General features: G+C 64.6%; 107 protein-coding genes and 1 tRNA gene (1 of these 108 running past the window's edge). 48 read left to right on the top strand and 60 right to left on the bottom strand.

Features of this window, described 5'->3' with window-relative positions; all coding sequences use genetic code 11:
* From rpsA to ACLI1C_RS00530, 3 genes are all read right to left on the bottom strand, one after another.
* Nucleotides 1-1098, bottom strand: the 5' portion of a protein-coding gene (gene rpsA, locus ACLI1C_RS00540; RefSeq protein WP_411394904.1) for a 30S ribosomal protein S1. It extends 615 nt beyond the left edge of the window; 1098 of the gene's 1713 nt are visible here — the first part of the coding sequence; its start codon is at nt 1096-1098; its stop codon lies beyond the left edge, outside the window.
* Between the two features lie 224 nt (nt 1099-1322).
* Nucleotides 1323-1961 (bottom strand): (d)CMP kinase, encoded by a 639-nt coding sequence (locus tag ACLI1C_RS00535; RefSeq protein ID WP_411394903.1) that lies wholly within the window; start codon nt 1959-1961, stop codon nt 1323-1325.
* Nucleotides 1958-3325 (bottom strand): 3-phosphoshikimate 1-carboxyvinyltransferase, encoded by a 1368-nt coding sequence (locus tag ACLI1C_RS00530; RefSeq protein WP_411394902.1) that lies wholly within the window; start codon nt 3323-3325, stop codon nt 1958-1960. The genes ACLI1C_RS00535 and ACLI1C_RS00530 overlap by 4 nt, the downstream gene beginning before the upstream one ends.
* Before the next feature lie 174 nt (nt 3326-3499).
* On the opposite strand from ACLI1C_RS00530, the gene ACLI1C_RS00525 reads away from it, so the two are divergent.
* From ACLI1C_RS00525 to ACLI1C_RS00495, 7 genes are all read left to right on the top strand, one after another.
* Nucleotides 3500-3904 carry a TIGR02300 family protein gene (locus ACLI1C_RS00525; protein ID WP_411394901.1) on the top strand — a complete coding sequence of 135 codons (405 nt, stop codon included), beginning with the start codon at nt 3500-3502 and terminating at the stop codon, nt 3902-3904.
* Nucleotides 3905-4044: 140 nt separating this feature from the next.
* A tRNA-Ala gene (locus tag ACLI1C_RS00520) sits at nt 4045-4120 on the top strand.
* A 222-nt stretch (nt 4121-4342) separates the two neighbouring features.
* Nucleotides 4343-4936 carry an exopolysaccharide biosynthesis protein gene (locus ACLI1C_RS00515; RefSeq protein WP_411394900.1) on the top strand — a complete coding sequence of 198 codons (594 nt, stop codon included), beginning with the start codon at nt 4343-4345 and terminating at the stop codon, nt 4934-4936.
* Complete coding sequence (locus ACLI1C_RS00510) at nt 4933-6642, top strand: alpha/beta hydrolase (RefSeq protein WP_411394899.1); 1710 nt, start codon at nt 4933-4935, stop codon at nt 6640-6642. The genes ACLI1C_RS00515 and ACLI1C_RS00510 overlap by 4 nt, the downstream gene beginning before the upstream one ends.
* Before the next feature lie 52 nt (nt 6643-6694).
* Nucleotides 6695-7840 (top strand): winged helix-turn-helix domain-containing protein, encoded by a 1146-nt coding sequence (locus ACLI1C_RS00505; protein WP_411394898.1) that lies wholly within the window; start codon nt 6695-6697, stop codon nt 7838-7840.
* 86 nt (nt 7841-7926) lie between these two features.
* Nucleotides 7927-9237, top strand: a complete 1311-nt coding sequence (gene pncB / locus ACLI1C_RS00500; protein ID WP_411394897.1) for a nicotinate phosphoribosyltransferase — start codon at nt 7927-7929, stop codon at nt 9235-9237.
* 131 nt (nt 9238-9368) lie between these two features.
* A complete protein-coding gene (locus ACLI1C_RS00495; RefSeq protein WP_411394896.1) occupies nt 9369-9626 on the top strand; it encodes a hypothetical protein in 258 nt (85 codons plus the stop codon).
* On the opposite strand, the gene ACLI1C_RS00490 is transcribed toward ACLI1C_RS00495, so the two are convergent.
* From ACLI1C_RS00490 to tsaB, 4 genes are all read right to left on the bottom strand, one after another.
* Entirely contained in the window at nt 9623-9865 is a 243-nt protein-coding gene (locus ACLI1C_RS00490; RefSeq protein ID WP_411394895.1) for a hypothetical protein, read from the bottom strand. The genes ACLI1C_RS00495 and ACLI1C_RS00490 overlap by 4 nt on opposite strands.
* 106 nt (nt 9866-9971) lie before the next feature.
* The gene (locus tag ACLI1C_RS00485) at nt 9972-10361 is read right to left on the bottom strand and encodes a Fur family transcriptional regulator (RefSeq protein WP_411398173.1); all 390 of its coding nucleotides are present in this window, start codon (nt 10359-10361) and stop codon (nt 9972-9974) included.
* Nucleotides 10362-10448: 87 nt separating this feature from the next.
* Nucleotides 10449-10928, bottom strand: coding sequence for a ribosomal protein S18-alanine N-acetyltransferase (gene rimI, locus ACLI1C_RS00480; protein ID WP_411394894.1), 480 nt, complete (start codon nt 10926-10928; stop codon nt 10449-10451).
* Complete coding sequence (gene tsaB / locus ACLI1C_RS00475) at nt 10925-11539, bottom strand: tRNA (adenosine(37)-N6)-threonylcarbamoyltransferase complex dimerization subunit type 1 TsaB (RefSeq protein WP_411394893.1); 615 nt, start codon at nt 11537-11539, stop codon at nt 10925-10927. Before tsaB ends, rimI begins: the two co-directional genes overlap by 4 nt.
* A gap of 211 nt (nt 11540-11750) precedes the next feature.
* Between tsaB and lnt the strand changes: the two genes are divergently transcribed.
* The 4 genes from lnt (at nt 11751) to ACLI1C_RS00455 (ending at nt 16427) form a co-directional block, all read left to right on the top strand.
* Complete coding sequence (gene lnt, locus ACLI1C_RS00470) at nt 11751-13367, top strand: apolipoprotein N-acyltransferase (protein WP_411394892.1); 1617 nt, start codon at nt 11751-11753, stop codon at nt 13365-13367.
* A gap of 519 nt (nt 13368-13886) precedes the next feature.
* Nucleotides 13887-15143, top strand: a complete 1257-nt coding sequence (gene metK, locus ACLI1C_RS00465; RefSeq protein WP_411394891.1) for a methionine adenosyltransferase — start codon at nt 13887-13889, stop codon at nt 15141-15143.
* Between the two features lie 81 nt (nt 15144-15224).
* Nucleotides 15225-15935 carry a tRNA (guanosine(46)-N7)-methyltransferase TrmB gene (gene trmB / locus ACLI1C_RS00460; RefSeq protein ID WP_411394889.1) on the top strand — a complete coding sequence of 237 codons (711 nt, stop codon included), beginning with the start codon at nt 15225-15227 and terminating at the stop codon, nt 15933-15935.
* Nucleotides 15936-16043: 108 nt separating this feature from the next.
* Entirely contained in the window at nt 16044-16427 is a 384-nt protein-coding gene (locus ACLI1C_RS00455; RefSeq protein WP_411394888.1) for a winged helix-turn-helix transcriptional regulator, read from the top strand.
* Nucleotides 16428-16471: 44 nt separating this feature from the next.
* Here the strand turns inward: ACLI1C_RS00455 and ACLI1C_RS00450 are convergent, their stop codons facing one another.
* The gene (locus ACLI1C_RS00450) at nt 16472-16747 is read right to left on the bottom strand and encodes a hypothetical protein (RefSeq protein ID WP_411394887.1); all 276 of its coding nucleotides are present in this window, start codon (nt 16745-16747) and stop codon (nt 16472-16474) included.
* A 333-nt stretch (nt 16748-17080) separates the two neighbouring features.
* Between ACLI1C_RS00450 and rimP the strand changes: the two genes are divergently transcribed.
* From rimP to ACLI1C_RS00425, 5 genes are all read left to right on the top strand, one after another.
* A complete protein-coding gene (rimP, locus tag ACLI1C_RS00445; RefSeq protein WP_411394886.1) occupies nt 17081-17707 on the top strand; it encodes a ribosome maturation factor RimP in 627 nt (208 codons plus the stop codon).
* Complete coding sequence (gene nusA / locus ACLI1C_RS00440; protein ID WP_411394885.1) at nt 17708-19306, top strand: transcription termination factor NusA; 1599 nt, start codon at nt 17708-17710, stop codon at nt 19304-19306. It abuts the gene before it with no gap.
* Nucleotides 19307-19329: 23 nt separating this feature from the next.
* A complete protein-coding gene (locus ACLI1C_RS00435; protein ID WP_411394884.1) occupies nt 19330-20031 on the top strand; it encodes an RNA-binding protein in 702 nt (233 codons plus the stop codon).
* Complete coding sequence (infB, locus tag ACLI1C_RS00430; RefSeq protein ID WP_411394883.1) at nt 20024-22867, top strand: translation initiation factor IF-2; 2844 nt, start codon at nt 20024-20026, stop codon at nt 22865-22867. Before ACLI1C_RS00435 ends, infB begins: the two co-directional genes overlap by 8 nt.
* An 81-nt stretch (nt 22868-22948) precedes the next feature.
* Nucleotides 22949-24499, top strand: a complete 1551-nt coding sequence (locus ACLI1C_RS00425; protein WP_411394882.1) for a cryptochrome/photolyase family protein — start codon at nt 22949-22951, stop codon at nt 24497-24499.
* Between the two features lie 144 nt (nt 24500-24643).
* Here the strand turns inward: ACLI1C_RS00425 and ACLI1C_RS00420 are convergent, their stop codons facing one another.
* The 5 genes from ACLI1C_RS00420 to ACLI1C_RS00400 form a co-directional block, all read right to left on the bottom strand.
* Nucleotides 24644-25201: a L,D-transpeptidase gene (locus ACLI1C_RS00420; protein ID WP_411394881.1), complete on the bottom strand. Its 558-nt coding sequence runs from the start codon at nt 25199-25201 to the stop codon at nt 24644-24646.
* A 313-nt stretch (nt 25202-25514) separates the two neighbouring features.
* Nucleotides 25515-27653: a polyribonucleotide nucleotidyltransferase gene (gene pnp, locus ACLI1C_RS00415; RefSeq protein WP_411394880.1), complete on the bottom strand. Its 2139-nt coding sequence runs from the start codon at nt 27651-27653 to the stop codon at nt 25515-25517.
* 386 nt (nt 27654-28039) lie between these two features.
* The gene (gene rpsO, locus ACLI1C_RS00410) at nt 28040-28309 is read right to left on the bottom strand and encodes a 30S ribosomal protein S15 (RefSeq protein WP_056230966.1); all 270 of its coding nucleotides are present in this window, start codon (nt 28307-28309) and stop codon (nt 28040-28042) included.
* A 134-nt stretch (nt 28310-28443) separates the two neighbouring features.
* Complete coding sequence (locus ACLI1C_RS00405; RefSeq protein WP_411394879.1) at nt 28444-30168, bottom strand: sensor histidine kinase; 1725 nt, start codon at nt 30166-30168, stop codon at nt 28444-28446.
* 137 nt (nt 30169-30305) lie between these two features.
* Nucleotides 30306-30503 (bottom strand): hypothetical protein, encoded by a 198-nt coding sequence (locus ACLI1C_RS00400; protein WP_411394878.1) that lies wholly within the window; start codon nt 30501-30503, stop codon nt 30306-30308.
* Between the two features lie 225 nt (nt 30504-30728).
* Here ACLI1C_RS00400 and miaB point away from each other — a divergent pair, with 225 nt between their 5' ends.
* Nucleotides 30729-32126 (top strand): tRNA (N6-isopentenyl adenosine(37)-C2)-methylthiotransferase MiaB, encoded by a 1398-nt coding sequence (gene miaB, locus ACLI1C_RS00395; protein WP_411394877.1) that lies wholly within the window; start codon nt 30729-30731, stop codon nt 32124-32126.
* 93 nt (nt 32127-32219) lie between these two features.
* Here the strand turns inward: miaB and ACLI1C_RS00390 are convergent, their stop codons facing one another.
* The 7 genes from ACLI1C_RS00390 to ACLI1C_RS00360 form a co-directional block, all read right to left on the bottom strand.
* The gene (locus tag ACLI1C_RS00390) at nt 32220-33947 is read right to left on the bottom strand and encodes an SUMF1/EgtB/PvdO family nonheme iron enzyme (RefSeq protein WP_411394876.1); all 1728 of its coding nucleotides are present in this window, start codon (nt 33945-33947) and stop codon (nt 32220-32222) included.
* A complete protein-coding gene (locus tag ACLI1C_RS00385; protein WP_411394875.1) occupies nt 33944-34327 on the bottom strand; it encodes a VOC family protein in 384 nt (127 codons plus the stop codon). Before ACLI1C_RS00385 ends, ACLI1C_RS00390 begins: the two co-directional genes overlap by 4 nt.
* An 8-nt stretch (nt 34328-34335) precedes the next feature.
* Nucleotides 34336-35703, bottom strand: coding sequence for an ABC transporter substrate-binding protein (locus ACLI1C_RS00380; RefSeq protein WP_411394874.1), 1368 nt, complete (start codon nt 35701-35703; stop codon nt 34336-34338).
* The gene (locus ACLI1C_RS00375; RefSeq protein ID WP_411394873.1) at nt 35703-36542 is read right to left on the bottom strand and encodes an ABC transporter permease; all 840 of its coding nucleotides are present in this window, start codon (nt 36540-36542) and stop codon (nt 35703-35705) included. Before ACLI1C_RS00375 ends, ACLI1C_RS00380 begins: the two co-directional genes overlap by 1 nt.
* Nucleotides 36539-37549 carry an ABC transporter permease gene (locus ACLI1C_RS00370; RefSeq protein WP_411394872.1) on the bottom strand — a complete coding sequence of 337 codons (1011 nt, stop codon included), beginning with the start codon at nt 37547-37549 and terminating at the stop codon, nt 36539-36541. The genes ACLI1C_RS00375 and ACLI1C_RS00370 overlap by 4 nt, the downstream gene beginning before the upstream one ends.
* A 76-nt stretch (nt 37550-37625) precedes the next feature.
* The gene (locus ACLI1C_RS00365; RefSeq protein ID WP_411394871.1) at nt 37626-39188 is read right to left on the bottom strand and encodes an ABC transporter substrate-binding protein; all 1563 of its coding nucleotides are present in this window, start codon (nt 39186-39188) and stop codon (nt 37626-37628) included.
* Between the two features lie 255 nt (nt 39189-39443).
* Nucleotides 39444-40301 (bottom strand): sulfurtransferase, encoded by an 858-nt coding sequence (locus tag ACLI1C_RS00360; RefSeq protein WP_411394870.1) that lies wholly within the window; start codon nt 40299-40301, stop codon nt 39444-39446.
* 101 nt (nt 40302-40402) lie between these two features.
* Here ACLI1C_RS00360 and ACLI1C_RS00355 point away from each other — a divergent pair, with 101 nt between their 5' ends.
* On the top strand, nt 40403-42217 hold the full coding sequence (locus ACLI1C_RS00355; protein WP_411398172.1) for a dipeptide ABC transporter ATP-binding protein: 1815 nt from the start codon (nt 40403-40405) through the stop codon (nt 42215-42217).
* Here ACLI1C_RS00355 and ACLI1C_RS00350 read toward each other — a convergent pair.
* Entirely contained in the window at nt 42214-43251 is a 1038-nt protein-coding gene (locus ACLI1C_RS00350; RefSeq protein ID WP_411394869.1) for an aldo/keto reductase, read from the bottom strand. The genes ACLI1C_RS00355 and ACLI1C_RS00350 overlap by 4 nt on opposite strands.
* A gap of 84 nt (nt 43252-43335) precedes the next feature.
* On the opposite strand from ACLI1C_RS00350, the gene ACLI1C_RS00345 reads away from it, so the two are divergent.
* Nucleotides 43336-44355 (top strand): rhodanese-related sulfurtransferase, encoded by a 1020-nt coding sequence (locus tag ACLI1C_RS00345; protein WP_411394868.1) that lies wholly within the window; start codon nt 43336-43338, stop codon nt 44353-44355.
* A gap of 3 nt (nt 44356-44358) precedes the next feature.
* Here the strand turns inward: ACLI1C_RS00345 and ACLI1C_RS00340 are convergent, their stop codons facing one another.
* The gene (locus ACLI1C_RS00340) at nt 44359-45111 is read right to left on the bottom strand and encodes a hypothetical protein (RefSeq protein WP_411394867.1); all 753 of its coding nucleotides are present in this window, start codon (nt 45109-45111) and stop codon (nt 44359-44361) included.
* A gap of 194 nt (nt 45112-45305) precedes the next feature.
* Here ACLI1C_RS00340 and ACLI1C_RS00335 point away from each other — a divergent pair, with 194 nt between their 5' ends.
* Nucleotides 45306-46235 (top strand): LysR family transcriptional regulator, encoded by a 930-nt coding sequence (locus ACLI1C_RS00335; RefSeq protein WP_411394866.1) that lies wholly within the window; start codon nt 45306-45308, stop codon nt 46233-46235.
* Nucleotides 46235-47851, top strand: coding sequence for a GMC family oxidoreductase (locus ACLI1C_RS00330; RefSeq protein ID WP_411394865.1), 1617 nt, complete (start codon nt 46235-46237; stop codon nt 47849-47851). The genes ACLI1C_RS00335 and ACLI1C_RS00330 overlap by 1 nt, the downstream gene beginning before the upstream one ends.
* 180 nt (nt 47852-48031) lie before the next feature.
* Here the strand turns inward: ACLI1C_RS00330 and mbfA are convergent, their stop codons facing one another.
* The 3 genes from mbfA to ACLI1C_RS00315 form a co-directional block, all read right to left on the bottom strand.
* Nucleotides 48032-49012 carry an iron exporter MbfA gene (mbfA, locus tag ACLI1C_RS00325; protein WP_411394864.1) on the bottom strand — a complete coding sequence of 327 codons (981 nt, stop codon included), beginning with the start codon at nt 49010-49012 and terminating at the stop codon, nt 48032-48034.
* A 160-nt stretch (nt 49013-49172) separates the two neighbouring features.
* Nucleotides 49173-50063: an NAD(P)/FAD-dependent oxidoreductase gene (locus ACLI1C_RS00320; protein WP_411394863.1), complete on the bottom strand. Its 891-nt coding sequence runs from the start codon at nt 50061-50063 to the stop codon at nt 49173-49175.
* Nucleotides 50056-50511 (bottom strand): RrF2 family transcriptional regulator, encoded by a 456-nt coding sequence (locus tag ACLI1C_RS00315; RefSeq protein WP_411394862.1) that lies wholly within the window; start codon nt 50509-50511, stop codon nt 50056-50058. Before ACLI1C_RS00315 ends, ACLI1C_RS00320 begins: the two co-directional genes overlap by 8 nt.
* A 114-nt stretch (nt 50512-50625) precedes the next feature.
* Here ACLI1C_RS00315 and ACLI1C_RS00310 point away from each other — a divergent pair, with 114 nt between their 5' ends.
* Entirely contained in the window at nt 50626-51228 is a 603-nt protein-coding gene (locus tag ACLI1C_RS00310) for a hypothetical protein (RefSeq protein ID WP_411394861.1), read from the top strand.
* Between the two features lie 155 nt (nt 51229-51383).
* Here the strand turns inward: ACLI1C_RS00310 and ACLI1C_RS00305 are convergent, their stop codons facing one another.
* Nucleotides 51384-52508 (bottom strand): Gfo/Idh/MocA family protein, encoded by a 1125-nt coding sequence (locus tag ACLI1C_RS00305; protein ID WP_411394860.1) that lies wholly within the window; start codon nt 52506-52508, stop codon nt 51384-51386.
* A gap of 81 nt (nt 52509-52589) precedes the next feature.
* A complete protein-coding gene (locus ACLI1C_RS00300; protein ID WP_411394859.1) occupies nt 52590-53000 on the bottom strand; it encodes a VOC family protein in 411 nt (136 codons plus the stop codon).
* 74 nt (nt 53001-53074) lie between these two features.
* Between ACLI1C_RS00300 and ACLI1C_RS00295 the strand changes: the two genes are divergently transcribed.
* Nucleotides 53075-53656, top strand: a complete 582-nt coding sequence (locus ACLI1C_RS00295) for a TetR/AcrR family transcriptional regulator (RefSeq protein WP_411394858.1) — start codon at nt 53075-53077, stop codon at nt 53654-53656.
* Here the strand turns inward: ACLI1C_RS00295 and ACLI1C_RS00290 are convergent.
* The 5 genes from ACLI1C_RS00290 to ACLI1C_RS00270 all read right to left on the bottom strand — a co-directional run bounded on the left by ACLI1C_RS00290 (nt 53646) and on the right by ACLI1C_RS00270 (nt 58361).
* On the bottom strand, nt 53646-54698 hold the full coding sequence (locus tag ACLI1C_RS00290) for a DUF2793 domain-containing protein (RefSeq protein WP_411394857.1): 1053 nt from the start codon (nt 54696-54698) through the stop codon (nt 53646-53648). The two genes, ACLI1C_RS00295 and ACLI1C_RS00290, sit on opposite strands and share 11 nt — an antisense overlap.
* A 192-nt stretch (nt 54699-54890) precedes the next feature.
* A complete protein-coding gene (locus tag ACLI1C_RS00285) occupies nt 54891-55736 on the bottom strand; it encodes a metal ABC transporter permease (RefSeq protein WP_411394856.1) in 846 nt (281 codons plus the stop codon).
* 8 nt (nt 55737-55744) lie between these two features.
* Nucleotides 55745-56599 carry a metal ABC transporter permease gene (locus ACLI1C_RS00280; protein ID WP_411394855.1) on the bottom strand — a complete coding sequence of 285 codons (855 nt, stop codon included), beginning with the start codon at nt 56597-56599 and terminating at the stop codon, nt 55745-55747.
* Nucleotides 56596-57474 (bottom strand): manganese/iron ABC transporter ATP-binding protein, encoded by an 879-nt coding sequence (locus ACLI1C_RS00275; RefSeq protein WP_411394854.1) that lies wholly within the window; start codon nt 57472-57474, stop codon nt 56596-56598. Before ACLI1C_RS00275 ends, ACLI1C_RS00280 begins: the two co-directional genes overlap by 4 nt.
* Nucleotides 57471-58361 carry a metal ABC transporter substrate-binding protein gene (locus tag ACLI1C_RS00270; RefSeq protein ID WP_411394853.1) on the bottom strand — a complete coding sequence of 297 codons (891 nt, stop codon included), beginning with the start codon at nt 58359-58361 and terminating at the stop codon, nt 57471-57473. Before ACLI1C_RS00270 ends, ACLI1C_RS00275 begins: the two co-directional genes overlap by 4 nt.
* 213 nt (nt 58362-58574) lie before the next feature.
* Here ACLI1C_RS00270 and guaD point away from each other — a divergent pair, with 213 nt between their 5' ends.
* Complete coding sequence (gene guaD, locus ACLI1C_RS00265) at nt 58575-59945, top strand: guanine deaminase (protein WP_411394852.1); 1371 nt, start codon at nt 58575-58577, stop codon at nt 59943-59945.
* On the opposite strand, the gene ACLI1C_RS00260 is transcribed toward guaD, so the two are convergent.
* Complete coding sequence (locus ACLI1C_RS00260; protein ID WP_411394851.1) at nt 59942-61318, bottom strand: FAD-binding oxidoreductase; 1377 nt, start codon at nt 61316-61318, stop codon at nt 59942-59944. The genes guaD and ACLI1C_RS00260 overlap by 4 nt on opposite strands.
* A 200-nt stretch (nt 61319-61518) precedes the next feature.
* On the opposite strand from ACLI1C_RS00260, the gene ACLI1C_RS00255 reads away from it, so the two are divergent.
* Nucleotides 61519-62514, top strand: coding sequence for an AraC family transcriptional regulator (locus ACLI1C_RS00255; protein ID WP_411394850.1), 996 nt, complete (start codon nt 61519-61521; stop codon nt 62512-62514).
* A gap of 12 nt (nt 62515-62526) precedes the next feature.
* Here the strand turns inward: ACLI1C_RS00255 and ACLI1C_RS00250 are convergent, their stop codons facing one another.
* On the bottom strand, nt 62527-62733 hold the full coding sequence (locus ACLI1C_RS00250; RefSeq protein WP_411394849.1) for a hypothetical protein: 207 nt from the start codon (nt 62731-62733) through the stop codon (nt 62527-62529).
* A 200-nt stretch (nt 62734-62933) separates the two neighbouring features.
* On the opposite strand from ACLI1C_RS00250, the gene ACLI1C_RS00245 reads away from it, so the two are divergent.
* The gene (locus ACLI1C_RS00245; RefSeq protein ID WP_411394848.1) at nt 62934-64658 is read left to right on the top strand and encodes a sensor histidine kinase; all 1725 of its coding nucleotides are present in this window, start codon (nt 62934-62936) and stop codon (nt 64656-64658) included.
* Here ACLI1C_RS00245 and ACLI1C_RS00240 read toward each other — a convergent pair.
* From ACLI1C_RS00240 to ACLI1C_RS00225, 4 genes are all read right to left on the bottom strand, one after another.
* Nucleotides 64655-65236: an NAD(P)H-dependent oxidoreductase gene (locus ACLI1C_RS00240; protein ID WP_411394847.1), complete on the bottom strand. Its 582-nt coding sequence runs from the start codon at nt 65234-65236 to the stop codon at nt 64655-64657. The two genes, ACLI1C_RS00245 and ACLI1C_RS00240, sit on opposite strands and share 4 nt — an antisense overlap.
* 74 nt (nt 65237-65310) lie before the next feature.
* Complete coding sequence (locus ACLI1C_RS00235; RefSeq protein WP_411394846.1) at nt 65311-66198, bottom strand: hypothetical protein; 888 nt, start codon at nt 66196-66198, stop codon at nt 65311-65313.
* Nucleotides 66195-67106, bottom strand: coding sequence for an ABC transporter ATP-binding protein (locus ACLI1C_RS00230; RefSeq protein ID WP_411394845.1), 912 nt, complete (start codon nt 67104-67106; stop codon nt 66195-66197). The genes ACLI1C_RS00235 and ACLI1C_RS00230 overlap by 4 nt, the downstream gene beginning before the upstream one ends.
* Nucleotides 67099-67473 carry a GntR family transcriptional regulator gene (locus ACLI1C_RS00225; RefSeq protein ID WP_411394844.1) on the bottom strand — a complete coding sequence of 125 codons (375 nt, stop codon included), beginning with the start codon at nt 67471-67473 and terminating at the stop codon, nt 67099-67101. Before ACLI1C_RS00225 ends, ACLI1C_RS00230 begins: the two co-directional genes overlap by 8 nt.
* Before the next feature lie 155 nt (nt 67474-67628).
* On the opposite strand from ACLI1C_RS00225, the gene ACLI1C_RS00220 reads away from it, so the two are divergent.
* Both ACLI1C_RS00220 and ACLI1C_RS00215 read left to right on the top strand, forming a co-directional pair.
* Nucleotides 67629-68384 carry a copper homeostasis protein CutC gene (locus ACLI1C_RS00220; RefSeq protein WP_411394843.1) on the top strand — a complete coding sequence of 252 codons (756 nt, stop codon included), beginning with the start codon at nt 67629-67631 and terminating at the stop codon, nt 68382-68384.
* A gap of 40 nt (nt 68385-68424) precedes the next feature.
* Nucleotides 68425-69210, top strand: a complete 786-nt coding sequence (locus ACLI1C_RS00215; protein WP_411394842.1) for a siderophore ferric iron reductase — start codon at nt 68425-68427, stop codon at nt 69208-69210.
* Here ACLI1C_RS00215 and ACLI1C_RS00210 read toward each other — a convergent pair.
* On the bottom strand, nt 69207-69785 hold the full coding sequence (locus ACLI1C_RS00210) for an SH3 domain-containing protein (protein ID WP_411394841.1): 579 nt from the start codon (nt 69783-69785) through the stop codon (nt 69207-69209). The genes ACLI1C_RS00215 and ACLI1C_RS00210 overlap by 4 nt on opposite strands.
* Before the next feature lie 104 nt (nt 69786-69889).
* Here ACLI1C_RS00210 and ACLI1C_RS00205 point away from each other — a divergent pair, with 104 nt between their 5' ends.
* The 4 genes from ACLI1C_RS00205 to truB all read left to right on the top strand — a co-directional run bounded on the left by ACLI1C_RS00205 (nt 69890) and on the right by truB (nt 73055).
* Complete coding sequence (locus ACLI1C_RS00205) at nt 69890-70909, top strand: 2-hydroxyacid dehydrogenase (protein ID WP_411394840.1); 1020 nt, start codon at nt 69890-69892, stop codon at nt 70907-70909.
* Nucleotides 70910-71042: 133 nt separating this feature from the next.
* Nucleotides 71043-71717, top strand: coding sequence for a hypothetical protein (locus tag ACLI1C_RS00200; protein ID WP_411394839.1), 675 nt, complete (start codon nt 71043-71045; stop codon nt 71715-71717).
* 31 nt (nt 71718-71748) lie between these two features.
* Nucleotides 71749-72156, top strand: coding sequence for a 30S ribosome-binding factor RbfA (gene rbfA / locus ACLI1C_RS00195; RefSeq protein ID WP_411394838.1), 408 nt, complete (start codon nt 71749-71751; stop codon nt 72154-72156).
* Nucleotides 72153-73055, top strand: a complete 903-nt coding sequence (truB, locus tag ACLI1C_RS00190) for a tRNA pseudouridine(55) synthase TruB (protein ID WP_411394837.1) — start codon at nt 72153-72155, stop codon at nt 73053-73055. Before rbfA ends, truB begins: the two co-directional genes overlap by 4 nt.
* 149 nt (nt 73056-73204) lie before the next feature.
* On the opposite strand, the gene ACLI1C_RS00185 is transcribed toward truB, so the two are convergent.
* The 11 genes from ACLI1C_RS00185 to ACLI1C_RS00135 form a co-directional block, all read right to left on the bottom strand.
* Nucleotides 73205-74098 carry a hypothetical protein gene (locus ACLI1C_RS00185; protein ID WP_411394836.1) on the bottom strand — a complete coding sequence of 298 codons (894 nt, stop codon included), beginning with the start codon at nt 74096-74098 and terminating at the stop codon, nt 73205-73207.
* Between the two features lie 50 nt (nt 74099-74148).
* Nucleotides 74149-74403, bottom strand: coding sequence for a hypothetical protein (locus ACLI1C_RS00180; protein ID WP_411394835.1), 255 nt, complete (start codon nt 74401-74403; stop codon nt 74149-74151).
* Nucleotides 74404-74414: 11 nt separating this feature from the next.
* A complete protein-coding gene (locus ACLI1C_RS00175; protein ID WP_411394834.1) occupies nt 74415-75389 on the bottom strand; it encodes an ABC transporter substrate-binding protein in 975 nt (324 codons plus the stop codon).
* A 19-nt stretch (nt 75390-75408) separates the two neighbouring features.
* Nucleotides 75409-76260: an ABC transporter permease gene (locus tag ACLI1C_RS00170; protein ID WP_411398170.1), complete on the bottom strand. Its 852-nt coding sequence runs from the start codon at nt 76258-76260 to the stop codon at nt 75409-75411.
* A 245-nt stretch (nt 76261-76505) separates the two neighbouring features.
* Nucleotides 76506-77372 (bottom strand): ABC transporter permease, encoded by an 867-nt coding sequence (locus ACLI1C_RS00165; RefSeq protein WP_411394833.1) that lies wholly within the window; start codon nt 77370-77372, stop codon nt 76506-76508.
* The gene (locus ACLI1C_RS00160; RefSeq protein ID WP_411394832.1) at nt 77369-78163 is read right to left on the bottom strand and encodes an ABC transporter ATP-binding protein; all 795 of its coding nucleotides are present in this window, start codon (nt 78161-78163) and stop codon (nt 77369-77371) included. Before ACLI1C_RS00160 ends, ACLI1C_RS00165 begins: the two co-directional genes overlap by 4 nt.
* The gene (locus ACLI1C_RS00155; protein WP_411394831.1) at nt 78160-78537 is read right to left on the bottom strand and encodes a hypothetical protein; all 378 of its coding nucleotides are present in this window, start codon (nt 78535-78537) and stop codon (nt 78160-78162) included. The genes ACLI1C_RS00160 and ACLI1C_RS00155 overlap by 4 nt, the downstream gene beginning before the upstream one ends.
* Nucleotides 78537-79991 carry a dihydropyrimidinase gene (gene hydA / locus ACLI1C_RS00150; RefSeq protein WP_411394830.1) on the bottom strand — a complete coding sequence of 485 codons (1455 nt, stop codon included), beginning with the start codon at nt 79989-79991 and terminating at the stop codon, nt 78537-78539. The genes ACLI1C_RS00155 and hydA overlap by 1 nt, the downstream gene beginning before the upstream one ends.
* Before the next feature lie 10 nt (nt 79992-80001).
* Nucleotides 80002-81252, bottom strand: a complete 1251-nt coding sequence (locus ACLI1C_RS00145) for a Zn-dependent hydrolase (protein WP_411394829.1) — start codon at nt 81250-81252, stop codon at nt 80002-80004.
* A 12-nt stretch (nt 81253-81264) separates the two neighbouring features.
* Nucleotides 81265-82758 (bottom strand): CoA-acylating methylmalonate-semialdehyde dehydrogenase, encoded by a 1494-nt coding sequence (locus tag ACLI1C_RS00140; protein ID WP_411394828.1) that lies wholly within the window; start codon nt 82756-82758, stop codon nt 81265-81267.
* Nucleotides 82758-84038: an aspartate aminotransferase family protein gene (locus ACLI1C_RS00135; protein WP_411398168.1), complete on the bottom strand. Its 1281-nt coding sequence runs from the start codon at nt 84036-84038 to the stop codon at nt 82758-82760. The genes ACLI1C_RS00140 and ACLI1C_RS00135 overlap by 1 nt, the downstream gene beginning before the upstream one ends.
* Before the next feature lie 173 nt (nt 84039-84211).
* Here ACLI1C_RS00135 and ACLI1C_RS00130 point away from each other — a divergent pair, with 173 nt between their 5' ends.
* Nucleotides 84212-84931, top strand: a complete 720-nt coding sequence (locus ACLI1C_RS00130; protein ID WP_411394827.1) for a TetR family transcriptional regulator C-terminal domain-containing protein — start codon at nt 84212-84214, stop codon at nt 84929-84931.
* 46 nt (nt 84932-84977) lie between these two features.
* Here the strand turns inward: ACLI1C_RS00130 and ACLI1C_RS00125 are convergent, their stop codons facing one another.
* Together ACLI1C_RS00125 and ACLI1C_RS00120 are read right to left on the bottom strand one after the other, a co-directional pair.
* Nucleotides 84978-85400, bottom strand: a complete 423-nt coding sequence (locus ACLI1C_RS00125; RefSeq protein WP_411394826.1) for a DUF4260 domain-containing protein — start codon at nt 85398-85400, stop codon at nt 84978-84980.
* Nucleotides 85401-85494: 94 nt separating this feature from the next.
* Entirely contained in the window at nt 85495-86562 is a 1068-nt protein-coding gene (locus ACLI1C_RS00120; RefSeq protein ID WP_411394825.1) for a diguanylate cyclase domain-containing protein, read from the bottom strand.
* A 436-nt stretch (nt 86563-86998) separates the two neighbouring features.
* Here ACLI1C_RS00120 and ACLI1C_RS00115 point away from each other — a divergent pair, with 436 nt between their 5' ends.
* Nucleotides 86999-87352 carry a septal ring lytic transglycosylase RlpA family protein gene (locus ACLI1C_RS00115; RefSeq protein ID WP_411394824.1) on the top strand — a complete coding sequence of 118 codons (354 nt, stop codon included), beginning with the start codon at nt 86999-87001 and terminating at the stop codon, nt 87350-87352.
* 61 nt (nt 87353-87413) lie between these two features.
* On the opposite strand, the gene ACLI1C_RS00110 is transcribed toward ACLI1C_RS00115, so the two are convergent.
* Complete coding sequence (locus tag ACLI1C_RS00110; protein WP_411394823.1) at nt 87414-88376, bottom strand: aldo/keto reductase; 963 nt, start codon at nt 88374-88376, stop codon at nt 87414-87416.
* 23 nt (nt 88377-88399) lie between these two features.
* Nucleotides 88400-88555: a DUF1127 domain-containing protein gene (locus tag ACLI1C_RS00105; RefSeq protein ID WP_411394822.1), complete on the bottom strand. Its 156-nt coding sequence runs from the start codon at nt 88553-88555 to the stop codon at nt 88400-88402.
* A 184-nt stretch (nt 88556-88739) separates the two neighbouring features.
* Between ACLI1C_RS00105 and ACLI1C_RS00100 the strand changes: the two genes are divergently transcribed.
* The 5 genes from ACLI1C_RS00100 (at nt 88740) to ACLI1C_RS00080 (ending at nt 93702) form a co-directional block, all read left to right on the top strand.
* Nucleotides 88740-89609, top strand: coding sequence for a LysR family transcriptional regulator (locus ACLI1C_RS00100; protein WP_411394821.1), 870 nt, complete (start codon nt 88740-88742; stop codon nt 89607-89609).
* 123 nt (nt 89610-89732) lie between these two features.
* Nucleotides 89733-90908 (top strand): MFS transporter, encoded by a 1176-nt coding sequence (locus ACLI1C_RS00095; RefSeq protein ID WP_411394820.1) that lies wholly within the window; start codon nt 89733-89735, stop codon nt 90906-90908.
* Nucleotides 90905-92092 (top strand): MFS transporter, encoded by a 1188-nt coding sequence (locus ACLI1C_RS00090; RefSeq protein WP_411394819.1) that lies wholly within the window; start codon nt 90905-90907, stop codon nt 92090-92092. Before ACLI1C_RS00095 ends, ACLI1C_RS00090 begins: the two co-directional genes overlap by 4 nt.
* A gap of 3 nt (nt 92093-92095) precedes the next feature.
* Nucleotides 92096-92557, top strand: a complete 462-nt coding sequence (locus tag ACLI1C_RS00085; protein WP_411394818.1) for an MmcB family DNA repair protein — start codon at nt 92096-92098, stop codon at nt 92555-92557.
* Between the two features lie 5 nt (nt 92558-92562).
* Nucleotides 92563-93702: an MFS transporter gene (locus ACLI1C_RS00080; RefSeq protein ID WP_411394817.1), complete on the top strand. Its 1140-nt coding sequence runs from the start codon at nt 92563-92565 to the stop codon at nt 93700-93702.
* Between the two features lie 17 nt (nt 93703-93719).
* On the opposite strand, the gene ACLI1C_RS00075 is transcribed toward ACLI1C_RS00080, so the two are convergent.
* The 5 genes from ACLI1C_RS00075 to ACLI1C_RS00055 all read right to left on the bottom strand — a co-directional run bounded on the left by ACLI1C_RS00075 (nt 93720) and on the right by ACLI1C_RS00055 (nt 99688).
* Nucleotides 93720-95372 (bottom strand): MBL fold metallo-hydrolase RNA specificity domain-containing protein, encoded by a 1653-nt coding sequence (locus ACLI1C_RS00075; protein WP_411394816.1) that lies wholly within the window; start codon nt 95370-95372, stop codon nt 93720-93722.
* 65 nt (nt 95373-95437) lie between these two features.
* On the bottom strand, nt 95438-96262 hold the full coding sequence (locus tag ACLI1C_RS00070) for a sugar phosphate isomerase/epimerase family protein (protein WP_411394815.1): 825 nt from the start codon (nt 96260-96262) through the stop codon (nt 95438-95440).
* Nucleotides 96259-97428 carry a dihydrodipicolinate synthase family protein gene (locus ACLI1C_RS00065; protein WP_411394814.1) on the bottom strand — a complete coding sequence of 390 codons (1170 nt, stop codon included), beginning with the start codon at nt 97426-97428 and terminating at the stop codon, nt 96259-96261. Before ACLI1C_RS00065 ends, ACLI1C_RS00070 begins: the two co-directional genes overlap by 4 nt.
* A 172-nt stretch (nt 97429-97600) precedes the next feature.
* Nucleotides 97601-98752, bottom strand: a complete 1152-nt coding sequence (locus ACLI1C_RS00060; protein ID WP_411394813.1) for a Gfo/Idh/MocA family protein — start codon at nt 98750-98752, stop codon at nt 97601-97603.
* Between the two features lie 102 nt (nt 98753-98854).
* Nucleotides 98855-99688 (bottom strand): sulfite exporter TauE/SafE family protein, encoded by an 834-nt coding sequence (locus tag ACLI1C_RS00055; protein ID WP_411394812.1) that lies wholly within the window; start codon nt 99686-99688, stop codon nt 98855-98857.
* Nucleotides 99689-99813: 125 nt separating this feature from the next.
* Here ACLI1C_RS00055 and ACLI1C_RS00050 point away from each other — a divergent pair, with 125 nt between their 5' ends.
* From ACLI1C_RS00050 to ACLI1C_RS00035, 4 genes are all read left to right on the top strand, one after another.
* Complete coding sequence (locus ACLI1C_RS00050; RefSeq protein ID WP_411394811.1) at nt 99814-100848, top strand: Bug family tripartite tricarboxylate transporter substrate binding protein; 1035 nt, start codon at nt 99814-99816, stop codon at nt 100846-100848.
* A 155-nt stretch (nt 100849-101003) separates the two neighbouring features.
* Nucleotides 101004-101534 carry a tripartite tricarboxylate transporter TctB family protein gene (locus ACLI1C_RS00045; protein ID WP_411394810.1) on the top strand — a complete coding sequence of 177 codons (531 nt, stop codon included), beginning with the start codon at nt 101004-101006 and terminating at the stop codon, nt 101532-101534.
* 12 nt (nt 101535-101546) lie between these two features.
* On the top strand, nt 101547-103073 hold the full coding sequence (locus ACLI1C_RS00040; protein ID WP_411394809.1) for a tripartite tricarboxylate transporter permease: 1527 nt from the start codon (nt 101547-101549) through the stop codon (nt 103071-103073).
* The gene (locus ACLI1C_RS00035; protein ID WP_411394808.1) at nt 103048-103716 is read left to right on the top strand and encodes a TetR/AcrR family transcriptional regulator; all 669 of its coding nucleotides are present in this window, start codon (nt 103048-103050) and stop codon (nt 103714-103716) included. Before ACLI1C_RS00040 ends, ACLI1C_RS00035 begins: the two co-directional genes overlap by 26 nt.
* On the opposite strand, the gene ACLI1C_RS00030 is transcribed toward ACLI1C_RS00035, so the two are convergent.
* Complete coding sequence (locus tag ACLI1C_RS00030; RefSeq protein ID WP_411394807.1) at nt 103713-104636, bottom strand: LysR family transcriptional regulator; 924 nt, start codon at nt 104634-104636, stop codon at nt 103713-103715. The two genes, ACLI1C_RS00035 and ACLI1C_RS00030, sit on opposite strands and share 4 nt — an antisense overlap.
* A 454-nt stretch (nt 104637-105090) precedes the next feature.
* Between ACLI1C_RS00030 and ACLI1C_RS00025 the strand changes: the two genes are divergently transcribed.
* The 5 genes from ACLI1C_RS00025 (at nt 105091) to ACLI1C_RS00005 (ending at nt 110312) form a co-directional block, all read left to right on the top strand.
* Nucleotides 105091-106380 carry an ABC transporter substrate-binding protein gene (locus tag ACLI1C_RS00025; protein WP_411394806.1) on the top strand — a complete coding sequence of 430 codons (1290 nt, stop codon included), beginning with the start codon at nt 105091-105093 and terminating at the stop codon, nt 106378-106380.
* 3 nt (nt 106381-106383) lie between these two features.
* Nucleotides 106384-107331, top strand: a complete 948-nt coding sequence (locus tag ACLI1C_RS00020; RefSeq protein ID WP_411394805.1) for a carbohydrate ABC transporter permease — start codon at nt 106384-106386, stop codon at nt 107329-107331.
* A gap of 103 nt (nt 107332-107434) precedes the next feature.
* Entirely contained in the window at nt 107435-108208 is a 774-nt protein-coding gene (locus ACLI1C_RS00015; RefSeq protein WP_411398166.1) for a carbohydrate ABC transporter permease, read from the top strand.
* A gap of 2 nt (nt 108209-108210) precedes the next feature.
* Nucleotides 108211-109230: a Gfo/Idh/MocA family protein gene (locus ACLI1C_RS00010; protein ID WP_411394804.1), complete on the top strand. Its 1020-nt coding sequence runs from the start codon at nt 108211-108213 to the stop codon at nt 109228-109230.
* Nucleotides 109227-110312: a Gfo/Idh/MocA family protein gene (locus ACLI1C_RS00005; RefSeq protein ID WP_411394803.1), complete on the top strand. Its 1086-nt coding sequence runs from the start codon at nt 109227-109229 to the stop codon at nt 110310-110312. Before ACLI1C_RS00010 ends, ACLI1C_RS00005 begins: the two co-directional genes overlap by 4 nt.
* The last annotated feature ends 87 nt before the right edge of the window (nt 110313-110399 follow it).

Here is a 110399-nt window from a genome sequence, read left to right as displayed (position 1 = left end):
CTTCTCGGCGAAGCTTTCCCATGGGTTTGCCAGGGTCTGCTTGAGGCCGAGCGAGATGCGGCGCTTGTCGGGATCGACTTCCAGCACGACGACTTCGACTTCCTGGGAGGTCGAGACGATCTTGCCGGGGTGGACGTTCTTCTTGGTCCAGCTCATTTCCGAGACGTGGATCAGGCCTTCGATGCCCGGCTCCAGTTCCACGAACGCACCGTAGTCGGTGATGTTGGTGACGCGGCCGGTGAACTTGGCCTCGATCGGATACTTGGCCTCGATGCCTTCCCACGGATCGGCCTGCAGCTGCTTCATGCCGAGGCTGATGCGGTGGCTTTCGTGGTTGATGCGGACGATCTGGACCTTGATGGTCTCGCCGATCGTCAGCACTTCGGACGGGTGGTTCACGCGACGCCATGCGATGTCGGTGACGTGCAGCAGGCCGTCAATGCCGCCGAGATCAACGAACGCACCGTAATCGGTGATGTTCTTGACCACGCCGTCGACAACCTGGCCCTCTTCGAGCTGCTGGACGATTTCCGAACGCTGTTCGGCGCGCGACTCTTCGAGAATGGCACGACGCGACACGACGATATTGCCGCGGCGCTTGTCCATCTTGAGGATCTGGAACGGCTGCAGCACGTTCATCAGCGGCGCGATATCGCGGATCGGGCGGATATCGACCTGCGAGCGCGGCAGGAAGGCAACGGCGCCTTCGAGGTCGACCGTGAAGCCGCCCTTGACCTGGTTGAAGATGGTGCCTTCAACGCGCTCGTTGTTGTTGTACATTTCTTCGAGCTTGACCCAGCTCTCTTCACGGCGGGCCTTCTCGCGGCTGAGGACAGCCTCGCCGGCAGCGTTCTCGACGCGGTCGACATAGACCTCGACGATGGAACCCACCTTGATGGTGCCGTCACGGCCAGCCTGGCCGAATTCCTTGAGCGCGATGCGGCCTTCGGTCTTGAGACCGACATCGATGATCGCCAGGTCCTTCTCGATCGCGACGACCGTGCCCTTGACGACGGCGCCTTCCAACGGCTCGTTATCGACAAACGAGTCCATCAGAAGGGATTCAAAATCTTCTTTCGTCACAGTTTGCTGTGCCAAATATCATCTCCGTTGCGCCGGTGGTTGGGGTTGAAGACCGAAAGCCCGCCATTTCCCAAATGGAAATGCCGGCGCGCGAGCGCCCGATCGAGAGGTTGATTTGCGGTAGTGTCCGGTGGCTTCGCTGGGTGATTGCCGGGGCCGAACCGCACAAGGTTGGATTTGAGCTGACCAGAGGCGGTCACTCGAACCGAAAAAGTCTTGCAACTTTTTCTGAGTGACCTCTAGAGCCCTGCCTTGTGCGCCATGGTCCCATCGACAATCGCGATGGCTGCGCGGAGTGCGGCTTCTATATCGAGAAGCGTCGTGTCGAGCAAGTGCGCGTCCTCGGCTTTGTAGAAGCCACCATTGGGGTTGAGCATATCACGCGCATCCCGCTCTTCTATCTGGTGATAGAGCGCATAGCGGTCAACCACCTGGCCGCGGGCCTCGAGCTGGCGGGCCCGCCGCTCCATGCGGGATTTTGAATCGGCCTGGATGAACAGTTTCACATCCGCTTCCGGCGCAATCACCGTGCCGATATCGCGCCCGTCCAGCACGGCGCCACCCTCCTGGGTGGCAAAGTCGCGCTGATAGTCGAACAGGGCGGCCCGCACCGCCCCGATCACGGCGACCTTGCTGGCCAGGGTGCCGATCTTGGGCGACAGCAGATATTCCGGCTCGATATCGCTCTCGTCCAGCGTTTGCGCCGCCGCGATGGCGCGCTGCTCGAATTCGGGCGAATTCTCGTAGGCCTCCACTGCCCGGCCGACGGCGCGGTAGAGCAGGCCGGTATCGAGATAGGGCAGGTTGTAGTGGCGGGCCAGGCCCGAGGCCAGCGTGCCCTTGCCCGACGCTGCGGGGCCATCGACGGCGATGATCATGACGATCGTCCTTTCACGGTTTCGAACCGGGCGCCCGCCGCGGTCAAGGCCGCCACAAAGCCAGGGAAATGCGCGGCAATGGCGCTGGTATCGTCCAGGGTCACCCGGTGCCGGCTGGCCAGTCCCAGCACGAGGAAACTCATGGCAATGGCGGGGTCGCCCCGGCTGGCGACCGTGCCGCCGCCCTCGACCTTGCCTTCTCCGCCTATGGTCAGGTTCGTGTCGCCCTCGGCAACCGTTACCTTGCTGGCAGCCAGCCCTGCGGCGATCGCGGCCAGCCGGTCTCCCCCCTGCTGGCGCAGAGAGTCGAGCCCCTCGATCACCGTCTCGCCCTGCGCGTAGGCGGCGGCCATGGCCAGGGCTGCAATATCATCGAGCATGGTGGCGCTGTGTTCGGCCGCGATCCTGATGCCCTTGAGGCGCGAGGAGCGTATGCGCAGATCCGCGACATGCTCGCCGCCGATCTCGCGCTGGTTGAGAAACTGGATATCGCCGCCCATTTCGAGCAGCGTGTCGATCAGGCCGGTACGCGTGGGGCTGACCAGCACGTCGCACACCATCAGGTCCGACCCCGCCACGATCAGTGCCGCCACCACGGCATAGGCAGCCGACGACGGATCGCCCGGCACGCGGAGGTGCTGGGGGCGCAGCTCGGTCAGCCCGGTCACGCTGATCGTGCTCGCGCCGGCCTCGTCGCCGGCCATGGCGATGCTGGCGCCAAAGGCAGCCAGCAGCTTTTCAATATGGTCGCGGGTCGGCACCGGCTCGACGATGCTGCTGGTGCCGGCCATCTGCACCGCTGCCAGCAGCAGCGCTGACTTGATCGGCTCGGCCGGTTCGGCCATCACCTGCTGGATCGGCAGCGGCGCCGTCGGGCCGCGCAGCGTCAGCGGCAGGCCGCCATCGACGGCTTCCTCGATCGCGGTGCCGATCGGCTCCAGCGCCTCGAGCAGCGGCCGCAGCGGCAGCCGCATCAGCTCCGGCCCGCCGGTGAACCGGGTGGCAAAGGCAAGCGGCGCCACGAGACCGAGCAGCAGCTGCAGGCCGGTTCCGGATGTCTTGAGATCGAGCCGCGCCTGCGGCGCCAGCAGGCCTCCCACGCCCAGGCCATGCACGTGCCAGGCGTCGTCCCTGGCGTCGATGCGCACGCCCAGTTGGCGCAGCGCGGCGGCCGTGGCCATCACCTCGGCGGATTCCATGATTCCCTCGATGGTCGAGCGGCCCACGGCGAGGGCAGAAACCACAAGCGCGCCATGCGATATGGCGCTGTCGCCCGGCGTGGCAAATCGCCCGGCAAGCGGGGCGGCGCCGTGGCTGGCAAGCGGGGCGGGACTGGCGGAAATCTCTGCGCTGGTATCGGTCATGGGTGAGCTGGCTTTAGCATGGCCCGGCGCGGCAAGGCCACTACCCCTCGCCCGCGGGAGGCAGCTCTCCACATTTTCGGTTTGACAGGGGCCGGGTTTGCCCATAACCGGACTGACCGAACGGGGCAGGTCCTAGGATTTTTGGCCCCCAAAACATTACGACGAGGAACATCGATGGCCAGTTCCGAACGCGGCACCAAACGTACCGATCCCGAGACGGGCAAGAAGTTCTACGACCTCAATATGGACCCGATCGTCTCGCCCTATACGGGCAAGAGCTATCCGCGCTCCTTCTTCGAACAGCTGCTGGTCGGCAAGGCATCTCCCGTGACTGCCCGCAAGGCAGACGTGGAAGATGAAGAAGAAGTCGAGGAAGAGGTCGAGGATGTGGCAGCACCCGAGATCGTCAGCCTTGAAGACGCCGATGCCGAAGAAGCCGGCGACGAGGATATCCCAGACGTCGAGGACGTCGAGGTCGACGAAGAACTCGGCGACGACGAGGCAGACGTCTTCCTCGAGGAAGACGAAGACGAGGACGACGAGCTCGGCTTTGACGTCGGTGGCGACGAAGACCGTTGATTCGCAACGATTTTTCAGCCGGTTGACGGCGTCAGCCGGCTGAACAAAAAAGTGTCATTTAGACACTTGCAAGGGGACGGATCATCCAATAGGTTCCGCCTCGCTTCGGACGGCACATGCCCTCCAAAGACCCATGGAATGGGGCCTTAGCTCAGCTGGGAGAGCGCTTGCATGGCATGCAAGAGGTCAGCGGTTCGATCCCGCTAGGCTCCACCAAACCTTCGCGACTTCGTGGTTTTCGACCCAGCACGCCCAGTGGCCTGCCCGAAATTCTCGGACATCTTCTGGCGAAGGCTGTCGCGTCGTAGCGACATAGTCATGCGGGCGAACCGCTTTTCTTCACAGACTCGATTTGACCTACTTTCGGCTTTGGCGTTGTCATCGCCGGACCGACGCCGTTAAGGTCGTGGCCTGTCCGATCGCCAGCCACCAGGTCCCGTGTCTCCAGTAGAAGCCAGAGTTGCCGCGATTGCCGAACGGGTCAGCCAGGCTGACAGCATCACTGCGGGCAAGCTGGTCGAACTGCTCGGCAATGCCTCCTATCCCATGGTCATCCTGGTGCTGAGCGTCCTCAACATGATCCCGGGGCCGCCCGGTTATGGTGGCACAATTGCGCTGGCCATCATCACCGCCACGATTGCCCGGCTGCTCGGCCGACCGTTGCGCCTGGGCGGCTGGATCGGCCGGCGCGTCCTGCCCGAGCGGCTGCTCGAGCGCATGGTCCGCCAGATGCAATGGCTGGCCCGCGTCATCGCCGGCATATCGCGGCCGCGGCTGCGCCAGCTCACCGGGCCGGGCTCGGAACGGCTGACCGGTGCCTTCATCCTCCTTGTCAGTCTGCCCATGGTGCTGCCCATCCCCTTCATCAATGCCGTGCCCAATACCGGCATTGCGGTGATCTGCGTGTCGCGCATCAATCGCGACGGGCTGGGCGTCCTGCTCGGCGGCGTCATTGCGCTGGTCGGGCTGGCCATTGCCGGCTTTGCCATCTGGGGTGCCGTCATGCTGGCCCGATCGGTGCTCGGGTCATGATCGTACTGCCACGCAGCCGGGTGCTGTGGCGGCAGCTCGATCGCGTCTCGACGGGCGGCTGGCTACTGGGTCTGCTGTTCTTCGCGCTGGCACTGACGCCATCGCTCATCCCCCGTCATTTCACCACGCAGGGGATCCTGTGCGGCTGCGCCTTCGCCGCGGGCTATGGCATCGGCGTCTTCCTCGAATGGCTGTGGGACTATCTCGAACTGCGCTGGCCCAGCCCCCGCCTGGCCCGCTGGATCGGGCGCATTGTCGCGCTGGCCTGCCTGATCCTCGCCGTCGCCTTCCTGTGGTTCTCCACCGGCTGGCAGAATTCCATCCGCGCCGTCATGGGCGTCGCTCCGGTCGAGGCGCGCCAGCCCTGGTTCGTGGCGGCCATTGCCGTTGTTCCCGCGGCCATCCTGATCGGACTGGGAACGCTGCTGGTGCAGGGCGTCAGGCTCATTGCGACCTGGCTGGCCCGGATCATTCCGCGCCGGGTGGCGCTGGCCGGCGCTATCCTCGTGGTGGGCGTCCTTGCCGCGACGATCGGGGAAGGCGTGGTCGGTCGCGGCCTGCTCTACGCCGCCGACCGCTTCTATGGCGATTTCGACCGGCTGGCCGCCAGCCAGGCGCCCGCGCCGGTTGATCCCCTGCGCTCGGGCAGCGCAGCCTCCTTGATCGATTGGGATACGATCGGGCTCGATGCCCGCATCTATGTGCAATCGGGGCCGAGCGTCGACGAGATCGCCGATGTCACCGGCCGGCCGGCCATAGAGCCGCTACGGGTCTATGTCGGCCTGCGCTCGGCCGAAACGCCGGAGACACGGGCCGAACTGGCCTTGCGCGAGATGGATCGCGTCGGCGCCTTCGACCGCTCGATCCTGGTCCTCATCATGCCGGTGGGCACCGGCTGGGTGGAGCCAGCGGCGATCGATACGCTCGAATTCCTGCATGGTGGCGATGTCGCCAGCGTCGCCGTGCAATATTCCTATCTCACCAGCTGGCTGTCGCTGGTGTCAGAACCGGATGTGGGCGTGGAAACGGCGCGCTCGCTGTTCAGCGCCGTCTATGCGCGCTGGTCCGACATGCCCGAAGACGCCCGACCGCGGCTTTACCTGCACGGACTCAGCCTGGGCGCCTATAGCTCGGCGGCCTCATCCTCGCTCTACGACATTCTCGCCGACCCGTTCGACGGCGCCCTCTGGGTCGGGCCGCCTTTCGCCACCGCCACCTGGCTGAGCGCGACGATCAATCGCGAGCCGGGCTCCCCGTGGTGGCTGCCCAGCGTGGGCGATGGGTCTGTGGTGCGCTTTTCCAATGGCGATGGCGACCTTCGCTCCGATGCACGGCCCTGGGGGCCGCTGCGCACGGTCTTTCTGCAATATCCCAGCGATCCGATCGTTTTCTTCGAGCCCGCCATGCTGTGGCGCGAGCCGGTCTGGCTCAGCGGACCGCGGGCCGAAGGCGTATCGGACCTGCTCGACTGGTATCCGGTGGTCACCTTCCTCCAGCTCCTGCTCGACATGGCGCTGGCGCAGACCGCGCCCATCGGCTTTGGCCATGTCTATGCCCCCCAGGATTATTTCGACGCCTGGCTCCAGGTCACCCAGCCGCCCGGCTGGACCCGGCCCGGTCTCGACAGCCTGCGCCAGCGCCTGGCCCGTCATGGCGAGCGCGGCCTGATCGATGAGGGCTGGTTCCGCAGCGACGCGCCAGATTGACGGTGCCGGGGCGATCCGTTCATGCTCTGTACTCACAGATTCGGGTTCCGCCTTGGCCAAAACTCCCCTCGTCCTCGACACCAATCGCGCCCGCCATCTGTGGATAGCTGCGCAGAAGCTCGATAGCGCAGCCCCCTTTGGCGAGGGACCAGCGGCGACGCTCGCGGCCATCGCTCAGCTCGGCTACGTGCAGATCGACACCATCAATGTCATCGAGCGCTGCCACCACCACATCCTTTATTCCCGCATTCCCGGCTATCGGCGCGCCGACCTCGCCCAGCTGCAATCGGCCGACAAATCCGTGTTCGAATATTGGACGCATGCGCTGAGCTATCTGCCGACGGCCGACCTGCCCTTCTTCCTTCCCGCCATGAAGCAGTATCGCGTCACGCCCAGCCGCTGGTTCGGCGCGGTGACCGCCGATGAGGTCAGCCGGATGGTCAAGCGCCTGCGCAGCGATGGGCCGCTTTCCATCCGCGATATCGGCGATGACGCCCTGGTCGACAAGGATCATCCCTGGGCCAGCCGCAAGCCGAGCAAGCGCGTGCTGGAAATGATGTTCTTCCAGGGCAAGGTGGCCGTCTCGGCCCGTCAGGGCATGGTCAAGACCTATGACCTGATGGAGCGCCATTTCGGCTGGACCACGGCGCCCAGGCCCGCCACGGAGCGGCAGATCACCGCCTATCTGCTCGATCGGGCCCTGCGCAGCCAGGGCGTGGTCAGCCTTGATTCCATTTGCCACCTCGACGCCCCGCGCAAGACGGCGGTCCGCGAGCTGATCGACAGTCGCGTCCGCCGCAAGCTGCTGGTCCCGGTGGTGATTGCAGGGCAAGAAAAGGTGCCGCATTGGGCCATGCCCGAGACGCTCGCCGCACCGGCCAGCGAGCCACCGACCCTGGTTCATATCCTCTCGCCCTTCGACCCGCTGATCATCCAGCGCAAGCGGCTCAAGCTGTTCTTCGGCTACGACCACCTCTTCGAGGCCTATATCCCGGCCGCCAAGCGGCGCCTGGGCTATTTTGCCCTCCCGGTCCTCATGGGCGACCGCATCGTCGCCGCCGTCGATCTCAAGGCCGACCGCACGGCGGGCAAGCTGCTGGTCCAGCAATGGACCTGGCTCGATGATCCGGGCGCCGAAGGCCGCGCCGCCATCGACGAGGCCCTGGGCCGCTTCGAGCGGTTTCAGCTCGGGCGTTGAAGGCCACCGAACGGCTTCGCCCGGTTCGGCGCTTCCCAAACCCACGCACTGCGCGCTAGAACCCTCGCCGCGAGTTGGAGACACCCATGGCGACCTACACTGACATTGCCCGACGGGTGTATAACCACACGTGGAAGCTCGATCCGATCGTGCGGAGCCTGCTCGATACCGATTTCTATAAGCTCTTGATGCTGCAGATGATCTGGGGGCTCTATCCCGGGGTCAATGCCACCTTCTCGCTCATCAACCGCACAAGGTCGGTGCGCCTGGCCGACGAGATCGACATCGACGAGCTGCGGGCCCAGCTCGATCACGCCCGCACCCTGCGCTTTTCCAAGAAGGAAATGATCTGGCTGGCGGGCAACAGCTTTTACGGCAGCAAGCAGATCTTCGAGCCGGCCTTCCTCAAGTGGCTGGAGGATTTCCGGCTGCCCGAGTACCGGCTGGAAAAGCAGGACGGACAGTTCGTGCTCGAATTTCCTGGCCTGTGGCTGGAAACCTCGATGTGGGAAATCCCGGCCCTCGCCATCATCAACGAGCTGCGCTCGCGCGCCGCGATGAAGCATTACGGCCCCTTCACGCTCGACGTTCTCTATGCCCGCGCCAAGGCCAAGATGTGGGAAAAGGTCGAGCGGCTGCAAAAGCTGCCCGAGTTGAAGATTTCCGATTTCGGCACGCGCCGCCGCCATTCCTTCCTCTGGCAGCGCTGGTGTGTGGAGGCGCTCAAGGAAGGCATTGGCGAGGCCTTTACCGGCACCTCCAATGTCAAGCTGGCCATGGACAATGACCTCGAGGCGCTGGGTACCAATGCCCATGAACTGCCCATGGTCCTGGCGGCACTGGCCCGGACCGACGAGGCCCTGCGCGCTGCGCCCTATCAGGTGCTGCAGGATTGGGAGAGCTATTATGGCGGCAATCTCAAGATCGTGCTGCCCGATGCCTTCGGCACCGATGCCTTCCTGCGCGACGCGCCCGACTGGGTCGCCGACTGGACCGGTTTCCGCCCCGATTCGGCGCCGGCCATCGAAGGGGGCGAGCGCATCATCGCCTGGTGGAAGTCCCGCGGCCGCGATCCGCGCGACAAGCTCCTGATCTTTTCCGATGGCCTCGACGTCGACATGATCGAGGAGGCCTATCTCCACTTCGACGGCAAGGTTCGCATGGCCTTTGGCTGGGGCACCAACCTGACCAATGATTTCGAGGGCTGTGCCCCGGACGGGGCCAATCCGGGCCTGGATCCGATCTCCATCGTCGCCAAGGTCAGCGAGGCCGACGGCCGCCCCGCGGTCAAGCTGTCCGATAATCCCGCCAAGGCCACTGGCACGCCAGAAGAGATCGCCCGCTACATCCGCATCTTCGGCGATGCCGGCCGCGTGGAGCATGCAGTCAAGGTTTAGTTCTGGCGTGGAACCGAAACCGTTTTGCGGCATTACCGACTGTGGAGAACCCACGCCCCGAGACGCACGTTAACGTCTTGGGAACCATGCCCGACTATGCGTTTCGGCTGGGGGCTCCCTCAGGGGCCGGAATGACTTTGCAGCTAATCGATATCACCGTGCGCGACAAGCAGGCGCATCCGCGTCTGGAAGGGCGCATGACCGGCCATGTCCGCGCCGTGCTGTCCGAAACCGTCGGCGAGCGCGAGCAGACGCATGAGCTGGCCATTCCCGTCTGGGCCGATGTGGCGCCCGATGCCAGCGAAGCCGATATCGACATGGCCCTCATGGTCAAGGCCGCCGACATCATCGCCCGGCTCAAGGCCAATCTGGCCGGCGGATCGTCCTAGCGCTTCCACGTCTTGAAGAAGGCGCGCTGCGTCTCGGTCAGCCCCCCGGTGCGGCGGGCCGGCGCCGGCGGCGCGGCATCGAACCGCTCGGCCGATCGATGCCGGTATTTGGGGGCATGGGCATAGTAGCGGGCCGCCCGGGCAATCTCCAGGTCGGCCTTGCGGCGCTTCTCGTCGCGCACGAACCAGGTGATCGCCAGGATCACGATGACCCAGATTGCCAGGATTTCCCAGGCCATGTCCGCCTCCAGTGTGGAGAGCGGTGATAGCTAACAAAGTCTTAAGCACCAAGCGCAGGCCGGCATTAGCCTTACCCGCTAAACTTTTACCCTTCGGCCCGGACCGTCACTTGCGGTTCTTGGTACCGGCCTCGATCGGCACGGCATAGAGCTCCAGTCGATGGTCCACCAGCCGATAGCCCAGCCGCTTGGCGATCACGTCCTGGATGGCCTCGATCTCTTCATTGCGGAACTCGATGACGGCGCCGCTGCGGATATCGATCAGGTGGTCGTGATGCTCGTCGGGGATCAGCTCGAAGCGGGCGCGTCCGTCCTTGAAGTCATGCTTGGTCACCAGCCCCGCCTCCTCGAAGAGGTTGACGGTGCGATAGACGGTCGAGAGCGAGATGCGGTCATCCACCGCCGAGGCGCGGCGATAGAGTTCCTCGACATCGGGATGGTCGGCGGCCGCCTCGATCACGCGGGCAATGACGCGCCGCTGGTCGGTCATGCGCATGCCCTTGGCCACGCAGGCTTCTTCCAGCGTCGGTTCGGTCTGGCTCTTGCTCACGCCACGCTCCCCGCTTCCTCGATGCGATCCGGGTTACCCAAGATCACGCGCCATGACAAGCGCGGTGGCCTGGCTGCCATCCGGCTTGGGATAATAGCCCTTGCGGCTGGAAATGGTGGCAAAGCCCTCGCGCTGGTAGAGCTTGATGGCCGCGCCATTGTCTTCGCTGACTTCGAGAAACATGCGGCGTGCGGGGCTGCGCAGCAGGTCGTCGAAGGCGGCCCGCAGCAGCGCCTGGCCGATCCGCTTGCCGCGCCATTTGGGGTCGACGGCAATGGTCAGCAGTTCCGCCTCGTCGGCCGCGATGCGGATCAGCGCAAAGCCGGCAATGCGGCGCCGGGCATCGCAGGCCACGTAGACCGGCGTGCTGTCGTCAGCCAGGAAGCTCTCGAATTCTCCCACCGGCCAGCCGCGGTAAAAGCCCAGCGCGTGGATGCGCGCCAGTTCCTTGGCATCCGCCACCCGTCCCGGCTCGATATGCAGACCCGCCGGCGCCATCCACAGTTTGATCATGCGCCGCGCCTCTCGATCCGTGCCGCCGTCTGCGGCTTGGCATCGGCATCGCGGATATAGTTGGGCTCGGGCGGGTGGCTTGCGGCGTCGAGCCCGGCCCCATGGCGCGCCAGCAGCGCAATATCGACGATGGGGGATTCGATCATTGCTGCACCGGGCAACACGGCGGCCCGCGCCGCCTCCATCGGCATGATGGCGCCCGCAGTGAGCGCCGCGCCAGGTCCGGCAAAATTCTGCAGATAGGCTTCGCCGCGGCGCGCATCGAGCAGCACCGAGCTCGGTCCGGCCTGTCCCAGCGACAGCGCGACCAGGCTCGATATCCCGACCACCGGCAGACCCCGCGCCAGCCCGATGCCACGCGCGGCCGACAGGCCGATGCGCAGTCCGGTGAACGATCCCGGCCCGGTCGTGGTCACCACCCGCCCAAGGTCGGCATAGCCCAGCCCGTTGCGCTCCAGCAGCGTGGCGATGCGCGCAAAGATCAGCTCGGCATGGCCGTTGGCGATTTCGTCGATCGACACATCCACACCTCCATCCGCCAGCAGCAGTCCCAGCTGCAGCCGCGGCGCGGCAGTGTCGATGGCAAGCGTGATGGGCAAAATATCAGGCACGCTGGCTCCCGCCCCCGAACCGTATCGCGCTGCATGCGATCACTGCACGCGGCGCTCCCCTTCTCCCCCCGTGGGAGAAGGTGCCCGAAGGGCGGATGAAGGGGCCTCTTTGCCTCCTAGCGCCGACACGGCGCCAAGTCCACCGCCTTGACGCCCCACCTCGCCACAGCGACCTTGCCGGCATGCACCCTGATTCGCTCAAGGCCCCGATATGACCTGGCTGGCCGAGACTGCCATGCTGAGCCATGGCTGGCGCCGCTTCCTCTTGCTGGTGCTGGCGGGCGCCATCGCCGGCCTCTCCGTGCCGCCGCTCTTCATCGTGCCGGCTCTGTTCATCAGCTTCCCGCTCTGGGTCTGGTGCCTCGATGGCGCCGAGCGCCCGCGCGGCTGGCGGCGGCTGTTCGGCCCGGCCTTTGCCATCGGCTTCGCCTTTGGCTGGGGCTATTTCACCGTGGCCTTTCACTGGCTGGGCGCCGCCTTTTTCGTCGATGGCGGCATCATGCTGCTGCTGATGCCCTTTGCCATCCTGGCGCTGGCGGCGCTGATTGCCTTTTTCTGGGGCGTGGCCAGCGCGCTGGCCCATCTGTTCTGGAGCCACGGACCCTGGCGCGTCGTGACACTCGCCACCTTCCTGACCATGGCCGAATGGGCGCGCGGCCACGTGCTGACCGGCTTTCCCTTCGACCTTCTGGGCTATGCGCTGACCCCGACCGACGAGATGATGCAGATCACCTCGGTCATCGGCATCTATGGCCTCACCCTGGTCGCGGCACTGTTGGCCATGACGCCGGCTCTGATCTGGCCGGCCGACAATCGCAGCCTGTCGCGGCGCCTGCTGCCCTTTTTCATTGCCCTCTTCGTCATCGCCGGCCAGCTCGGCTATGGCTATAATCGACTTTCCGGCACCATCGCCACCGAACGCACCGATATCGCCCTGCGCCTCGTGCAGCCCCTGGTCTATGAACATGCCGATTTCGGCAATGTCGATCCGGTGGCGCTGATCGATCGCCTGCTGATGCTGAGCGACATGCGCATGGACCCCGCTGACCAGGGCCTTGCCGATATCACCCATCTGGTCTGGCCCGAATCGTCCCTGCCGTTTTTCCTCGCCACCTATCCCGAGGCGCTGGCGCGCATTGCCCGCCTGTTGCCCGAGGGCACGACCCTGCTGACCGGCGCGCCGCGCCAGCAATACGAGCCCGGCGCCACGGAAGCTTCGGGGCCCCCGTTCAATGCGGTCCTGGCGATCGATACCAATGGCGAGGTCATTGCCTCCTATGACAAGTCCCATCTCGTGCCGTTTGGCGAATTCCTGCCCTATGGCGAATTCTTCGCGCGGCTGGGCATCAAGCAGTTCGTGCCGGGCGCCGAGGGCTGGGCGCATGGCGATGCGCGGCGCCGGCTGATGAGCCTTCCGGCCACGCCGTCGCTGCTGGCGCTGATCTGCTACGAGATCCTGTTTTCCGGCGATCTCGGCGATACCGCCGGTGCGCAATTCCTCTTCAACATCACCAACGACGCCTGGTTCGATGGCTCCATCGGCCCGGCCCAGCATGCCCACCATGCCCGCATCCGCGCCGTCGAGGAGGGCATGAGCCTGATCCGCGCAGCAAATACCGGCCTCACCTTTGCCACCGACCCGGTGGGCCGCATCACCGCCCAGCTTCCGCCCATGCAGATGGCCGCGCTGGATGTACGCCCGCATGAGCGCCTGTCGGGCACGGTCTTCAGCCAGCTCCGCCACTGGCCCCTGCTGCTCGCTCTGCTCGCGGGAATGCTGATCTCCCTCGCCGCCAGCCGCACCAATCGCAGGAAGCGGCCTGGATAGGCCGCACGCCTTCGGCTGGCGTGGGCACCCACCCACAGATCTGGGACCTCCGGCGTTCATCCCCACTTATCCCCGCCTCCAGAACCTGTGGCAAAATCCTCCCCATCACTCCGCATGGGCGGCCTGCAGGCGAACAGTGGCGGGGTGAGCCGGGCGCGGGCTTTGCCTCTCGCGCAGGTTCGAGACCTGGCCGCAGCATGGCGAGCGATCATGCTGCGCGATAACCGGGACTGTTCCAAAAACCGGCACCCCGAGGCGGCTGCCGTCTCGTTTTTTAATTTCCAGAGGCGATAGGTGCCTCGGGGTCCGTCCATCTCGTGAAAACCGCATTCAGGCGGCGCTTTGGCATGCCCGCGACTTGGCGGCACCGCCGATACCACCGCCAATCCATGCTCCAAAACCGCCACGCAACATATCAAGCTTTCTTTATATCCCGCTTGACCGCGCGGGCGGGCAATGTCACAAACCCCTCGGAATTGCTCATTTTGAGTGGTTTTTGACAAGTTCAGGGGAATTTGGGTGGCGCGGTCTTCTTATCTTTTCACGTCGGAATCGGTGTCCGAGGGTCATCCGGACAAGGTGTGCGACCGGATTTCCGATGAAATCGTCGACCTGGTATTCCGCGAGGCCAAGAAGGCCGGCATGGATCCCTCCCAGGTGCGCATCGCCTGCGAGACGCTGGCCACCACCAATCGCGTGGTGATTGCCGGCGAGGTGCGCGTGCCCGAAACCCTGCTCAAGAAGGGCAAGGACGGCAAGATCGTGCTCGATGCCGCCGGCCACCCGGTGGTCAATCCGTCCAAGTTCAAGTCTGCAGCCCGCAAGGCCATCAAGGCCATCGGCTATGCGCAGGAGGGCTTCCACTGGAAGACCGCCCGGATCGACGTGCTGCTGCATGGCCAGTCGGCTGATATCGCGCAGGGCGTAGACGAATCGGGCCACAAGGATGTGGGCGCCGGCGACCAGGGCATCATGTTCGGCTATGCCAGCCGCGAGACCCCCGAATTGCTGCCTGCGCCGATCTATTACGCGCACAAGATCCTCGAGACCCTGACCATTGCCCGCAAGGCCAATAACAGCGCCGCCGGCAAGCTCGGCCCCGACGCCAAGAGCCAGGTCACTGTCCGCTATGAAGACGGCAAGCCGGTCGGCGTCACCCAGATCGTGCTGTCCACCCAGCATCTGGATGAGAGCCTGACCTCGGCCGACGTGCGCGGAATCGTCGAGCCCTATATCCGCGAGGCCCTGCCCGAAGGCTGGATCACCAAGGACACCGTCTGGCACGTCAACCCGACGGGCAAGTTCGTGGTCGGCGGTCCCGATGGCGATGCGGGCCTGACCGGCCGCAAGATCATTGTCGACACCTATGGTGGCGCGGCTCCCCATGGCGGCGGCGCCTTCTCGGGCAAGGATCCCACCAAGGTGGACCGTTCGGCAGCCTATGCGGCGCGCTACCTCGCCAAGAACGTGGTTGCCGCGGGCCTGGCCGATCGCGCCACCATCCAGCTCAGCTATGCCATTGGCGTTGCCCAGCCGCTCTCGATCTATGTCGACCTGCACGGCACCGGCACCGTTGACGAGGCCCGGGTCGAGGCAGCGCTGGGCAAGGTGATGGATCTCACCCCGCACGGCATCCGCACCCATCTCGATCTCAACAAGCCCATCTATGCCAAGACCTCCGCCTATGGCCATTTTGGGCGCAAGGCGGGCCGTGACGGCTCGTTCAGCTGGGAAAAGACCGATCTGGTCAGCGCCCTCAAGGCCGCTGTGAAGTAATCCCCCTCGGCTTTGTGCCTGCTACAATGGACCTTGTCCCCGCTGCGGCGAGGGCGAGGTTCTTTTTTTGATGTGAGACTGATGACCAAGCCAGACCACCAGCTTCCAAAGACCCGCTCGGGCGAGCCGCGCGCCTTTTTCGGCCGCCGCTCGGGCAAGAAGCTGCATGGCGGCCAGCAGGCCGTGTTCGACGCCACCCTGCCCGATCTCGAAATCAAGCTCAGCGGCACGCTCGATCCGCGTGCGCTCTTCCCCGACGCCGAAAGGATCATCGTCGAAATCGGCTATGGCGGCGGCGAGCATCTGGCCCTGGAGGCCGGTCGGCATCCCGACACAGGCTATATTGGCTGCGAGGTCTTTACCGGCGGCATCGGCAAGATGGTGCAGACCATCGCCGCCGAAGGCTTGGCCAATATCCGCCTATTCACCGACGATGCCTTCAAGCTGCTGGTGGCGTTGCCCGATGCCTCGCTCGACGAGGTCTATCTGCTCTATCCCGATCCCTGGCCCAAAACGCGCCACCACAAAAGGCGCTTCGTGTCGCCCACCACGCTGGCCGAGCTGGCGCGGGTCATCCGGCCGGGCGGGGTCTTTCACTTTGCTACCGATATCGAGGATTACGCCAACTGGACCCTGGCCCATATCCTGCGCGCGCCGGCCTTCCGCTTCGCGCCGGAACGGCCCGGCAGCTGGCTCGAACCCTATCCCGGCTGGCAGGCGACCCGCTACGAGCAGAAGGCCCGCCGCGAGGGCCGGCTGGTCAGCTTTTACTTCAGTTTCACACTGGTTTAGCCACCGCCGTGAATGGCACCTATGTCAAAGTTTAATGTGGCGGGGCACTGGAAGCGCCACAAAGCCGCCCCATATGCCAACCTCGATCCTGATTTTCCGAGGCGCGTCATGTCCGTTCTTTCCGCATCCAACCAGCACGATTCCGATGTGCTGATGGTCAGACCGGGCAAGTGGACGCTGACGGTCGTGACTCTGTTGCGCGGACAGACGATGCGCTTCAACGAGATCAAGCGGGTCGGCGGGATTTCGCAGAAGACCCTGACCATGACGCTGCGCGAGCTCGAGCGCGACGGCTTCGTCACCCGCACCATGTTTGCGACAATTCCCCCGCGGGTCGACTATGAACTGACCGAACTGGGGCGGGAATTGCTGGATCTGGCGGATGGCCTGCGCCGCTTTGCCGAGCGCAACCGGGAGCAGGTGCTGGCGGCGCGGGAACGCTTTGACGCTTCGGGGGGCGAGCCTGCCATCAGGCTCGTCCACGCCGAATAGAAGTACGGGCGCCGCCGGCAGACCGGCGGCGCCGGGGCAAGCAACTAGAGCGCGACCGGCTCGAGCAGGCCAGGCGTGTAGAGCTGCATGGCCTGGCTGCCATCCTCGAGGACGACGAAGGCTCGGATCAGCCCGCCCCATTCCTCGACATCGGTGGCGTTGATGCCCTGGGCCTGCAGGCGGCTGACGATGGAATCGGCGACAAAGTCGCTCATTTCACCCGAGCCGTCACCAAAGACGTCGCCTTCGGCATAGGCAGGGACGGCGACGCTGGCCAGCGAGGCAACGGCAACGAGGGCGATAAGGCTGTTCTTGATCATTTCAGATGTTCCTTTCGTGTTGAACACCCCAGAGATGATCGTGCCCTCTGCCCCCCTCAAGAGACGATTTTGCAGAATATGCCTCTTGAAGTCAGGTTTGGAAATGCGAGGGTTTTACAAATGAAATCAAGGGGTTCTTTGGTATCCTGGTTTCCTCTGTGCTACCGGGTTTCACCATGGCAACGATCCGGGCGCCCGACGCTGCGCCGTCTCCCGGCCCGCGACGCGCCCTTGCCTCCGGCCCGGTTCCGCGCTATAGAGGCTCCAACATCTCAGCAAGTTTGCAGAGTGGGAGCCGCCCGGCCCCGCTCTTTTTTATTACCCAAGGGACCGATGAGTTTCGACCTCACCGAACAGCGCTACATCAAGGAAACGGGCCTCGAGGCTCGCGTTTCCCGCATCGTCGAGCCGGTGGCCAATGGCCTGGGCTTCTCGCTCGTCCGGGTGAAGATCACCCAGGAAAACGGCATGACGCTGCAGATCATGGCCGAAGACGAGAACGGGCGCTTCACAATCGTCAACTGCGAGGCCCTCTCCAAGGATCTCTCGCCGGTGCTCGATGTGGAAGACCCGATCGATCGCGAATACCATCTTGAAGTCAGCTCGCCCGGCATCGATCGGCCGCTGGTGCGCAAGCGCGACTTCGCCGCCCATCTGGGCCACGAAGCCAAGATCGAGCTGGCCGACATGATCAATGGCCGCAAGCGCTTCCGCGGCTTCATCAAGTCGGTGGACGACGAGGCGGTGACCATTACCCTGCCGGACGCCCCCGCCGGGACCGATCCGGACCACCGGCTACTGTTTTCCACCCTGGCCGAGGCCAAGCTGGTGATGACCGATGCGCTCATGGAAAAGGCGCGCATCGATCAGGAAGCCCACCCAATCGACGACGACGAGACCGAGACGGTCGAGCTCGCCAGTGACGACGACGACGAATCTATCTCCAAGGAGACACACTAAATGGCCGTTAGCGCGAACCGTCTTGAGCTCTTGCAGATCGCAGATGCTGTTGCCCGCGAGAAGTCCATCGACCGCATGGTCGTGATCGAGGCGATGCAGGACGCCATGGAAAAGGCTGCCAAAGGCCGCTATGGCGCCGAGACCGAGATCAAGGTCGAGATCAACCCGCGCTCGGGCGAAACCCGCATGTGGCGCCTGCTGGAAATCGTCGAGGAAGTCGAGGAGCCCAGCCGCCAGATCGATCTCAAGCACGCCCAGGTCAAGTCGCCCGAGGCCAAGGTCGGCGACTTTCTCACCGAGCCGCTGCCGCCGATGGAATTCGGCCGCATCGCGGCGCAGTCGGCCAAGCAGGTCATCGTGCAGAAGGTGCGCGATGCTGAGCGCGAGCGCATGTATGACGAGTATTTCAATCGCATCGGCGAGATCGTCAACGGCACGGTCAAGCGCGTCGAATATGGCAATGTGATCGTCGACCTGGGTCGTGGCGAAGCCATTATCCGCCGCGACGAGCTGATCCCGCGCGAAATGTTCCGCTATGGCGATCGCGTCCGGGCCTATGTCTATGACGTGCGCCGCGAACAGCGCGGCCCGCAGATCTTCCTCAGCCGCACCCATCCGCAGTTCATGGCCAAGCTGTTCATGCAGGAAGTGCCGGAAATCTACGACGGCGTCATCACCATCCGCTCGATCGCCCGTGATCCGGGCAGCCGCGCCAAGATCGCCGTGACGTCCTCGGATTCCTCGATCGACCCCGTCGGCGCCTGCGTCGGCATGCGTGGTTCGCGCGTCCAGGCCGTGGTGGCCGAACTGCAGGGCGAAAAGATCGACATCATTCCCTGGACCGATACCATTGCCGACCTCGTGGTCAGTGCATTGCAGCCGGCCGACGTCGCCAAGGTGGTGCTCGACGAGCAGGCCGAGCGCATCGAAGTGGTCGTGCCCGATGAACAGCTGTCGCTGGCCATCGGCCGTCGGGGCCAGAATGTACGCCTGGCGAGCCAGCTGATCGGCTGGGATATCGACATCCTGACCGAGCAGGAAGAGAGCGAACGCCGCCAGAAGGAATTCTCCGAACGGTCGAGCCTCTTCATGCAGGCCCTTGACGTTGACGAGATGGTTGCCCAGCTATTGGCTTCCGAAGGCTTCTCCTCGGTTGAAGAGCTGGCCTATATCGACGCCAACGAAATTGCCTCCATCGATGGCTTCGATGAAGAGACCGCCGGCGAAATCCAGAACCGCGCCACCGAATATCTGGCGGCCATCGACCGGGCCCATGACGAGGAGCGCAAGGCGCTTGGCGTCGAAGACGAACTCTACGAGATTCCTGGTCTCACCGCGGCCATGCTGGTTGCCCTGGGCAAGGACGGCGTCAAGACGGTCGAAGACTTTGCCGGCTGCGCCTCGGACGATCTGATCGGCTGGAGCGAACGCAAGGATGGCGAGACCAAGCGGTTTGAAGGCACCTTCAAGGACTTCCCGGTAAGCCGCGAGGAAGCCGAGGACATGATTCTGCAGGCCCGCATCAAGGCCGGCTGGATCAACGAGGACGATTTGCCACCGGTGGAAGGTGATACCTTCACCGAAGAGGCGACGGCTTAGGCCGTTTCGGAGCGAGGGACCTGATGGCCCGACGCGAGGAAACGACCAGGATGTGCGCACTGACACGGGCCGAGAGGCCCGTGGCAGAACTTATACGCTTTGTGCTCGGGCCCGACGGCGAACTGGTGCCTGACACCGAAGCCAAGGCCGAGGGACGGGGCGTCTGGATCAGCCTCAGCCGTGATGCTGTGGCCCAGGCGGTCAAGAAAAAGGTCTTTGCCCGGAGCCTGCAGACCGAGGTCAAGCTGCCGGACGACCTGCCCGGACTGACCGAGTTGCGGTTGCAGCAGCGCTATCTCAATGCGCTGGGCATGGCCCGCAAGGCCGGCCAGCTCACCTTTGGCGCCACCAAGGTCAAGGCGCTGATCGACACGGGCAAGCTCATTGCCCTGATCACGGCGACCGATGCCGCCGAGGATGGTCGCAGCAAGATGGTCGGTCCGCTCAAGGCGCTGCACTATGCGGCGGCCGAGGAAGATATCGAAGGCTTCGACGTGCCCCATTTCGAATTGCTCTCCTCAGAGCAAATGGGTTTGGCACTCGGACTGGAAAATGTGATACATGCTGCCCTCACAAGAGGGGCGGCAGCCCAAGCGGCAGTGGAAAAGGCCCGTAGACTGGCCCTTTACATTGCCAAACCGACGGAAAAGGACACCGACCGCCCTGCGGTTGACGGTGACCTTTTGCCCGAGGCCACCGACGAAAGACGCGAGATACATGGCTGATAACGACGACAAGCGCACCGACGACACTGGCGCGAAGAAGACGCTGACATTGAAGGGCGGCCCAGGCCTGGGCAACCGTCCAGGCATGTCGCGCGGTCCTTCTCGATCGACGGTTGTCGTGGAGAAGCGTACGCGCCTGGTTCCCAAGCCCAATGCTCCGAGCGCTCCGCATCGGCCGCAGCCGGCTGCCGGTAACCCGTCGCAGGCGCAGCGGCCCTCTGCCGGCCGTCCGCCGCAGCAGCAGCGCGCGCCGCTCGGCCTCAGTGCCGCCGAGGCCGAGGCCCGCCGGCAGGCATTGGCCATGGCCGGTGCCCGCGCCGCCGAGGATCAGGAACGCTTCGCCGCCGAAGAGGCGCGCCGCATGGAAGACGATGCGCGCCGCCGTCAGGTGCGCGAGGAAGCCGCCCGTCAGGAAGAAGAGCGTCGCCAGGCCGAGGAAGTCCCGGCTCCGGTCGAGCAACCCGAAGCCAGCCCGCCGCCGGCCGAGGCCAGTGCAGCAGGAGCGGCAGAAGCGCCGGCTCCGGCCGAAGCTGTCCCCTTCACGCCTGCATCGCAGCGCAATGCCGGCCCGTCCAGCGTGCGCGTCGTTGCCGGCCGTCCCGGTCAGCCGCCTCGTCCGACGCGCCCGGCCGGTGAACGGCCCAGTGGCAATACGCGTCCGGAAAGCGAACGCGGCGCCAATGCCTATATCAAGCCAGGTGCGGCTGGTGCCCCCGGCGCCCGTCCCTCGGGCACGGCAACCCGTCCGGCTGGCGAACGTCGCCCGGCTGGTGCCGGCATGGCGCCGATCGGCAATGTGCCGCCGGCCCCGCCCAGCGAGGCCGATGGCCGCAAGATTCGCACCGGCGCGCCGGCCACAAGGCCGACCACCGAAGCTGAACTCGAAAATGCCCGCCGCGCGTCCCGCGCTGCGCCGGAACGTCCGACCCGTCGTGCTGGCGTCGACGCCAATGCGCGTGGTCGCCTCACCGTCACCAATGCCGGCGCCGAGAGCGATCGCGACAAGGGTCCGTCCCTGGCCGCCATGCGTCGCCGTCGCGACAAGAAGATGGGCCGCAACCAGCAGGATGCGCCCAAGCTCAGCCGCGAAGTCATCATCCCAGAAGCTATCACGGTTGCCGAACTGGCCAACCGCATGGCCGAGCGCTCCGTCACCGTCATCAAGATGCTGATGGCGCAGGGCACGATGGCGACCATCAATGACGTGATCGATGCCGATACCGCCGAACTGATCGCCAGCGAACTGGGCCACACGGTCAAGCGCGTCAGCGATGCGGACGTGGAAGAAGGCCTCTATGACATCCCGGCGGACGACAAGGCCGAGGATCTGACCGATCGTGCACCGGTCGTGACCATTATGGGCCACGTCGACCACGGCAAGACCTCGCTGCTCGATGCGATCCGCGAAGCCAATGTGGTGTCGGGCGAAGCCGGTGGCATCACCCAGCATATCGGCGCCTACCAGGTCGAGAAGAACGGCTCCAAGGTCACCTTCCTCGATACCCCGGGCCACGAGGCGTTCACCGCCATGCGTGCCCGTGGTGCCCAGGCAACCGATATTGCCGTGCTCGTGGTGGCGGCCGATGACGGCGTCATGCCGCAGACCATCGAATCCATCAAGCATGCCAAGGCGGCCGGCGTTCCGATCATCGTGGCCATCAACAAGATGGACAAGCCGGATGCCGACCCGATGCGGGTGCGGACCGAATTGCTGCAGCATGAAGTGTTCGTCGAATCGATGGGCGGCGACGTGCTCGATGTCGAGGTTTCGGCCAAGACGCAGGCCGGTCTCGACAAGCTGCTCGAAACCATCCTGCTGCAGGCCGAAGTGCTCGAACTGCGCGTGGCCCGCGACGGCCGCGCCGAGGGCCTCGTCATCGAAGCCAAGCTCGATCGCGGCCGCGGTGCGGTTGCGACCGTGCTGGTGCAGCGCGGCACGCTCTCCATTGGCGACATTCTCGTTGCCGGTACCGAGTTTGCCCGTGTTCGCGCCCTGATCAATGACAAGGGCGAGCAGGTCAAGCAGGCCGGTCCCTCCACACCCGTGGAAGTGCTGGGCTTTACCGGCGTGCCGAGCGCGGGCGACCGCTTCTCAGTCGTCGAGACCGAAGCCCGTGCCCGCGAAGTCACCGAATATCGCCAGCGCTCCATCCGTGAAAAGACGGCCGGCGGCGGCGCCACCAGCCTCGAGCAGATGATGAATCAGCTCAAGGTGGCCGGCATCGCCAAGTTCCCGCTGATCATCAAGGGTGACGTGCAGGGTTCGGTGGAAGCCATCGTGGCCTCGCTCAACAAGCTCTCGACCGATGAAGTGTCGGCGCAGATCCTGATGAGCGCGGTGGGCGGCATTACCGAAAGCGACGTGACGCTGGCTTCGGCATCCAATGCCATTGTCATCGGCTTCAACGTTCGTGCCAACAAGCAGGCGACCGATCTCGCCACCCGCGACGGCATCGAAATTCGCTACTACAACATCATCTACGACCTCGTTGATGACGTGAAGAATGCGATGAGCGGCCTGCTCAAGCCGGAACGCCGCGAGACCTTTATCGGCAATGCCGAGATCCTCGAGGTCTTCACCATCACCAAGGTCGGCAAGGTCGCCGGCTGCCGGGTCACCGAGGGCATCGTGGAACGCGGCGCCGGCGTGCGCCTTATCCGCGACAACGTCGTCATCCACGAAGGCAAGCTCAAGACGCTCAAGCGCTTCAAGGATGAAGTCAAGGAAGTCCAGACAGGCCAGGAATGTGGCATGGCCTTCGAGAATTACGAAGACATGCGCACCGGCGACGTCATCGAATGCTTCCGCGTCGAGACGGTCCAGCGCTCGCTCTAGAGCGGCGCAAAAATCTGCTGAAACGGGCGTCCAATCGGGCGCCCGTTTCGTTTGAGGGATAGCCCCATATCCGGAGCCCTCATGGATCTCGTGGTTATCCTTGGCGACCAGCTGACGCCCGACATAGCCGCCCTGCGGGCCAGCAATGCGGCCTCGGCCATCGTCCTGATGGCGGAAGTGGGCACCGAGACCACCTATGCGTGGCATCACAAGCAGAAGCTCGTCCTGGTGCTCTCGGCAATGCGCCACTTCGCCGACGAACTGCGCGGGCTTGGCTGGACGGTCGACTATGTCGAACTGACCGATCCGGACAATAGCCAGAGCCTTGATGGCGAGGTGGCGCGGGCCGCCAGGCGGCACGGCGCCACGCGGATTCTTGCCACGGAGGCGGCGGAATGGCGGGTGCGGGAGCTGCAGCGCGGCTGGAGCGCCCACACCGGACTCCCGGTCGACATCGCACAGGACGATCGCTTCATCGCCAGCCATGCCATGTTCGACACCTGGGCCGATGGCCGGCGCGAATGGACCATGGAGTTCTTCTATCGCGAGATGCGCCGGCAGACCGGACTGCTGCTGGACGGTGGCGGGCAGCCACTGGGGGGACGCTGGAATTTCGACAGCGAGAACCGCAAGCCGGCCAGGCCCGACCTCTTCATGCCCAAGCCGCTGAGCTTTGCGCCAGACGCCCGGACGCAGGGCGTCATCGACCTGGTCAACGCGCGGTTCGCCGACAATCCCGGCCGGCTGGAGCGGTTTGGCTACGCAGTGACGCGCCGGGATGCCGAACAGGCGCAGGCACATTTCCTCAGCGCCATGCTGCCGCGCTTCGGCGACTACCAGGACGCCATGCTGACCGGCGCGGAGACACTCTACCATTCGGTGCTGTCGCCCTATATCAACCTCGGCCTGCTCGATCCGCTGGCGCTGTGCCGCGCCGCCGAGGCGGAATATCTGTCAGGCGCAGCACCGCTCAACAGCGTCGAGGGCTTCATCCGACAGATCATCGGCTGGCGCGAATATGTGCGCGGCGTCTATTGGCATGAAATGCCAGGCTATCGCGATCGCAATGCGCTTGAGGCGAGGCGCGACCTGCCCTGGTTCTACTGGGACGGACAGACCGACATGAACTGCCTGCGGCAGACGATCGGCCAGACGCTGGAGACGGCCTATGCCCACCACATCCAGCGGCTGATGATCACCGGCAATTTCGCCATGCTGGCGGGCATCGATCCGTTCCAGGTGCATGAATGGTACCTGGCCATCTATATCGACGCCTTCGAATGGGTGGAGCTGCCCAATACACTGGGCATGAGCCAGTTCGGGGATGGCGGCCTGCTGGGCTCCAAGCCCTATGCCGCCAGTGCCAACTACATTTCCGGCATGAGCGATTATTGCCAGGGCTGCCGCTTCAACCCGCGACAGCGCCATGGCGCGGATGCCTGCCCCTTCAATGCGCTCTACTGGGATTTCCTGGTGCGCAACCGGGACCGCTTCTCAGCCAATCCGCGCCTCAAGCGCAGCTACATGGTGTGGGATCGCTTCGATCCGGACGAGCAAGCGGCCACAAGGGCACATGCTGCAGGCGTATTGCTGGCACTGGAGGCCGTGGCGGCGCGGCGGCCCGATCGATAGAAAGGCCCGCTCCGTCTCCGGAGCGAGCCCTGGCAATTCTCGTTCCCGGGTCATTGTCGCGACAGCGGCAAACTTCGCTTCGGTGACTACGGATTCCGAAACAAGGCTCCCCGCTGCCGCGGCAGTGACCCGGGCATTCCTGGTCTAGTTGATCACCACGACGCGGGCGCCGACCGGCACGCGGGCATAGAGATCAATTATGTCCTGGTTCATCAGGCGGATGCAGCCCGAGGACACGTTGGTGCCGATCGTATAGGGCTCGGTCGTACCATGGATGCGGAACAGCGTGTCATTGCCATTCTTGTAGAGATAGAGCGCACGTGGTCCGAGCGGATTGGTCTCGCCGCCTTCCATGCCGCCGGCATAGGGGCCATAGCGGTCCGGCTCGCGCGCGATCATCGACTTGGTCGGCGTCCAGCGCGGCCACTCGGCCTTGCGCCCGATCGACGCCGTGCCGCGGAAGACCAGCGACTCGTCCTTGCCAACGCCGATGCCGTAGCGCAGCGCGCGGCCGCCTTCGAGCACGAGGTAGAGAAAGCGTGCCGGGGTATCGACGACCAGCGTGCCCGGGCGCTCGCTGGTCATATAGGGCACTTCCTGGCGCCACCAGACCGGGTCGACGCGGCGCAGGTCCATGGCGGCGACACGATGGGGCTCACCGATGACCTCGCCATACATCCGTTGATAATAGGGATCGATCATAGGCTCCTGCACGACCGGGGTCCGGGTGGAGGAACAGGCAGCAAGGGCAACGGCGGGGAGGCCGATCATAAACAACCGACGAGAAAGCAAGGTAGATCCCTGGGTAAGCGGGTGACGTAAATTTTGGTGTTCGATCAGGGGGTAAGCCGTGACCGTCAGCTTCGCTAGTGCAGGAAAGCCTCACTCGCCAAACGGGCGACAGCGCAAGGGGTTCCTCGCGCCAATGTGATGGTCGGCGCAGTGTTGCCGGCCTGCAACGCATGGAAAAGGCCCAGATTTCTCCGGGCCTTCTTGCAGCATGCTTGCGGTTTGCTTACTCGGCTGCAGCTTCGCCCTGGGCGATTTCCTTGCCGGTCGCCTGGTCGACGACCTTCATGGAGAGGCGGACCTTGCCGCGCTCGTCAAAGCCGAGGAGCTTGACCCAGACCTTGTCGCCTTCCTTGACCACGTCGGTGGTCTTGGCAACGCGCTGTTCGGCCAGCTGGGAGATATGCACGAGGCCATCCTTGGCGCCGAAGAAGTTCACGAACGCGCCGAAATCGGCGGTCTTGACCACGGTGCCCTGATAGATGGCGCCAACTTCGGCTTCGTCGGTGATCGAGCGGATCCACTTGATGGCGGCTTCGATCTGGGCGCCGTCCGAGGAGGCGATCTTGATCGTGCCGTCGTCGTCGATGTTGATCTTGGCGCCGGTCTTCTCGACGATCTCGCGGATCACCTTGCCGCCGGTGCCGATCACTTCACGGATCTTGTCGGTCGGGATCTTCATGGTCTCGATGCGCGGAGCGAATTCGCCCACTTCCGAACGGGACGCGGTGATGGCGTTGGCCATCTCGCCCAGGATGTGGATACGGCCGCCCTTGGCCTGCTCGAGGGCGATCTTCATGATCTCCTCGGTAATGCCCGCGATCTTGATGTCCATCTGCAGCGAGGTGATGCCCGCTTCAGTACCGGCCACCTTGAAGTCCATGTCGCCGAGGTGATCTTCGTCGCCGAGAATGTCGCTGAGCACAGCAAACTTCTCGCCTTCGAGGATCAGGCCCATGGCGATGCCCGCCACGGGACGGGCCAGCGGCACGCCGGCATCCATCAATGCGAGCGAGGTGCCGCAGACGGTTGCCATCGAGGAGGAGCCGTTGGATTCGGTGATCTCGGACACGATACGGATCGTGTAGGGGAACTCTTCGACCGACGGACGGATCGGGTTGATGGCGCGCCATGCGAGCTTGCCATGGCCGATTTCGCGGCGGCCCGGGGAACCCATGCGGCCAGCTTCACCCACCGAATATGGAGGGAAGTTGTAATGCAGCAGGAAGTTCTGCTTCTGGGTGCCTTCGAGCGAGTCGATATACTGCTCGTCCTCGCCGGTGCCGAGCGTGGCAACGACCAGCGCCTGGGTTTCGCCGCGGGTGAACAGGGCCGAACCATGGGTGCGGGGCAGAACGCCGACTTCGGAAACGATCGGGCGGACGGTCTTGAGGTCACGGCCGTCGATGCGCAGGCCGGTATCGAGCACGTTCCAGCGCACGATCTTGGCCTGCAGGTTGTGGATCACTTCGCCGAGGTCTTCGGACGAAACTTCACCAGCTTCGACCTTGGCAGCGAAGGCTTCCTTGACGGCCTTCTTGGCGGCGTCGACCGCAGCGTAGCGGTCTTCCTTCTTGGTGATCTTGTAGGCGGCGCGCAGGTCGGCTTCGGCAACCTTGAGCACATCGGCTTCCAGCGTGGAATAGTCCGGAGCGTGGAAATCGCGGGGTTCCTTGGCAGCCAGCTCGGCCAGCTTGATGATGGCCTGGATCACCTTGCGGCTTTCGGCATGGCCGAACATCACGGCGCCCAGCATGATCTCTTCGCTAAGTTCCTTGGCTTCCGATTCCACCATCAGCACGGCGTCTTCGGTGCCGGCCATGACCAGGTCGAGCTTGGACTCACTGCGGCGGTCAACGGGGAGGTTCAGAACATACTGGCCATCGACATAACCGACGCGGGCAGCGCCGATCGGACCCATGAAGGGAATGCCGGAAATGGTCAGGGCAGCCGAGGCGGCAACCATGGCGAGCACGTCCGGGTTGTTTTCCATGTCGTGCTGCAGAACGGTCACGACCACCTGGGTCTCGTTCTTGTAGCCTTCGGGGAAGAGCGGACGGATCGGGCGGTCGATCAGGCGGGACGTCAGCGTCTCGTTCTCGGTCGGACGGCCTTCGCGCTTGAAATAGCCGCCCGGGATCTTGCCGGCGGCGAAGTATTTTTCCTGGTAGTTGACGGTCAGCGGGAAGAAGTCCTGGCCGGGCTTGGCCGACTTGGCGCTGACGACGGTGGCGAGCAGCACGGTCTCGCCCAGGGTGGCGAGCACAGCGCCATCGGCCTGGCGGGCCATCTTGCCGGTCTCGAGCGTCAGGGGCTGACCGCCCCAGTTGAGCTCGACCTTGTGGTGATCAAAATTGATCGTCATGTGTTTCGTCTTTCCATTCTGCCGGCGGAGCGGGAGCGCGGGGGCGTAGAGGTCCCGCGAACTCGGCCGGTGCGCCCGCACCTGGCCCTGCACCCCATGTGCAGGCCAGGCTCAAAATCAGGCGCGGTTTACGTCTTTGGCGACGACGAAACATGGGCAAGACAACAAGCAGCTCCCCAGGATTTCCGGGCGCCTCACGAGATCAAAACCAACGAAATGATTTTGCGAGCGTGAGGCAAAGGGGGAGCGGCCAATAATCCTGCCATGCTCCGGCATTCGCCGGTCTACGCTTTATCGCCCCATATTCGCCGCATGTCTGAACGGTGAATGAACGGGCGAAGGCGGATGCGGAGGAAGCCCCGCACCCGCAATTCAGTTTGGCGCGATTAGCGGCGCAGGCCCAGCTTTTCGATCAGGGTCTTGTAGCGGCTGTCGTCGACCTTCTTGACGTAGTCAAGCAGGCGGCGGCGCGTCGAAACCAGCTTCAGCAGACCGCGGCGGGAGTGATTGTCCTTGCCATGGCCCTTGAAGTGTTCGGTGAGATTGGCAATGCGTTCCGACAGGATGGCAACCTGGACTTCCGGCGAACCGGTGTCGTTCGGCTTGGTTGCATATTCCTGGATCAGTTCGGTCTTGCGCTCGGCAGTGATCGACATCGGACATATCCTTTCAAAGGAGGATTGGGTCGCCCCGGCCGGGATGTCGTCCAGGAGGGGCCATGAAAAGCCTCAAGGTCCAAGGACCAGAGACTGGCGTCCCTATAGTGCAAAGAGCGCGGCAATGCCAGAATTTATTCGTCCGGCCCCTCGTCGATGGGCGCCGGGGCGATAGCCGGATCGATCGCCGCCAGGGGAATGGAAAAGCGCCACTCGATGCCATCGTCATGGCAGATCCGCTCGACCTCGGCTCCCAGCGCCCGGCCCACCATGGATTTGAGCACCGTGGTGCCGAAGCCCGAGCGTTCGGTGGCCGGCAGGCGCTGCGGCACGGTCTCGCGCCAGTCGAAGTCGAGCTTGTCATCGACAATGCGCCAGCGCACCGTCAGCGTGCCGCTGTCGCCAGCAAAGGCACCGTATTTGACGGCATTGGTCGAGAGTTCGTGGGCGGCCATGCCCATGATCTGCGCCGCCTGGGCATTGAGCCGGACCGTGGGGCCGGACAGGCTGACACGGGCCGGATCGGGCGGGCTGAAGGCCGCAATCTGGCTTTCCATGATTTCGCCCAGCAGCACGCCGGCCCGGCCGTGAGCCAGCAGCAGATCGGTGGAGCGCGCTAGGCCCAGGATGCGCCGCTCGAAGGCCTGGACATAGCTTTGCACATCCTCGGCGCCGCGCGCGGTCTGCTTGGCCATGGCGGCGATGACGGTCATCTGGTTCTTGGAGCGATGCGCCAGCTCGCGCATCAGGAAGCGGACTTCGCTTTCGGCGGATTGCCGCTGCGCCGAGGCTTCGGCCAAGGCGCGCGAGACTTCGGCAATCTCGGCCACGGGATAGGCCTTGGACTTGACCGGCTCGCCCCGGCCCAGCCGTTGCGCATCGCGCCGCAGGCCGCGCACCGACCAGCCGACCCGCTGCGCGATGACGAGGGCCAGAAGGCCCGCCAGCCCGGCAATGACAATGCTCCAGGCGGCCAGCCAGAACAGGGTTTCCCCCAGCGGGCGCTCGACAGTATCGACCGAGGCCCAGGCGATGACCCGCCAGCCCGAGAGGTTGGACTGCCATTCGGAGGTGACCACCATCTCGCCATCGAGACTTTCCTGGTGCCAGGCATCGGCGGGCTGATCGAGCGTGCGGCGCATGGGCAGCACCGTTCCCGTCGCCATGCCGGTATCGGGCGTGGCCGCAAGCACAAGATTCTCGCCGTCGACCAGGGCGGCATGCCAGCCCGCCGGCAACTGGCGCGACTGCAGGGCCCGCGCCAGATTGGCCGCGTCCCGGGTCAGCGCAATCAGCACGGCCTCCTGGTTGTCCGGCACGGGCAGCAGGACGTTGAAGACCCAGCGTTGCGCCGTCTGGCCAAAGAACAGCCCCGAAACCGTCGCGGTGCCGCGCTCGAGCGCCTCAGTGGCTGAGGTCGGGTGGGAGGTCGGCCCCAGCGCCCCGCCAAAGGGCACCCTGGTATTGAGCAACTGGTTGAAATCGGCGTCGAGCGCGATCAGGTAGGCGCCGGTGCCGGCGAGGGCGACGCGGGCCCTTTCGTGGAATTCCGCATATTGGTGCCCGCTCAATTCCGGGCTCGTCGAGAGCACCCGCAGGGTGGTCACCATGCCGGCAACCTCGCGATCGACCGAATGGCCGATGGCCTGCACCGTGGCGGTGGTGAGGCCGCGCACGACCTCTTCCTGGGCACGATTATTATGGTTGAGCAGGACCAGGGCCAGCACCAGCGCTGGCAGGAGGATCACCAGCACCAAAGCGAAAAGGTAGAAGAAAATCGGCTTCGAGCGAGACCAGCGGGCGCGCTGCGGGCGTGCCGGGGGGGACGTGTCAGAACTCTCGGGGGCTGCCCCTGCCATGCCGCACTCTCTGCGGCCGGGTTACATCACTCGTCACAGGCCGCACCGTGACCATAACGCCACGGCGCGCCCTGTCGATAGCGGCATAAGTCCTTGCTGTAGAATGCGTGCCAATACTGGCACAAATGCCACGCCGGTCAGTATTTCGCGCTGGAATCACTGGCGGGGAAGCTCTCGTCGACGGCTTCGTCGACCTCGTCCCACTTGCTCGGCTTGTCCGCCTGGGCGTCTTCGCCGGCATTGCGCACCTGCACGGGTGCATCCTTGGGACCGGGCTTCTTGCCGTCCTTCATGGCGGCGGCATCGTCGGTCTTGGGCTTGGTTGGCTGGGTCATGATCGGCTCCCTTGTTGACTAACAGAACACCGCAGGAGCCATGAGGGTTGCAGCGGCTTTGAGACTGCCGCAGCCATTCGGCCATAGGCCTCAAGGCCTTCTCGGCTTGAAAGGCTCCACCGGAGCCTTTCAGCGGCGGCGCCGCTTGCCTCGAAGCGCCTCAAATCGCTCCACTGGAGCGATTTGCCCCTTGGGGGCGGCTCGAAGTCTGATAAATAACCGCCCATGACCGAGACGCGCGCCAATACCAAGAAGCTGTTCATCAAGACCTATGGGTGCCAGATGAACGTCTATGACAGCGACCGCATGAGCGACGCGCTGGCGCCGCATGGCTATGAGACCACGCTCGACATGGGCCAGGCGGACCTCGTGCTGCTCAATACCTGCCATATCCGCGAGAAGGCCTCGGAAAAGGTGTTTTCCGAGCTCGGCCGGCTCAAGGAATTGCAGACCGAGCGGCGGGCGCTGGGTGGCGACATGATGATCGGCGTGGCCGGCTGCGTGGCGCAGGCCGAGGGCGAGGAAATCGCCCGCCGCGCCCCGGTGGTCGACATGGTGTTCGGGCCGCAGGCCTATCACAAGCTGCCCGAGATGATCACGCGCGCCGAGGCGCAGCGCCACATGCATCCGAGCCTCAAGCAGGCGGTGATCGACACCGACTTCCCCGAGGAAGACAAGTTCGAGCACCTGCCGGCGGCCCGCAAGGAGGTCACCATCAAGCGCGGCCTCACCGCCTTCCTCACCGTGCAGGAAGGCTGCGACAAGTTCTGCAGCTTCTGCGTGGTGCCCTATACGCGCGGCGCCGAAGTGTCGCGCCCGGTGGCCCAGGTCATTGCCGAGGCGCGGGGCCTGGTCGAAGCCGGGGTCAAGGAAATCACGCTGCTGGGGCAGAACGTCAACGCCTATCACGGCGTGGATGACGCCGGCCGCAGCGTGGGCCTGGGCGAGCTGGCTTATCTGCTGGCCGAGATCGATGGCCTCGAACGCCTGCGCTACACGACCAGCCATCCGCGCGACATGGATGACGCGCTGATCGCGGCGCATCGCGACCTCGATATATTGATGCCCTACCTGCACCTGCCGGTGCAGTCTGGCAGCGACAGCATTCTCAAGGCCATGAACCGGCGCCACACGGCGGCCGAATACCTGGCCGTCATCGAGCGCATCAAGACGGCGCGGCCGGACATGGCCCTGTCGGGCGATTTCATCGTCGGCTTCCCCGGCGAGACGGACCAGGATTTCGAGGACACGCTGCGGCTCATCGCCGAGGTCGGCTATGCCTCGGCCTATTCGTTCAAATATTCCACCCGCCCGGGCACGCCCGGCGCCAATCTCGGCGACCAGATTGCCGAAGAGGTCAAGAACGAGCGCCTGTGGCGGCTGCAGGACCTGGTCAATGCCCAGACCACGGCCTTCCACGGGTCATGCGTCGGCAAGACCATGCCGGTGCTGATCGAGCGCCCCGGGCGCATGCCGGGCCAGGTCGGCGGCCGCTCGCCCTATCTGCAGGCCGTGCATCTGGATGGCTCGCCCGAGCTGATCGGCGCCATCCATCAGGTGGAGATCATCGGGACCAGCACCAATTCGCTGGTGGGCCGGCTCAAGGTGGCCGTGGCGGCCTAGCGTCGCCGCCATTCTGCTCCAGAACTGAACGGCATTTCTCAGGCGCTCGTCAGCGACACTGGGCATTTGCCAATGCTGCCAGACGCATAGCCGTCAGGATGCCGCGACCACGATGCGGAAGCCATTGCCGCGCCAGGAGCCGTCGGGCTCGAGACTGCCGCGATAGGTGCAGCAGGCCTTGAGGCTGGTGCTGGAAAAGCAGCCGCCGCGCAGCACGCGCCGCATGGTGGGGCCGGCGGCAGGGTTTTCGCGGCCATCGTCGGCATAGGGATAGCGGAAGGTGGGCGTCGTCATGTCATCGCCCCAGACCGTGGTGGTCCATTCCCAGACCTGGCCCGCCATGTCGAGGCACCCATAGGGCGAGGCGCCGGCCGGAAAGAGGCCCACGGCGCATTGGGCATTGAGGCCGCTTTCCTCGGAATTGGCAGCGGCCGGGTTCCAGCCCAAGCCCCAGGGATAGACGATCTCGTCGCCGCCATCGCCCTGCTCGCCACGGGCGGCGCGCTCCCATTCGGGCTCGGTGGGGAGGCGCACCACCTCATGGGCGGCGATACGGCCCTCGGCCTGCCAGACAGTGGTCAGCCAGGCGCAATAGGCACGGGCATCGTGCCAGGTGAGGTCGGTGGCCGGGGCATTGCTGCGCTCGATATTGCCCGCCTCAGGCGAGACCCATTTGCGGCCGGTTGCCGCGATGAAGCGGGCATAGGCGGCATTGGTCACGGGGAAGCGGCCGATGCGGAAATCGCCCACAGTCACCGGGTGCACCGGGCTGGAATTGGGATGGGTGTCCGACCCCATGACGAAGCTGCCGCCCGGGATGGCGCAGAGGGCGTCGAGGTCGCGCGGATCGCCCCAGCGGGCCAGGCAGCGGGCGGCACGATCGCGCTCGAGCGGCGAGAGGCGCCCCTCTTCGATCAGGGCAAGCAGCTTGCCAGCGACGGCGGGGTCAGGCTCGTTCCCGGCCAGCAGGAGCGCCGCCTTGAGCGCGGCATCACTCTCGCCGGCCAGCAACAGGGCGGCGAGAGCCTGGCGCAGGTCGGGGGAACGCCGCAGCAGGTTGGCGAGGCTGTCCGACCAGAGTTCTGGCGCGGCGAGGAAATGACGGGCAATTTCGTGGGGCGGGAGGCCCTGCATGTGGCGGGCGGCGAGGAGGCCATCAACCGCGCGATTGGTCGATCGGCCGCTCGCCAATGCTGCGAAGGCGGTGGCATCCCCATCGTGCGTGAAGGCGGCGTCGATCAGGGCCTCGGCACTGTCGGCGGGGCCGGACAGGCCCAAGGCAAGGGCGAAGAGCGCGGGGTTGGCGGCCGCCCCGGAGAGGGCGGCGGGCGCAGCGATGCCGGCGGCCTGCAGATAGCCAGCACGATCATCATGCGAGAGCGGCAGCAGGCCGTGGACGGCAAAGCCCGGTGGCAGGCGCCAGCTGCGGACCACTGCGCCATCGCCCAGCAGCAGGATGGGGCGGTCGCCCTGCGCGGCGAGGGCGGCATTGAGCCGCTGTTCGCCGTCGGGGCCAAGGCGGTCGATGCCGTCGAGGATCAGCGGTCCCGCGCCGGCGGGGGCTTGATCGAGATCATGCGGACCGCCGAGGCTGAGCAGCGTTGCGCCGGTTTCGGCCGCCAGCTTGCTGGCGAAGACCGACTTGCCGGCACCCCGTGGGCCCAGCAGCAGCAGGCGGGGGAACATGTCGACGGCTTCGCGCGCGGTGAAGTAGACCACCTTGCGGGGCGCGGCCTGGGGATCGCGCAGCGAGCGGAGGCCCTTGGCTTCCTTGTCCTCGTGGCTGAAATTGACCCTGAGGGTGAAATCGGGCGCGCTCATGCGAAGAGCTTGGCCACGTCGGGATTGTGGAAGCGCTGGATCTCGAGCGCATAGCCGGCCGGATCCTCGAAGAAGAAATGATCGCAATAATTGCCGCGGCGCAGCTCGGTCAGCCCGGCAACACCGGCGGCGCTGAGCTTTTCGTGCCAGGCCTCGACATCCTGCGCGACGATGGTGAGCAGGACGGCGCTCTTTTCCTGGTGGCGCAGATGGCCGCGATTGCCGTCTACAATGCCGAAATAGCTGTTGGGCGCGATGCGATAGATGCGGGCCAGGCCCTGGTCGAGCACCAGTTCGAAGCCCAGCACGGTCTCGTAGAAGGCCGTCACCGCATGGATATCGGGATAGTAGAAGAAGGTGATGCCGTAGTCTTTGCGCATGTCTGTGCTCATGGAATGACGAGAGTGCCCTTGTGGTCGATGGTGAGCCGCGACAGGTCGGGCCGGGTCGCGAGAATGTCGGTGGGATGCATCAGATAGAGCCAGGGCGGCGCGGCATTGAGCCGGCGCAGGCAGGCCGCATAGGCGCGCTCGCGATCATCGTCCGCCACGGCGCGGTTGGCGGCGGCGATGTGACGCTCGGTCTCGGCGTCGTCATAGCCCTGCCACCAGACGCCCTGGGTGACGCTGCTGATCTTGTCGTTGAGCACGCGATAGGTGCTTTGCGGGGAGGAATCGAAGATGGCCATGTCGCCAATTTCCTTGCGGCCGACCTGACGGGCATATTCGGGGCGATCGGTTTCCGTCTCGATGGTGACCGAGAGGCCGACCCGGCCCAGCGCCTCGGCGACGAAGGCGCTGATCCCGGGCGCCCGCTCGGGCATGAAGAGCGGGGTGCGCAGGCTGACCTCGGCCGGGCCGCCCGCATGGTCGAGGAGGCGCCGCGCGCGGTCGGGATCGTAGGCGATGGGGGCGATCGGCTCGGCCATGCCGAGATGGAAGGGGCTGACAATGGTTGCGGCCGGGGCGCCCAGGCCCTGGAAGAGCGTCTCGATCAGTTGCCTCCTGTCCACGGCGTGGTTGACCGCCAGCCGCGCTTCGGGCGAGGCGAAGAGGCCTTCGCGGCAATTGAGGTAATACATGACCGAGAGTGTGTTGAGCGCCCGGACCCAGCGCCAGCGGGGATCGAAGTCGATAATGCCATGCATCCGCTCGAGATTGAGCGCGGCGTCGACGGCGCCGGATTTGAGCAGTTCGTAGCGCCCCTCGGCTCTGGGTTCGCAGCGCACGAGGATGCGCTTGCCGGTATCGGAGGCGAGGGTGGCGCTGGTGCTGCGCTGGAACTCCTCGACGCGGTAGGGGCCGGTGCCGAGCACCGCTTCGCCGGCGGCATTTTCGCGGCAGATATAGAATTCGGAGAAGATGTCGAGAATGTCGGCCAGCGGCTCGGGATTGTCGACCAGAACGGAATTGTCGGGCGCCACACTGATCTTGGCCTGCGCCAGATAGCGGGCATAGGACCACTTCATGCCGAACATGTCGGTGGAATTGAGAATGCCCGCGATGAAATCGACAATGTGCTGGGACCGGCACAGCTCGCCATCGTGAAACCGCGCCTCGGGCCGGATGAAGAAGCGCCAGCGGCGGCCGGCATCGTCATGCGTCCAGCGGGAGAACAGGGCCGGGCCGACGCGGCCACCGGGCTGCCAGCGCAGCAGGGGTTCGAACACCAGGTTCTTGAGCGTCAGGATGGAGGTGTCGTCGGTAACCCGGTTGGCCGGGAAGAAGTCGAGCTTCTCGAGCGCGATGGTCAGCATCAGTTGAGCTCGTTGCGGCGGCGTGGATTGAACCAGTCGGCGAGGCTATCGCCGATGAGGTTGAAGCAGAGCACGGCCAGCAGGATGGCCATGCCCGGCGACAGCGCCACCCAGGGGCTTTCGCGCAGATATTGCAGATTGGCCGAGACGTCGGCGCCCCATTCGGCCAGGGGCGGCTGGGCGCCAAGCCCGAGAAAGCCCAGGCTCGCTGTCTGCAGGATGGCGCTGCCCAGGCTGAGCGAGGCCTGCACCAGCAGCGGGCCCAGCCCATTGGCGAAAATATAGCGCCAGAGAATGCGGCGGGTCGGCAGGCCGAGCGATATGGCGGCCTCGACATAGGGCTTCACCGAAACCGAGAGGGCCTGGCTGCGCGCCACGCGGGCAAACTGGGGCGCCAGCGTGATGGCGACGGCCAGCATGGCATTGTTGAGGCTGGGGCCGAAGGCGGCGGCCAGCGCGATGGCCAGCACCAGAGCCGGGAAGGACAGGATGGCATCGACGAAGCGCATGATGATCATGTCCACCGCGCCGCCGACAAAACCGGCCAGCGTGCCGAAGAACACGCCGACGGCAAAGGCGATGCCGACCACGCCGACGCCGATGGCGAGGGTGAAGCGCCCGCCATGCAGCACGCGGGTGAGCACATCCCGGCCCAGGCTGTCGGTGCCCAGCCAGTGGCTGAGGCTGGGACCCTGCAGCTTGTTGAGCACGTCGAGCCTGGTCGGGCCGTAGGGACTGATCATGGGGCCGAAGACCACGGCCAGCACGAGCAGGACGAGGACGGTCAGGCCGAGCGTGGCCAGGGGATTGCGGCGCAGAAAGGCGATGAACTGGCTCATTTCATCCTCTTGCGAACGCGGGGGTCGAGCACCCCATAGAGCAGGTCGACCAGAATGGAGGTCAGAACGAAGAGCAGCGAGAAGACCAGGGTCGTGCCCTGGATCACCGGATAGTCGCGGTTCTTGATGGCCTCGAACATGAAGCGGCCGATGCCGGGCCAGGCAAAGATGGTCTCGGTGAGAATGGCGCCGCCGAGCATTTCGGCGAACTTGAGGCCGATCACCGTGATGGCCGGCAGCAGCGAATTGCGCAGGCCATGTTCCAGCACCACCTGGGACTTCGACAGGCCCTTGGCGCGGGCCGTGCGGATGAAATCCTCCGACATCACTTCCAGCATGGTGTTGCGCACGAAGCGCCCCAGTGTCGCGGCGAGGAAGGCGGCGAGCACGGCGGTGGGCAGGATGAGATATTGCACGGCACTCCACGCCGCCTGCCAGTTGCCGGTGATGAGGCCATCGAGAATGGCAAAGCCGGTAATGGGCTGCATGACGATATAGGGGCTCATCCGGCCCGATACCGGCAGCCAGCCCAGATAGGTGGCAAAGATCAGCTGCAGGATCAGCGCCAGCAGAAAGGCCGGCATGGAGACCCCGACCAGCGAAAAGATGCGCGTCGCATGGTCGAACATGGAATTGGGGCGGGTGGCGGAGAGCACGCCGATCGGCACGCCGAAGAGAATGGCCACCAGCGTGGCGCAGATGGAGAGTTCGAGCGTCGCCGGCAGGCGGAGCAGGATCTCGTCGAGCACGGGCGCACCGCTCTTGAGCGAGGTGCCGAAATCGCCGCGGAACAGGCCGCCGGCATAGTTGAGGAACTGCAGATAGACCGGCTCGTCGAGCCGCATCTGGCCGCGCAGGGCCGCGATCTGCTGGTCGGTGGCGCCGGGGCCGAGCAGGGTCACCGCCGGATCGCCCGGAATGAGCCGCACCAGCGAAAACACGATGACCAGAACCAGAGCCAGGACCGGGATCAGCGCCAGTAGCCGGCGCAGCAGAAAACTCGCCATGTCCTGCCTCAGTACAACAAGCGGAAGAGAAGCCGCGGCCTGCCGGAGCAGGCCGCGGTGAGGGACGGAGTGTAGCCTAGCCTTTGCTGACGCCCCAATATTCGTTGAGCGGGGGCGCGCTGTTGATCACGAGGCCCTTCACATTGGCGCGGGTGAAGACGATCAGCTTGGGGCTGAACAGGTAGGCGCCCGGAACCTTGGCAGCGATCTTTTCCTGGATTTCGAAATAGAGCTGCTTGCGGGTTTCCAGATCGACTTCCTGCTGCGCCTGGGTGATGAGGGTGTCGAGTTCGGCATCTTCAGGCATGCGGAAGGTCATAGCCGTGTCGGCCAGGCTGGACAGGTAGCCGATAGTGATATGGGCATCGGGGTCATTGTACCAGGGCTGGCGGCCATCGAGAGCCAGATCGAACTCGCCGGCGGTCTGCAGTGCGCGATAGGCCGGAAACTCGGTCTGGGCGATGGTCACGTTGATGCCGATATCGGCAAGGTTGGCCTGGACGAAAGTGGCCACGGCACCCCAGAGCGGCCCCTGGAAGCTATAGAGCGTGAAGTCGAGGCTGGCGGGGTCGACACCGGCTTCGGCCAGCAGCGAGCGGGCCAGATCGGGGTCATAGGTGGGCGCGTTTTCCTGGATGGCAGGATTGAAGGCCCAGCTATTGGTGGTCAGGGGACCATAGACGCGTTCGGCAGTGCCGCCGAAGACGCCCTGCAGCAGGCCGTCATAGTCGATGGCATGCACGATGGCCTGGCGCACCTTGATATCGGCCACGGGGCTGTCGGGATTGTTGTTGTTGAATTCGAGCTGGCGAATGATCTGGCTGGGCGCTTCGAGGATCGCCACATCGGGGTTGGACTGCAGGGCGGCCACGTCCTCGGCGGCAATGGCAGCGAGCTGCCCCTGCTGCTGGACAATGTCGACGCCGCCGTTTTCGAGCTCCAGACGCCGCGTCGAGGCATCGGGAATGACCCGGTAGATGATGCGTTCGAGCTGGGGCGCGCCGCGGAAATAATCCGGATTGGCATCGAGCACGATGCTGGTATCGGCCTGGTAGCTGTTGAACTTGAAGGGACCGGTGCCGACCGGCTTGGTGGCAAAGCCTTCGCCTTCGGCTTCAACCGCGGTGGGGCTGACGATGGCGGATTGCGGCTGCGCCAGGATCGAGAGGAATGCCGGGTAGGGCTCGCTCAGGGTGATGCTCACCTCGGTCGGCGAGACCACGGCAATCTCGGAGATGAGGCCGAAGGTGGCCTCGACGTAGGGGTTGATCTCCTTGGTGCGCTCCAGCGAGAACTTGACCGCTTCGGCATCGAAAGCGGTGCCGTCGTGGAACATGACGCCTTCACGCAGCGTGAAATCGAACACGGTGCCATCGTCCGAGACGGTCCAGCTTTCGGCAAGCCGGCCTTCCAGTTCGGCAAAGTCGGGGGAAGTCCAGGCGACCAGCGTATCGAAAACGTTGAGAATGACTTCGCTGCCGACGGGCTCTGCCCTGTTGGCGCCGGGCTCAAGGCCAACGGCGTCAGAAGGCACGGCGATCACGAGCGTCTTCAGCGGGTCGGAGTTCTGGGCATGGGCCGTGCCCAGCACCAGCGGCAGGGCAATTGCGGCGCCAGCCAAGAGTTTGAGGAGCTTCATCGGTGACCCTTTCGCGGTCTAGCGAGGAACAGCGGATTGCAGCAGAGCCTTCATATCTCCACTGATATACTACGAGATATCCCACAACTTTTTGCTTGTAAAGTGCGGCTGCCGCCTTTTTGGGTATGGCAGTATTGTTGCACAAATAATGAGCGCGACGCGCCGGTTTGGCCGTCGCAAATTTGCGTTCTTGCCGGTACTTTGAACATTTCTGCCGCGCCGACCGGCACGGCAGGAAAGGATGTTTCACTCAGCTCAGCGCGGCCGGCCGCCACGCGCCACGGGGCGCACCGGATCGGCCGCCCATTGCGACCAGGACCCGACATAGAGACTGGCCTTTATGCCGATGGCGGCGAGGGCGAGAACCGAATGGGCCGCGGACATCCCTGCCCCGCAATAGACCCCGACGGGCCTCGTGCCATCGGCACCCAGCGCCGCATAGATCTCGCGCAAAGCATGGCTATCGGCGAAATTGCCATAGTCGGTGACATTGTCCGGCGCCGGGGCGCTGAGCGCGCCGGGTATGTGGCCGCGGGGCGGCGCACCGGCAGGCGTCGGACCGCCGACATAGTTGGGGCGGATGCGGGCATCGAGCAGGACACCCGTTTCGACCAGGGCGAGCGCCGCATCGGCATCGAGTTCGGGCATGTGACCAGGGGTCAGTTCGACCATGCTGGGTGTGGCTGTGCCACGCACGGACTCGACCGGCAGGCCGGCTACAAGCCAGGCCGGCATGCCGCCATCCAGCACGCGGATATCGGGCAGGCCTGCCCAGCGCAGCACCCACCAGGCCCGCGCCGCGACCATGCTGCGATCGCTGTCATAAACGACAATCGTTGCTTCGGGTCGCAGCCCCCAGGTGCGCGCCCTGGCCTGAAGCTCGGCAATGTCGGGCAAGGGCCTTGCGCCGCGCTCGGTCGCGGATGGCGACTGGAAATCGGCATAGGCCTCGGTGTCGATGGCGCCGGGAATGCGGGTGGCGCGGATGGAATCGGCGCCGGTATAGGGATTGATGGACTGGACGGCGAGGATGATGAGGTCGCGCCCCGCATCCATCATGGACTTGAGCTCGGCCGGGGTGAGCAGGACGGCGCTGCGAACCGCATCATGCATGTCGGGTCTCCACACTAACATATCACGTAGCATATTACGTTGACACTGACCACCGGCTGGTTGTTCTATAGACCCAGATCCGAAGGACATGCCCCGTGCCCATTCTATCCGTTCAGAACCTGACCACCGAACTGCGCCGCGACGGCATCTGGAACAAGGTGGTCGACAATGTCAGCTTCGACATCGAGGCCAATGAGATCGTGGCCGTGGTGGGCGAATCCGGTTCGGGCAAGAGCGTCACCGCCCTGTCCATCATGGGCCTGCTGCCGGACAGGACCAGCCGCGTGACGGGCAAGGTGCTGCTGGACGGACGGGACCTGCTCGGCCTCTCCGAAACAGAAATGCAGATGGTGCGCGGCAATGCTGTCGGCATGATCTTCCAAGAGCCGATGACCAGCCTCAATCCGGTGCTGACCGTAGGACGGCAGGTGGCCGAGACCCTGATCCGGCATCGCGGCATGAGCCGGGCCGACGCCCGGACCGAGACGATCCGGCTGTTCGAGCGCGTGCGCATCCCCTCCTCCGCGCGGCGCTTCGACGAGCATCCGCACCAGCTTTCGGGCGGCATGCTGCAGCGCGTCATGATCGCCATGGCGCTCGCCTGCAAGCCCAAGCTGCTGATCGCGGACGAGCCGACCACGGCGCTCGACGTGACCATCCAGGCGCAGATTCTCGAACTCATAAAGCAGTTGCAGCAAGAGGAGGGCATGGGTGTCCTCTTCATCACCCATGACATGGGCGTCGTCGCCGAAATCGCCGACCGCACCGTCGTGATGTTCCGCTCGCGGGCGCTGGAACAGGATACGACCGAGAACATCTTCGCCCATTCACGGCAGAACTACACGCGGGCGCTTCTGGCGGCGGTGCCGCAGCTGGGCTCCATGGCGCAGCACAGCGAGCCCACGGCCTTTCCGATCGTCGACGTGGAGACTGGCGTGACGGCGCCGGCCCCGGACCGGGCCGATACCGTCCAGACTGGCGCGCCGGCGCTGGATGTCGAGCATCTCACCACGCGCTTCGATATCCGCTCGGGCCTGTTCGGCAAGGTCATGGGGCGCGTGCATGCCGTCGAGGATGTGAGCTTTTCGGTGCAGAAGGGCGAGACGCTCTCCCTGGTGGGCGAATCGGGTTGCGGCAAATCGACGACCGGCCGGTCCGTGCTGCGGCTGATCGAGCCGACCAGCGGGGCGATCCGCGTGGCAGGGGAGGATATTCTCACCCTGTCCAAGCGCACGCTGGCGGCGCGGCGGCGGCATATGCAGATGATCTTCCAGGATCCGTTTTCCAGCCTCAACCCGCGCATGCGGATCGGCGAAGCCATTGCCGAACCCCTATTGGCCCATGGGCTGGAAACACAACGCCATGTCGGGGCGCGGGTTGTCGAACTGCTGGAGCGCGTGGGGCTGGGCGCCGACATGGCGCAGCGCTACCCGCACGAATTTTCCGGCGGCCAGCGCCAGCGCGTCGCCATTGCACGCGCCCTGGCGCTCAACCCCAACCTCATCGTCGCAGACGAGGCGGTGTCGGCGCTGGACGTGTCGGTCAAGGCGCAGGTGATCAACCTGATGCTGGAGCTGCAGGAGCGGCTGGGCCTGGCCTATCTGTTCATCTCGCATGACATGGCCGTGGTGGAACGCGTCAGCCACCGCGTAGCGGTGATGTATCTGGGCGAGATCGTCGAGATCGGGCCGCGTGCGGCCATTTTCGGCAATCCGCAGCATCCCTATACGCGCAAGCTGCTGGCCGCCGTGCCGATCGCCGATCCGGCGCGGCGCCATCTCCGCCGCGTGCCGGACAATGACGAAATCCGCAGCCCGGTGCGGGCGCCGGAATATGTGCCGCCGACCCGGCACTATCAGGAAGTGTCGCCCGGCCACATCGTGCAGCAGCCGGGCGCCGAATGGGCCGCTGCCTAGCGCAGCCAGCCGGTGGGACGGGGATGGAGTTCCATCTGGCCGTCCTTGGTAGCCGCGTCGATGGCGGCGATTTCCTGCTCGGTCAGGGACAGGTTGTTGAGCACGCCCAGATTGTCCTTGAGCTGATCGAGGTTGCGCACGCCGATCAGCGCCGAGGTCATTTCCGGGCGGCGCAGCACCCAGGAGAGCGCCAGCTGCACCATGGACTGGCCGCGGCTCCTGGCAATGTCGCCCAGCTTGTCGACCGCGGCGAGGACGCGGGGCTCGATATGGCTGGCGCGGAGGCTGCCATTGGGATTTTCGCCGCGGGTGCCGGAGGTGTTGCCGGAATTGTACTTGCCCGAGAGCACGCCCTGGGCGAGGGGCGAGAAGGCGATCATGCCGATGCCCAGCTCGCCGCAGGCGTCGATGGTGTGATCGTTTTCGATCCAGCGGTTGATCATGGAATAGCTGGGCTGGTGGATGGTGGTGGCGACGCCCATGTCCTTGAGAATGCGGTAGGCCTCGCGCGTTTCGGCTTCGGGGTAGCTCGAAATGCCGACATAGAGCGCCTTGCCTGAGCGCACGGCATGGGCCAGGGCGCCCATGGTTTCCTCGAGCGGGGTCTCGGGATCGAAGCGGTGGGAATAAAAGATGTCGACATAGTCGAGCCCCATGCGCTGGAGCGACTGATCAAGGCTGGCCAACAGGTATTTGCGGGAGCCGAATTCGCCATAGGGGCCGGGCCACATATTGTAGCCGGCCTTGGTGGAGACGATCAGCTCATCGCGATAGGGGCGGAAATCGCGCGCCATGACCTGGCCGAACAGCTCTTCGGAGGAGCCGGCGGGAGGGCCATAATTGTTGGCCAGATCGAAATGGGTGATGCCAGAATCGAAGGCATGGCCGAGGATTTCCATGGCGGAGGGATAGTCGCGCGTGCCGCCGAAATTCTGCCAGAGGCCGAGGCTGATGACGGGGAGCTTGAGCCCCGATTTGCCCGAGCGGCGGTATTGCATGGTATCATAGCGTGCCGTATCGGCCCGATAGGTCATGGATGGTCTCCGAACGATTTCTCGATTTGGCCCGTGGCGCGGGCAATGATATGAGCGGGCCGATGAACCGGCCGCAAAATCGATATGAACGCTAATCTGCCCCAGACCCATCAGCCATACAAGGTGATGGCGATCTATAAATTCGCCGACCTGCCCGATGCCGAAGCCATCCAGCCGGCGCTGGCGGCGTTCTGCTGCGCACGCGGGATCAGGGGCACGCTGATCCTGGCGCCGGAGGGGATCAATGGCACGGTGGCGGGGACGGCAGAGGCGATCGACGCGCTGGCGGAGTGGCTCTTTGCGGGCGAGATGCTGGGCGGGCGGCTGACGGGCGCGGAGGTCAAGTATTCGACCGCAGCCGAGATGCCGTTCCTGCGCATGAAGGTGCGGCTCAAGCCGGAGATCGTGACGCTGCGGGCACCCGAGGCCAATCCGGCCAAACAGGTCGGCACCTATGTCGAGCCGGCGGACTGGAACGGGCTGATCGAGCGCAATGACGTGGTGCTGGTCGATACGCGCAATGATTATGAAGTGGGGCTGGGCACGTTCCAACGGGCGCTGGACCCGGCGACGAAGAACTTCACCGAGTTCAAGGACTATGTGGCAAGCCATCTCGATCCCAAGCGGGACAAGAAGGTCGCCATGTTCTGCACCGGCGGCATCCGCTGCGAGAAGGCATCGAGCTATCTGTTGAGCCAGGGCTTTGAGGAAGTGTTCCACCTCAAGGGGGGTATCCTCAAATATCTCGAAGTGGTGCCGCAGGACGAAAGCCGGTTTGCCGGGGAATGTTTCGTGTTCGACGAGCGCGTTTCGGTCGGCCATGGACTTACAGAAGGCGATGCCACGCTGTGCCGGGCTTGCCGGCATCCGCTGACGGCGGCGGACCGGGCGAGCGCGGACTATGTCGAGGGCGTCAGCTGTCCCCATTGCGTGGGCGAAGCCGACAAGCACAAGGCGGCAGCCGAACGGCAGAAGCAGATGGACCTGGCGCGGCAGAGGGGCGCGGCGCATCTGGGCGATGACGCGGCGCGGCTGGCAGCGGAACGCAAGGCGGAGAAGCGGGCGCTGGCCGAGGCGTCGCGAGCGCGCAACAAGGCAGGCTAGCCGCTACATGGCCGGCCCGGGCGCCAGCAGCAAGACCTCTTCGGGCAGCGCGATCGGGTCATAGCGCTGGAAGTTGCTGGCTTCGATCGGCGTCTCGATGGCGTCGAGATTCAGCGCCAAGGCGTCCAGCTGGCCGTCCGCCCAGGATGGCGCGGTGGTATCAAGCCCGGCCTTGAAGGTCTCGAAGCTGCTGCGGACCGATTCCAGCTGCACGGACTGCTGCGTCAGGGTTTCCTGCAGCTTGTTGTTTTCTTCCACGATGACATTGGCCTGCTGCACCGTGGCAACGACCGCCTCGTCGCGCGTCCGGATGGCGCTGATGATCTCGTCGATCATCACGGTGATGCCGATATTGTCGTTAACCGGGAAGACCTCGTTGAGGTTGACCAGCATGGTATCGGCGCGGATCACCGGGTCGGGCAACCCCGCGGTCCGAAGCGATGGCGAGATCGACACATGCAGGTCATAGGCCGCGCGAAAGTAGCGATCGGTGAAGCTCCCCGCCAGGGACACGACCACGCAGACCGCCCCCACGACCAGATACCACTTGGTCAGCCCCACCATCTCCCTGGTCATGCGCGTGCCCAGGATCAGCGAGAACACCATCACGATCATCACGGACACAAAAATTATGGCGGCCAGGCCATTGGCGCCGGCGGTGACCAGATCGACCACGCTACCGAAGATATCGGGAATGGAGGGCAGGCCATCGAGCGGGCCGGCGCTGGCATCGGGCAGTGTTGCGTCGTCTTCCATGTCGTCCCCTCCACCATGGCGAACAAGATTACGCCTGCCGCCCGAGCCGCGATATTGGGGGAGTCACGCATTGCCGAGCATGCGGCCAGGTTGAGGGGCGTGTGTTACGGGGCGGTAGACCGCTTCCCCATCGGAATTGCCGATGCTAGGTTCCACTGCGTCCCAGTATTTACCCAGCGTCATAAGTCAAATCGATGGACCTCGACCAGCTTCGCACCTTTGACCGCATTGTGCGGGAGCAGAGTTTTACCCGCGCGGCGGCGCATCTCAACATAACCCAGGCGACGGCCTCCATGCGCATCAGGGCGCTGGAGAGCCTGTTGGGCGTGACGCTGTTCCAGCGCGGGCGCACGGTGACGCTGACCGACCAGGGCATGACCTTCCTGCCCTTTGCGCGGCGCATTATCGGCACGGCGCAGGAGGGGCGCGAGGCATTGCGGCGGGTGGAGCGCGGACGCATCGCCATTGCCTCGCTGCGCAGCCTGGTCTCGCCGCTGATCACCGAGCCGCTGCTGCGCTTCCAGGAGAAGTATCCCGGCGTCGATGTGGTGGTGAACGAAGGTCGGCAGGCCCAGATCGTCGCCATGCTGCATGAGCGGGACGTCGAAATGGGCATATTGTGCTGGCCCAATATCGACCCGCTGGTGGTCGACCTTATTCCGCTGGTGGTGATGCGCGAGCGGGTGCCGCTGGTGGTGGCGCCCGAGATTGCGGCGCGCTTGTCGAGCGCACCCAGTATCGAGGAGGTGCTGGCGCTGGTGCCGCGGGTGATCTCGCTGCGCTGGTGGCAGGCAGAGCCCGAGACGGCGGCGGCCCTGGTGCGGCTGGCCGAGACCAGTGTCGAACTGCCCACCGGGCCGGCACGGCGGCTGGCGGTTAAGGGCCAGGGGCTGGGCTTCTTCGTCAATTCGGCCATTGCCGACGACGTCAAGGCGGGGCGGCTGGTGGAGATCGCGCCGGCCGATTTCGAGCCGCTGCATCGCGATACCGCCATGGTGGTACGCTCGACGGCGGCGCTGGAGCGCGACATGCTGGCCGACTTCATCGGCGAGATTGCGCGGGAATGCGAAAGCGTCGGGGTGATCCTCGACAACCGGCTCGATACGCTCAAGGGAGTGGCGTGATGGGGTATGACTTCGTCATTGCCGGGGGCGGCTCGGCGGCCTGCGTCGCGGCCATGCGGCTGGTGCGGGAATTCGGCTATTCGGTGCTGCTGCTGGAGCGGGGACCGGCCAGCACCAACCGGCTGATGGCCATGCCGGCAGGCTATATGAAATATCTGGCGCGCGAGGATTACCTCGAAATGCACAAGACGGTGCCGCAGCCCCAGCTGGGCGGACGGGCGCCGATCGTGCCGGTCGGGAAGGCCCTGGGTGGCGGCAGCGCCGTCAATGCCATGGTCTATATGCGCGGGCAGGCCGAGGACTATGACGGGTGGGCCGCGGGGCTGGGCAATAGCGGGGAGTGGTCCTATGCGGACATGCTGCCGCATTTCACCGGCATCGAGGCCAATAGCCGGTTCAATGACCCGTTTCATGGCATTGGCGGCAATCTGCGGGTCTCTGACCCCGGCCATCTCTCGCCGACCACCGAGCACTTCCTCCTGGCGGCACAGGGGCTGGGCCATGCCTATAACCCCGATTTCAACGGGGCACGGCAGGCCGGCGTCGGCATCATGCAGCATACCTATGGGCAATGGGGCCGCTACAAGGAGCGCTCCGACGCCAGGAAGGCCTTTCTCGACGATCTGGCCAACGAAAAAAGGCTGACCATTGTCACCGGCGCGCGGGTCGATCGCATTATGGTCGAAAATGGACGGGCCGTCGGCTTGGTCTATGACAAGGACGGCGCGACCCACACTACGCGGGCGGAGCGCGAAGTGCTGGTGGCGGCGGGGACCTATAACAGCGCCAAGCTGATGCTGCTGAGCGGCATCGGGCCGGCGGCGCAATTGCGCGCCCATGACATTGACGTGGTGGCCAACATTGCAGGGGTGGGGCAGAACCTGCAGGACCACCACGAAGTGCCGGTGATCGCCACGACCAAGGACCCATCGGGCTATTTCGGGCAGGACCAGGGCTGGAACATGGTTCGCAACGGGCTGCAATATCTGCTGTTCAATTCAGGCCCGGTGACCACGACGGGTATCGAGGCCTGCCTGTTCTTCGACCCCGATGGCGGGGAGCGACCGACCATCCAGCTCTATTGCGCGCCCATCGTCTATCTCGACCGCGACGTCAGCGCGGCCAAGCCGACCTGGGGCGTGACTTTTACCTCATGCCTGTTGCGGCCCAAGGCGCGCGGCTCGGTGACGCTGCGTTCGGCCGACCCCAGGGACCAGCCGCTGGTGGACTGCAACTTCTTTGGCGATGCCGATGACCTGAGGCTGACCATCAAGGCGCTGGAAACGGCGCGGCAACTGCTCGAGACCGAGCCGTTCAAGAGCCGGATTGCCGAGGAGCTCCTGCCGGGCGCTGCGGTGATGGCGGATCCGGCGGCGCTGGAGCGCTATTGCGGGCAGACGGTCAAGACCAACTATCATCCGGTGGGGACGCTGCGCATGGGGCTCGACAGCGATCCGAGTGCCGTGGTCGGGCCGGACCTGAGGGTGCGAGGGATTGAGGGGCTGCGCGTGATCGACTGCTCGATCATGCCGGCCATCGTATCGGGCAATACCAATGCGCCGGCCATGGCGATCGGGAGCAAGGCGGCGAGCCTGATCGCAGCCAGCTACGGCTAGGACCGAGGGTGGCCGCAGCTAATCCACCTTGCGGCCGCGGCGCAATCTCAGAATGGACCCCGGCTCAGGGCCGGGGTGACATGGGTGAGTGGGAGAGCATGGGGGACACACCAGCATCGTCCCCCCTCACCCGGCCCTGCGGGCGACCTCTCTTCTGAGGGGCGAGGTACCTCAGGGCTTTCAGGCATTGCCGATGAGGATGCCGGCGGCGAAGACGAGGGAGCCGCCGAGGACGACCTGGAGGACGGCGCGCCAGAACGGGGTCTGCATGTAGCGGTTCTGGATGAAGGCGATGGCCCAGAGCTCGACCAGCACGACAATGATGGCGACCGTGGTGGCGACGGTGAAATCGGCGATGAGGTATGGCAGGGCGTGGCCGAGCCCGCCGACCGCGGTCATGATGCCGGCAGCGAGGCCGCGCTTGATGGGCGAGCCGCGCCCGGTGAGCTTGCCATCATCGGAGGCGGCCTCGGTAAAGCCCATGGAAATGCCGGCGCCGATGGCGGCGGCGAGACCGACAAGGAAGGTCTGATGGGTGTCGCCAGTCGCGAAGGCGGCGGCAAAGACCGGCGCGAGGGTCGAGACCGAGCCATCCATCAGCCCCGCAAGGCCCGGCTGCACATAGGTCAGGACGAACTGGCGGTGCGAGGCATCCTTTTCGACGTCGCGCCCAGCGGCGCCGAGCATGTCGGCGTCGATGCGGTCGGCAGCATCGGCATGCTGGCGCTCCTGCGCGGCAAGATCGCCCAGGAGCTTGCGGATACCGGCGTCGGTGACCTGCTTGGCCGCTTCCATATAGAAGCGATAGGCGCCCTCCTCCATCTCCCAGACCTGCTGACGGACCGCCTCGATGGTCAGCGACTTCATCAGCCAGAGCGGCTTGCGGGCCATGAAGCCACGCACATGCTCGCGCCGGATCGGCACGAGATGGGTGCCGAAACGCTCGACATAGAGATCGAGCAGGCGACGGCGATGCTCGTCCTCCTCGGCGGCCATGCCTTCGAACAGCGCCGCGGAGCCGGGAAAGGTCTCGGCCAGGCGGGTGGCGAATTCGGAATAGATGCGGCCATCCTCCTCCTCGGCCGCCACGGCCAGGGACAGAATTTCACGCTCGGAGAGGCTGGTGAAGGGGCGGCGATTGTCGGGGCGGAGCGAGAACATGGCGCATCATTTGTTAGAATGGTTCTAAACAATGATTAGAACCATTCTAAGGTGATGGCAAGGGTGGTGCGGCGCGGTGGTGCCGGTGCGCGGCGCTGAACCCCTCACCCACCGCTTCGCGGCGACATCTCTCCCTAGGGGAGAGGTGGTTACAGGACCCTCACGCCAGCATGGATTGCTGGGCGAAGATGGCGGCCATGGCGCCGTGGGAGCTGGCGAGGGTGACGCTGGCCATGGGGTTGGCGAGGTCGCCCGCGGCATAGATGCCGGGGACGCTGGTTTCACGCCGGTCATCGACCTTGAGGGCAATACCCACGGGGGTGTCGAGGGTCGCGAGGCGCAGCGCCTCATGCAGGCCGGACGAGGGCCGGTTGCGCGGATGGGCGAAGAGCACGTCGAGGGCGACATTGCGACCGGTGTCGAGATTGACGGTGGCAAGCCGGCCGCCCTGTTGGGCGATTTCGACCAGCTTGCCGTCGACGATATCGACATTGCGGGCGATGAGATCGGCGCGAATATCGGGAGCGATGTCGTGGCCGTCGGCGAAGACGGTGAGGCGGTCGGTCCAGTCGTGGTACAGGGACACGGCATGCTGGCTGTGCGGGCCGGACCAGAGCAGGCCCCAATGCTGGCCGGCCACTTCGAAGCCGTCGCAATAGGGGCAGGGCACGATGGACTTGCCCCAGCATTCGGCAAAGCCGGGAATGGCCGGCATCTGGTCGGAGACACCATAGCTCAGGAGCAGGCGGCGCGCCTTGAGGCTTTGGCCATCGCTGGTGCTCACCGTGAAGTCATCGGCCGCGCCGGTTATGGCATCGGCGCGGGCATTGACCAGCTTGACGGTGGGGTAGCGAGCGAGCTGCTCGCGGGCGGCGGCGAGAATGTCCTGCGGCGGCTTGTGGTCGTGGCCGAGCAGGCCATGGGAATGACCGGCAAAGCGATTGCGCGGCAGGCCGGTATCGAGAACGGTAACCTGGCGGCGGGCGCGGCCGAGCTGCAGCGCGCCGGCCAGGCCGGCAAAGCTGCCGCCGATGATGATGACGTCATCCATGGTGCTGGACTCCCTGATGCGGGTGGAGGGGATGGGGCGTGGCCTGGCGGGCGATGTCGTCGAGCGAGACGCGCTCGAGACGCGCGGCCAGCAGGGCTTCGGCATCGGCGATGAACTCGCCCATGACGGAATTGACGCTGCGCACGATGCCGCAGGCGATGTCGCCCGGATCGCTTTCGGTGCGGATCAGCAGGCTCTCGCCCATGGCCGCATAGACCTGACGCAGGCTGATCTCGGCGGCGGGCCGCAGCAGGCGCCAGCCGCCATCATGGCCCTTGGTGGCGCCTACAATGCCGGCGTCGCGCAGTTCTCCCAGCACCCGGCGCACGACGACCGGATTGGTCATCAGGCACTGGGCGAGGGTGGCGGAGGTCATGGCCGCGTCGGGCTGCTTGTGCAGGTGGACGAGGGCGTGAAGGGCGAGCGAGAGGCGGCCGGAGCGTTTCATGTAACTTTTATTGTTACATTGATGACGGTTGTCAACCCTGATCCGCGTTGAGGCTTTTCCCCTGCGGACACGATGCTAAGGTCACCATGGCATGAGATGACCGGGAGAGACGGGATGAAAACGCTGCTTGCCGCACTGGCGCTGACGCTGGCCGGGAGCGCGGCCGCCATGGGGCTGGACACCCAAACGCAGGCCGTGATCGAGCGCTACAAGCCCGGCAAGCTGGTGGCGATCGAGGATGTGGCGCAGCTGATGCGGGCCAGCGAGCGCTGGTGCTATCGCAACGAGGCGCATAGTTGCGCCTGGACGGATATCTATCTCGAGGTGAGCGAGACCGGCGTGACCTACGAAATCGGCAATGCCTGGGACGCCGAGACCGATGTCGCCTTTACCGACCACGGCGAATTCCGCGACGGACGCTATGTCTGCGAAACCGGCTATGACTGGGTGCCGACGGTGCGCGCCACGCGGCGCAGCGATGGCAGCGCCATTGGCGGGCGCCTGCTGGCGGCGCTCAAGACGGAGATCTACGGCAATCGCGAAGGCGATACGCAAGACTGCTTCGACTATCTCTATCGTGCCTTCGACCCCGACCAGGAGGTGGTGACGCTGCTGCAGCGGCAATATGTGGCGGGTGACCACCAGCCGGACGTGGACGTGGAGGTGACGCTGCATTTCAATGCCGAGGATGCGGCGGGGCTGACCTGGCGCTGGTGAGGGGGGCTCGATTTCTCCACGCCCACGGCGCGGCACCTCCCCCTTGACGGGGAGGCTGGGTGGGGTGGCGGTTGGCCCGAATATCCGGGCTAGACACCCCCCACCCTTGATCCCTCCCCGCAAGGGGGAGGGTGTCGACTGAAAAGTCCGTGGCCTTAGATCCGGCCGTCCTTCAATGACGTTGCCAGCGGCTCTGGCCGGGTGACGGGGGTCTTGATGTCGACGGTGCGGCCGTCGCGGGAGGCGGTTTCGAAGGCTTCCATGACTTCGAGGACGTGCAGGGCCAGATCGCCATTGGCGCGATGGGGGCGGTTTTCGAGTATGCCCGTGGCCATGTCGGCGACGCCGAGCGAGCGGTAATTGCCATCGGCATAGGGCTGGGTGACTTCAACCTTGCTCCATTCTTCGTCGCGGCCACGCTTCTTGAGCTCGACATCACCGCCGAAGAAATTGGGATCAGGCACAATGAGGCTGGCATCGGTGCCGTAGAGTTCGAGCGGCACATGCTTGTGGCCGGCAACGTCGAAGCTCATACCGACCTGGACGATTGCGCCATTGGCAAAGCCAAGCGAGCCAGTGACGTGGGTGTCCACCTTCACGTCCATGATCTGGCCCTTCTTGGGCTCGGACAGAACCGGGCGCTGCAGGCGCAGGCGCGATGCCATGGCCGAGACACGGGCGACCGGACCGAGCAGGTTCACTAGGTCGGTGATGTAATACGGGCCCATATCGAGCACCGGGCCGCCGCCGATATCGTAGTAGAAGGCCGGATCGGGGTGCCAGGCCTCATGGCCAGGGGCCTGCATGAAGGCGGTGCCGCCGACGAGCTGGCCTAGGGCGCCGCTATCGACCACGGCGCGGGCCTGCTGGTGCGAACCGCCTAGGAACGTGTCGGGGGCCGAGCCGATGCGCAGACCAGCCTTGTTGGCGGCGTCGAGCAGCTTGCGGCCCTCGGCATAGGTGATGCCAAGCGGCTTTTCGGAATAGACATGCTTGCCGGCGGCCAGGCATTTGAGGCCGACTTCGACATGGGCGCGCGGGATGGTGAGATTGACGATGAGCTGGATATCGGGGCTGGCCAGCATTTCGTCGATGCTCATGGAAGCGAGACCGAATTCGGCGGCGCGGGCCTGGGAGGCCTCAGGGCGCATGTCGGCCAGGCCCTTGATATCGAGGACGGGGAAGCCGGCCATGGCTTCGTGGCCAGTGATGGCCCGCAGATAGGCCGACGAAATATTGCCGGTACCGATAAAGCCGATACCGAGGCGCTTGGTGGTCACAGCGCAATCCTCCCTAAAATGTTAGTGCAAACTAACGGGGAGAATTGCGCCGCGCCAGACGGTCAACCGATTTTATTTGGATCACGCAGAATTAGCAGCAAGCCAATCCGGATCGGGTTCGATCGGGGTGATGATATCGAGGAGGAGCCCATTGGGATCGGCGGCGATGAAATGGCGCTGGCCGAAGACTTCGTCGCGCAAGGGCTGGACAATCGGCACGCCGGCAGCGGCGAGGCGCGCATGTTCGGCGGCTGCATCGTCGACATAGAAGCTGAGCAGCATGGCCTTGGTCGGGCCCTGTCCCGCGACGGGAATGGTCTCGTGATCGTGCACGATGAGGGCGATCTCGAAGGGATGCTCGGCAGTGGCGCGCAGCTGGACATACCAATTGCTGGAGAAAATGCGGCTGAAGCCGAGATGGGTTTCGTAAAACTGCGCCGTGCTCTCGACGTCCACGACCTGGATCAACGGGTAAAGACTATGGGTCTGCATGCGAAATCTCCTTGCCGGAACCTTCATTTAGATACATTCTGCTTGTATCTATCAGTAACATACAGGTTGCATGTATGCAAGCACGGAAGACGCAGGCGGAACGGCGAGGGGAGACGCAGCGACAGCTGGTGGCGGCGGCGCGGCGGCTCTTTGCCGAGAGGGGTTTTGCCGCGACGAGTACGCCGGAGATCGTGGCGGCAGCGGGAGTGACGCGTGGGGCGCTTTATCACCACTATGCCGACAAGACCGCCCTGTTCCGGGCGGTGGTCGAGCAGGAGCATGCGCTGCTGGCGATGTCGATCAATGCCGCGGCCGAGGGCGAAGACGAACCGGGGCCGGTGCGGGCACTGATCGCCGGGGGCGATGCCTTTCTCGATGCGATGCAGGAGCCTGGACGGCGGCAAATCCTACTGGTGGATGCGCCGGCCGTACTGGGACGGGCCGAGTTGGACGCCATCGACGCGCAGCACGGGTTGCGCACACTGATCGAGGGCGTCAAGGCGGCGATGGAGGCCAAGGCGATCAGAGACCTGCCCGCCCTGCCCCTGGCCCATCTGCTCAACGCCCTGTTCGACCGGGCCGCAATGGCGGCGCCGGAAGAACTGGGGGATTATCGCAAGGCGATCAAGGCGCTGATCCGCGGGCTCAAGACCTAGTTTCCAGCCTACCCAGCCTTTCTGCCAGCTCCTGCACCGCGATGATCAAGGGCGCAATGAAGGCGTCGTAGCGCAGGCCCTGTTCGCTATCGGGGTCAGCGGGATCGGCCAGAACATGGCCGGCGAAATCCCGGCCCTTGAGTGCGTCCTGCACCTGCTGCGCCATGAGGCCGTAGTGGGTGCGGCGGCCGGGGCGGGGTTGGCCGTCTTCCCTCCCGCCGACGATCCAGCGGTATTTGATTGGGATCAGATCCAGGATGAAGTCGAGGCCGAGATCGCTGGGTTCGATATCGGTCTTCTGGCGGCTGTCGGAGGTCTGGATGGTGCCGGTGGCGGACCAGACTGCGGACCAGCGCGCGCCAGCGCCGCCCAGGGTCACGGCGTTGTCGGTGGCGGGGCGAAGGGTGGCGGCAACCATGGCCGCGCCGGTGGTGGCATTGACGGTGAGCGCATCGATCCAGGAGGCGCCATCGGGGCTCACCTTGAGGCGCCAGTGGTCGTCGCCGGCCAGGCCCATTTCGGCGCGGCCGGACCAGTTGGTCTGGTAGAGCAGGCTCGCGGTATCGCCGGGGGCAGCCTTGTTGAGCTTGAGCTGGTGGCCATTGCCGGCATGGGTGAAGAGCGTTGCCGCGGCCGCGACGGCGAGACGGTTGGTGCTGTCGGCGCTGGTATTGACGCCCAGGCGCGGCAGGGCCGAGCCGAGCGAGGCCAGCGGCGTCCAGGCGCCAGTATCGAAGACATAGAGAGTCTGCTCGGCCTTGACATAGACCTGCCAGCCGGGCGCCGGATCGTGAAATTGCCAGGCGCCGGACTGCCAGGCGGCGATCTCGTCGGTGTGGCCTGCCCAAGCATTAGTGGCGCCAGCGGGCACGAGCCAGGCGTCCCCGGCGAGGGGCGAGGCGGGCGGGGTGGCGACGGTGCGGCTTTCGACGGCGGGCTGCACCAAGGCATCGAGTGCCTCGATGGCTTCGTTATGCGTGATGTGCTTCTGGGCCTGGCTCGGCATGATGAAGGGCAGGGTGAGGCGGGGGGTATGGTCCATGGGAGTCTCCTTTGGGGGAGAGTCTAGGGCCGGATGGCGGGGCGGGGATAAGTGGGGGACCTTCCCTTCTACCCCGTGAGGGCGGAGGTGCCCGAAAGGCGGATGGGGGTCACTTCAGACGTCTGGCATGGGATAGCGCGGTACCCCTCACCCTGACATTTCTGCTGAGCGCAGAAATGTCGTCCCTCTCCCTCAAGGGGAGAGGGGAAGAGGCGCCGGCCTTCGCGACGTGGTGACCACGAAGGTCAAGATGAAGGTGAGGCTCATCAGGAGCACGATGGTGGGGGCCGGGGCAGAGTCGATGAAGAAGCTGGCATAGATGCCGACCAGCGAGCTCAGCACCGAGACGGTGACGGCGATCAGCATCATCGGAGCGAAACGCCTGGAGATGAGGTAGGCGATGGCGCCGGGGGCGACCAGGAGGGCGATGACCAGCACGATGCCAACGGCGGTGAGGGCCGCGACAATGGTGAGCGAAAGCAGGGCCAGGAGGCCATAGTGCAGCACGCGCACCGGCAAGCCGATGGCCCCGGCCTGTTGCGGATCGAAGGTGAAGAGCAGGAGATCGCGCCACTTGGCGAGGACGATGAGCGTCACGACCAGCGCGATGATTCCGGTCTGGATGAGGTCGGCCGGGCTGACGCCAAGAATGTCGCCGAACAGGATATGGTCGAGATGCACATCGGTCTGGATCGAGGTGTAGAGCACGATGCCAAGGCCGAAGAGCCCGGCAAAGACCACGCCCATCACCGTATCTTCCTTGATGCGGGAATTTTCCTTGAGATAGCCGACCGATAGGGCACAGGCCATGCCGGCGGCAAAGGCGCCGATGCCGAGGGGAATGCCGACAATATAGGCCAGCACAACGCCGGGCAGGACGGCATGGGAGATGGCGTCGCCCATCAGCGACCAGCCCTTGAGCACGAGGAAGCAGGACAGCAAGGCCGTGGGCACTGCCACCATGACGGCAATGAGCATGGCATTGGTCATGAAGGGAAACTGGAAGGGCCAGAGCGCGTAGGTGAGGAACTCGTTCATCGGGCGACCTACCTCGCGATTTCTTGGGCGGCGCGGCGGCGATTGGCCAGCAGGCCATGCTTGGGTGCAAGGAAGAAGGCGAGGAGGAAGACAGCGGTCTGCAGCACGACGATGACGCCGCCGGTGGCGCCATCGAGGAAGAAGGAGAAATAGGCGCCGACGAGGGACGACAGCGCGCCCACCGCAATGGCGATGAGGATGAGACGCGGGAAGCGGTCGGTGAGGAGGTAGGCGGTGGCGCCGGGGGTGACCACCATGGCGATGACGAGGAAGGCCCCCACGGTCTGCATGGCGGCAACGGTGCAGGCTGCCAGGAGGGTGAAGAAGATCACTCGCAGCAGCGGCGGATTGAGGCCGATGGAGCGGGCATGGCTCTCATCGAAGAAGGTGACCATGAGGTCCTTCCAGATGACGAACATGACTGCCAGCGTGACCACGGAAATGATGACAAGTTGCAAGGTGTCTTCGGGCGTGACGGCCAGGATATTGCCCATGACGATGGTCTGGATGTTCACCGAGGTGGGTGACAGCGAGATCATGAAGAGGCCGAGGCCGAAAAAGGCGGTGAAGATGAGCCCGATGACCGCATCTTCCTTGAGCTTGGTGCGCTGGGTGAGAAAGAGCATGGCCCCGGCGGCCAGGCCGCCAGAAAAGAAGGCGCCGAGCGAAAAGGGCAGGCCGAGCATATAGGCGCCGGCCACGCCGGGCACGATGGAATGGCTCAGCGCGTCGCCGATCAGCGACCAGCCCTTGAGCATGAGATAGGCCGAGAGGAATGCGCAGACGCCGCCGACCAGGGCCGAGACCCACATGGCATTGATCATGTAGCCATAGGAAAAGGGGAGCAGGAGGGTGTCGATCATTCGTCCACCGGGTCCGATTGCCTCGTGGTCATCTTGCCCTTTTCGCCATACATGACGAGGGGCCGCTCATCGTCAGTCAGAACCGAGATGTGGCGTGGATCGTCATCGTCATGCAGGCCGGATCCTGCCAGGACGAAGTGGCGCAGGGCGCCGCCAAAGGTGATTTCGAGCCATTCGCGGGTGAAGATTTCGCTGGTGGGACCGGAGGCCAGCACGGTGCCCTTGACCAGAACGGTCCGGTCGCAGAATTCGGGGACCGAGCCCAGATTGTGGGTCGAGACCAGCATGACCTTGCCCTCGTCGCGCAGGGAGCGCAGCAGGGTCACGATGGCATCCTCGGTCTGAACGTCGACGCCGGTAAAGGGCTCGTCGAGCAGGATGACCTCGCTCTGCTGTGCCAGCGCACGGGCGAGGAAGACGCGCTTCTTCTGGCCGCCGGACAGTTCGCCGATCTGGCGGTGGCGGAACTCAACCATGTTGACGCGCTCGAGGGCCGAGGTGACCATCTGGTGATCAACGGGCTTGGGGCGGCGCAGCATGCCCATATGGCCGTAGCGGCCCATCATGACGACGTCTTCGACGAGGACGGGAAAGTTCCAGTCGACATCCTCGGATTGCGGCACATAGGCGACCAGGTTGCGCTTGAGCGCCTGCTTTCCGGGGACACCCAGGATCTCGACCGAGCCACCGGCCAGGGGCACAAAGCCCATGATGGCCTTGAACAGGGTCGACTTGCCCGAACCATTGACCCCGACCAGAGCGGTGATCGAGCCGCGCGGAATGGAGAAGCTGGCATGCTTGATGGCCGTGGTGCCGTTGCGATAGGCGACAGTGATGTCGCTGACCGCAAGGCCGGGCTGGTTGGCGTCGTTCACGGGGTCAGACCTTGCACGATGGTGTTGGCGGTAACCGAAAGCAGTTCCAGATACGTGGGGACCGGGCCATCCGGTTCAGACAGCGAGTCCACATAGAGCACGCCGCCATATTTGATGCCGGTTTCGCGGGCGACCTGTTCGGCCGGCTTGGGGGAAATGGTGGATTCCGAGAAGATGGCCGGCACGGCATTGGCGCGGACCTGGTCGATGACGTGGCGCACCTGCTGGGGCGTGCCCTGCTGATCGGCATTGATGGGCCAGAGATAGAGCTCCTTGAGGCCGAAATCGCGCGCCAGATAGCTGAAGGCGCCCTCGGAAGTGGCCAGCCAGCGGCGCTCCTCGGGAATAGCCGCGATGGCGGCGCGGATGGGCTCGACGGTGGCGGTGATCTCGGCGGAATAGGCTGCCGCATTGGCATTGTAGGTCGCCTCGTTGGCCGGGTCGGCCGCGACGAAGGCCTTGCGGATATTCTCGACATAGACCAGCGCGTCAGTGGGCGACATCCAGGCATGCGGATTGGGCTTGCCCTCATAGGGGCCCTCGCCAATGCCCATGGGCTCGATGCCCTCGGTGACGATGGCCGATGGTACATCGCCCAGATTGGACAGGAACTGCTCGAACCACTGTTCGAGATTGAGCCCGTTCCACAGCACCAGATCGGCATCCTGGGCGCCGATCAGGTCGCCGGGTGTGGGCTGGTAATTGTGGATCTCGGCGCCGGGCTTGGTGATGGAGACGACGTCGGCAGCGTCGCCCGCCACGTTCTGCGCCATATCGGCAATGATGGTGAAGGAGGTGATGGCCTTGAGACGATCCTGCGCCAGGGCAGGGAGCGCGGCAGTCAGAGCCACGGACAGAGCGAGGACGGAAAACACGCGACGATGCATTGATCACTCCAGAAACCGATGCCGGATCAATAATGCAATTGCAAATCATTCGCAATAGCCAAGATGCGTTGCGACTGACGCATGGCGATGTGTCGCGTGATCGCCTTATGCAAAGGCGCCGTGCGCGATAGGGTCGACACGGCAGCGAGATCCGGCGCATGGGCGATCGGGTGCCTCGGCGTGCCAATGTGTCCAGAAGCGGAGCCTAATTTCGTGACGACCGATATGCATGATCTGCGCGACAGGGCAGTGCTGGGCACCTTCTTTCATGCACCCAGCCCGGACGGGCTCGAGGTGTTGGCTGATACGTTGGTGGTGGTAGACGCTGCGGGCGCCATCGCGGCGGTGGCGCCGCAAGGCGATCCGCGGCGCGGGGCGCTTGAAGCGCAATTTGCCGGGAAGACGCTGCGCCTGCCGGAAGGGAGCTATGTCCTGCCCGGCATGGTGGATCTGCATGTGCATGCGCCGCAATATCCGCAGCTGGGGCTGGCGCTGGACGAGCCACTGGAGGTCTGGCTGCACAAATATACGTTCCCGCTCGAGGCGCGTTACGCCGACCTGGACTTTGCGGCCGAGCGCTATGGCATGCTGGTGGATGACCTGCTGGCCAATGGCACCACCACGGCCCTCTACTTCGCCACGCAGCATCGCGAGGCCAGCCAGCTGCTTGCCGACATCTGCATCGAGAAGGGGCAGCGCGCCCTGGTCGGCAAGGTGGCGATGGACGATCCGGCAGCCTGCCCCGATGGCTACCGCGACGCCAGCCCGGAAGCGGCCGTGGCGGATACGCGGGCGGTCATCGAGCATATCAGGCAGCACAGGGACAATGGCGACGGCAGGGTGCTGCCCGTCATCACGCCGCGCTTCATCCCCTCCTGCACCGACGCGACGCTCAGGGAACTCGGTGCGCTGGCGGCGGAATGCGGCTGCCACGTGCAGACCCATTGCTCGGAAAGCGACTGGGCGCATGGGCATGTGCTGGAGCGCTATGGCATGACCGACGCCGCGGCGCTGGATGGGTTCGGCCTGCTGACGCGGCGGACCGTATTGGCGCACAGCAATTTCCTGACCACGGACGACATGGACCGCCTGGCCGCGCGTGGGAGCGGGGTGGCCCACTGCGCGCTGTCCAACATCTATTTCGCCAACAGCGTCTTCCCGCTGCGTGCCGCCATGGAGCGCGGGGTGCGTGTGGGCCTGGGGACGGACATTTCGGGCGGTCCGTCGGCCTCGATGTTCAATGCCTGCCGCACCACGGTGCAAAGTGCGCGCATGCTGGAAGAAGGCGTCGATCCGGCACGCCCGGCCGGGGAACGGGGGCGGCCGGGGTCGGCGGTGAGTCTCGTCACTGCCTTCCACCTCGCTACGGCGGGCGGCGGGGATGCGCTGGAGCTGCCGATCGGCAGGTTTGCACCCGGCTATAGGTTCGATGCCATAGCCGTCGATACGACGCGGCGCGCCGGGGGCATCCGCCTGTTCGATCTCACCGACCCGGTCGCGATCTTCGAGAAGGTGCTTTATGGCGCGACCCGCGCCAATCTGTCGGCCGTCTGGGTCGACGGCCGACGCGTTGCGGCAGGTTAGTGGGCGGGCCGGACGTTCTGGTTCACCCGGAACAGGTTTTGCGGATCGAACTTTGCCTTGATGGCGGCGAGCCTTGGATAGTTGTCGCCATAGGTGGCGCGTAGCCGGCCCTCGCCCTCGTCATCCATCATGAAGTTGGGATAGGCGCCATCGAGATTGTAGGGATGCACCGCTGCCCAGTAGTCCCGCGCCCATTGCTTGAGCCTGGGCGCCTTGGCCGGATCGGCGTCAACGCCGACGATGACCATCGACCAGGTGGCGTCGCGGCAGTTCCAGGCGGTGTCGCCGCTGGCCTTGTCATGCACCGCGCCATCAATGGGGTAGAGATGCATGGCCGAGATCTCGCTGGGCAGCTTTGCCGCATGTTCGAGATGGGCCGTGATGGCAGCGTCGGGGAGGGACTTGATGAAGTCTCCCTTCCAGTACCATTGGAGCCCCTTGGGATAGAGCGCGTCAAACATGCCCTGCAGGGACGGATAGGGCATGGGTCCGGCCCAGTCGAAGAGCGGGGTCGGCAGGTCCTGTCGGATTGCATCGACGGCGGCCTTGGCGCCATCGCCATTATGGGCGACCAGCAGGATGCACATCCGCTTGCCCCAATGTTCGCGCGGGAAGGGCTCGCCGCTGGGCACGGTCTGCAGGCCCAGCCAGATGCAGAAATCCCTGGGCGCGCTGGCCTGGAACTGGCGGTACCAGCGCATGACCGTGGCGGCATCGGAGAAGTCGAAGACGATGGGTCCGCCATAGACGTCCTTGGCGGGATGGGTGCGGAACAGGAAACTGGTCACCACGCCAAAATTGCCGCCGCCGCCCCGGAGTGCCCAGAGCAGATCGGTGTTTTCCGTTTCACTGGCTGTCACGAAGCGGCCATCGGCCAGCACGACATCGGCCTCGATGAGGCTGTCTATGGCCAGGCCGTATTGCCGGCTGAGATAGCCATGGCCGCCGCTCAGCGTCAGGCCGGCCACGCCGGTGGTGGAAATGATGCCGAAGGGTACGGCGCGCCCGAAGGCATGGGTGGCGTGGTCGACATCGCCGGTGGTGCAGCCCGGGCCGACGCGGACCGTGTTGTTGGCGGGGTTCACGCGCACGCCCGTCATGGTCGACAGGTCGATCACCAGGCCATCATCGACGCTGCCGAAGCCCGGGCCGTTGTGGCCGCCGCCGCGGATTGCGATGGCGAGCTGGTTCTCGCGGCCGAAATTGACCGCGTCGATGACATCCCCGACATCGGAACAGCGGGCAATCATCAGCGGATGCTTGTCGATCATGCCGTTGTAGAGCCCGCGCGCCGTTTCATAATCGGGGTGGCCGCCAGCGAGCACCGCACCGCGCTGGCCCGCCGCAAAGCTGTTGATGGTTTCCGTATTCATGGCCTTTTCCTCCTCCGCCGTGTTGCTGCCGGGCGCGGATGCTAGGCCTGCGCAAGGCGCCGGAAAATGACCGATCGTCCGGTTCTGTTGCTCAGGCGTCCGGCCAGGTCGGCAGCTTGTCCAGGCGCATGGAGGAGCGTAGGCTGAAGGGCGGAAAGGGCTATGCCGGAAGGAGGCGCCCTTTCTCCCGGAGGCGAGGGATGGATGTTCTCTCCGACGTGCTCGCGGCGGTGCGGCTGACCGGCGCGATCTTTTTCGACAATACGTTTCGCGAACCCTGGGTGGCCGAGGCGCCCAAGGCGTCGGCGATTGCCGCGGCCGTCATGCCGACCTCGCAATATGTCTTCTTTTTTCACACCCTCATCGAGGGATCGTGCTGGGCGGAACTGACGGAGGGGGCGTCCGAGCCGATCCGGCTTGAAGCCGGCGACATTGTCGCCTTCCCGATGGACGACGCGCATGCCTTCTGCTCGAGCGTCGGCATGCGGGCAAAGCCCTCGCTGGCGGTCTATCACCACCCGGTCGACCGGCAGTTGCCCTATATCGTCAACGATGGTTCCGGCGCCGGCACCTGCCGCTTTATCTGTGGCTATCTTGGCTGCGACATCCACCCGTATAACCCCTTCATCAAGTCACTGCCACGCGTGCTGCACGGGCATGGCACTGCCGCGCAGAGCTGGCTGGCGCATCTGGTGCGCCATGCCGTATCGGAGACGCAGAGCCTGCGCCCGGGCGGGGAAACCGTGCTGGCCAAGCTGGCCGAACTGCTGTTCGTCGAGGTGCTGCGCGACTATGTCGATGCCCTGCCCCCGGAGGCGCATGGCTGGCTGGCAGGACTGCGGGACCCGCAGGTTGGCCATGCCCTGCGGCTGATACACGGGCAGCCGGCCGAGAACTGGACGCTTGAGAGCCTCGCTCGCGCCGTCGGTCTGTCGCGTTCGGTCTTTGCCGATCGCTTCGCGCATTATACCGGCGCCTCCCCCATGCAGTATGTCGCGCGCTGGCGCATGCAGCTGGCGGCCCGCCGGCTGGAGAATCCGTCGGTCAGCATCGCGCAGGCCGGCGCCGAAGTGGGCTATGAATCCGAGGCCGGCTTCAATCGCGCCTTCAAGAAGGTGGTGGGACTGCCGCCAGGAGCCTGGCGCAAGGGGCGGCTGGTTTCGTCCGCTAACCGGGCTGCCGCACTGCCGTCCTGATCTTCCGGTGTTTCACGGGGTCGGAAGGCCGGGTGGCCGATCGGGAAGCACGAGGTCCATGAAGGGATGATCGGGATTGGCCTTTGCCTCGCAGCGGCGGGACGCCTCTTCGATCAAAAGCCTGATCACCTCATTGCCATCGGTGGGCAGGATGGCCAGCGCCTGCAACAGGTGATCGCGGGCCGTTTCATAGCGAAGATCAGGGAATGTCGGGGTCATGACGCAGCTTCCTCACCCCCTTCCCAACCAGGATGCTAGACCCTGCAGTCTGAGGCACGGTTACCGGAGGCGCGGCAATTTTATGCGCATTGACCTGCCGCCCGGCGTCGGCGCCAGACGCAGTTTTGGGCTGGCGCGATGGTGCGCAATCTGGGTAATTGAAGCGGGGCGCAGGCGGGCGCCTGCGTGTCGGAGGGGGCATGAAAGCGCCGGGTTTGTCGCTCAGCCAGAGATTGCTGCTGCTGACCATGGTGGCCTGGCTGCCGGCTTTGGCCATTCTGGGCTTCAACGAGTTTTCCCTGCGCAAGGCGCGGGAGGCCGAGGTGCATGCCCAGGCGTTGCGGATGAGCGAACAGGCCTCGCTCGAGGTCGAGCGCATCCTCACCGGTGCGGCCGCGCTGATGATCGCCGTCGCCAATGCGCCGGGGGTCGGGGAGAATGGCGCCAATTGCCGGGCCTATATGGACCGGCTGAGCGCGCTGCTGCCGCAGATCAGCCTGCTCAATATCACCGACATGGATGGCCAATCGGTCTGCGCGACCAGCGGACAGCCGGAGGACCTGCGGCCGGCGCTCAGCGCACCACTGCGTGACGCACTGGCCGACCAGCTCTTTGCGGTGGGCGAATATACCGTGGTGACTGCCGGGCCGGCGCTGCTGATGGGCACCCAGCGCACCGCAGCCGACGGTTCGCTGCAGGGTTTCGTGATCGCCACGATCGGGCTCGACTATCTGGGCAGGGTGCTCAAGGAGCGGCCCTTCGCGCAGGGCAGCGCCATGACCATTGCCGACCGCAACGGCACGATCATTGCGCGAGAGCCCGAGCCGGAGCGCTTCGTGGGCATGAAGGTGCCCGAGGAATACATGGCGCGCGTCACGGGCACGGCACCGGGCACGCTGCAAATCATGAGCCAGGACGGCACCGAGCGCATTATCGGCTATCAGCCAGCGTCGCAGCGGCCAGGGCTCTATGTGAGTACCGGCATTCCGGTATCGGAGGCGATGGCGCCGATCAACGAGGCGACGCTGCGCGGCCTGCTGCTGGCGGGCGTTGGGGGCATCCTGGCCATGGTGCTGGCGCTGGTCATCGGCCGGCGGTTCATCCGCCGTCCGGTGCTGCGCCTGCTTGCCACCATCCACGCCTGGCGCGCCGGAGACCAGTCTGCGCGCAGCGGCATGCTGGCCGGGCGGGCGGAGTTTCACCAGGTGGGCGCCGCGATCGACGACCTGCTGGACGAGCTGGGGCGGCGGCAGGCCGCACAGCTCGAGGCGGAGCAACACCGCGACCTGCTGGCGCGCGAGCTCGACCACCGCATCAAGAACCTGCTCGCCACCGTGCAGGCCGTGGCACGCCAGAGCTTCCGCGACGCGCATACGGCGGAAGCGGCGCTGCAGGCCTTCTATGGGCGGCTGGCCGTGATGGCGGATGCGCACAAGCTGCTGACCGCGCAGGAGAATGAGAGCGCCGATATCGAAGCGGTGATCCGCACGGCGATCGGCCCCTTTTCGGGCAGCGAGGAACCGCGATTCAGCCTGGCGGGGCCAACCGTGCAGCTGCATGCCAAGGCTGCCCTGTCGCTGGCCATGGCGCTGCATGAACTGTGCACCAATGCGAGCAAGTATGGCGCGCTGAGCAGCGAGGCCGGGCGGGTGGATATCGGCTGGGCGCTGACAGAGCGCCACAAGATCCTGATGACCTGGCGCGAGAGCGGAGGGCCCCCTGTGACCGCGCCGGAAACCAGGGGCTTCGGCTCACGCATGATCGAACGGGCGCTGGCGGCCGATCTCGGCGCGACCGTGACGTTCGACTATGCCCCGGGCGGCCTTACCTGCACGATCCTCGCTGCAGAGACGGCGCTGGTCGACCGGCAGGTGGTCGGCGCGGGGCCGTTCGAGCCGGTACGGGCGGTCAGTCGACGCCCCTAGAGGCGGGCGATGGCCTCGCGGGTGCGGCGGGCAAACTGCGCAACGCGGGCTGCATCGGCGGTTTCAGCCGCGTGACATGACAGCATGTGAAACCTGGCCTGTGGCGCGCAGGCCAGGATCAGCCCGGTCTTGAGCACACGGCGCACCGGCTGGCGCATGACCAGCGCATCGATCCACCACGGGGAGCCGAGCGTGGTGACCACGAGGCACGACTTGAGACTGGTCAGCAGTGGCTTGAGCGGCGTGCCATGCTCGAAGGCGAATTTGGGCGCCCAGACGCGGTCGAACCAACCCTTGAGGATGGCGGGCAGGGAAAACCACCAGGTGGGAAACACCAGGACCAGCACATCGGCGGCGGCGAGGCGCTGCTGGAGGGCGACAATATCGGCGCCGGGCTCCGGCGTCGTGTAATGCAGGCGCCGCTCGGCGGCGGTCAGGGCCGGCTGGAAGTCCTCGGCATAAAGATCGAGGATATCGACGGTGGCGCCGCGGGCCCGCAGGGCGTCGATGGCCTGGTGCGCCAGATGGGCACAGAGGCTGTCGTGCAAAGGATGGGCAAGAACAACAAGGGCCCGCATCAGACCTCCACAAACGTTAGCCGCCGCGCCATGGGGGGGCGCGGCGGCAGAGTTGCCGGGAAAGCCGGCTGCGGTCAATTGTCGTTGACGCGGCGGCGGTATTCGCTGGCGAGATAGATGACCGCCAGGGCGAACACGGCGCCGATACCCACCTGGAGCCAGTCCATGTCCGCCACCAGGTCGGCGGCGAAGGTAACGCCGCTGAAGGGCTGGTCGGAAGTGAGCCAGTCTTCGGCATAAGGCGGATCCGGCAGGGCGCTGCGATATTCGATGAAGCGCCAGGTATGGGTGGCAAAGGGATGCAACCCGCCCAGGGTGACCCATTCCAAAGTCGAGAGCAGCGCGGGCAACAGCAGGGAAATCGGGATCGCCCAGCGCCCCACGGCCGTCGCCATGGCACCGACCAGGGCCATGGCCGGCAGGTACCAGAGCAGGCCGCAGGCCAGCACGACCAGGATGGCAAGGGCCACCTGGCCATAGATGCCGACAATGCTGGCCAGGGTGGCGATGGTGCCGGTGCCGTTGATCAACATGGTCACATAGGCGACGCCGAACAGCAGCACGCCGCTGAGCAGGGCCACGCCATAGACGGTGCCGGGCAGGATGGTCAGCGCGGCCGCCAGCTTGGAGAGCAGCATCTTGAAATCGGTGACGGGCATCGACTTCCAGAACAGCATGGAATTGTTGCGCTTGTCGGCGGCAAAGCCATCGGCGCAGTAGAAGAACAGTACCGAGATGAGATAGAGCGACCAGCCCAGACCGAAGCCCAGAAAGCCCACTTCGAAGACGCGCAGCGGCGCCACGGTGAAAAGAGCGCCGGAAAAGCGCGCATCGACGCGACCCACGGTGAAGGCCAGGATGGTGGCGCCGAACAGCACTGCCACCAGGATCAACGGACCGATCAGGAAGGCCCCGCGATGCTCGATGAGCTCGCGGTGGACGAGAGCGGTGAAAGCCTTCATCGGGCGGTCTCCGGATTGGCTGTGGGACGCTGCATCAGCGCGACGAAAAGATCGGACAGGGTCGGGGTCGAGAGCTTGCCGAAGGGTTCGAGCAGGTTGCGATCGACGCCGTCGAAGATCATCACGGTCTGGCCGAAGCGGGTTTCCTCATAGACCGGACGGTAGGCGCGGGCGGCGGCCTGGGCCGCATCGTCGTTGACCACCAGCTGGGTGAACTTGTCGTTCACCGTCTCCATCTGCATGTGCAGGATCAGTTCGCCATCGCGGATGAACATGATGTCGGAGAGCATGAACTCGATCTCGTCCACCTGGTGGGTGGTGATGAGCAGGGTGCGCTCCTCAGTCATGTAGTCTTCGAGCAGGCGCCGGTAGAAGCGCTTGCGATAGGTGATGTCGAGGCCCAGGGTCGGCTCGTCCAGCACCAGCAGCTTGGCATCGATGGCCATGACCACGGCCAGATGAAGCTGGGCGATCATGCCCTTGGAAAGGTGCTTGACCTTCATTTCGGGCTTGATGTCGGTGCCCTCGAGGAAGCTGCGCGCCTTGTCGATCGAGAAATTGGGATGGATGTTGGAGAGCAGGGCAAAGAGTTCACGGACCCGCAGAAACCGCGGCAGGCTGGCCACGTCGGAAATGAAGGCGACGTTTTCCATCAGCTTGGCGCGCCTGGCGAAAGGATCCTCGCCCAGCACGCGAATGGTGCCCTCGCAACTGGTCAGGCCCAGCATGGCATTGAGCGTCGTGGTCTTGCCGGCGCCATTGTGGCCGATCAGGCCATAGATGCGGCCCGGGGGGATGTCGAAATCCAGACCATGCAGGATTTCCTTGCGGCCGAACTTCTTGCGCAGGCCGCGGGCGGAGACGATGGGCTCGATAGCGGCCGGGGCCGAGACGGAAAGGTCACTCATGGGTCTGCCCCTGATTGGCGGTTGTACGGGTGAGGAGGGTATCGAGGTCGAGATCGAGCGCCTTGATCTGGGCGGCGATGCGCGGCCAGTCCTCTTTCAGAAACTTGTCGCGTTCATGGGCGAGCAGCTCGGCCCGCGCTCCCGTCTTGACGAACATGCCTAGCCCCCTTCGTTTTTCGACCACACCGATATCGACCAGCGCCTCGAAGGCCTTGGTGACCGTCAGCGGATTGACCGAGAGATCGGCGGCGATCTGGCGGACCGAGGGCAGTGCCTCGCCCTCCCCGACCGAACCGCGCAGGATCATCTCGGCAAGCCGTTGCCGGATCTGCACGAAGATCGGCTGGCTGCTGTGAAAATCATCCATGTGTGATGCCTATCTAGTGTGCTAGTCTTGTAGCACACCATTTCTACGCGTCAACAGGAATTGCGATTGTGCGAAACAACCAAAGAAAGTCGGACGGGCGCCTTGCGGGCGGCAGGCGGCGGCACTACCAATGAAGTACCAATTGGAGACCAATGATGTCGAAACACCCGTTCAAGATCGAGATCTGCGTCGAAGGCATCGATGGCCTGGTGGCGGCGCAGACGGCCGGGGCCGACCGGGTGGAGCTGTGCGCGAGCCTGCTCGAGGGAGGGCTGACGCCCAGCATGGGCGTGGTGCGCGAGGCACTGCGGGTGGCGACCATTCCCTTCCACGTCATCATAAGGCCTCGTGGCGGCGACTTCCTCTATTCCGAGCTCGAATTCGCCAGCATGATTGACGACATCAAGGCTCTCAAAGAGCTCGGCGTGGCGGGCGTGGTCATTGGCTGCCTGACGCCGGATGGGCGAATCGACGAGCTGCGGACCAAGGCGCTGGTAGAGGCGGCGCGACCGATGTCGGTTACCTGCCATCGCGCCTTCGACATGACGGCGGACTATCGCGAGGCCATCGAGGCGCTGATCCGTTGCGGCGTCGACCGGGTGCTGACCAGCGGGCAGCGCGACACGGCGATCGAGGGTATCGACATTCTCAAGGACACGGCGGCAATCGCCGATGGTCGCATCGTGGTGATGGCCTGCGGGGCGCTGGATGCCAGCAATATCGGTCTGGTGCGGCGCGCGACCGGCGTCGACGAGATGCATTTTGCGGCGCTGCACACGATCAAGAGCGGCATGGCGTTCCGCAATCCCCATGTCGGCATGGGCGGCACGGCCATGGAGCGGGAATACGAGATCACGCTGACCGATGTGGATGCCGTGCGAACGACGATTGCGGCGGCGCGCGCCGTCTAGGACACTTTCCCCGTCGCGCCAGGGAGGCTAGAACGCGCCCATGGTGCGTTCCTTTCTTTTTCCGCAAGACACTGGCGACGCCGCGACTACGCGGCTAATCGCGACGGCGGCGCAGGTCACCGGCTTCATGAAGGGCGAGCCCGGCGGGCCGCGCGAGGGCTGGTATCAGCCCGGCGCCGACAATTCAGTCCTGCTGGGCCAGCTGCACCAGGCGCTGGCGAGCACCTATCCGCAGGCCGGGCCGGCCTTTCACGCGGTGCGGCTGTGGACGAACCTGCTGTGGCAGCCGGCCTATCTCGCGGTCATTGCTGCCCATCTGCATGGCGCCATGCCTGTCCTGTTTGGCATCAGCCAGCAACGGCGCGGCATCTATGTCGATGGCTATCGGCTAAAGCCTGGAGCGCAGGCACCCGGATCGACCGAGGCACTGATCGAACTGGGTGGCGGACAGCTCAAGGCCATGGCGGGGGTGATGCTGGAAGAGGTCAACAGCTTCGCCAAGCTGCGCCCCCTGCCCGCGCGACGGCTGCTGGCCGACCGCATGCTGAGCCTGATGGTCTGGCTGAGCCAGCGGCGGCGCGACCTGCCTGTCGACACGATCGAATCCTGGTCCGAACAGTGGCTCGAGGCAACCGGACTGAGCGGACAGGGGCGGCTGGAGCCGATCGACACCGCCAGCGGCCGGCGCCTGCTGATCGTCAGGCGCAAGGGATGTTGCCTGGACTATCTCATCGATCCGGATCGCTATTGCGCCAGTTGCCCCAAGCAGGACGAGGCCGTTCGGGTGGCGCGGCAGACCGCCAATGCAATGGCGGAATTGGGCTAGTCGAAGACTTCGTCTGGATAGACGCCCCAGAGCTCTTCCTGGTGCAGGTAGCCTGAATAGGTGGTGGCGCGCGCCGCCGGGTCCTGGCCGCTGGCGCTGACTTCGCACCAGACGCCATCGCATTGCTTGATGGTGACCTTGAGGCCCGGCCCGAGCCGGGCGCGCACGGCGGCGTCGTCGGACGGGCTGGCGAGCAGATTGATCTCACCATTGGCCAAGAGGGGCGTCACATAGCCGGCACGGGTGCCGGCGAGAAGATTCTGGTGAATCCATCCCTCGGTGCCATCGGCATCGCGAATCTTGCGCCAGGTATCGAATTCCTGGACGATTTCGACCGGAATGCCGGATTTGAGATAGGTCCAGGCGATGTCGTATTTCTGGCCCGGCCCGACGCGCACATTGATCGGCTCGGAACGCGTGGTGGCAAAGCGCGGCAAAGGCAGGCCGCTGGGATTGTTGGCCTGCGCCCAGGCAGGCGGAAGCAACAGCGCCGTGACCAGGAAAAGCCAGGGCAGGCGGCGGAAAAGCGCTAGAAACTGACGGCCAAGGCCGGCGCGAAGGGTCTCGTCAAACATGACTTTGCAGACAAATGGAATTACCCTATCACTAACCAACGATCCTTAATGGGCACTGAAGGGTGGGGTTTTCCACAAGCAGGCCGCCCCCGATCCCGGAACTGATGACCAGCCAGAAACCCCATATTCTCGTGACGCGGCGCCTGCCCGAGACCATCGAGGCGCGCATGGCGACCTTGTTCGAGACCCATGTCAACGAAGGCGACGTGACCCTGACCGGAGACGACATCGTCGAGGGCCTTGTGGGCAAGGACGTGCTGGTCTCCTCGATCACCGACCGGATCGATGCCGCGCTCATTGCCCGTCTGCCCAAGAGCGTGCGGATGATCGCGCAGTTCGGCAATGGCGTCGACAATATCGATATCGAAGCTGCCTGGGCGGCCGGGCTCACCGTAACAAATACGCCGAGCGTGCTGACCGAGGACACGGCCGACATGGCCATGGTGCTGATGCTGGCGCTGCCGCGCCGGCTGGTGGAAGGCACGCAGATGCTGGTGCGCGATGGGGTCTGGGCCGGCTGGTCTCCCACCTCGATGCTGGGCCACAGGCTGCGTGGGAAGGCGCTGGGCATTGTCGGCATGGGCCGCATCGGCACTGCGGTGGCGCAGCGGGCCAAGGCCTTCGGGCTCAATATCCATTACTTCTCGCGCAACCGGCGGCCGCCGGCCGTCGAAAATCCGCTGGAGGCCACCTATTGGCCCGATCTCGACGCCATGATCGAGGCGGTCGATATCGTGTCCCTGCACACCCCCCTGACCCGCGAGACCTTTCATATCCTGTCGGCTGAACGGCTCAAGCGCATGAAGCCGGGCAGCTTTGTGGTCAATGTCAGCCGGCCCGAGCTGGTGGATGAGGCGGCGCTGATGGACGAGATAGAGTCCGGCCACCTGAGCGGGGCCGCGCTCGACGTGTTCGAGAACAAGCATGGCATCAGCCCGCGCCTGCTGGCCCTGGCGGAGGCAAACAAGGTGGTGCTGACGGCCCATATGGCGTCGGCGACGCTCGAGGCGCGCATCGAAATGGGCGAGACGGTCATCGTCAACATCCGCGCCTTCATGGACGGCCACCAGCCGCCGCACCGGGTCCTGCCCGAAGGCGTGCATGGGCGCGGCATGCGGGCCTGAGCCCGCTGCATTTACCGCAATCGATATAATTTGACTTGCCGGGGGGCGGGTTTGCCACCTATGGCTCGGACATGGCCGGCCGCAGTGGAGGATTGCGGCACTGCAGGCAACTGGGGTGAGGAGACCTTTGACAATGGCATTGTCGCGCAAGCAGCTATGCATCGCCATGATGGTATCAGGCCTGATGGCGGTCGCGCCGGCCGTGGCACAGGTGGCGAGCGAGCCCCCCTTGACCGAGGTGGGCAATGGGCTGGTGCTGGCGACCAATGGGCACAGCTTCAGGCTGCCGCTGCCCGACTGGCTGACGCCGGCCGAGCGGCTCTCTGGCAATGTGACGCCGCTGGTGGAGACAAGCTTTGTGTCCGATGCCAACCAGGCATTGCTCGAAATCTACCCCAAGGGGGAAAGCCAGGCAGCGTGGCAGACACTTTATGGCGCGCGCATCACGCTGGAGGCGAGCCGGCCGCTGACCGATTATCGCAGCGCAGTGATGTATGGCTATAGCCAGACCTGCAAGCCCGAGCTCACCGGGTTCTTCCAGTTCGGCGACGACGAGGGCGACCAGCTGGCGCCACTGGGCTTTGTGTGCGGCGCCTATCTCGACCGCCTGGCCGGCCATGCCGGCGACGGCGAAGTGATGGTGATGAGCTTTTCCAAGACCGAGAAGGGCGTGGCCATCGTCTATCAGGAGTGGCGCGGGCCGGTGTTCGACCCATCCAAGCCAGAGACCTGGCCGGTGTCCCCGGAGGCGCTGCAGGCGCGTGCCGACCAGCTGCAGGCCGAGGCCACGCTGAGTCTGGCCGATTGACGACGGCGCGGTGAGGGCCTAATTCCCCCTCATGAGTAGAGACAACAAGTCAAGCGGCCCCACCCAGCGCTCGCTGCGCGTCGGTGAACTGGTGCGCCACGCCCTGGCGGCGATGTTTGCCCGGGGCGAAATCGAGGATGACGCCCTGCGCGGCGCGGTGATCACCGTGCCGGAAGTGCGCATGTCACCGGACCTCAAGATCGCCAATGCCTTTGTCATGCCGCTGGGCGGGCTGCATGCCGAGGAAATCGTCGCGGCGCTCAACCGGCACCGCAAGTTCGTGCGCGGACACGTGGCGCCGCAGATCAACATGAAGTTTGCACCCGAAGTGCGGTTCTTCGTCGATGAGACATTTGAAGAAGCCAGCCGCATCGACGCGCTGCTGCGCTCCAAGAAGGTGCAGCAAGACCTCGACGACGAAGACGGCGAGACTGAGTGAACCAGCCCAAGCGGATCAAGCGCGCCATTTCCGGCTGGGTGGTGCTCAACAAGCCCTATGACATGACCTCGACCCAGGCGGTGGGCAAGGTGCGCTGGCTGTTTGGCGCGGCCAAGGCCGGCCATGCCGGCACGCTCGACCCGCTGGCCACCGGCATCCTGCCCATTGCACTGGGCGAGGCGACCAAGGCCGTGCCACAGGTGCAGGACGGCACCAAGATCTATCGCTTTGCGATCAAATGGGGCAGCGCCACGACGACCGACGATGCCGAGGGTGCGGTGGTTGCGACCTCCGAAATCCGGCCGGAGCGGGCGGCGCTGGAAGCCGTGCTGCCGCAGTTCATCGGAACGATCATGCAGCGGCCGCCGATCTTTTCGGCGCTCAAGATCGATGGCGAGCGCGCCTATGACCTGGCCCGCGCTGGCGAGGCAGTGGAATTGCAGCCACGGCAAATCGACGTGGATGACATCGTGCTGGTGGAGCATGGCACCGAGCAGTCGGTGCTCGAGGTGACCTGCGGCAAGGGCACCTATGTGCGCTCGCTGGCGCGCGACATTGCCGAGGCCCTCGGCACGCGCGGGCATGTCAGCATACTGCATCGCGCCGCGGTGGGGCCGTTCCACGACGCGGATGCGGTGACGATCGAGCAGCTCGAAGCACTGGCACAGGATGAGCGCGACGCGCTGCTGAAACCGGTCTGGGCCGGCTTTGCCGACCTGCCGGAAATCCGGCTTGATGCGAGCCAGGCAACCGCCGTGCGGCATGGCAATGCGGTACTGCTGACCGGGGCCAGCGCGCCGATATCGCTGGACGAGTGCTGGGTCAGCTTCAAGGGCGAGGTGCTGGCGACAGGCTGGGTCGAGTTCGGCCAGTTCAAGTGCCGGCGGGTGTTCAACTAAGCGTCGAGATCAAAACAAAGGCGGGGATTGCTCCCCGCCTTGCGCTTCCTCAGTTGAGGAAGAAGATGATGATAATGATCAGCCAGATCGGCACGCCGAGAAGCCAAAGACCGAGACCACGTAGCATGGTGAATTCCTTTCGTTAGCTCTTAGAAGCGGCGGAAGACGCCGGCGAAGACGGTGTTTTCGTCGCGATGGTTGCCGCCCTTCTGGGCTGCCCAGAAGGCACCGATGGCCGAGACCAGCAGCGAGGCAGCCAGCAGGAAGGCACCGATGATGGCCGTGTTGCGGGCAATGCGGGCCGCTTCGAGTGCGTCCTGGCGGGCCTGTTCGACATTGGTGATCGCCGCATCGACGCGGGCCTGGGCTTCGTCGGGGGCAATGCCGGTATTGGCGGCAACGACGTTGGCCAGATAGGTGCGATCGGCATCGGCGACGGTACCATCACCCAGAGCGGCCTGAGCGAAGATGCGGCCGGCTTCCCCACGCGCTGCTTCGGCATCGACCGGCTGGGTCGAGCGGAACATGGTGTCGATGAAGTAGGCATTCGGATCGACAGCATCCGCCGTGCCTTCGGCAACATTGGAAGCGGCAGTGGTTGCCGTTGCGGCGGCCGAGCCAACAGCATTGGCAGCTGCACCGATACCGCCAACGGCGATCACGGTACCGAGGATTGCGGCACCGGCCCAGACCAGAAGGCCGTGGGCGCCGTCGCGCAGGTCGCTCTCGTCTTCATTGGCGTCGAAATAGCGGCGACGCAGGCGACCGGTAAGATAGCCACCAGCCATGAAGCTGGAGATCTGGACCCAGAGGAACCAGGTTGCGGCGGCAATGCCAACAAAGATCGGGTTGGGACCGTCGCCATAACCGAAGTCGAGGAAGTTGAGGCCAACGGCAGAGCCAAAGCTGATCAGCACGAGGCTGATGGCGGAGGCGAGCACGATGCCGGCGATGATGGCGGGCCAATCGACATAGGAAGAGTTGTCGCGATCGGTCGTGGTGGATTCAACGATGGCTACGCCCGCGGGCGCGTCAATGGTCATGGTGGAGGGCTCCTGACGGTTGTTTGGGATTGCTGTTGCCGCTGGAGCGGTCAGGCAAGGCCGATGAACGACAGGATGGCCATGACGATGACGATGAGGCCGACGATGTAGATGATGGAGTTCATGGGATGTGCCTTCTTCTTGATTGACGCAGGTGGTCCATCAACCGAAGGCGCGCAGATTCGTTCCGAAGTTGCGCAAAATATGTGCAGATTGAGGCAGGCCGCCGTAACAAGATCGCGAGGAGAATCGCCCAGCGATTCAACAAAAAAAGGCGGGGATCGCGCCCCGCCTTTTCCCTGCAATGCCGATTGGCCTAGAGGCCGTCGGTGACCACGGTGGTATAGGCGCCTTCCGGCTGAGCCTTGATGATCGACTGGTCGATCAGCGCCTTGACTGTGCGCTCGTAGGTGGCCATGTCGAGCTTGGGATCGGTCGGGTCGACCAGCTTGGCTACTTCGCCGGTCATGTAGAGCTGGTGCTCAAGCGTGGCAGCCCCGGTATCGTCCATGTCGACGACGATCTGTGCGGCTTCCTCGGGGTTTTCGGCAGCATAGGCCCAGCCCTTCATCGAGGCGCGGACGAAGCGGGTATAGGCGTCGACCTTGGCCGGATCTGCCAGCGTGTCTTCCATGACGTAGAGACCGTCTTCGAGCAGGTCATTGCCCATTTCGGTATAGTTGAAGATGGTCAGGTTTTCCGGGCCGTAGCCGGCATCAAGCGCCTGGCCATACTCGTTGTAGGTCATGACCGAGATGCAGTCGGCCTGGCCCTGGATCATCGGCTGGATGTCAAAGCTCTGCTGCAGAACGGTGACGCCGCCTTCCGAACCGTCGGTGGCAATGCCTTCCTTGTTCATCCAGGCAAAGAACGGATATTCATTGCCGAAGAACCAGACGCCCAGCGTGTGGCCCGGGAAATCGGCAACCGTCTTGATCTCGGTTTCGGTCGGGCAGATCATCATCAGGCCGCTTCGCTTGAAGGGCTGGGCGATATTGACCAGTGGCACGCCGCTTTCACGCGCGGCCATGCCGGCCGCCATCCAGGTCACGATGATATCGGCACCGCCGCCGGCAATCACCTGTTCGGGGGCGATGTTGGGGCCGCCCGGCAGGATGGTGATGTCGAGGTTTTCCTCGTCATAGAAGCCCTTGGACTCGGCAACGAGGTAGCCGGCGAACTGCGCCTGGGTGACCCACTTGAGCTGCAGTGTCAGCGCATCCTGTGCGAATGCAGGAGCGGCCGAAAGCGCCAGGGCGCTTACGAGCAGACCTCCGATAAACTTGTTCATTGTCGTTCCCTTTTCCCTGTTACGTCCGTCCACCACGGACAGACGGATGCCAGAAGGTGACGCCCCTCTCGATGAGGGCGATCACCCCGTAGAAGGCAGACCCCGCGACCGCTGCAACGGCGATCTCTGCCCAGACCAGGTCGATGGCGAGACGCCCCACCCCGGTCGATATCCGGAAGCCCATTCCCACAATGGGCGTCCCGAAGAATTCCGCTACGATTGCGCCGATCAAGGCCAGAGTCGAGTTGATCTTGAGGGCGTTGAATATGAAGGGGCCCGCAGCGGGAAGCCGTAACTTCATAAGGGTTTGCCAGTAACCGGCGGCATAGGTGCGCATCAGGTCGCGCTCGATGGCGGATGATGCGTTGAGGCCGGCCACGGTGTTGACCAGCATCGGAAAGAAGGTCATGGCCACGACGACAGCAGCCTTGGACTGCCAGTCGAAGCCGAACCACATGACCATGATCGGGGCGATGCCAATGATGGGCAGCGCCGACATGAAATTGCCGATGGGCAGCAGGCCTGCCTTGAGGAAGGGCGAGCGGTCCACCAGGATGGCGACGACGAGTCCGGCGAGACAGCCCATGGCATAGCCGGGCAGCACCGACTTGATGAAGGTCTGGACGAAATCGGCCCAGAGGATCGAGGCGGAATTGGCGAGCTGGGCGCCGATCATGGACGGAGCCGGCAGGAGAACCGGCGGCACATTGGCGCCGCGCGTGACCACTTCCCAGATTACCAGCAGGGCTGCCCCGAAGGTGATCGGGATCAGCAGGCCAAGGCCCGCATTGTCGGCGAGACGGGGCGCCAGCACATTGGACAGACGCTCGACAAACAGCCAGGCAAACAGCCAGGCGGCGATTAGCGCCATCCAGAAGAAGGCCGGCGCGGGCGAAAAGATGCCGACGCTGGTCAGCAGCGCAACGGCGCCAAGCAGGGCCAGCGCGCCATCGGCCCAAAGGCCGATGGGCAGGAAAAAGCGGAGCAACGTCAGGAAGCCGAGCCCCAGGAACGCCTTGAGCAGGAGGGCTTGCTCGAAGGGCGTGACCAGGCTGAGGGCCAGGGCTGCGGCGGAAAGACCCCCGGCGACAAGGGCGAGGAAGAACTGCAGCTGGCTCATGGGCGCGCTCCCATGCGGGTATTGACGACCCTTTCGGCGGCGCCGACGATCATGACCAGCACGGCGGCCAGGGCCGCGGCGATGAACAGGGCCGCCCAGATCTGGATGGTCTGGCCATTATAGGAGCCGGTGAGCAGGCGCACGCCGAGGCCACCGCCGGCGGCATTGGACAATTCGCTGACCACCGCGCCGATCAGCGAGATGGCGATGCCCACCTTCATGGAGGCGAAAAGCATCGGCATGGCCGCAGGCCAGCGCAGTTTCCAGAAGGTTTGCCAAGTCGTCGCATCATAGGTGCGCATCAAATCGAGCTGAATGGCCTCGGGCGAGCGCAGCCCTTTGACCATGCCGACCACGACTGGGAAGAAGGAAAGATACATCGAGATCAGCGCGCGCGGCACTGTGCCGGTAATGCCGACCGCCCCCAGCCCGACCACGACCATGGGCGCGATGGCGAGAATCGGAATGGTCTGGCTGGCAATGATCCAAGGCATCAGCGAGCGATTGGCCGCTTCATTGTGCACGATGACGACGGCCAGGGCGACGCCCAGCGCCGTGCCGAGGACGAAGCCGAGCAGCGTCGAGGAGAGGGTGATCCAGCCGTGATAGGCGAGCGAGCGCCGCGAGTTGAACTCGAGCGCCACCGTGGCATTCCAGATTTCGCCGATCACCTGATGCGGCGCCGGCAGGACCGGGCGATCCTGCGCCCAGGTCTGGAGGGCGAAATCGGTGAAGGGCACATCCGTCAGCTCAGCGCGCGTGTTCAGCGTGGTCTGCCAGGGCGCATTCATGCCGATGGCAGCGGTGTACCAGATGACGACGATGGCGAAAAGGACGGTGAGGATGGGGAGGACGCGGTTCAAACGTGGTCCTCGTCATAGCTGTGCCCGGCCCGCAGCCCCTCGCGTACCCGCGCCGCGATGGCGAGGAATTCCGGGGTCTCGCGGATGTCGAGCGGGCGCTCCCTGGGGAGGTCGCTCTCGATGATATCCGTCACGCGTCCCGGGCGCGGCGACATGACCACGATCTTGGTCGACAGATAAACCGCCTCGGGGATCGAGTGGGTGACGAAGCAGATGGTTTTCTGCGTGCGGTCCCAGAGCTTGAGCAGTTCGGAATTGAGGTGGTCGCGGACGATTTCGTCGAGCGCACCGAAGGGCTCGTCCATCAGCAACAGGTCGGCATCGAAGGCCAGAGCGCGGGCGATGGAGGCGCGCTGCTGCATGCCGCCGGAGAGCTGCCAGGGATATTTCTTCTCAAAGCCCGAGAGATTGACGAGATCCATGGTGCGCTTGATGCGCTCGGCCTGTTGCGCCTGCGAATAGCCCATGATTTCGAGCGGCAGGGCGATGTTCTTTTCGATGGTGCGCCAGGGATAGAGCGCCGGCGCCTGGAACACATAGCCATAGGCCCGGCTCTTGCGCGCCTGATCCGGGGTCTGGCCATTGATGGTGAGCGTGCCCGATGTGGGTCGCTCCAGATCGGCAATGGTGCGCAGGAAAGTGGTCTTGCCGCAGCCGGACGGCCCGATGAAGGAGACGAATTCGCCCTTGTCGATGGTGAGATTGACGTCGCTGAGCGCGACGACATCGCCATCATTGGTCTTGAAGGTCAGGCCGAGATTTTGGGCGGAGACAACGGCGGAAGTGGTCAAGAACACGGCTCCAGTTCGGCCCAGATTTCGCCGTCGGCGGTGAAGATGCGGACGGCGCCCGCCGCGTCGGGCGGGGTGATGATGTGACTTTCGGCGCCGAGCATATCCTCGCCCTCGTAGTGGCAGATGCCCTGCGTGAGCTGATTGCCCCGGTCATCGGCATGAACCGCGACGAAGTCGCAGCCCGAACCATAGGAGGAAAGACCCTGTGGTGTCAGGTAGCGGAGCGCATCATTGGTGAGCGTATTGGTCTTGAGGTAGGCGCAGCCTTCGGCATTGCCATAATTGCCCTGCAGTGCCAGCTCGGCCCCTGCTGCGCTGGCAGCGCCTGCCAGCACCATGACCATGGCTGCCCCCCAGCGTCGCGCCACCATCAGACCCCTGTCGCCGGGATGCCGCTGCGCTCGACCTTGCGGGGCGCGACGATGTCTTTCCACTGGCTCAGCGCCCGGTTGACCGGGTTCTTCGCCTCGCGGCTGACGAACTTGCCATGGCCCGGCTCGGCCTTGACCTCGCTCTCGACGATCGAGACCTTGCCGCGGCTCAGCACGAAGCGCGGCAGGCCGGTGACCTTGAAGCCTTCGAACACATTGTAGTCGATGACCGATTGCTGGGCGGATGCCGAAATGGTCTTGGTCCGCTTGGGATCCCAGACCACGAGATCGGCGTCGGCGCCGACCAGGACCGCACCCTTTTTGGGATAGAGCCCGAGGATCTTGGCGATATTGGTCGAGGTTACGGCGACAAACTCGTTCATGGTGAGGCGCCCGGTATTGACGCCGGCGGTCCACAGCACCGGCAGGCGGTCTTCGAGGCCACCCGTGCCATTTGGTATCTTGGAGAAATCGCCAATGCCATTGCGCTTCTGCGCGGTGGTGAAAGCGCAATGGTCGGTGGCGACAACCGAGAGAGAGCCCGACTGCAGGCCTGCCCAGAGGGAATCCTGGTGGCTCTTGTTGCGGAACGGCGGGGACATGACGCGGCGTGCGGCATGGTCCCAATCGGGGCTGAAATACTCACTCTCGTCCAGCGTCAAATGCTGCACCAGCGGCTCGCCATAGACGCGCATGCCCTTCTGGCGGGCGCGGCGAATGGCTTCATGGGCCTGCTCGCTTGAGACATGCACGACATAGAGCGGCACGCCGGCCATGTCGGCGATCATGATGGCGCGGTTGGTAGCTTCGCCCTCGACTTCCGGCGGGCGGGAATAGGCATGGGCCTCGGGGCCATTATTGCCCTCGGCGAGGAGCTTGGCTGTCATGGCAGCGACGACGTCGCCATTTTCGGCATGCACCAGCGGCAGGGCACCAAGGTCGGCGCAGCGCTGGAAGGACGAGAACAGCTCGTCGTCATTGACCATCAGCGCGCCCTTATAGGCCATGAAATGCTTGAAGCTGGTAATGCCGCGATCGACGACATCGGCCATTTCATTGAAGACCTGCTCGCCCCACCAGGTGATGGCCATATGGAAGCTGTAGTCCGCAGAGGCCTTGCCGGTCTTGTTGTCCCACATCTGCAGCGCTTCGAGCAGGCTCTGGTTGGGGCTGGGCAGGCAGAAATCGACCACCATGGTGGTGCCACCGGACAGGCCCGCGCGGGTGCCGGATTCGAAGTCGTCGGCCGAATAGGTGCCCATGAAGGGCATTTCGAGATGGGTGTGCGGATCGATGCCGCCCGGCATGATGTAGCAGCCGGTGGCGTCCAGGGTCTCGTCGCCGGAGAGGTTGGGGCCGATCTCGACGATGGTATCGCCCTCGATCTTGACGTCGGCCTTGTAGGTGAGGTCGGCGGTGACGACGGTGCCGTTCTTGATGACTTTGCTGGCCATGGCTGATCCTTCAGTTCACGATTTCGGCGGTTTCGACCACCGCATGGAACAGCACGTCGGCGCCGGCCGCCGCCCATTCCCTGGAGATTTCCTCGGCCTCGTTGTGGCTCAGCCCGTCAACGCAGGGGCACATGATCATGGTGCTGGGCGCGACCTTGTTGGTCCAGCAGGCGTCATGGCCGGCGCCGGAGATGATGTCCATGTGGCTGTAGCCGAGGTCTTCGGCCGCCTTGCGTACGCGGGCGACCAGGGTCGGATCGAAGGCGACGGGATCGAAATGGCCCACCGCTTCCATGGCGTAGCCAACACGCAATTGCTGGCAGATTTCTTGCGCTTTGCTTTCGATTTGCTGGCGCATGGATGTCAGCTTGCCCAGGTCCGGCGAGCGGATGTCGACGGTGAACACCACCGTGCCGGGCAGGACGTTGCGCGAATTGGGCGCGAACTTCATCTGGCCGACACCACCGACGGCGCCGGGCTGGTGATCCATGGCAACGGCCTGGACCATTTCGAGGATACGCGCCATGGCAAGGCCGGCGTTCACCCGCATGTTCATCGGCGTCGAGCCGGTATGGGCTTCCTTGCCGGTCAGGGTGAATTCGAGCCACCACAGGCCCTGGCCGTGGGTGACGACGCCGATCTGCTTGCCTTCGGCTTCGAGGATCGGGCCCTGCTCGATGTGGTATTCGAAATAGGCGTGCATCTTGCGGGCGCCGACGACTTCCTCGCCGCGCCAGCCGATGCGGGCGAGTTCGTCGCCATAGGTCAGGCCGGCCTGATCCTTGCGGGCATAGGCGTAATCCTGGGTGTGGATGCCGGCAAAGACGCCGGAGGCCAGCATGGCGGGGGCGAAGCGGGCCCCCTCTTCATTGGCCCAGTTGGTGACGACGATGGGGTGCCTGGTCTTGATGCCCATATCGTTGAGCGAGCGCACGACTTCGAGCCCCGCCAGGACGCCGAGGACACCATCATACTTGCCGCCGGTGGGCTGGGTATCGAGGTGGCTGCCGACATAGACCGGCAGCGCATCGGGGTCGGTGCCCGGGCGGGTCATGAACATGGTGCCCATCTGGTCGACACCCATGGTGAGGCCCGCCTCGTCGCACCAGCGCTGGAACAGGCGGCGACCTTCCGCGTCCTCATCGGTCAGCGTCTGGCGGTTGTTGCCCCCGGCAATGCCGGGACCAATCCTGGCCATCTCCATGAGGCTGTCCCAGAGCCGATCACCATTGATGCGAAGGTTTTCTCCTGGGGCAGACATGGGGCATGCTTCCTATTTGACGCTGGGGAACGAGAACTCGGCGCCGCCCTTGATGCCGGCGGGCCAGCGGGTGGTGACGGTTTTGAGGCGGGTGTAGAAGTGGACGCCTTCGGGGCCGTAGATGGAGTGGTCGCCGAACAGGCTTCGCTTCCAGCCGCCGAAGGAGTGGTAGGCGACCGGCACCGGGATCGGCACGTTGATGCCGACCATGCCCACTTCGATCTTGTCGGCAAACTCGCGGGCAGCGTCGCCGTCGCGGGTGAAGATGGCGGTGCCATTGCCATATTCATGGTCGTTGATGAGCTTGACCGCCTCATTGTAGTCATTGGCACGAACGACCGAGAGGACGGGGCCGAAGATCTCTTCCTTGTAGATGGTCATGTCGGGCGTGACGTGATCGAACAGCGTGCCGCCGACATAATAGCCGCCTTCATAGCCCTGGAGCGAAAAGCCGCGGCCATCGACCACGAGCTCGGCCCCCTGCTCTACACCGGCGTCGATGTAACCGACGATCTTGTCGCGGTGCATCTTGGTGACCACCGGACCCATTTCAGCGTCCTTGTCGGTGGCCGGGCCGATCTTGAGGCTTTCGACGCGCGGCTTGAGCTTGGCAACCAGCGCATCGCCGGTTTCCTTGCCCACGGGAACGGCGACGGAAATGGCCATGCAGCGCTCGCCGGCCGAGCCGTAGCCGGCGCCCATCAGCGCATCGGCGACCTGATCGAGATCGGCATCGGGGAGGATGACCATGTGGTTCTTGGCGCCACCCAGGGCCTGGACGCGCTTACCGGCCGCCGTGCCGCGCTGATAGACATATTCGGCGATCGGGGTCGAACCGACGAAGGAGACCGCCTTGATGTCGGGATGGTCGAGAATGCCGTCGACCATTTCCTTGTCGCCGTGGACGACGTTGAGAATGCCCTCGGGGAGGCCGGCTTCCATGAAGAGGTTCCAGGCCAGCATGGAGGCGCTGGGATCGCGTTCCGACGGCTTGAGGATGAAGGCGTTGCCGCAGGCGATGGCGGCCGGATACATCCACATCGGCACCATGGCCGGGAAGTTGAACGGGGTGATGCCGGCGACGACGCCGAGGGGCTGGCGATCGGAATAGGAATCGATGCTCGGGCCGACATTGCGCGAGAACTCGCCCTTGAGCAGCTGGGGAATGCCGCAGGCGAAATCGACGCAGTCGATGCCACGGGCGACTTCGCCCAAGGCGTCGTCATGCACCTTGCCATGCTCGCGGGAAATCTCGCGGGCCAGGTCATCGGCATGCTGATCGAGCAAGGCCTTGAACTTGAACATGACGCGGGCGCGCTTCATCGGCGGGGTATTGCCCCAGGCGACCTGCGCCTTCTTGGCCGAGGCGACAGCGTCGTTCAGTTCGCTCAGGGTCGAAAGCGGCAGCTCGGCCGAGACCTCGCCGGTGGCCGGATTGAAGACCGGCACGCGGCGGCCCGAAGAGACATAGCGCTTGCCGGCAACGGCGTTTTCGATCGTGTTCATTATTCGATACTCCGCAGGGCGGCGCGCACGCCGTCGATCAGTTCGCCGATCTGCGCTTCGCTGACGATGAGCGGCGGGGACATGGCGATGATGTCGCCGGTGGTGCGGATCAGATAGCCATCCTCGAAGCATTTGAGGAAGGCCGAAAAGGCGCGCTTGGTCGGCTGGCCGGCAATGGGTTCGAGCTCGATGGCGCCGACCAGACCGATATTGCGCACGTCGATGACATGAGGCTCGCCCTTGAGCGAGTGGAGCGCATCCTGCCAGACCGGGGCCAGTTCGGCGCCGCGCGTGAGCAGGCCCTCTTCCTTGTAGGTTTCGAGGGTGGCAAGGCCGGCGGCCGAAGCGATCGGATTGCCCGAATAGGTATAGCCGTGGAAGAACTCTATGACGTGTTCCGGGCCCTGCATGAAGGCGTCGTGGATTTCGGAGGAAACCAGAACTGCGCCCATGGGGATGACCCCATTGGTCAGGCCCTTGGCGGTGACCATGATGTCGGGCGTGACGCCGAAATAATCGGCGCCGAAGGGGGTGCCGAGGCGCCCGAAGCCGGTGATGACCTCGTCGAAGATCAACAGGATGCCATGCTTTTTGGTGATGTCGCGCAGGCGCTGCAGATAGCCGGCGGGCGGGATCAGCACACCGGTGGAGCCGGCGACGGGCTCGACGATGACGGCAGCGATGGTGGAGGCATCGTGCAGGGTGACGATGCGCTCGAGTTCATCGGCCAGATCGACACCATGTTCGGGGAGGCCCTTGGAAAAGGCGTTCCTGGCGAGGTTATGGGTATGGGGCATGTGGTCGACGCCGGTCAGCAGCGAGCCGAACATCTTGCGGTTGGTGACGATGCCGCCCACCGAAATGCCGCCGAAATTGACGCCATGATAGCCGCGCTCACGGCCGATGAGCCGGGAGCGAGCGCCTTCGCCCTTCACCCGGTGATAGGCCAAAGCCACCTTGAGGGCGGTTTCGACCGATTCGGAGCCCGAATTGGTGAACAGCACGTGGTCGAGCCCCTTGGGCGCGATATCGACAATGCGGTTGGCCAGCTCGAAGGCCTTGGGATGGCCCATCTGGAAGGCGGGCGCGTAATCGAGCTCGGCCACCTGTTTGGCGATGGCTTCAACGATCCTTGGCCTTGCATGGCCGGCATTGACGCACCAGAGGCCAGCCGTGCCGTCGAGCACCTGGCGGCCATCAGAGGTGGTGTAGTGCATGTCCTTGGCAGCGACGAACATGCGCGGGGATTTCTTGAACTGCCGGTTCGCGGTAAAGGGCATCCAGAAGGCGCTCAGATCGTTCGGCACCACGGCATTTGAATTGGACACGAAGTCGCGCTCCCATTGATTCTGCACCGGTCGGTCGTTTGGCTCTTGACGTGAGGCCGTTAAGTCCAGAAATTTTGACCAGTTGGAAAAATGTTAGCACTCCCAAACTTTCTAGCAAGGCGAAAATGCCGCTGAACAAAGTGAAAAGTGCCGAGGTCGCCGCGACACCCAAGCGCCAGCACAAGGCTGATGCCAAGGCGGCGGCACATCCCCATGCCAAGCCGCGTCCGCTGACACGCATCCAGCGCGAGAAGCAGGACATCATTCTGGAGGCGGCGCTCGAGGTCTTTTCGGTGCATGGCTTCCGCGGCGCCACCATCGACCAGATCGCCGAAGTGGCGGGGATGAGCAAGCCCAACCTGCTCTACTACTTTCCCCGCAAGGAAGAGATCCACCGCCGGCTGATGGCCGCGCTGCTGGAGACCTGGCTGGCCCCGCTGCAGGAAATGAATGCCGACGGGGACCCCTTCCCCGAGATCCGCTCGTATATCCGGCGCAAGCTGGAAATGGCGCGCGACTATCCGCGCGAAAGCCGGCTGTTTGCCAATGAAATGCTGCAGGGGGCGCCGCGCATCATCGAGATGATCGAGGTCGATCTCAAGAACCTGGTCGACGAAAAGGCCAAGATCCTGCTCGGCTGGATGGACCAGGGCAAGCTGGCCCGGACCGATCCCTACCACCTGATCTTTTCGATCTGGGCCACGACGCAGCATTATGCCGATTTCGACGTGCAGGTGCGCGCCGTGCTCGGCCCCAGCCGGGGTGGCGAGGGGCGCTTCGAGGATGCGGCGCGCTATCTCGAGCACCTGTTTCTCTATGGCCTCACGCCAAGGCCCCGGCCCTGACAGCTGCAACCACCATACCTGCGCGTCCGGTCGAGACCGGCTGGTCTTACGTGGCTTGACCGCGATGGCGGCCCTTGCCGATCGGACCGAGATGGGTCTGGTGGAAGCCGGAGCGATGCTTGAGGCCGTAGCCCAGCAGGCGATCAATGCCGATATGGGCAACCCAGATGGCAGCAAGGCCAAAGGCAACGGGCCCGATGACGAGGCCCAGCAGTGCCAGCAGGGCGGGCGCGACATAGGTGTGCACCAGATTGTAAGCGAGCGTCCCTAGCGCCGTGGAGCGCAGATAGGCGAGCATGGCCAGATCCGGCGCGAGGAACAGCAATGCGAAGACCAGCCACGACTGGCCCAGCCAGGCATAGAGAAGCACAGCCCCCACGAGCATGACGCCGCCTTCAAGGCGCTGCAGCAAAATCGCGCTGGCGTCGTCTCGCGTTACTGGGCCGATTGCGTCTGATAAATGGGACATGAGCATTCCTTTCTCTGCTGGAGGACGCTACTTCATTCATGCGTGTCTGGCATTTGCCGATAGTTGCAGGACTGCCATTCATTGATGAATGGGATCAGGCCGACGCGCTCAATTGGGGCCGTGCGGCAAGGTCGTCGTCGGCGAAGCGGAAGCTGCTGCCCTGGCTGGACTTGGCCCGGTACAGCGCGGCATCGGCCTGGGCCATGAGGTTGGCGGGCATGGCATGGGGCGCAGTGCTCACGACGAGACCGAGGCTGATGCCCACACGCACGGACAGGCCGGGAAGATCGATCGGCGCCTCGATCAGGGCGATGCAGTCGCGCGCCAGGTCGGAGAGGGAGAGATGGTCCAGCCGGCCGGTGGTGAGGAGGACGAATTCGTCGCCACCGAAGCGGGCGAGCAGTTCGCCGGGATGAAGCAGGCCGGAAAGCCGGTCCGCCACCGCGCGCAGCACATTGTCGCCAGCAGCATGGCCGAAGCTGTCATTGATGATCTTGAAGCCATCGAGATCGAAAGCGATGATGGCAAAGGGGCGCGCGTCGGCGGTGAGATCGGCCAGGGCGGTCTCGAAGGCCAGCCGATTGGCCAGACCGGTCAGCACATCGCTGCGCGACTGATGATGGGCAAGGCGGCGCTGCCGCTCGATATCGGCGACCAGGGTCCGCAGCCTGACCAGCAGCAGGAAGACGACCAGCAGCAGGCCGCCGACCAGCGGGATGCGGATCGGGGCGTAGCCGCGAAACAGCTCGTCCGCGCGGGACGTCGGCGTCCAGGTGAGAAAGCTGCCGGATGGCGCCTCCCCGGCCAGCAGGGGAATCTGCTGCAGGCCGCGCTCGGTGCTGACTTCGGTGGACAGATGGACATCGCGCAGGCCGGTGGTGCGGGCCAGCAGGTCGATCCCGGCTTCGGTCAAGGGGCCGTTGGGGCCGGAAATTGCATCAATGGCATTGGCGGCGCGCAACCGCTCGGCGTCGAGATCGGCGCGTTCGATGGCCTGCAGGATCTGCAGGGCCGAGCCGACGAGCAAGGTCACGGTCACCAGCAGGACGCCGGCACAGAGCAGCACCAGGCGCCCGATCTTGTTGATACCGTTATACTCGTCCGACCGCGCGGCCGCGACGGCCGGCAGCGCGCCGGGATGGTCTATTGTTTGTAGAAGCATTGCCCCGCGTCCTAAGCGCGGAGAGTGTGAGCCCCAACTCCTTGGTAAAGCGTTAGCAACGTGGCCCCAGCGGCCACAGTCTCGCCTTATTGAGTGCCGGGAGGCCATGCGGCGGCCCGAAATGTTGATGGAACGCGAATAAAAATGCGCTTTCAGCGTCTTGGAAGCGGAACCGTGGCATCACGGCCACAGCGCGCAAGATGAATCCTGAAACGGGGATTTCGGTGGCTTGCTTGAGCGATATGCGGGCGATGAGTGGATTCATTTCCTCAGATCTGCCCGACATGTTCAGCAACACGGCAGAAATGGGAACGGAAAACCTGAGGCATAGGCGCAACAGATGGGTCATGCCGGCCAGTCATGGCCAGTATGGGCACATTGTGGCCCGCGACGGCCATTAATCAACAACTCACCTTAACTGAAGTGAGTTCCTAGCTTGATTAGAAAAGCCGTTTCCGTCGCCGCAGTTGCTGCAGCCCTCCTCTCCTTCTCCACTGCAGCCTATGCCCAATGCGGCGGCGCCTCCTGGTACGGTCCCGGCTTCCACGGGAAGACGGCCGCATCGGGAGAAACCTTCAACGAGAACGCCATGACGGCGGCGCATCGTTCCCTTCCCTTCGGCACCAAGGTCACCGTGACCGACCAGCGCACCGGCAAGCAGGTGCGCGTGACCATCAATGATCGCGGCCCGTTCCACGGCAAGCGCATCATCGACCTGAGCAAGGCGGCGGCCACCGAACTCGGCTTCCGCAATGCCGGCACGACCTCGGTCTGCCTGGCGCAGAGCTGACCTCCCGGCGACATCAGCCGATGTCGTAATGGGCCGCCCTTGCCGGGCGGCCCTTTTTCATTCAGCGCAGGCCCAATGCCTCGATGGCGGCAAGTTGGGCAGGATCGAGCGGCCCGCGCCGTTCTGCCTCCAAGGCCTGGTCCAGTTCGGCGGCATTCTTGACGCCCAGCACCAGCGTATCGACGCCCTCAATGCCCAGCGCATAACGGTGGGCGATGATGGCCGGGTCCTCGCCCCAGGCGCGGCAGAGGTCGCGATAGGGCGCGGCGCGCTCGAAGTCGACACTGGTGGGCGAATCTTCGGCGCGATCGATCGCATTGGTGAGGGCACCGGCCTGCACTGCCCGCACGCCCATGACGCCGACGCCCGCGGCCCTGGCGGCCGCGATGACATCGCGCGGGCGTGGCGCGAGGCCGGTGCCGTTCATTTCGCCCGGGCTGTCGAGCAGATTGGCGATGGCCTGCACGGCGGCCGGTCGGGGCGCATCGGCCAGGGCGTCGATGGTGGCCGCGGCATGATTGATGCCGGTAATGCCCCAATGGCCGATCAGCCCTTCCTGCACCAGCCGCGCAAAGGCGGGACGAACCGCCTCGCGGTAGAGCGAGAGTGCGGTGGATCGCTCATCCCGGGGCGGCTGGCCGGCGGGGTATTCGAAGTCATCGGGCCGGATTTCGCTGTGCAGCAGGAACATGTCGACGCGCTTGAGGCGCATGGCCTTGAGGCTGGCCTGCAGGGAGGTGCGGAACCGGTCATAGACCTCGGCGGCCGGCACGGTGCCGAGCGAATATTTGGTGGTGACCCGCACGCCGGCCGGCAATCGTCCCTCGAAGGCCCGGCCGATCATGGCTTCGCAGATCTTGTAGCCGGGTGCGGCGTCGATGAGGTCGATGCCCTGATCGACGGCATGGCGCAGGGTGGCCACCGCATCGTCTTCCGAGGTCGGGCCCCAGACCTGGCCGATGCCGCCACCGCCCAGGGTCAGGCGGCTGACGGGGCCGAAGCTGCCGAGTGTATTGGTCTTCATGATGGTCTCCTTGGGCCGAGGGTTCAGCGGCAGATGTCGAGGCCGGCAACGAAGCGGTCGATCTCGTCGCGCCGCGTGCCGAGATCGGCAAGCAGCCGATCGTCGAGGCTGTGCAGCTTGTGAATGGTGAGGCGGCGCAGGCGCCAGTCAACGAATTTGCGGATCAGGGGTTCAAACATGGCAATGCTCCTTGGCAACAGGGCAAAGCCGGCCCCATGCGGAAACGCGGCGTTTCCGGTTTTCAGGTCTGGCGGTATCGGCTTGGCCCGCCGACGCAGCCCTGGCGTCGACAGGGCAAGACTTGCTCATTTTGCTGGGCTTTCGCTATAGTCGAGATCGCAATGCCCTTTGCAGAAATGAAAAATGGACTTCAGCTGGGACGACCTGCGGCTCTTTCTCGACGTGGCGCGGCTGGGCGGGCTCAGCGCCGCCACCGCGACAACCGGGCTGAGCGCGGCGACACTGGGCCGGCGCATCACGGCGCTGGAACGCCAGCTCGGCGAGCCGCTGTTTCACCGCAGCCAGACCGGCTACCAGCTTACCCCGGCCGGCGAGGACCTGCTGGCGCGCGCCGAGGATGTCGAGGCGGCCATGCTGTCGCTGAGGCGCTGGAAAGAAGGCGCCCTGGGCGAGCGGGTGGTGCGCCTGTCGGCCGGATCATGGACTTCGGCCTTCGTGGCCAGCCATATCGGCACGATCTGGACGGTGGAGGACCGGTTCGGGCTTGAACTGGTGACGGCCAACCAGAAGGTCGATATCGGCCGGCGCCATGCCGATCTGGGCATCCGCAACCAGCGTCCGACCGAGCAATGGCTGGCCGGGCGACTGATCGGCCGGGTGGCCTATGCCATCTATTCGGGCGTCAACCTGATCAACGGCATCAAGGCCGGCTATTTCGTTGGCGTGGCGGGCGAAGGAGGCCAGACCCATTCCGCCCGCTGGATGCAGGCGCGCCATGGCGACCGCATCGCCGTCAGCGGGCACGACGCCATGAGCGTGCGCGAACTGGTGGCCAATGGCGCGGGGCTGTCGGTGTTTCCCTGCTTTGTCGGCGACAGCGATCCGCGCCTCGTGCGCGTCGCTACGCCGATCAAGGAGCTGGAAACCGACCAGTGGCTGGTGAGCCACCATGAGGAGCGCCACGACCCCTCGGTGCGGGCAGTGGGCGAGCGAATCACCGCTTTGATGCAAAGGCATGGCGCGCTGTTCCGGGGCGAGGTTCCGCGGGGCTGACGGACCTGCCCTGCGACAGAAATGCAACGTTGCAGGAATCGACGGAAATCGTTTCCGGCCTCTATTTCCCGGCGGCGGATTTTGGCCTAGTTTGAGGCACGGTTTTCGCGAGTAGACTCAGCCATGTCGTTCGGCATCAATTTGCCGCCCCAGATCAAAGTGTTTGGGGCGTTTTTCATTTATTCGTTTTGCATGGGCAGCCTCTATCCCCGCCTGCCAGCCATCCAGAGTTTCATGGGCGTGGGCGAAGGGGCCTTGGGCCTGTCGCTGGTCGGCGCTGCCCTGGGCACGCTGATCTCGCTGACCTTTGCCGGCCCGATCATCGAGCGTATCGGCTATCGCCGCACCCTGCTGGCCGCCCTGCCGCTGCTGTCGGTGCTCTATGCCATCGCCGTCTGGGCGCCGACGCCGCTGACCTTCTTCCTGCTGCTGATGCCGGTGGGCATCACCATCGGCTGCATCGAGCTGATCATCAATCTCGAGGCCGACCGGGTCGAGCATGCCATCGGCCGCCGCATCATGAACCGCGCCCATGCCTTCTGGAGCTTCGGCTTCTTTTCGGCCGGCATGGTGGGGTCCTTCGTAGCCCAGGCGGGCATCTCGCCGCAGGTGCACCTGGCCATCATGATCCCGGTCATCACCTTGGCCACGCTGGTGTTTCTCGGCCGCTTCCAGCCGGCCGAACACCGCGCCGGCGGCAGCACCGATGCGTCGCCGCGCTTTGCCCGGCCGACGCTTTCCATCATGGTCCTGGTGCTGGTCTGCCTGCCCGCAATGATCCTCGAAGGCGCCGGCATCGACTGGTCGGCCATCTATATGCGCGACATTTTCAGCGCCGCGCCGTTCTGGGCCGGCTTTGCCGTGGCGCTGGGCGCCGGGGCGCAGGCGGTGACGCGATTCTTTGCCGACAGCTTCGTCGAGCGCTGGAGCCCGGTCGTGGTGGCGCGGGGCCTGCTGACCATTCTGGGCATCGGCACGGTGCTGGTCTTCTTCGCGCCGCTACAGTGGCTGGCCTATGTCGGGCTGGCCCTGATCGGGGTCGGGACCAGCGCCCTCTTCCCGCTCGCCATGTCGGCCGCGGCGCAGCGCACCGACCGACCGGCAGCGGTCAATGTGGCCTCGCTGGCGCAGATTTCCTTTGTGTCCTTCCTGCTGGGGCCGCCCCTGCTGGGCTATGTCGCCGAGCATTTCGGCATTCGCTGGGCCTTCGGCATCGGCATTCCGCTGGTGATCCTGGGCCTGATCTTCGCTGATGCGCTCGGGCCGCGTCGCAAGGCAAAGACGGTGGCCGCCGAATGACAATCGCTCCGCAATACCGCATCTATGCGTGCTTTTTTCTGTTCGCCTTCTCGCTCGGCGCCCTGCTGTCGCGCCTGCCCGACCTGCAGGTGCAGCTGGGAGTCTCGCATAGCCAGCTGGGCCTGACCATTATCGGCATGTCGATCGGCTCGCTGATTTCGCTGACGTTTTCGGCCCCGCTGATCGAATATCTGGGCGCGCGCGCCACCGCCTTCATCACCGTGCTGGGCACCGCCACGATCTATGCCGTGCTGCCCTGGCTGCCCTCGGCGGAATGGGTGTTTGCCGGGCTGTTCCTCGCCGGGCTGCTGGCCGGTGCACTGGAGATCAACCTCAATGTGGAGACCGACCGGCTGGAAGCCCAGTATGGCCGGCACTACATGAACCGGGCGCATGGCTCGTGGAGCCTGGGCTTTTTCGTGACGGCGCTTCTGGGCGCCACCCTGCGCCAGGCCGGGCTGTCGACGCAGCTGCATATGCTGCTCGCGGTGGCCGTGGTGTTTGTTGTCGGCATCTGGATGATGAGCGGCATGGTCAATGCGCCGCACCGCCCCAACATGCATACCGGGGACACGCCGCGCATCGCCTTCCCGCATTGGGGCCTCTTGCCGCTCTGCATGATCGGCATTGCCGCTTTCCTCGTCGAGGGGGCCGGCATCGACTGGTCGGCCATCTATATGCGTGACGTCTTTGCCGTGGAGCCGTTCATCGGCGGGCTGGGGCTGACGCTGTTTTCCGGCTTCATGGCAGCGACACGCCTGATGGCCGATCCGATCGTGGCGCGCTTCGGGCCGCGGCACACGGCCATGAGCCTATTGGCGCTGGCGGCGCTCGGTGCGCTTGCCGTGGGCCTGGCGCCCGCGCCATGGGTGGCGCTGACAGGCTTTACCCTGATGGGCATTGGCTGTTCGGCTGTCTATCCCCTGGCGGTATCGGCGGCGGCCCAGCGCACCGACCGGCCCAGCGCGGTCAATGTCGCGGCCCTGGGACAGGTGACATTCATCGTCTTCTTCCTTGCCCCGCCTTTGCTCGGCTTCGTTGCCGAGTATCTGGGTATCCGCAATTCCTATCTCGTGGTGCTGCCGGTGATCCTGGCGGGGCTGATTGCGAGCCGGGCGCTGGGCACGCGCGCGGTGGCGACGCCAGCCGGCCTGCCGCCCGAACCGGCAACGCCACTCGGCTGAGCCATGACCGACCTGCCGCCCATCGTCGACCTGCGCCAATCGGCAACCGCCTTGCGGGTGCAGCGCGGGGTGATGCGCATGCTGCGCGAGCGGCATGACATGGCCTGCTATGCCGAAGTGCCGCTGGCCAATGGGCGGCGCGCCGATGTGCTGGCGGTGGGCCCCAAGGGGGAGATCTGGATCATCGAGATCAAGTCGAGCCTGATCGACTTCCAGGTGGATCGCAAATGGCCGGAATATCGCGAATTTTCCGACAAGTTCTTCTTTGCCAAGCCACCTGAGCTGGATGGAGAGATCTTTCCCGAGAGGGAGGGGCTGATCGTGGCGGACGGGCATGACGGAGCCATCTTGCGCGACAGCCCGGATACGCCCCTGCCCCCCGCGCGGCGCAAGGCGCTGATGCTCAAGCTGGCCCGGCTGGGCGCAGACCGCATCCATATTCTGATGGACCCCGGTCCGAAGTGAGTTCCATGCCCATTGTCCGCTGGCGCGTCGTCGCGCTGTTCTTCGTGCATGCCCTGGCGCTCGGCGCCATCCATACGCGCATTCCCGACATCCAGCTGCTGATCGGCCTCAGCGAAGCCCAGCTCGGGCTGGTGCTGATCGGCCAGCCCCTGGGCGGGCTGGCCATGTTCCTGTTCTCGAGCCGCATCATCGAGCGTTTCAACCCGCGGCTGGTCATCCTCGTCATGATGCCGCTGGTGACGATCAGCGCCGCGCTGGTCACGGTGATCCTCAACCCGGTGGCGATGTTCCTGCTGCTGGCGTTGAACGGGGTCGGGTTTTCGCTAACCAATATCGCCATCAATGTGGAGGCGGACCGCATCGAGGCGGCCTCGGGCATGCGCATCATGAATACCTGTCATGGTGCCTGGAGCATCGGTTTCCTGGTGACGTCGCTGCTGGGCGCGGCGCTGCGGGGCCTCGATGTCGCGCCCTGGATCCATATGTGGTCGCTGGTGCCTGTGATCAGCCTGCTGGTCTGGCTGGTCGTCGCACCCATGCCGGTGACGCCACCGCGCGCCCATGCCGGCGACAACAAGCGGCGGCTGGCCTGGCCCACGCTGGCAACGCTTGGCCTCGTCGCGTTCGGACTGGGCGCGGGGCTGACCGAAGGGTCGGCGCGCGCCTGGTCAATCATCTTCCTGCGCGACAGTTTCGATATTGCTGCCTGGATCGAGTCGCTGGCCCTGCCGGCCCTGCTGGTCACCATGGCGCTAGGCCGGCTGCTGGCCGATCGCTGGATCGATCGCTTCGGGCCGGTCGGCGTGGCGCGGGTGCTGGCCAGCATCGCCATTGCCGGCATGATGCTGCTGGTGTTGTCGCCGAGCGCGCCGTGGGCGTTGGCGGGGTTTGGCTTCGTTGGCATCGGCATCTGCGTGCTTTACCCGCTGATGCTGTCGGCAGCTGCCCGGCTGGGCGACCGCCCCGCCTCGGAAAATGTCGCGGCGGCGACGCTGATCTTCCAGTTCGTCAATATGGGCGCGCCGGTGCTGATCGGCGCCGTGGCACAGGGCTTCGGCATCCGCTCGGCCTTTGCCATGCTGATACCCCTGCTGGTGCTGACCTGGGTGATGGCCGGAAGGCTGGCCCCCAAGGCGGCGGCGTGATCGACCCTTGAGGCTGACTACTCGTCGTATCCCCGGCTCTCGACCGGGGTGATCGGGGTCGCGACATGGGCCGGTGACGGCGGGGCCCCGAGCTCGGACAGCCGCTGCTGCAGCGCCTGCATGACCGCCAGCTTCTCGGCTTCCGAACCCGATTGCAGGGTCTGGCTCAGGCGAATGGTGAAATCGGCAAAGGCATTGTGCCAGTCCGAATGCACCTGCAGCGGGTCGATGCGCGGCGTGGCCGGCCGCGCCTTGGCACCGACGCCAGCGGCCGTCAGCTCGAAATAGTCATCCAGCAGCGGCAGGATCACCTGGTCGCCGCCAATGCCGATCTCGATGATGGCGCTGCGCAAGGCGGCGCGCTCCTCGTCCTCGCCATGGGTGAGGAAGATGGCGCCATGCGCGGGCAGGCGCTCCCTGATCCACGCCATCAGCTCGGAATGGTCGGCATGGGCAGAGTAATTGCCGATGGACCGGATGGCGGCGCGGATCGGCACCAGGGTGCCGTGGATGCGCGCCTCTTTCGCCCCGGACAGGATGACATGGCCCAGCGTGCCCGGCGCCTGGTAGCCGACAAAGAGCACGGTGGCGTTCGAACGGATCAGATTGTTGCGCAGGTGGTGCTTGATACGACCCGCATCGGCCATGCCCGAGGCCGACATGATGATGGCGCCACCCCGGATCGAATTGATCGCCTTGGAATCCTCGACCGCCTCGATGATGCGAAAGCGCGGATCGTTGAACAGCTCGTCGGCGCCCAGCTCGACATCATCGAACATCTTGGCATGCTTGCGATAGACGCCGGTGACCTTGGAGGCCAGGGGGCTATCGAGAAAGACCAGCTGGGGATCGATTTCCCCGCTCTTGATGAGGACGCCGATATCGTGCAGCAGTTCCTGGCTGCGCTCGACGGCGAAGGCCGGGATGACCAGGTTGCCGCCCCGCGACAGGGCGGTGTTGATCTCCAGCTTGAGCGCCTCGCGGCGCTGCACGAGGGTGTAATCGTCGCGCTCGCGGCCGCCATAGGTGGATTCGCAGAGGATGTAATCAAAGCCTGCCGGGCCTTCGGGCTCGTTGTAGAAGACCTTTTCGTCGGGCCCGATATCGCCCGAAAACATCAGCCGGATGGTCTTGTCGCCGTCGGCGACTTCCACTTCGATAGAGGCCGAGCCGATGATGTGGCCGGCATTCCAGTAGCGGGCGCGGATGCCCGGGCCGGGGGTGATCCACTCGCCATACTGGCAGACCTGGCGATGGGCCAGCGCCTCGGTGGCATCTTCCATCGCGTAGAGGGGCTTGGCGGGCTCGTCGCCGCGACGGTTGTGCTTTTTGGTTTCCCGCTCGGCTTCCGACTCCTGGATGCCGGCGCTGTCGGGCAGCATGTATTCGAGCAGGCCCGCGGTCGGCTCGGTCATCCACATCGGCCCGCGCCAGGCCTCGCGATAGAGCTTGGGCAGGAGCCCGGCGTGATCGATATGAGCGTGGGTGAGCAGCAGGAAATCGATGGATTTCGGATCGAAGGGCGTGGGCTTGAGATTGAGCTCGCGGACGCTTCTATTGCCCTGGAACAGGCCGCAATCGACGAGGAACTGGCCTTCCGGATGCACGACGCGATAGCACGAACCGGTCACCGTGCCGGCCGCGCCATGGAAATGCAGGGTGACGGTCATGGCGCGATTCCTCCCGGGGTTGTCGCCGCAGACTAACTGTTTGTCGCGGCGACGAAAGAGGGATCTCAGCAGACGGTGGCGACACGCTCCTTGATGACGGCCAGGACTTCATCGCCCGGGCGCTTCCACCAATTGTCCTGGGAGAAGATTTCCACTTCCTGCGGGCCGAAGAAGCCGGCGTCCTCGATCATTTTCCTTATGGCGGGCAGGTCGATGACGCCGTCGCCCATCATGCCGCGGTCGAGCAGCATGTCCTTGGTCGGCACCAGCCAGTCGCAGATATGGTGGGCGAAGATGCGCTTCATGCGGCCGGCGCGGGCGATGGCCTGGGCCAGCCGAGGGTCCCACCAGACATGGTAGACGTCGATGGCGACGCCGACGGTTTCGCCGAGCGTCTCGCAGATATCGAGCGCCTGATCGATGGTGTTCACGCAGGCGCGGTCGGCCGCATACATGGGGTGCAGCGGCTCGATGGCGATCTTGACGCCGGAAGCCCGGGCATGGGGCAGCATGGCGGCAATGCCGTCGGTCACCATCTGGCGGGCGCCGGGCAGGTCCTTGGACGAGCCCGGCAGGCCGCCCACGACGAGCACGAGGCAATCGGCATTGAGCGCGGCAGCTTCATCGATGGCGCGGAGGTTGTCGTCGATCTGGGTCTGGCGGCCGGCGGCGGTTTCGGCCGGGAACATGCCGCCGCGGCAGACGCCGGTGACCTGGATCTTGTTGTCGCGCACGATGCGGGCGGCTTCATCGAGACCGATGGCGGCGATCTGGTCGCGCCAGGGCGAGATGGCGGTAATCCCGGCGCGCAGGCACCCGTCGACGGCTTCGGCAAAGCCCCAGACCTGGCGGGTGGTTGCCAGGTTCAGCGAAATGGCGCGCTGGGTCATGCTGTCACCCCGTGGATGGCCAGGACCGCCTTCATGCGGCGGGCGGCAAGATCGGGATCGGCCAGCACGCGGGCCTTGTCGGCGAGGCGGAAAAGCTCGGCCAGATGCTGCAGCGAACGGGTCGATTGCTGGCCGCCGATCATGGCAAAATGGTCCTGCAGGCCGTTGAGATAGGCGAGGAAGACCACCCCGGTCTTGTAGAAGCGGGTCGGCGCCGCGAAGATGTGGCGGCTGAGCGGCACGGTGGGTTCGAGCAGATCGAAGAATTCGTTGGTATTGCCCTTGCCCAAAGCGGCGAGGCCCGCCGAGGCGGCCGGGGCGATGGCGTCGAAAATGCCGAGCAGGGCATGGGAATAGCCCTGATCGTCACCGGCGATCAGCTCGGCATAGTTGAAGTCGTCGCCGGTATACATCTTGACGCTGGCCGGCAGGCGACGGCGCATGGCGATCTCCTTTTCGGCCGAGAGCAGGGAAATCTTGATGCCGTCGACCTTGTCGGCATTGGCGGCGATGACGTCGAGGCAGACATCCATGGCTGCGTCATGGTCGATATTGCCCCAATAGCCCTGCAGCGCCGGGTCGAACATCTCGCCCAGCCAATGCATGATCACCGGCTGCCTGACCTGGGACAGGATGTGGCCATAGACGCGGGCATAGTCATCCGGCGACCTGGCGGCGGCAGCGAGGGCGCGGCTGGCCATGAGGATGACGCGGCCGCCCTCCCCCTCGACGAAGCCGACCTGCTCCTCATAGGCCTTGATGATCTGGTCGATGGTGACGTCGGGGCCGGGCATGAGGTGATCGGTGCCGGCGCCATAGGCGATGAGGCTGTCGTCGCGGGTGCGAGCCTCGGCCTGGGCGCGGCGGATCAGCTCCTGCGCCTCGGCCCAGCCCAGACCCATGCCACGCTGGGCGGTGTCCATGGCTTCGGCTACGCCGAGCCCAAGATCCCAAAGGCGGTGGCGGAATTTAAGGGTCGTATCCCAATCGATGGCGGGGGTGAGCCACGGATCGTTGCCGGCCATCGGGTCGGCGACGACATGGGCTGCCGCGTAGGCGATGCGGTTGAAGTCGCTTGCCTTGAACTTGACGAAGGGGATCGGCTCGCCACTCAGCGTGTAGCTGGTGATGGACCGGTCGGCATTGGGCAGGTTGATGCTGGTCATGTTCGACTTCCTCAAAAGTCTCAACAAACTCGATGTCATCCCGGCCTTGAGCCGGGATCCACCCTGAGATTGCCCAGCGTTCACGGCGCGCCGAAACACCTCAGGATGGGCCCCGGCTCAAGGCCGGGGTGACACAGTGGGTGGGTGAGGGCTGTGCCTCACACGACGTGTGTCAGAATTCCAGCTTGGGCACGTCGAGCCAGCGGCGTTCGGCCCAGCTCTTGAGGCCGAGTTCGGCCAGCTGGACGCCCTTGGCGCCGGCCTCGAGGCCGTATTCCCAGGGGGCATCCTCGGCCACGTGCTTGAGGAACATTTCCCACTGCGCCTTGAAGCCGTTCTGCGCCGGCCAGTTGTCCGGCACTTCTTCCCAGTCGTTGAAGAAGTTCATGGTCTGCGGCTGGTCGGGGTTCCACACCGGCTTGGGCGTATTGACGCGATGCTGGCTCCAGCACTTGTGGAGGCCCGCAACGGCCGAGCCATGCGTGCCATCGACATGGAAGGTGACGAGATCGTCGCGGCGGACGCGGGTGGTCCAGCTGGAATTGATCTGGGCGATGACGCCGCCTTCCAGCTCGAAGGTGGCATAGGCCGCGTCGTCCGTATCGGCCTTGTAGCGATTGCCCTTCTCGTCGACGCGCTCGGGAATGTGGGTGGCGCCCAGGCAGGAGACGGCCTTGACCTCGCCGAACAGGTTGTCGAGCACATAGCGCCAGTGGCACAGCATATCGAGGATGATGCCGCCGCCATCGGCCTTGCGATAATTCCAGGAGGGGCGCTGCGCGGGCTGCCAGTCGCCCTCGAAGACCCAGTAGCCGAATTCGCCACGCACCGAGAGGATGTCGCCGAAAAAGCCGGAGTCGCGCAGCATCTTGAGCTTCATCAGGCCGGGCAGGAACAGCTTGTCCTGCACCACGCCATGCTTGAGGCCCGAGGCGCGGGCGGTCTTGGCGAGGTTGACGGCGATCTCGAGCGAATCTGAAGTCGGCTTTTCGCAATAGACATGCTTGCCGGCGGCCAGGGCCTTTTCGATCAGCGAGGCGCGCATCAGCGTGGTGCCGGCATCGAAGAACACGGTGTCTTCCGGATTGGCCAGAACGGCATCGAGATCGCTGCTCCAGCGCTTGATGTCGTGCTTTTTGGCGAGGCGCTCGATCTTGTCGGCATCGCGGCCGACGATGATGGGGTCGACCACCAGGCGATCGCCATTGGACAGCATGACACCGCCCTGGTCGCGAATGGCCAGGATGGAGCGCACCAGGTGCTGGTTGTAACCCATGCGCCCGGTGACACCGTGCATGATTAGTCCGAGCCGTCGATCCGCCATTGAAATTCCTCCCCAGCCGCATTCGGCGTGTAACTGATTAGTTACTTAGCTACACGCGACGGGGTGGGGCCGTCAAGCGGGGATCGCTTGCGATCTTCGCACCTAGAGGCCCAGGACCATCTTGAGGCCAATGACGCCGAGGAAAAGCAGGATCATCCGGTCGAAGGCCTGGCGGCTGAGCTTGCTGCTGGCCCATTGGCCAATCGGCATGAAGAGCAGGATGGGAACCAGCGCCAAGAGGCCCTGCAGCAGCCATTCGGGGCGCATGACGCCGGCAGCCCACAGAGCGGGCAGCTGCACGACCGAAAAGGTGAGGAACATGGCGGAAACGGCGAAGAGGTGGGCGGGCCGCTCCATGGCCATGGCGTGAATGAAGGTGACGCCAATGGGTGCGGAAATGCCGGTAGCGCCCTGCAGAATGCCGCCGCCCGCGCCGGCCAGCGGCCCGAAGCGCCTCGCCGCATCAAGGCCCAGTGCAAAATGCGGCGTGGCGAGACGCAGCGCCACATAGGCGAGGAGGATAATGCCCAGGGTCAGCACCAGCGCACGCTCGGGCAGCGTGGTCAGCGCCCAGGTGCCCAGGGCGACTCCGATGGCGCCACCGACAAGAAATGGCGGCAAGAAACCGAGCCGGGGAGACTGCGCTTCCTGCCGGAAGCGCCAGACCTGCCAGGCATTGGTGGCAATCAGCGGGATGGTCATGAGGCCGATGGCGTGCTGCAGGCCGAAGACGGTGGCGAGCACGGGAAGAGCGATCAACGGCAGGCCCATGCCGGTGGCGCCCTTGACGATGGCGCCCAGCGCGAGCGCCAGCGCCATGACTATTGCCGACTGCAGATCCACTCCAACCCCCATGCCACCCAGCAGTTCATGTTGCGCCAGCGCCACTGTTCGCGCAACGGCCATGCTGCGGAAGCTGCACGGAAAAATCGGCATCGAGGACCCGACCCCGAATAACCGGACAGTTACTTATTGGTTGACAGCAGCGCCGGGACGGCAGCAGTCTGGCAGGGTGGGTCACGGAAATATCCGGATCGCACGCAGCAAGGGAGGAAAACACGATGAACACACGACTGTTGTTCGTCCTGGCAGGCGGCGCATCGGCGCTGTTGCTGGGCACATCATTGAGTGCAGCGCAGGCGTGGCAGCCTGACCGGCCCATCAACCTGATCGTGCCCTGGGGCGCGGGCGGTTCGACCGACCAGATTTCGCGCGTCACCGCGCCGATCCTGGCAGAGGCGCTGGGCGTCGAGGTCGTGGTGGTCAACCAGCCCGGCGCGTCTGGCGCGATCGGCACCCAGGAAGTGCTCAACGCCCCGCGCGACGGCTATACCTGGACCGCCAATGCCATTGCCAACAATGCGACCTATTCGGTCACGGGCCTGCTGGAAGATACCGATATCGACGACTGGCATATCTACCTGTCGGTCGCCAATGTGCCGGTGGTGAGCGTGCCGGCGGACAGCGAGTTCACCGATTTCGGCCAATTGCTGGAAGCGCTCAAGACACGCGGCGCCGAAATCACCGTCGCGACGGCAGGCGTCACCTCTTCGGGCGGCACGGCCGTTGCCGCCCTCAGCGACGAGGCGGGTTTTGACTATAACATGATCACCTATGATGGCGGCGGCCCCGCAGCCATTGCCACCGCCTCCGGCGAAGCGATGGTGACGACACAATTGGCCGTGGAACAGACCGAACTGATCCGTGGCGGACGTCTGCGCGCCCTGGCCGTGCTGTCGGACAAGCCGCTGGTGCTCGATGGCGTCGACCCGATCCCCCCGATCACCGACTACCTGCCCGAAATGGAGTTGGCGCCCGACTATTTCGGCATTTTCGTGCCGGTCGGCGTCCCCGATGAAGTGATCGCAACGCTCGATGCGATCTGGGCCGACAAGGTGATGAATTCCGAAGCGATCAGGACCTATGCCGAGACCTTCGGGGCGGTGTTTGCGCCCTCCTTCGGTGCCGAGGCCCGCGCCCTGGCCATGCCGGTGGTGATCCTCGAGGCGTGTTCCTCCGTGGAGCGCGGCGAGGCCGTCAACGATCCCTCCACGATCGGCATCGACTGCGAAACAAGGACCGAAGTGGCGCAGTAGACCTGGGGTCAAGGATGCCCGGATTCTGGGCATCCTTGGTTCTCCACATGGAAGCATGGGGTGACGCAGCAGCCCTTGCCCGACCTTCCGCTAAACCAGTCGTCACTCTCCCTACGGGGAGAGTGTGAGACGCTGACCTAGCAATGGACGCGAGCTTGAAATCCTCAACTGACGACAGCACCGATCTTGCCATCCGCGCGCGCGCCGACCTGATCACGGCCGTGTTGCTGATCGGGCTTGGGCTGCTGGTGACCTATCTGTCCTGGACCATGCCGCGGCTCGAGGCCCGGCGCATCCATCCGGCGACCATTCCGGGCCTCGTGCCGATCATGCTGGGCGTGTTGCTGACGCTGTGCGGGGGCCTGCTCGGGTTGCGATCCTGGCGCATCGAGGCGCCGGGCGGCTGGCAGGGCCTTATCGCCCTTTTTGGCACGCAGCAGACGCGGCGGGTGCTCGCCGTGCTGGCGCTGGCGCTGGTCTATACGCTGGTGCTGGTGGGCTGGCTGCCGTTCTGGGCGGCTTCGATGATCTTCATTTTCGGCTTCATCGTGCTGTTCGAGGTCTATCTCACCGACACGCCTGTCGCCCTTTGGCGCAGCGTGCTCTGGGCGCTGGCCATTGCCCTTGCCGGGGGCGGGGGGATCTACCTCGCCTTTGCCCGCATCTTTCTTGTTCGCCTGCCTTAGCGAGGAGCCCTGATGTTCGACGGATTGGTGCTGCTCGGCCAGGGGATTGGGCATTTCCTCACCCCCGCCTCCCTGTTCAACGTCGTCTGGGCGACGTTGCTGGGGCTGGTGATCGGCATCCTGCCGGGGCTCACCGCCACGATGGGCGTGGCCCTGCTTGTGACGCTGACCTACAAGATGGCGCCCGACCAGGCGATCCTGACGCTGATGTGCGTCTATCTCGGCGCCATCTATGGCGGCAGCCGCACCGCCATCCTGCTCAATATCCCGGGCACGCCGGCCAATGCCGCCGCATCGCTGGATGGTCATCCGCTCGCCATGCAGGGCAAGGCGGGGCTGGCCATGGGGCTGGCGACGACCTCGTCGACGCTGGGCACCATGGTGGGCATCTTCTTCCTCGCCATCATTGCGCCGCTCCTCTCGGAAGCGGCCCTCAAATTCGGCTCCTACGAGTTCTTCTGGCTGGCGCTGTTCGGAGTGATCATTTCAGGCCAGATGTCGGGCAGCGACACCCCGCTCAAGGGCTATATTGCCGGCATTCTGGGCCTGCTGGTCGCCATGATCGGCATGGAAACGCTGCATGCGCACCAGCGCTTCACTTTCGGCATTGCCGCGCTGGGCGGCGGCGTCGACCTGATCCCCGCCATGGTAGGCGCCTTCGGCTTTGCCGAGATCCTGTCCACCATGAAGCGCAAGGCGGTTGGAAGGGTCGCCGCGGTCAATGATCGCGTGGTACCCACCTTCCGGGAAATCTTCCAATATTGGCGCACCATCCTGCGCTCGGGGATTATCGGCACCTTTGTCGGCATCATTCCTGGCGTAGGCGAGGATGTCGGCTCGTGGAGCTCCTATGCCGCGGCCAAGCGCGCCTCAAAGCATCCCGAAGAATTCGGCAAGGGCAGCCAGGAAGGGCTGATCGCCGCCGAGACCGGCGACAATGCGGTGGTGTCGGCCGCCATGATCCCGACCCTGACCCTGGCGCTGCCCGGCTCGGCCGCCGCGGCCGTGCTGATTGCAGCCATGTATATCCACGGCATCAGGCCGGGGCCCATGCTGATGGTGGAAAATCCGGTATTCCTCTACCAGGTGGTGGCTATGCTGCTGCTGGCGACGCTGGCCAATCTGGTCTTCGGCCTGTCGCTGACCAAGGTCTTCATCAAGGTGCTGATGGTGCCGCGCGAGCGGCTCATGGCGGTCATCTACGTGCTCTGCGTGGTGGGCTCATTTGCCATCACCCAGCGCATGTTCGACGTCTATGTCATGCTGTTTTTCGGCATTGTCGGGTTCATCCTGCGGGAGATGAAGTATCCGATGGCGCCGCTGGTGCTGGGCATTGTGCTGGGCGACCTGCTCGACCTCAACCTGCGCCGCGGACTATTGCTGAACAACGGCGATCCGACGCCGTTCTTTACCCGTCCGATCAGCGCTGTTATCTGCCTGATCATCGTCTTCACCATCCTCATGTCCATTCCGGCGGTATCCAAGCGTGTCAGAGCCATTTTCAGCCGCAGCAGTGCGGAAAGCCCAGCCAAAGGCTGAGGCCGAGGCGCCGGCGAAGCGGGCGCGCAATTCGGGGAAGACCAAGGCGGCGATCCTGGTGGCCGGACGCGCCGAATTCGCCGCGCGGGGCTTCGAAGGCGCGCGGGTCGATGCCATCGCCGTGCTGGCCGGGGCCAACAAGCGGCTGCTCTACCACTATTTCGGCAACAAGGAGGACCTGTACCGGGCAGTGCTGCTCGATGCCTATCAGGAAATCCGCCGCGGGGAGCGGGCATTGAGCCTCGACCAGTATGGTCCGGTGGATGCCATGGACCGGCTGGTTCGCTTCACCTTCCGGCACTTCCTCGCCAATCCTTGGTTTCCGCGCCTGCTCAATACGGAAAACCTCGAGAATGCCCGGTTTCTCAAGACCCTGCCCGACATTCAGGCCCTGCATTCACCTCTGGTGGGACAGATCACCACCATTGTCGAGCGTGGTGCCGATGTCGGCATTTTCCGCCGGGACGTCGACCCGGTGCAGCTCTACATTTCCATCGCGGCGCTGGGCTTTTTCTATGTCTCCAACATGGCGACGCTGTCGGTGATCTTTGCGCGCGACCTCAGCGGCATCGACATGGTGCAGGAACGCGAAGCCCAGGCTGTGCAAATGGTGCTGGACTATCTGCGCACCCAGCCTGCCTAGTCGAGCGGCGGCAGGACGGCGCCTGCCGCCTCCCGCAACCGGGCGATCAGCTCGGCGACGCGCGGCTCCTCGGCCCGCTCCTGCAGGATGTAGATGCCGATCAGGTTCTGCCGCGTCGGCTCGGTCAGCGTGATGCGCCGCAGGCCGCGGCGGACGAACTCATCGGCCATGACCTCGGTATGGCTGATCACCGCATCGCTGCGCTCGACATAGTCGAGGCACGCCGCCAGCGAATTGGAGGCAAAGACATATTTGCCCTGGTCAAAGGGCGCGCTGCCCGAGGTGGTGCGGCTCCAGGCTTCAAAGAAGCGCTGATGCCGGACCTCCGGCAGTGAACTGGTGACAGCTGGATAGGCCTCGATCTCGGCGATCGAGCGGGGACGGCTGAGCAGGGCATGGCCATCGCGCACGAAATAGCCCTGCCCTACCCGGGTCAGCGGCACCATTCTGGCGCCGGTGCTGCGACTGAGGCCCTCGATCTCATGCGCAACGAAAAGTGAGATGTCCCCGCTCAGCAACTGGTCCATGCAGCGCAGCTGGTTGCCCAGGCTCACATGGATGCGGGCATTGGGATAGGTCCGGGAATAGTCCAGCACCATGTCGCGGATGAACAGGGTCCACCACGAATAGCCCGAACCAAGGCGCAGCCCCTGCTCCGTGCGACCGCGCTGATGGGCGATGGCATTGAGCGTATTGTCATAGAGCCGCCGCATCAGGCGGCCGTTCTGATAGAGCGTTTCGCCATATTCGGTCAGCTCAACACCACGGGGCGAGCGGACGAGCAGCGGCACGCCGAGATTTTCCTCCAGCTTGCGCATGTTGAAGGTCAGGGTCGGCTGGGTGATGAAGAGAGCGGTCGCTGCCGCGCTGATCGTGCCGGCCTCGGCCACGGCGAGAAACTGATTGAGCAGCTTGTCCATGCGCGGTCCCTTCGACATAGAAGAAATCTATATCGGACAGGTTATTTCGTATTTTTCTTTTGGTCCAGACTACGCCACTGTCTCGATCAACAAGACGAAACCGGCCGCTCAAGAGCCGGGGAGGATGGCGCCCGAGCGTGAGGCTAGGGGCCGCAGACATCGAGATTCCTGGCGAACCCGCGCTGCAATCGAGGATTGCGACAGAGGGCTTGCCGGCTTGGTTCATCTTCCATACAAGTAATTGCCTAGCAGCGAAGGTCTATGCTATGTCGTAACCAGTCGGTTATTTGCGTAAATTGCTCCAGGCTAGTCCAGCAAAAAGCGCTACCGCCCGCACTTGACAGGGTCGTCGGAATGCGGCGGATATGTAACTGGTTAGTGACTTAGCGGCGAGGAGGCTGCTAAGCGAATACGTTCCGGACGCCGGGACGACCAATTCATGGGAGGAAACCTGATGAGTATCCGTATCGATCGCCGCAAATTCCTGATGGGCAGCTCCGCGCTTGCCATGGCTGGTGCCGCTGGCGTCATGCCAAGCTGGGCCCAGGCCCAGAGCCTGCGCCTGACCTTCTGGGGCGGCCAGGCCCGCGCCGACCGCACCTATGGCGCAACCGACCTCTACACCGCCGCCAAGGGCACTGCAGTCGAGGGCGAATTCCTCGCCTGGAACGACTACTGGCCCAAGCTGGCGACCCAGACGGCCGGCGGCAATGCCCCCGACATCATCCAGATGGACTACCGCTATATCGTTGAATACGCCAAGCGCAACGCCATCGCCCCGCTCGACGAATTCGTGGGCGGCGCCCTCAAGCTCGACGACTTCGATGCCGACCAGCTCGAAGGCGGCAAGGTCGACGGCAAGCTCTATGGCATCTCGCTGGGCGCCAATTCGGTGGCAACGCTTTACAATGCCTCGGCCTTCGAGGAAGCCGGCATCGAGGCGCCGACCAATGCCTGGACGCTCGATGACCTGATGGCCATCGGCGAAGCCTTCAAGGCAGCCAATATCCGTGGCGGCATGAAGGCCATCCAGGACGGTTCCTATTCCGAACCCATGCTGGACAACTGGCTGCGTCAGCGCGGCAAGGCGCTCTACACCGCCGATGGCAAGCTGGGCTTTGAAGAAGCCGACGCCGTCGAGTGGTACCAGCTGTGGTCCACGATGCGCGATGCGGGCGTCTGCGTCTCGGCTGAAGACCAGGCACTCGATACCGGTCCGCTCGAAACCACGATGGTGGTGCAGGGCAAGGCGGCGATGATGCCGTCCAACTCCAACCAGCTCGTGGGCTTCCAGGCCATCGTTCAGGACAAGCTGAACATGGTTGGCTACCCCCGTATCGCTGCCGGCGTTGGCGGTGGTCACTACCGCAAGCCGTCCATGTTCTTCTCGGTCGGCGGTTCTTCCGCCAACAAGGAAGCCGCGGCCGACTTCCTCAACTTCTTCATCTCCGATCCGGAAGCCGTCAAGATTCTGGGTGTCGAACGCGGCATTCCGTGCTCGGCTGCCACGCGCGATATCGTTGCGCCGACCCTCGACGAAACCAACCAGATCGCGCTGAACTTCGTCGCCAATCTTGGCGACCTGCTTGGCCCGCTGCCGCCATCCCCGCCAGCTGCTGCTGGTGAAATTTCCGAATCCCTGCTGCGTACGCTGGGCCAGGAAGTGGGCTTTGGTGCCAAGTCTCCCGAACAGGCCGGTGCCGATCTCGTCGCCGGTGCCAACGACATCCTCAGCCGAGCATAAGACATGACCGCGCGCTCTCTTGAATCGGGCGCTCCCGCAACGGAGCGCGCGGCCACCCCCTCACTGTGGTCCCGGATCTGGCACAACGATGCCCCGGGCTACCTTTTCCTCCTGCCATGGCTCATCGGCTTTCTCGGCCTGACCATCGGCCCGATGCTGACCTCGCTCTATCTCAGCTTCACCGATTTCGATCTGCTGACGTCCCCAGACTGGGTCGGCACAGACAACTACATGCGCATGTTCACCAATGACCCCAAATTCTGGGCGTCGATGCGGGTGACCATGTTCTTCGTCGTCTTCTCCGTGCCGCTGAAGCTCGCCTTCGCGCTGGCCGTCGCCATGCTGCTCAATCGCGGCATCAAGGGCCTGCCCATGTATCGGGCGCTGTTCTATCTACCGAGCCTGCTTGGCGCGTCCGTGGCCATCGCCATCCTGTGGCGCCAGATCTTCGCCGGCGACGGCCTGGTCAACAAATTCCTCGCCATGTTCGACATCATCGGGCCGAGCTGGATTTCCAATCCCAAGACCTCGCTGTGGACGCTCATCATCCTCAGCATCTGGCAGTTCGGCTCGCCGATGATCATCTTCCTGGCCGGGCTGCGGCAGATCCCCACCGACATGTATGAGGCGGCAAGCCTCGATGGCGCCAGCAAGTGGCGGCAGTTCGTCAAGATCACGCTGCCCCTGCTGACCCCGGTGGTGTTCTTCAACGCCATCATCCAGACCATCGAGGCCTTCAAGAGCTTCACGCCGGCCTTCATCATCTCGGGCGGCACCGGCAATCCGATCAATTCGACGTTGTTCTATACGCTCTACCTCTACCAGGAGGCGTTCGGCTTCTTCCGCATGGGCTATGCCTCGGCGCTGGCCTGGGTCCTGCTGGCCCTGGTCGGCCTGTTCACCGCCTTCTCCTTCCTCACGTCCAAATACTGGGTGCACTACGATGAGTGATGTTCCCGCCAAGCTGACCGTTGTCACTGGCGCCGATGCGCCCGGCCGCAAGCGGCTGACCTCGGTGCTGATCCACGTGGCTTTGCTCAGCGCTTCAGTGCTGATGCTCTATCCGCTGCTGTGGCTGCTGGCCGCGTCGTTCCGCCCCGAAAACGAGATCTTCACCTCGGCCAGCATCATTCCCTCGGCCTGGAGTCTTGATGCCTATGTGCGCGGCTGGAACGGGCTGCGCACCAGCTTTGGCACCTTCTACATCAACAGCTTCATCATTTCGGGCCTGTCGGTGGCGGGCAATGTGCTGGCCTGCTCGATGGCGGCCTTCGCCTTTGCCCGGCTGGACTTCAAGTTCAAGAACTTCTGGTTCGCCATGATGCTGATGACGCTCATGCTGCCCTATCAGGTCACGCTGATCCCGCAATATGTGCTGTTCCGCCAGCTGGGCTGGGTCAATACCTTCCTGCCGCTGGTGGTGCCGAAGTTCCTGGCTGCCGATGGCTTCTTCATCTTCCTGATGGTGCAGTTCTTCCGCGGCCTGCCCAAGGAACTGGACGAGGCCGCCCGCATGGATGGCTGCTCGCCCTGGCGCATCTACTGGAAGATCATCCTGCCGCTCTCCATGCCGGTGCTGGCAACCGCGGCGATCTTCACCTTCATCTGGACCTGGGACGACTTCTTCGGACCGCTGATCTATCTCAGCGAGATGAAGTCCTACACTGTCATGCTGGGCCTGCGCACCTTCACCGACAGTACGGGCGAGAGCGACTATGGCGGGCTGTTTGCCATGAGCGTGCTCAGCCTCGTCCCGATCTTCCTGTTCTTCCTGTTCTTCCAGCGACTGCTCATCGAGGGCATCGCCACCACCGGTATGAAACGCTAGACATGACTGACATCAAGTTTGCCGCCATAGGCATCAATCATCCTCACATCCACGGGCAGGTTGATTGCCTCAAGGATGCCGGCGGCCAGTTCGTGGCCTTCCATGCCGTCGAAGACGATCTTGCCGCCGAATTTTCGGCCAAGTATCCCGAGGCCAAGCGGGTCGGTGACCCGCGCGCCATTCTCGAGGACGCCGCGATCGCGGTCGTGCTGACCTCGGCCATTCCGGCCGACCGCGCCGCCATCTCGATCGCGGCCATGCAGCATGGCAAGGATGTGCTGACCGACAAGCCGGGCATGACCACCTTTGCCCAGCTCGATGAGCTCAAAAAGGTCCAGAAGGAAACCGGCCGAATCTACGGCGTGCTCTATTCGGAGCATTTCGAGGTGCGTGCCACGGTCGAGGCCGGCAACCTGATCGCCCAGGGGGCGATCGGCAAGGTCATCAATACGGTGGGCCTTGGCCCCCATTCGCTGCGCCTCAACAACCGGCCCGACTGGTTCTTCGACCGGTCGCGCTATGGCGGCATCCTGTGCGACATTGCCAGCCACCAATTCGAACAGTTCCTGTTCTTCTCCAACGCGATGGACGCCGAAGTGGTCTCGGCCACCGTGGCCAATCGCGCTCACCCGGAAAAGCCCGGCCTGCAGGACATGGGCGACGCCCATGTGCGCACCGCCGATACGTCGGGCTATATCCGCGTCGACTGGTTTACGCCCAGGGGCCTGCCCACCTGGGGCGACGGGCGCCTGACCATCCTGGGCACCGAAGGCTATATCGAGCTGCGCAAGTATATCGACATTGCCGGCAAGCCGGGCACCGACCACCTGTTCCTGGTCAATCATGAGGGTCCGCGCCACATCGACTGCTCCAATGTCGAGCGTCCCTTTGGCCGTCAGTTCCTGGACGATGTGCGCAACCGCACCGAGACGGCCATGCCGCAGGAGCGGTGCTTCAATGCAATGAAACTGGCGCTGACGGCGCAGCAACTGGCCGAACGCGGCACGGAGTGGGCCCGATGAGCAAGATTTTCAACGTCGCCATCATCGGTGTCGGCATTGGCCGCAGCCATATCGTCGAAGGCTATCTGCCCAATGCGGACAAGTTCAAGGTCAAGGTGCTCTGCGACCTCAATGCCGAGCGCCTTGCCGCGGTGGCGGACGAATTCGCCATCGAGGGGCGCATTGCCAGCTTCGATGACGTGCTGGCGATGGACGATATCGACATCATCGATATCTGCACCCCGCCGGGCCTGCACTATTCGATGGTCATGGCCGCACTCAAGGCGGGCAAGCATGTCATCTGCGAAAAGCCGCTGGTCGGTTCGCTGGCCCAGGTCGATGCCGTCATCGCCGAGGAGAAGAATTCCAAGGGCATGCTGATGCCGGTCTTCCAGTACCGCTTCGGCAATGGCATCGAACAGGCCAAGGCGATCATCGATGCCGGCCTCGCCGGCAAGCCCTATATGGGCACGGTCGAAACGCTGTGGCGGCGCGACGCGCCCTATTACGCCGTGCCCTGGCGCGGCAAATGGGCCACCGAGCTGGGCGGCGTCTTGATGGGTCATGCCATCCATCCGCATGACCTCTTTACCTATCTGATGGGCGATATCGACCGCGTCTTCGGGCGTGTCGCCACCCGCGTCAACCCGATCGAGGTGGAAGACACCATTTCGGCCTCGCTGCTGATGAAAAGCGGCGCGCTGGCGAGCTTCACCGCGACGCTGGGTTCGGCCGACGACATGACCCGCATTCGCCTCGCCTTCGAGAATGTGACATTCGAGAGCGACCACGCCGCCTATAATCCGGGCGAGAAGCTGTGGAAGATCCAGGCGCGCAATCCGGCCACCGAAGCGGCAATCGCCGACCTGCTCAAGGACTGGCAGCACGTTCCCTCCCGCTTCCAGACCCAGATGGCGCGCTTCCACGAGGCCCTGACCGGCGCCGGCAAGCTGCCGGTCAACAGCGCCGATTCGCGGCGTTCGCTCGAACTGGTGACCGCGTTCTACCATTCGTCGGCGACCGGCGAGGATGTGGCCCTGCCCATCGGGCCCGGCCATCCCCTCTACGAGAGCTGGGTGCCTGCCCAGTTCCGGGCAGCTTAGGAGATCACCATGGCGACCAACATCCAGCTCCGGCAGATCGTCAAGGCCTATGGCGATATCCAGGTGATCCACGGCATCGATCTCGAC

Origin of the sequence: Devosia sp. XGJD_8 (genome assembly GCF_046614475.1) — a bacterium.
Classification (GTDB): Bacteria; Pseudomonadota; Alphaproteobacteria; order Rhizobiales; family Devosiaceae; genus Devosia.
Note: the sequence above shows the minus strand (reverse complement) of the source record. Positions and strands in the feature narration are given on the sequence as shown.

Excerpts from the sequence above, each read along its gene's own strand:
- ACLI1C_RS00535 (WP_411394903.1), bottom strand. The coding sequence starts at position 1,961 with ATGATCATCGCCGTCGATGGCCCCGCAGCGTCGGGCAAGGGCACGCTG.
- ACLI1C_RS00530 (WP_411394902.1), bottom strand. The coding sequence starts at position 3,325 with ATGACCGATACCAGCGCAGAGATTTCCGCCAGTCCCGCCCCGCTTGCC.
- ACLI1C_RS00525 (WP_411394901.1), top strand. The coding sequence starts at position 3,500 with ATGGCCAGTTCCGAACGCGGCACCAAACGTACCGATCCCGAGACGGGC.
- ACLI1C_RS00510 (WP_411394899.1), top strand. The coding sequence starts at position 4,933 with ATGATCGTACTGCCACGCAGCCGGGTGCTGTGGCGGCAGCTCGATCGC.
- pncB (WP_411394897.1), top strand. The coding sequence starts at position 7,927 with ATGGCGACCTACACTGACATTGCCCGACGGGTGTATAACCACACGTGG.
- ACLI1C_RS00495 (WP_411394896.1), top strand. The coding sequence starts at position 9,369 with ATGACTTTGCAGCTAATCGATATCACCGTGCGCGACAAGCAGGCGCAT.
- ACLI1C_RS00490 (WP_411394895.1), bottom strand. The coding sequence starts at position 9,865 with ATGGCCTGGGAAATCCTGGCAATCTGGGTCATCGTGATCCTGGCGATC.
- ACLI1C_RS00485 (WP_411398173.1), bottom strand. The coding sequence starts at position 10,361 with ATGCGCATGACCGACCAGCGGCGCGTCATTGCCCGCGTGATCGAGGCG.
- rimI (WP_411394894.1), bottom strand. The coding sequence starts at position 10,928 with ATGATCAAACTGTGGATGGCGCCGGCGGGTCTGCATATCGAGCCGGGA.
- lnt (WP_411394892.1), top strand. The coding sequence starts at position 11,751 with ATGACCTGGCTGGCCGAGACTGCCATGCTGAGCCATGGCTGGCGCCGC.
- trmB (WP_411394889.1), top strand. The coding sequence starts at position 15,225 with ATGACCAAGCCAGACCACCAGCTTCCAAAGACCCGCTCGGGCGAGCCG.
- ACLI1C_RS00455 (WP_411394888.1), top strand. The coding sequence starts at position 16,044 with ATGTCCGTTCTTTCCGCATCCAACCAGCACGATTCCGATGTGCTGATG.
- ACLI1C_RS00450 (WP_411394887.1), bottom strand. The coding sequence starts at position 16,747 with ATGATCAAGAACAGCCTTATCGCCCTCGTTGCCGTTGCCTCGCTGGCC.
- rimP (WP_411394886.1), top strand. The coding sequence starts at position 17,081 with ATGAGTTTCGACCTCACCGAACAGCGCTACATCAAGGAAACGGGCCTC.
- nusA (WP_411394885.1), top strand. The coding sequence starts at position 17,708 with ATGGCCGTTAGCGCGAACCGTCTTGAGCTCTTGCAGATCGCAGATGCT.
- ACLI1C_RS00435 (WP_411394884.1), top strand. The coding sequence starts at position 19,330 with ATGGCCCGACGCGAGGAAACGACCAGGATGTGCGCACTGACACGGGCC.
- infB (WP_411394883.1), top strand. The coding sequence starts at position 20,024 with ATGGCTGATAACGACGACAAGCGCACCGACGACACTGGCGCGAAGAAG.
- ACLI1C_RS00425 (WP_411394882.1), top strand. The coding sequence starts at position 22,949 with ATGGATCTCGTGGTTATCCTTGGCGACCAGCTGACGCCCGACATAGCC.
- ACLI1C_RS00420 (WP_411394881.1), bottom strand. The coding sequence starts at position 25,201 with ATGATCGATCCCTATTATCAACGGATGTATGGCGAGGTCATCGGTGAG.
- pnp (WP_411394880.1), bottom strand. The coding sequence starts at position 27,653 with ATGACGATCAATTTTGATCACCACAAGGTCGAGCTCAACTGGGGCGGT.
- rpsO (WP_056230966.1), bottom strand. The coding sequence starts at position 28,309 with ATGTCGATCACTGCCGAGCGCAAGACCGAACTGATCCAGGAATATGCA.
- ACLI1C_RS00405 (WP_411394879.1), bottom strand. The coding sequence starts at position 30,168 with ATGGCAGGGGCAGCCCCCGAGAGTTCTGACACGTCCCCCCCGGCACGC.
- ACLI1C_RS00400 (WP_411394878.1), bottom strand. The coding sequence starts at position 30,503 with ATGACCCAGCCAACCAAGCCCAAGACCGACGATGCCGCCGCCATGAAG.
- miaB (WP_411394877.1), top strand. The coding sequence starts at position 30,729 with ATGACCGAGACGCGCGCCAATACCAAGAAGCTGTTCATCAAGACCTAT.
- ACLI1C_RS00390 (WP_411394876.1), bottom strand. The coding sequence starts at position 33,947 with ATGAGCGCGCCCGATTTCACCCTCAGGGTCAATTTCAGCCACGAGGAC.
- ACLI1C_RS00385 (WP_411394875.1), bottom strand. The coding sequence starts at position 34,327 with ATGCGCAAAGACTACGGCATCACCTTCTTCTACTATCCCGATATCCAT.
- ACLI1C_RS00380 (WP_411394874.1), bottom strand. The coding sequence starts at position 35,703 with ATGCTGACCATCGCGCTCGAGAAGCTCGACTTCTTCCCGGCCAACCGG.
- ACLI1C_RS00375 (WP_411394873.1), bottom strand. The coding sequence starts at position 36,542 with ATGAGCCAGTTCATCGCCTTTCTGCGCCGCAATCCCCTGGCCACGCTC.
- ACLI1C_RS00370 (WP_411394872.1), bottom strand. The coding sequence starts at position 37,549 with ATGGCGAGTTTTCTGCTGCGCCGGCTACTGGCGCTGATCCCGGTCCTG.
- ACLI1C_RS00365 (WP_411394871.1), bottom strand. The coding sequence starts at position 39,188 with ATGAAGCTCCTCAAACTCTTGGCTGGCGCCGCAATTGCCCTGCCGCTG.
- ACLI1C_RS00360 (WP_411394870.1), bottom strand. The coding sequence starts at position 40,301 with ATGCATGATGCGGTTCGCAGCGCCGTCCTGCTCACCCCGGCCGAGCTC.
- ACLI1C_RS00350 (WP_411394869.1), bottom strand. The coding sequence starts at position 43,251 with ATGACCTATCGGGCCGATACGGCACGCTATGATACCATGCAATACCGC.
- ACLI1C_RS00345 (WP_411394868.1), top strand. The coding sequence starts at position 43,336 with ATGAACGCTAATCTGCCCCAGACCCATCAGCCATACAAGGTGATGGCG.
- ACLI1C_RS00340 (WP_411394867.1), bottom strand. The coding sequence starts at position 45,111 with ATGGAAGACGACGCAACACTGCCCGATGCCAGCGCCGGCCCGCTCGAT.
- ACLI1C_RS00335 (WP_411394866.1), top strand. The coding sequence starts at position 45,306 with ATGGACCTCGACCAGCTTCGCACCTTTGACCGCATTGTGCGGGAGCAG.
- ACLI1C_RS00330 (WP_411394865.1), top strand. The coding sequence starts at position 46,235 with ATGGGGTATGACTTCGTCATTGCCGGGGGCGGCTCGGCGGCCTGCGTC.
- mbfA (WP_411394864.1), bottom strand. The coding sequence starts at position 49,012 with ATGTTCTCGCTCCGCCCCGACAATCGCCGCCCCTTCACCAGCCTCTCC.
- ACLI1C_RS00320 (WP_411394863.1), bottom strand. The coding sequence starts at position 50,063 with ATGGATGACGTCATCATCATCGGCGGCAGCTTTGCCGGCCTGGCCGGC.
- ACLI1C_RS00315 (WP_411394862.1), bottom strand. The coding sequence starts at position 50,511 with ATGAAACGCTCCGGCCGCCTCTCGCTCGCCCTTCACGCCCTCGTCCAC.
- ACLI1C_RS00310 (WP_411394861.1), top strand. The coding sequence starts at position 50,626 with ATGAAAACGCTGCTTGCCGCACTGGCGCTGACGCTGGCCGGGAGCGCG.
- ACLI1C_RS00300 (WP_411394859.1), bottom strand. The coding sequence starts at position 53,000 with ATGCAGACCCATAGTCTTTACCCGTTGATCCAGGTCGTGGACGTCGAG.
- ACLI1C_RS00295 (WP_411394858.1), top strand. The coding sequence starts at position 53,075 with ATGCAAGCACGGAAGACGCAGGCGGAACGGCGAGGGGAGACGCAGCGA.
- ACLI1C_RS00290 (WP_411394857.1), bottom strand. The coding sequence starts at position 54,698 with ATGGACCATACCCCCCGCCTCACCCTGCCCTTCATCATGCCGAGCCAG.
- ACLI1C_RS00285 (WP_411394856.1), bottom strand. The coding sequence starts at position 55,736 with ATGAACGAGTTCCTCACCTACGCGCTCTGGCCCTTCCAGTTTCCCTTC.
- ACLI1C_RS00280 (WP_411394855.1), bottom strand. The coding sequence starts at position 56,599 with ATGATCGACACCCTCCTGCTCCCCTTTTCCTATGGCTACATGATCAAT.
- ACLI1C_RS00270 (WP_411394853.1), bottom strand. The coding sequence starts at position 58,361 with ATGCATCGTCGCGTGTTTTCCGTCCTCGCTCTGTCCGTGGCTCTGACT.
- ACLI1C_RS00260 (WP_411394851.1), bottom strand. The coding sequence starts at position 61,318 with ATGAATACGGAAACCATCAACAGCTTTGCGGCGGGCCAGCGCGGTGCG.
- ACLI1C_RS00255 (WP_411394850.1), top strand. The coding sequence starts at position 61,519 with ATGGATGTTCTCTCCGACGTGCTCGCGGCGGTGCGGCTGACCGGCGCG.
- ACLI1C_RS00250 (WP_411394849.1), bottom strand. The coding sequence starts at position 62,733 with ATGACCCCGACATTCCCTGATCTTCGCTATGAAACGGCCCGCGATCAC.
- ACLI1C_RS00245 (WP_411394848.1), top strand. The coding sequence starts at position 62,934 with ATGAAAGCGCCGGGTTTGTCGCTCAGCCAGAGATTGCTGCTGCTGACC.
- ACLI1C_RS00240 (WP_411394847.1), bottom strand. The coding sequence starts at position 65,236 with ATGCGGGCCCTTGTTGTTCTTGCCCATCCTTTGCACGACAGCCTCTGT.
- ACLI1C_RS00235 (WP_411394846.1), bottom strand. The coding sequence starts at position 66,198 with ATGAAGGCTTTCACCGCTCTCGTCCACCGCGAGCTCATCGAGCATCGC.
- ACLI1C_RS00230 (WP_411394845.1), bottom strand. The coding sequence starts at position 67,106 with ATGAGTGACCTTTCCGTCTCGGCCCCGGCCGCTATCGAGCCCATCGTC.
- ACLI1C_RS00225 (WP_411394844.1), bottom strand. The coding sequence starts at position 67,473 with ATGGATGATTTTCACAGCAGCCAGCCGATCTTCGTGCAGATCCGGCAA.
- ACLI1C_RS00220 (WP_411394843.1), top strand. The coding sequence starts at position 67,629 with ATGTCGAAACACCCGTTCAAGATCGAGATCTGCGTCGAAGGCATCGAT.
- ACLI1C_RS00215 (WP_411394842.1), top strand. The coding sequence starts at position 68,425 with ATGGTGCGTTCCTTTCTTTTTCCGCAAGACACTGGCGACGCCGCGACT.
- ACLI1C_RS00210 (WP_411394841.1), bottom strand. The coding sequence starts at position 69,785 with ATGTTTGACGAGACCCTTCGCGCCGGCCTTGGCCGTCAGTTTCTAGCG.
- ACLI1C_RS00205 (WP_411394840.1), top strand. The coding sequence starts at position 69,890 with ATGACCAGCCAGAAACCCCATATTCTCGTGACGCGGCGCCTGCCCGAG.
- ACLI1C_RS00200 (WP_411394839.1), top strand. The coding sequence starts at position 71,043 with ATGGCATTGTCGCGCAAGCAGCTATGCATCGCCATGATGGTATCAGGC.
- rbfA (WP_411394838.1), top strand. The coding sequence starts at position 71,749 with ATGAGTAGAGACAACAAGTCAAGCGGCCCCACCCAGCGCTCGCTGCGC.
- ACLI1C_RS00185 (WP_411394836.1), bottom strand. The coding sequence starts at position 74,098 with ATGACCATTGACGCGCCCGCGGGCGTAGCCATCGTTGAATCCACCACG.
- ACLI1C_RS00175 (WP_411394834.1), bottom strand. The coding sequence starts at position 75,389 with ATGAACAAGTTTATCGGAGGTCTGCTCGTAAGCGCCCTGGCGCTTTCG.
- ACLI1C_RS00170 (WP_411398170.1), bottom strand. The coding sequence starts at position 76,260 with ATGGCGCTAATCGCCGCCTGGCTGTTTGCCTGGCTGTTTGTCGAGCGT.
- ACLI1C_RS00155 (WP_411394831.1), bottom strand. The coding sequence starts at position 78,537 with ATGGTGGCGCGACGCTGGGGGGCAGCCATGGTCATGGTGCTGGCAGGC.
- hydA (WP_411394830.1), bottom strand. The coding sequence starts at position 79,991 with ATGGCCAGCAAAGTCATCAAGAACGGCACCGTCGTCACCGCCGACCTC.
- ACLI1C_RS00145 (WP_411394829.1), bottom strand. The coding sequence starts at position 81,252 with ATGTCTGCCCCAGGAGAAAACCTTCGCATCAATGGTGATCGGCTCTGG.
- ACLI1C_RS00140 (WP_411394828.1), bottom strand. The coding sequence starts at position 82,758 with ATGAACACGATCGAAAACGCCGTTGCCGGCAAGCGCTATGTCTCTTCG.
- ACLI1C_RS00135 (WP_411398168.1), bottom strand. The coding sequence starts at position 84,038 with ATGCCCTTTACCGCGAACCGGCAGTTCAAGAAATCCCCGCGCATGTTC.
- ACLI1C_RS00130 (WP_411394827.1), top strand. The coding sequence starts at position 84,212 with ATGCCGCTGAACAAAGTGAAAAGTGCCGAGGTCGCCGCGACACCCAAG.
- ACLI1C_RS00125 (WP_411394826.1), bottom strand. The coding sequence starts at position 85,400 with ATGTCCCATTTATCAGACGCAATCGGCCCAGTAACGCGAGACGACGCC.
- ACLI1C_RS00120 (WP_411394825.1), bottom strand. The coding sequence starts at position 86,562 with ATGCTTCTACAAACAATAGACCATCCCGGCGCGCTGCCGGCCGTCGCG.
- ACLI1C_RS00110 (WP_411394823.1), bottom strand. The coding sequence starts at position 88,376 with ATGAAGACCAATACACTCGGCAGCTTCGGCCCCGTCAGCCGCCTGACC.
- ACLI1C_RS00105 (WP_411394822.1), bottom strand. The coding sequence starts at position 88,555 with ATGTTTGAACCCCTGATCCGCAAATTCGTTGACTGGCGCCTGCGCCGC.
- ACLI1C_RS00100 (WP_411394821.1), top strand. The coding sequence starts at position 88,740 with ATGGACTTCAGCTGGGACGACCTGCGGCTCTTTCTCGACGTGGCGCGG.
- ACLI1C_RS00095 (WP_411394820.1), top strand. The coding sequence starts at position 89,733 with ATGTCGTTCGGCATCAATTTGCCGCCCCAGATCAAAGTGTTTGGGGCG.
- ACLI1C_RS00090 (WP_411394819.1), top strand. The coding sequence starts at position 90,905 with ATGACAATCGCTCCGCAATACCGCATCTATGCGTGCTTTTTTCTGTTC.
- ACLI1C_RS00085 (WP_411394818.1), top strand. The coding sequence starts at position 92,096 with ATGACCGACCTGCCGCCCATCGTCGACCTGCGCCAATCGGCAACCGCC.
- ACLI1C_RS00080 (WP_411394817.1), top strand. The coding sequence starts at position 92,563 with ATGCCCATTGTCCGCTGGCGCGTCGTCGCGCTGTTCTTCGTGCATGCC.
- ACLI1C_RS00075 (WP_411394816.1), bottom strand. The coding sequence starts at position 95,372 with ATGACCGTCACCCTGCATTTCCATGGCGCGGCCGGCACGGTGACCGGT.
- ACLI1C_RS00070 (WP_411394815.1), bottom strand. The coding sequence starts at position 96,262 with ATGACCCAGCGCGCCATTTCGCTGAACCTGGCAACCACCCGCCAGGTC.
- ACLI1C_RS00065 (WP_411394814.1), bottom strand. The coding sequence starts at position 97,428 with ATGACCAGCATCAACCTGCCCAATGCCGACCGGTCCATCACCAGCTAC.
- ACLI1C_RS00060 (WP_411394813.1), bottom strand. The coding sequence starts at position 98,752 with ATGGCGGATCGACGGCTCGGACTAATCATGCACGGTGTCACCGGGCGC.
- ACLI1C_RS00055 (WP_411394812.1), bottom strand. The coding sequence starts at position 99,688 with ATGCCGATTTTTCCGTGCAGCTTCCGCAGCATGGCCGTTGCGCGAACA.
- ACLI1C_RS00050 (WP_411394811.1), top strand. The coding sequence starts at position 99,814 with ATGAACACACGACTGTTGTTCGTCCTGGCAGGCGGCGCATCGGCGCTG.
- ACLI1C_RS00040 (WP_411394809.1), top strand. The coding sequence starts at position 101,547 with ATGTTCGACGGATTGGTGCTGCTCGGCCAGGGGATTGGGCATTTCCTC.
- ACLI1C_RS00030 (WP_411394807.1), bottom strand. The coding sequence starts at position 104,636 with ATGGACAAGCTGCTCAATCAGTTTCTCGCCGTGGCCGAGGCCGGCACG.
- ACLI1C_RS00025 (WP_411394806.1), top strand. The coding sequence starts at position 105,091 with ATGAGTATCCGTATCGATCGCCGCAAATTCCTGATGGGCAGCTCCGCG.
- ACLI1C_RS00020 (WP_411394805.1), top strand. The coding sequence starts at position 106,384 with ATGACCGCGCGCTCTCTTGAATCGGGCGCTCCCGCAACGGAGCGCGCG.
- ACLI1C_RS00015 (WP_411398166.1), top strand. The coding sequence starts at position 107,435 with ATGCTCTATCCGCTGCTGTGGCTGCTGGCCGCGTCGTTCCGCCCCGAA.
- ACLI1C_RS00010 (WP_411394804.1), top strand. The coding sequence starts at position 108,211 with ATGACTGACATCAAGTTTGCCGCCATAGGCATCAATCATCCTCACATC.
- ACLI1C_RS00005 (WP_411394803.1), top strand. The coding sequence starts at position 109,227 with ATGAGCAAGATTTTCAACGTCGCCATCATCGGTGTCGGCATTGGCCGC.